Here is a 94,398-nt window from a genome sequence, read left to right on the forward strand (position 1 = left end):
GCCCGGTCCGACTCCGAGAAAATTGCCGAGCGTCCTCGAGCGAACCTCGATAGACTGAGCACTGACAAGCGGGAACGAAGCGTTCCCCTCCGGCCCCCTGGGCCTCGAAACTCCGAACGCGGTCCTGGAGTACCCTCAAGAAAATGGAGGGACCCCATCTCATGTCCGAACACCCGGCACCGCATCGACGCCTCCTCCGAGGCGCCTTCGCCCTGGGGGTGACGCTGGCGGCCTGCAGCATCCCGGTTTCCGCCGCGACTGATCCACAAGATTCGCGACGTCTCGAGACGGAGGTCCTGGGGCTGGATGGATCGCCGTTGTCCCTGCAGGCTCCCGATGGCGGGGCGCTGGCGATCGTCTTCCTGTGGACTCCCTGCCCGAACTCGAACCAGTACAGCCCGACGCTGAACCGGCTCGCCGCTCGGTTCGACTCCGACCGCGTGCGGTTCGTCGGCCTCTATGTCGATGCCGACCTGACCGATGCCCAGGTGGCCTCCCACGCCAGGGAGTACGGTTTGGAATTCCCGATCGGCCGCCTCGGCGCGGGCCGCCTCGCCCGGGAACTGGGCGTCGAAACGGTACCTTCCGCCGTGGTGCTCGACGACCAGGGCGTCGTGCGCTATCTGGGACGAATCAACGACCGGTTCTACGACCTTGGCCGGCGCAGGCAGATCGTGCGATCGGAGGACCTGCTCGACGCCATCTCCGCCGTGCTGTCCGGCGATCCGGTTCGCGAGCCTCGAACCGAGGCCATCGGCTGCACCTTGCCCGACTTCGGCGAGGATACGTGACCTTCAACGCCGTGTCCGATCTGCGGGCAGCGCATCTACGTTCGACTCCTCTCAAGCGATTCCTGTCCCCAAACGGAGCGCATGATACGATGGGATTGCTGACTCACCCCCGACGTCCGATCGGCGGCACGAGCCTCTTCGCCGTGACGTTCCTCGGCCTCTCGACCGGCTATGCGTACCTCCATCCCGAAGGGCTCGACCGCCTGTTCGGCGAGGGCACGGGCCAGCCCGCATGCAGCGTCAGCAGCGGCTCGGGTGCCCTGCCGTGCGACGCCGAAGCCCCTCCCCTTGCTGAATCGTGCGGCCCTCTGATGGCCGACGAGGACACCAAGGCGTGTCTGGTGCCGCCCGCTGAGCAAGGGTTGGACGATCCGACTGCCTCCCCCGGCGCCGCCCCTCTCGACTGCTGCCAGGGAGGCATCAGCCGGGGAACCCTGCTCCGGGCCCCTGCGTCGTCAACCTCCACGGACGATCCAGGATCTCCCGTCCTGGTGAGTCCCGACCCCGGCGCGGCTTCAGGCGACCAGGACGAGGCCCCGGGCGATCTCCCGAACGTCCAGGAGTGATCCCGAATCACCCCGGCACCGATCCCGAACGCGTCGGGGGGCGAACACCGCCCCCCGACTCCTCCGCCCACCGTAGTGGGATGCCCGGTCAGTTCATCTCCGGCTCCAGGGGCCCGGCGAGTTCCTGCAGGAAGAATAGGCGTCCCGGCAAGGTGGGCATGAACGAACTGGGAATCCAGGGGTCGGGGCCGTAGCGGAGCGTCATCCAGAGGCTCATCCCCTGCCACTGCATCCCCCGGCCGAGGATGCCGTCGCAGCCGCCGATGATATGGTCCGCCTGGAGGAACAGGCCCGGGCCGATCGTGTTGGCGAAGGCCGGCACGAGCGTCGTCCGGCTCTTGAAGCTGGTCAACGCGTTCTGCTCGATCGTGAGCGGGTGGAGCCGAGCGCCGATCCGGTGCGTCTGGGCCTTCCAGGTCTCGACGTCGGGATACTCGCACGCGAAGTGCGGCTCCCAGAAGGCAATGTGGCAGACCCGGCCGATCCCGAAAATGACGACCAGCTCCGCCCCCCCCTTCTTCAGGTCGGCGATCCGTTCGCCGTACTCGGGGAGCCGGTCGGACGTGGCGAACCAGCGATGCTCCTTCGGCACGCTCGCCGAACCGAGCGGGCCGTAGAACGCGGCCTCCATCGCGTTCGTGAACGCGCCGGGATCGTCGGCCGGCAAGGTGTTGCCCGAGGCATCCGACCATTCGTCCATGTTGAACCCGTGGACGTGATCGGCCGAGACCCCCCACTCCTTCAGGAAGTAGACGGCCCAGCGATACATCCCCATCGGGCCGACGGGGAGGATCATGGCCAGTTCCCGCCCCTGCGAGCGGGCGTCTCGGATCTTCTTGGCGATCTCGTGGCCCATCATCACATCGAAATCGTCGACCGATTTGCAGGGGATCGGCTCGAAGCGATCGTTCCAGAACGCCTGGCGTTCCGTGACCGATTCCGCGGGATGAGAGCAACAGGCGTCGATCTTGGCGAGGTCCCAGCCGGAAGGGAGGAACCCTTCCATCATCGATCCGGCGAGGGTGGTCAGCAGGTTCATGCGCGGGCGGGCTCCATCAAGGGGGCTTGGCGTCTGGTGGATGATTCAGTCGAGCGGTTCGAGCACCAGGTTCCGGAAGCGGACCTCCATCGGCCCTCCCGAGTGCAGTTGCAGCGCGAAGATGCCGCGGCGGGCTCCTTCGGGGTCGTCGAGGTCAACGCAGGGCTTGCCGTTGATTGAGGTTTTGATCGTCGATCCCTGGGCGACGATCTCATACGTGTTCCATTCGCCCGGCCTCACGTGAGGATCCCCCGGGGTGTCCCAGAGCAGGCCCCTGCCGTGCTCCTCGTACAGCTTGCCCCACCAGCCGGCGCCGACATCGGCCTGGTAGCCCTTCACTTCTCCCTCGGACAAGGGGTCGCTGCGGAACTGGATGCCGCTGTTCTCAGTGTTCGGCATGAGCTTCACATCGAGCGTGAGCCGGAAATCCCCGGCGAGTAGCTCGCTCCTGAGGAACTCATTGCGCCCGAGTCCCTCGGTCTTGCCGACGATTGCGCCGTCCTCGACGCTCCACAACTCCGGATTGCCGACCCAGCCGGTCAGATCCTCGCCGTTGAAGATCATCTGCGCCGTATCTGCCGTGAGCAGGACCGGCACCTGAGCCGGACTGGCCAGGTAGGCCACGAGCGATCGGATCTCGTGGTTTGAGAGATTGGCCCAGAGGTCGTCGGGCATCATCGACAGGTCGCTGAGCTGACGCTCCTCTACCTCGTCCTGCGGGATCGTGATCGTCTCATTCGCGGTCAGGAGCGTAATTGCATCCTCACTTTCGCCTTTGATGATGCCCGTGAGGATACGGCCGTCGCTCGTGGCCACGAGATGCGCCTGATAGTCCTTGCCGATCAGGGCCGACGGGTCGAGAACGTTCGAGAGCACGTAATCCAGGTCGGCCCGGTTCGAGCCGGTCAGCTCGGGGCCAACGTTCCCGCCTTGATCGAACAGCACGTGACACTGCGCACACGTCTTCACGAACACGGCGCGGCCGAGCGCCACATCCGGCTCAACTTCGGGTGAGGACGTGAGCATTTCCTTGGACGCGGCGATCCGTTCGGCCCGGTCGGCGGGGGTGTCGCGGACCGTTCCCCAGACCTCGGCGATCTTCGCGGTCACGGCCTCATCATCGAGGTTGCGCAACTGTCTCACCAGATCGGCCGACAGGTCGCTCGCGGCCACGGTCCCCTGCCCCACCGCATCGAGCAGGGCTCGGGCGTAGAACGGCCGCGAGGCGAGCGTGTTCAGGGCGTCTCGCTTCTCCGCGAGCGGCAAGTCGGGGTACGCTTCCAGGACCGACTCGGGCGTCTCCACGTCGTCGAAGTCCGCCAACGCCCGCAGTGCCGGTCCCCTCACCGCCGGGTCCCCGATCAGGTGGCGAAGCTGTCCCGCCAGGCCCGGTGCCCGGGCACGGCGGAGGGCGTCGAGCGCCTCGCGCCGGAGGTCCGGATCGGCCGCCCGATCCGTCACCAGGTCGAGCAGGACATCCCGCGCCGACGCATCGCCGAAGGTCAGGGCCAGCGCGGTCCCCTGCGACCGGAGGTCGGCGTCTCCCTCGTCGAGCAGCATCCGGAATACGGCCGGCCATCGCTCGGGCATCCGCACCTGACGACGACCCCGGAGGGACTCATTGATTCCGCCCAGGATCGTCTTTCGTCCCCCCACCGACTCGGCCGAGGCCAGGCCATCGACGAGCATTGCAATCGCCTCGTCCGTCCCGATGGCCCCGATTCGCCGAACCGTGAATTCCAGGAGCCTCGGGATCGGCGACCGCGATGCCAGGCTGAGCGCCCGGCCCGGATCGCTCGTCGCACTCGGTTCCAGAGCGTACCAGAGCATGAGCGGGATGTTGTGGTCGTCCGCGTCCTCGGCGTGGGTGGTGAGGGCCTCAAGGATGGCCCATCGGGCAGGAGAATCGACCGGCATCCGCTGGAGCGCCGAGGCGAGTTCGAGTCGGACGCCTGGTGAGGGGTCGGACTTCGCCAGCTCGACGAAGGTGGAAAGGGTTGCATCCGAGGGGGCCCTGTCTTCCATCGCAAGGCGGATCGTCCAGGAGCGGACGTGCGGGCCTTCGTCCGAGAGGCCCCGTTCAATCACAGCTTCGTTGAGGCCTCCCGTTGCGTGGAGAGCCCAGAGTTGTCGGAGCCGCCCCGGTTCCCCAAGCCTACGCGGCGGCGGAGAAGGTCTCCGGACTCCGCTCACGGCTCCGGCTCCGATCCCCTCAATGAAGAATTCTTCGAGGCCCGCCCTCACTCGCGGAGAGAGTCCACGCTCCTGCAGGACACGGCGAGCGTGCCGCGCCGACCAGGGATTGCTCAGGTCTTCACGGAATTCGACCGCCCCGTCTTTGACGATTGGGACGAACTGCATCGCCTCGGAGAGGAGCACCCACTCTTCTTGCTCGCGGAGGTCGGTGACCTTGGTCGGCTCCGCATCAGCATACGAGATCTTGAAGATTCGTCCCTTGCTCCTGTCATGAACACTCGCGTTCGGGACGTGGCATTGCTGGAGGTCGTACCAGTCGATCATCCAGACGTTCCCGTCCGGTCCTTGCTTGAACGCGAGGATTTGCGAGGCGCGGTCGTTGGCCAGGAGGAAGTCGGGGGCGTGGCGGCCGACGAATCCGGAGCCGGAAGGCTCGGCGAGGTCGCGGTTCAGTCGGGCGCCGTGGATGTTGTTCATCAAGAGCGAGCCGCGATACTCCTCGGGCCAGGCGTTCCCCTGGTAGATCAAGAGACCGGAGTGCGCGTGCCCTCCGCCGGCGGCGTCGGAGCGGTCGTTGCCGGAGTGCGGCGTGCGGCCGAGGTAGTGGACGTGATCGCCGATCGTCTTGATGTCGTCGTACGTGTACGGGTTGAAGTGCTGTCCCGCCTGACGTTGGTAACGCCCGCCGGGAATCATGTGGTAGAGGTGAGGAATCACGCAGGCGGTAATGAAGCAATTGCCATATTCGTCGAAGTCGACCCCCCAGGGGTTGCTCGTGCCATGGGCGAAGACCTCGAACTCGTGCTTCGTCGGGTGGTAACGCCAGACGCCTGCGTTGATCGGGATACGCTCCTCATCCGGCGTCCCCGGCTTGCCGACCTTCGAATGCGTGAAGACCCCGTGGCAGCCGTAGAGCCAGCCATCCGGCCCCCAGGTGAAGCTGTTGAGCGTCTCGTGCGTGTCTTCGAGGCCCCAGCCGTCGAGCAGGACGACCGGCTCACCATCGGGAACGTCGTCGCCGTCCTCGTCGGGGATGAACAACAGCTCCGGAGCGGCCCCGACCCACACGCCACCGAAGCCCAGCTCCAGGCCGGTCGCCATGTTCAGGCCCTCGGTGAAGATCTTCCGCGAGTCGAACCGCCCGTCGCCGTCCTCGTCCTCGAAGATGAGGATGCGATCCTTCCCCTCCCTTTCCGGTGCCTTAAAGGGATAGGTGTGATTTTCGAGGACCCAGACACGCCCCCGGTCGTCGATCGCCAGGGCGATTGGCCGCACCACGTCCGGCTCTCCCGCGGCGAGCGTCACCCGGAACCCTTCCGGGACGGTCATCGCCGCGGCCGATTCCTCGGGAGACAGACCAGAGTGGGCGATCTGATCTTGCGGAGGAAGCGGGTCGCGGGCGGGGACGTTCGGGCGTTCCCCGTGGAACCGAAAGTCGTCGAAGTTGAGATGCCCCCAACCGCCGGAGACGTCATCCACGAGCCGAATCTGGATGCGCTCCCCCTCGTGCTTCGACAGGTCCACCACGACCCGGCTCATGTCCTCGGCATTCTCGCCGATCGCCTCGGCCACGACCCGCTCCGAGTCGGCCAGCCGAAGCTCGACGCGAGTCCCCCGGTGCGCCCCTCCTCCCACCAGGAAGCTGGCGAACGGATGGGTGACGGTGAAGGGGACCGACGTGAGCGATCCCTTCGGCTCATCCCCGGCTCGCTCGAACGTTCCGACCCAGAAGCGGCCCTCGTGGTTGCTCGCCATGTCCGATCGCCGCGCGGCAACGGTGTCCCCCTCGATCGGCTGGTCAGCGAAGGCGTCTCCCTCGGCCGTCCAGTCGTCGAGCGTCCCCGATTCGAAGCCGAGATTCAGGGGTCGGCCTTCGGCGTCGGTCGGCACCACCCCGCCGAGGGACGTCGTCCCCTCCTGAGCCACCGCCGGTAGCGTCCCGAACAGTGTGGCACACGCCACCCATGTCACCATCCAGTTCCGTCGTGAGCAACTCATGGCGCGTCTCGATTCACAGGTCGCGGGGAGAGGGCGAGACCTCGCGGGCGTCCGGCTCCGACGGATCACCATACCAGTGATTCCCCCGCCGCTCAATTCGGTGACTTGTCCCCCGGAGGGTTGAGGGGGACAATCACCGAGAGACCACCGCCTCGAACGCAGGGAGACACGATCCATGAGATGTTGCATGCGGTGCTTGGCCGTGCTGCTACTGGCCCCCTTCATCGCCGCTCGTGTTGCCCACGCCGACGACGCGCCAACGGCCGAGGCGATCCGCGGCAGCATCGAGCGCGGGCTCGTCCGCGTCGAGGCGGCCGCACGCAACTACCCGAATCACCGCGACTGCTTCACCTGCCACCATCAGACCCTCCCGGCGATGGCCATGGTGGCTGCCGATCGGGCGGGGATCGCGACCGACCGGGACTTGCTGGCCGAGATCGTCGCCTTCTCGGCCGATTCCTTCGAGACCCGGTTCGAACAGCTCGAAAAAGGGGCTGGCATCGGCGGTTCGTCCATGACTGTCGGCTACGGGCTCTGGGCGTTCTGGGAAGGAAGCCGGCCGCGCGACGAACTGTCGGACGCGATGGTCGGGTTCCTGCTCAAGAACCAGGAATCGTCGGGACGCTGGAAGAGCAACAGCGGGCGGCCTCCGCTCGAAGGGTCGCACATCATGTGTTCGACCCTGGCCGCCTACGGGATCCAGCAATTCGCCCCGCGGCCCTACCGCGCCCTCGCCAATCGTGCCGAGCAACGGGCGAGGGACTGGCTCCTCCAGGTCAAACCGGCCGACGCCGAGGACCGCGCGGCGAAGCTCTGGGGCCTCTGGCTGCTCGACGCCGATCCCGAAGCCGTCGACGCCGCGCGCTCCGCCATCCTGGCCGCCCAGCGTGACGACGGCGGCTGGTCTCAGCTCGACGACCCCGAGAGCGCGAGCGACGCCTACGCCACCGGCCAGGCCCTCGCCCTGCTCGCCCGCACCGGCTTATCGACGGCCGACCCCGCCTATCGGCGCGGGATTTCCTTCCTGATCGAGTCCCAGTGCGACGACGGCTCCTGGTTCGTCCAGACCCGCGCCCGACCGTTCCAGACGATCTTCGACAACGGCGACCCGCACGGCGAGTCGTCGTTCATCTCCGTCTCGGCGACCTGCTGGGCGGTTACCGCGCTTTCGGAGGCTCTGACGGCGGAGAAAGCCTCGCCTGCCGGGAGGACCGGCGATGGCGCGCCGCTGGAAGGCACGACAGGCTCGCCCACGCCCTGATCAATCGGTTTCGGTCGGGTGATCGACGGGCGGGGTGGGCAGGTCTTCTCTCACGCGAATCCAGTGGTCCGAGAAGAAGATCCCTTGCCCCGAGTCGAGCCGGGGCATGTGGCACGAGGTGCAGTCCTGCGAGGGAGACACCGGACACGGGATCTGTTCCGGTTGGGTCGGCGTGTGGCACGAGAGGCAGGCGGCGGTGTAGAAGGTCGCGTCGGTGCTGGGTCGGCGGTGGGGGTCGTGGCAGGTGGTGCAGCTCAAGGCACCGTTGCTCCGGGTGTAGCAGGCCGACTGCATCAGGCCGACGGGCTGATAGCGAATCAGCTCGGAATTGTCGGGGCGGATCGTGTTCGGCGGCGCGTCGGCCGGGTGTCGATGGCAGGCGCCGCAGAGCCGCATCTGGTCCTCGGTCGAATTCCGGCCGGTCCCGAACGGCATGACCATCGAATCGGCGTCGAGACCGCGGCGGGCGTCCTCGATGTGCGATCGGCCGGGCCCGTGACAGCGCTCGCAGGTCACGTTCGGGATCATCGTCTCCTCGTCGAACCGGTCCGGGTCGGTGCCCGAGGTCAAGGTGACGTGGCAGGAGAGGCAGTCGAACGCCTCGTCTCCCCGGACGATCCGCCCCAGCGCGTCGGTCCCCGGCAGGGGGATGGCCTCCGCGTGTCCCGGGGTCAGCCGGATCGAATCGTCCGCGAAATAGGACAGGCGGTGTTCTCGGAGGGCCAGATCCCCCCTGCCCCCGCCTCGATCGTCGTCGTCCTCGATCCGAGTCACGAAGGTGGTCGCATGGTAGCCCGACCCCAGCGCGAACTCGATCGGCAGCGGATCTACCCGGTTCCCGTGCCTCCGCTCGACCCAGAACCGATCGTCGTCGAGCAGGAACTCCCAGGACACCCCCGGCCGTTCCGGGTCGGTCACGACCCGGCCATCCAGCCGGTCGGCCAGCGACCGATCGGCCGCCCGGCGGAAGGTCCGGCTGTGGCCGTTCTGGTCGTGGTAGAAGGCAATCGAGGGGTGGCACTCGGCGCACGCGGCGTCGCCGACGAAGTCCTCCCGAGCGATGATCCCCGCCGGGTGGATCGACGACGCCCCTCGTGCCGGCTCATCGATCGCCGCGGGCTTCCGATTCAAGCCCCACATCAGACCGCCGACCCCCATCACACACACCGCCAGGATGATCATCGCTTCCCGGACCCGAGCAGCTGTCTCAGGAGGCGGTGGAGTCGTCTCAGGGCCGGAATCGTGCGAGGCCATTGTGGGGAGTGCTCCCGATCGCTCAATCGCCGACGTGAAGGAGTGGCAGGACGAAGTGTGCCGATTGAGTCTATCGGTTCCCCTTCAACCCGTCGACTTCTTCTTCCGAGGGGGGGGATTCTGGTAGACTCGTCACCCCAAGCCCGCTCGTTCCGAACGGGTTGGCGGTCGTTCCATGGTCCGGATCGTCCTCCCGATTCCGTTTCACGGGAAACGCTCGGAATGTCGGTCGATCCGGAAGCGCCGGCGAGTCGACCGTGCCCCTGTCTCGATCCGCTTCGCGCTTGCCCTTCATTGTCGCCTCGCTTTCGTAGTTGCACCGGGAGTGGAAACCGTGCTCTGGTCGAACGCCCTGATCCCGACCCAGAAGGAATCTCCGGCCGACGCCGTGGCGCCGAGCCACGTCTTGCTGCTGCGAGCCGGTATGATCCGACAACTCGGGGCGGGGACGTACTCATACCTTCCGCTCGGGCTCCGGGTCCTGAAGAAGGCCGAGCAGATCGTCCGTCAGGAGATGGACGAGGCCGGGGCGCTCGAACTGCTGATGCCGGCGCTCCACCCCCTGGAACTCTGGGAGGAGACCGGCCGGGTCGCCACGATGGGCGAGGTGCTCATCAAGTTCGACCTCGGGGCCGACAAGAAGGTCTGCCTCGGGCCGACGCACGAGGAAGTGATTACCGACATCGCCCGGGCCTTCATCACCTCCTACCGACAGCTCCCGGTCACGGCCTACCAGATCCAGACGAAGTTCCGCAACGAGCCGAGGCCCCGGTTCGGCATCGTCCGGACCCGCGAGTTCGTGATGAAGGACGCCTACAGCTTCGGGGCGAACCTCGATCACCTCAACGCCAGCTACGACCGGATGTACGAGGCGTATTGCCGCATCTTCGATCGCTGCGGATTCCCGTACGTCGCGGTCGAGGCCGAGAGCGGCCCGATCGGCGGCGACGCCTCGCACGAGTTCATGGTCCCGTCCCCCTCGGGCGAAGACCTGCTCATCCACTGCGGCTCCTGCGGCTACGCGGCGAACGTCGAGAAGGCCGAGATCGGCGCGAAGGCCGGGCACCCCCCCGCCCCCAGCGACGTCCCGCCGGCCTCCCCCGTCCAGACCCCCGGCAAGCGGACGATCGAGGAGGTGGCCTCCTTCCTCAAGGTCAAGCCCGAGGAGACGGCCAAGCTGCTCGTCTTCCTGGCCGACGGCAAGCCGGTCGCCGCCCTCATCCGGGGCGATCACGAGGCGAACGAGGGGAAGGTCCGCCGCGCCTTCAACGCCGCCTCGCTCGAACCGGCCGACCCGCAGACGGTCGAGAAGGCCACCGGGGCGCCGATGGGATTCCTCGGCCCGATCGACATCAAGATCCCGATGGCCGTCGACCCCTCCGTCGCGGTCATGCCCCGCGTGGTCGTCGGCGGCAACGCGGAAGACGTGCACATGAAGGACGTCGTCCCCGGCCGAGACTTCTCGATCGACCGGGTGGTGGACCTCCGCAACGCCGAGGCCGGCGACCCCTGCCCCCGGTGCGGCGAGGCGCTCCAGGTCGGTAACGGCATCGAGATCGGCCACGTCTTCAAGCTCGGCACGAAGTACTCGGACGCCATGGGGGCCCAGTTCCAGGACGCCGACGGGAAGACCGGCTCCCTGATCATGGGGTGCTACGGGATCGGCGTGAACCGGATCGTCGCCGCGGCGGTCGAGGCCGGCCACGACGCCAATGGCATCATCTGGCCGCTGAGCCTCGCCCCCTACGAAGTCCTGATCGTCCCCTTGCAGGTCGATCCCGACGGCGAGGTCATGAAGCTCACTCACGACGTCGCTCAGGCCCTGAAGTTCGCCGGGGTCGACGTCCTGATCGACGACCGCGACCAGCGCCCGGGACCGAAGTTCAAGGACGCCGACCTCATCGGGATCCCCCTCCGGGTCGTCATCGGTGAGCGAGGTCTCAAGGAAGGCAAGATCGAGTTGAAGTGGCGGCACGAAGGGCAGGCCCTCACCGTCTCGGCCGACAACGCGCCCCAGGAAGTGGTCAACCACCTCATCAATGCCCGCCAGGCCGAGCAGCAGCGCGTGGATGAGCGGGCCGAAAAACGGGCCTCTCGTCGAGGGAATGCCGGATGAGCCCCTCGAAGACCGGCCCAGGCTTGCCCCCCCGCTTGCGGCCGATGCTCCTGTTCATCCTCCTGACGATGATGACCTTCGGCGGGCCGATGGCCATCGTCCTCGTCGGCCGGGGCGGAGACCGGCCCGGCTGGCCCCCCGACCGGCCGGTCGAGTGGTGGACCTTCGGGATCGTGACCATCGGCTTCCTGCTGCTCATGGGCTCGTGCATCCTCGATGCGGCCCTGACCCTCCGTCAGAATCGCCATCATGCGGCCCGGCCGGAGCACGCCTCCGCCGCCGAGCCGAAACACCCGAACGACGACCGCCCGGAGGCTTCCTCGTGAGCGAAGCCCTGGCCGGTTTGGGTTTGTTCGGCGTGGGCGGATTCCTCTGCTATCTGCTCTGCTGGGTCGTCCGATGGGCCGCGCCGAGGGTCGGCCTGATCGACACGCCCGGGGGCCGGAAGGCCCACAAGGCGCCGACCCCGCTCGGCGGCGGCGTGGCCATCTGGTGCGCATTCGTGCTGGTCCTGGGCCTGGGCACGGCGTGGGTCGCCCTCGACCTGCCGATGCCCCGAGGTGTGGCCGACTACGCCGAGGGCTCGCTCCTCCGCGTCGGGCAGCTCTGGATCATCGTCGGCCTGGCCACGGGGATGATGCTCGTCGGCCTGGTGGACGACCGCTTCCGGATCGACTGGAAACCGAGGCTCGGGCTCCAGGTGCTCGCGGCGGTCGGCCTGATCGCGGCCGGGGCGCAGATCACCCTGTTCGGCCCCTTCGGCTGGGCTCCCGTGCGATGGGCGGTCACCCTGCTCTGGGTCGTCGGCCTGACCAACTCGTTCAACTTCCTCGACAACATGGACGGGCTCTCCGCGGGGGTCGGCCTGATCGTCGCCCTGCTCTTCGTCGGCGCCCAGATCGCCGTCGGCGCCCTGTTCGTGCCGGCGGTCCTGCTCGTCCTGGCCGGTGCCCTGGCCGGATTCCTGGTGCACAACTCCGCGCCGGCGAGGTTGTTCATGGGAGACGCCGGGAGCAACTTCCTCGGCTTCCTGCTCGGTGCGTTGACCGTCGTCGGGACCTTCACCCGAGACAATCCCGACTCCGACTTCTCCCCCTTCGGCGCCCTGGCCCCGTTGCTCGTGATGGCCGTGCCGCTCTATGACACGATCTCGGTCATCCTGATTCGGCTCCGAGAGGGCCGCAGCCCCTTCCAGGCCGACCGGAGCCATTTCTCGCATCGCCTGGTCGAGCGAGGGTTGACCCCGCCCTGGGCCGTGCGGACGATCTATCTGGTCACGCTCGCCGGGGGCCTGGGGGCGTTGTTGCTCCATCGGCTCGACGGCTGGGGGGCCTCGGTGGTCGCCTCGCAAACGCTCTGCGTCCTCGGGGTCGTGGCGATCCTGGAACTCTCGCGGCCGAAGCGATCGGGGGAGAGCACAGACTCCCCTGCTCCGGCCCCTTCGACCACAACGGGATGACTCCTCCTATGGCGGGGCGATCCGGCAAGGCTCGGAAACGATCGAAGACTCCCCCGGAGACCCTCCGACCCCCGGCGGCGGTCCCGGACGATGCCTCCCGATTCGGTGAACACCTCCGCCGGCTCGCCCTCGGCCTGACCGCCGCACTGGTCGTCGCCCGGGCCTACTGGCCCGCCGAGGGGACGACCGAACTCGAGACCGGCGCCCAATTGCCCTGGACCTTCGCCCTGCTCGCCGTCGCGGCCCTGGCCGTCGTCGGGGCGATGATGGAGCGCACCCTCCGGTTCCGGTTCGGATGGGCCGACCTGGCCATCCTCGGTCTCATCGCCTCGGTCGGCCTCAGTGCCTCCGGGGCGCTCGATCGCCGGGTCGCCATCAACCTGGCCTGGCAGTGGGTCGGCGTCGGCGTGGTGTATGTCCTGTTCCGCAACCTGCCCCGATCCCGTGGCGAATCCCGAGTCCTCGCCGGTGCCCTCGCGGCGACGGCCGCGGCGGTTTCGGCTTACGCGCTCTATCAGGCCGGGGTCGAGCTGCCTGCCTTCCGCGCCCAGTTCGAGCAGAACCCCGCGCGGATGCTGGCGATGCTCGGCGTGAACGCCGCCCCCGGCTCCCCCGAGTACGAGCAGTTCGTCAACCGCGTCCTCTTTTCCCGAGAGCCTTACGCCACCTTCGCCCTGGCCAACTCGCTGGCCGGATACATCGTCGGCCCCCTGGTGCTGCTCATCGCCCTCGTCATGGTCGGGATTGGAACCCGAGCCGGGCGAGATGACTCCGCTGGCACCCCGAAGCCAACATTTCTCTCGCTCCTCATGGCCGCCATCCCCTTTCTGGCGATTCTGGTCGTCTTGCTCCTGACCAAGAGCCGGAGCGCCTTCGTGGGCCTTGTGGTCGGCGTTGCGATCCTGGCGGTCTGGATGGCGCCTCGGCTCGGCCGGCGTGCGGTGGTCGGCGGCACGTTGAGCCTGATCGCCCTCGGTGCGCTGGCCTCGATCGGACTCTGGCAACTGGGCCTGCTCGACCGGGAAGTGATCACGCAGTCTAGCCTCTCGCTGAGATACCGGGTCGAGTACTGGGTCGGCTCCTGGCGCGTGCTGACCGACGGCAACACCTGGCTCACCGGCCTCGGCCCGGGGAACTTCCGCCCCGAGTACCGCGTGCACAAGCTGGTCGAGGCGAGCGAGGACATTGTCGACCCGCACAACCTCCTCCTGGAGGTCTGGACCACCGCCGGCCTGTTCGCCCTGGTCTTCCTGGTCCTCGGCCTGCTCCTGGCGCTCTGGAATCTGTTCGGACCTGCTCGATCCGGGGCCTTGGCCGAGAGCCCTTCGGATCGGCCGGTTGAGCCCCCGCCGACCGAGATCGGGCCGAACGGCGCCCGATCGTTGCTGCTGTGGGCGGGCCTGGGCGGCTGGATCGGCGTCCTCCTGCTGGGCGACCTGGTCATCTTCACCGACGACAACGAGGGCCTGATCCGCTGGCTCATCCTCGGACTGGGCTGGGGGCTGGCCGTTGCCCTGGCCGGGCCCCTCTGGGGCCGCGTCGCGATCCCTTCGGTTGCCTTCGGCGCGGCGATCCTGGCCGTGGCCGTCAACCTGCTCGCCGCGGGAGGGATCGGTTACGCCCCGGTCGCGTCGATGCTCTGGGGCCTGTCGGCCCTCGGGTTGAACCTGCGGGACGATCGCCCCTCCGGCCGGCTCCGCGAGGCCCCGGGGCTATTCTTTTCCTTCACGGCCGCGGCGGTCCTGGCGGCGATCCTCGGCACCTTCTACGGGACCGTCTCCCCCTACTGGCGATCGCAGACCCTGATGAACCGGGCCGACTCCCTGCTCGCCCAGCGCCCGACCGCCCCTCGGCAGGACGACCTCGATCGGGTCGGCGACCTGCTCGATCGTGCCATCGACGCGGATCTCTACGCGACCCGCCCCTACCTCGCCCTCGCCGAGCTGGAACTGGTCGCCTGGCTGAGCCGGGGTGCCCCGCCCGAGGATGCCGTCTGGAACCGGATCGAGCGCCTGCTCGAATCTGCCCGGACCCCTCCTCGCGACCCCCGGTCGCTCGATGTCCGGATGGCCCGGATCAGCTCCGCCCGCCGGATCTTGCAGGCTCGACCCGATCTGCCTTCAGCCGCTCGTGATCGCCTGAGGGAGATCATCGCCGACGCTTCGTACACCATCGCCACCGAACTCGCCCCAACCCGCCCCATCGAGCGGGCCCGAGCCGCCGAGGCGCTCGCCGCCGTCGGCCAGTACCCACGAGCCGTCGAGCAGGCCGAGCTGGCCCTCGACCTCGACGCCCGCGTGCCCCACCTCGACAAGAAACTCCCCGAGGCGACCCGCGAGCGACTGCTCGCCTCGATCCCGTCCTGGCAATCCCCGGGAACCACCGAGCCGACCAGCACCGAGGGCGACGCGCCCCCATCGGCCCCGTAACTCACGCAGAGGTGCATCCTCAGTCGAGGTCGTCGAGCCCTCGGGGCTTGCTCGGCTTGGCGCGATCCTCGGGATTCCGCGTCAGCGCCTCGCCGACCGCACCGAGCCCGTACCAGATCCCCTTCACCGGGACGACGACGGGACTCATCGCGAAGAGGGTCAGCGCGGTCAGGGCGGCTTGCTGGTTGCTCGCCCCGTTTCGCTTCGCACGCCGCGCGGCGGGGCGAATCAACAGCAGGCCGACGCAATAGAGCAATCCCACCACCAGCAGGGCCGCCCGCGCCCCGATCGGGACCCGGCCGACCGGGGCAAGCTGCCTCGCTTCCTCGGGCGGTGGGGCCTGGTCTCCTGCGCGAGGCCCTGCCTGACCGGCTTCCCCGGATTCGGCCACCGGGGCCGGCGGAGGAGGAGCCGGTCCCGCCTCTTGTCGCATCCCTCGCCAGACGACGATGGCCAGGACGATCACGACCAGGAGGACCAGGAGTCCGCAGCACCCACCGGCTTCGTCCATCACATCCGACTCCGCTCGAACCGATCCACTTCAACCGCAACGCTCAAGGGATGGGAAGTCCCGGGCACCGCCCACCCCTCTCGATCGCTCAATCCCCTCCCGCGATCCGGGTCTGATACGTGTCGAGATACTCCTGATAGTCAGGATCCTTCGCACGCTCCACCCCTTCCTCGAACGGGTACTCCGGCATCCCCTTCCAGGGCAAGGGGCCGACCGTGTCGCTGCCTGCCGTGAAGGGATCGGCGTCCTTGCAGTAGCCGTACGACCGGAGGACGAAGCTCCGCGTCCACCCTTCCGGCAACGCGGGGGCGGTCGCGTCGAACTCGACCCGGACCTCGTCGCCCGGACCGACCAGGCAGAGCCGGTCGTCATCGGCTCTCAGCAACTCGACCACATCCCCGAACCGCGTCAGGCGACCGGCGAACGGGGCGAGCGGCGCCGGGTCCACATAGTCGTAATCGTAAAGGAGCGGGAGTCGGCCGTCGGGCGAGACCTCCCGGGTGTACCCCCTCGGGCCGAGCTTCGCCCGGGCTACTGGGAGCGACGAGACGCGCAGTCGCTCCTCAGCCTCGGCATCACGCAGGGCGATGAAGGCCTGATCCCAGTAGCACTCCATGTTCGTCCTGATCCGCAAGACGCAGCGATCGCCGAGCAGCTTGCCCGTCAGGTCGAGCGTCGTCATCCGGGGCAATCCGGCGGGATAGCCGGGGTCGGGCTCGATCACCTCCCAGGTCCCATCCTCACGGAGCCGCTCCAGGACCGGCGGTTGCAGGTCGACCCCCGCGGTCGAGGCCGCATAGTTCGTCTGAGAGTACGGGTACTCGACCCAGCCGTTCATGCACAGGACGAGGCGATCCTCCGGCCCGAACTCGGAAAGCCGGTCGCCGAAGTCGAGCACCACCCCGTGCTCCTCGGCGTAGCCGATCCAGCGGATGTGCCGCTTGAACGTGTCCACCGTGCGGCGATCCCGTTCGGCGAGCAGCTCCGTCACGTCGTTCCCGTCCAGGTCCGAGGCCGAGGCCGGGGCGATCGTCTCGCGCCAGGCGTACAGCTCGCCGCTCGGCCGATTGCCACCCGGGGCGAACCGTTCGTCGGGGTGAGCCTCGACCCCCGGAGGCCGATCCACCACGTCGAGCACCAGGTGATCCAGATACGCGACCTCGTCCATCGGCTCGGAGATCGAGATGCGGTACACGCCCCCCTGCTCCGCCAACTGCTCCGCGGTGATGTGGACCATCTCATCCCGGTCGGGCTGGCTGTAGACCCCCGGCGCGACCAGGTATCCCATGCCCCCGCCGCCGAGGATGTCGCCGATGCAGACGAACCGCTCGCCGTTCCACGTGAAAAGCACCGGGCAACTGCCGGTCTTCCGGTTCTTCTCCGCGAGGGTGATCGTCACGTCGGCCGCCTGGTTCAGCTCGGTCTGCATCACCCCGTCGGGCCATCGCAGGCGAATCAAGGGCACCAGGTCCGAATCCCCCAGGCCGAGCACGACCGGGGCGATCGACTGCCCCGTGCCCGACTCGGTCGTCGTGTGATGATAGTGGACCGACAGATTTGCACCTTCCAACGAGAGTGCCGTCCCGAGGCCATGCGGGTTCGTTCGCATGAGTTCCGGATAGATGTTCCAACGCCCGGCGAGGTCGAGCCCCAGCCAGCGGTTCCCGTTCCCGGCGTTGCCGGCGAGGATCGGGGGCAGCCCGTCCCGCACCAGCAGGAGTTCGGGGAGCGGCGATTCCTCGATCAGGGGGACGTACACGCCTCCCAGGATCGCCGCCGCTCCCTCCTCGCCCGCCGGCATCGAGAGGAGCGGCCGAGCGGTCAACCGGTCCCCTTCATTCCGGGCCCAGGTCGGCATCTCGCCCTCGATCGAGGTCGCGATCAGGTCGGGCAAGCCATCCAGATCCAGGTCGGCGACGCTCGCGGTGCGCCAGCCCTGGCCGTTGATCGGGTACGAGTCGAACTTCAGTTCGAGCGTCTCCCCCCTGCCCTCCGTCGCGTTCCGCCAGGCGATCGCCTGGCCGTTCGCCCCGGTCGCGACCAGGTCCGGCCGGCCATCCTGATCGAGGTCGACGACGAGCAAGCCGCCCAATCGCCGGGGCAAGTTGTCCACCGTCAGATCCACCGCGTGGAACTGGCCGAGGCGGTCGTTGAGGATCACCCGGAGCGGCTGGCCGTCGGCGGCGAGGACGAGATCGAGGTCGCGATCCCCCTCGATATCGAGCGCCGCGACGCTGACGTGCGGCACCTCGGCATCCTGCAGGGCCACCGCGTCGCTCCATTCCGAGAAGGCGATCTCCAGGCCGGCCACGGCGTTCGCCTTCGGTCCTTCCACCGCCAGCGGGGCGAATGAGAGCGGCGTCCCCGTCTCCTGCGGGACCGGCTGGCCGTCGTTCCGGTAGGCAACGGTGAAGGCCCCGCCCACCGCGCCATCGGTGAACGCGGCTTCGGCGTCTGCCGCCTCGCAGTGGTTGACGACGAACAGATCCAGATCGCCATCGAGGTCCAGGTCGAGCCATCGGGCCGTCACGCTCACGGCGTCGCCGCCGTCGGTCCCGGTCGCCTCGGTCAGGTCCTCGAAGCGTCCTTCGCCGGTGTTGCGCAGCAGGAGGTTCGGCCCGACGCCCGTCAGGTAGAGGTCCGGGAAGAAGTCGGCGTCGAAGTCGGCCGCCGCCACGCCGATGCTGGCGCGATCGCTCGGGATGCCGAAGGCGTCCGACACGTCCTCGAAGGCCCCGCCCCCGAGGTTCCTGAGCAAGGCATCCCGCACCCCATCCGGCCCGGCCACGGCCGCCGTCACGTAGAGGTCGAGCTTGCCGTCGCGGTCCACGTCGAACGCGGCGACCCCGGCCCCGAACCGCTCCCGAGCCCGGCCGACCACTTCCAGCGGGCCGGTGAAATCGTCGGCCGAGGCCCAGCGGTCGCCGGCGGGCAGGGTCACCTCTGCGACCCGGAAGGCCCCGAACTCCGGCGGGGTCGTGTCCGAGGTCGAGGGCCTGCGCGACGGCGGGCCGACGACATCGGCGTATTGCCCCATCTCGCCGTAGACCTTGGCCGCCGTGTCGCCGATGCCCGGCGGCGGCTCACTCCGCTGGGGATCGAGCCGGTTCTTCTGCTCGGTGAGGCGGTCGTATCGGTTCTTAAAGTCGGCCTTGGTCTCGGGATCCTCTGCAAGGTGGCTGAGGCGGATGTACGCCCGCGAGAGGTTGTAGAGTGCCGGGACGAGATACGGGTTGATCGCCAGCGCCCGCTCCAGCGGCTCGACGAGCTTGCCGGGATCGTACAGGGCGGCCCGCTCCTGGCCCGAGTCGTCGGGCATGGTCACGGCCGACCAGTAGAGGGCGTGGGCGTCGTTCGGGTCGCCCGCCACCACGGCCGAGAACTCCTCGTGAGCCTCCTGCCAGCGGCCGACCTGCTCAAGGATGATCCCCTTGCAGTAGTGCGCATGCAGGTTGCCCGGGTCCTCGGCGAGTACCTCGTCGAGCAGACCGATCGCCTCGTCGAACCGGCTCTGCCCCCCTTCGGAGGAGGCATCGCCCCCGTCCTCCTCCGCAATCGCCTCGCCGGTCTGGTTCAGGAGCGCGATCGCCAGGTTGATCTTGCCCGGTTGCCAGTCGGGAGCGGCCTGGCGGACCTCCCGGAACCGAGTGGCTGCGTCGGCGTATTCGTAACGCTCCATGTGCCCGAGCCCGGCGTAATGGGCGTCGAGCACCTCGTCGACCGAGGACGCGGGGATGCCCTCGATCGCCACGTCCGCCTCGGGAGCCTGGCCCCGGAACCAACCGCAGCCGGACACACCAAGAACCGCCAGAAGCACGACCGCCAGGGTCGATCGATCGCGGGTCGCATACCGCATCGCCACGAGACTCCGAGGTGAGAGGTCGGCGCAGGTTGAAGGGCGGAGATCGCTCGCAGCGAACCCAGGTCGTCCCGATCCCTCGACGACCCTTCGCTGCGTCAGTCCCGGCCGGGCGGGCGGTAGATCGGCCGGGCGTAGAGCCCAGTATACGCCTCGGCCCTCAGGTGCGACAGCAGCGCATGCCCCTGCCGTCGCTCCCGTTCCTCGCGCAGGGCGGCCAGGTCGATCGGCCCGACGACGATCTTCTCCCCCGGCCCCGGGTCGGCCTGCGAGAGGATCCGGCCGTCGAAGTCGACGATCATGCTCCCCCCCGGCCAGGAGAACGGCGGGTAATTCTGGAACGACGCCCCCTGGTTCGACGCCACCACGAAGGCCAGGTTCTCGACCGCCCTCGCCCGGTTGAACAGGGTCCACCAGTCCATCGGCGGCGTCGCCCCCCACGGGTCCATGTAGGCCGAGACGCGGACCAGGACCTCCGCCCCTCCCAGCGCGAGCGCCCTGAGGACCTCGGGAAAGAGCCAGTCGTAGCAGATCGCCGCCCCCAGTCGGCCGATCTCCGTCTCGGCGACCGGGAACATCGGCTCGTCATAGCCGGGCAGGTCGTGGGGGCTGGAATGGACCTCCCACGGCAGCCACGGGTTCACCTTCCGGTACTTCGCCAGGATGCCGTCGGGGCCGATCAGGCAGGTCGTGTTGAAGACCTTCCCCGGCCACTTCGGGTCCGATTCGAGAAACGTCCCCGCCTGGATGTAGACCCCGTGTTGCCTCGCCTTCGAGGCGTAGCGGTCGGTCGCTTCGTTCGGGATCGGGACCGCGAGCCGGTCGAGCAGCTCCTCCGGCGTCTCGTAAATCGGCGCCGCGTGGACGAACTCGGGGAAGACCACCAGCCGGATGTCGAAGAAGGGACGGTAGCCGATCACCGCCGCATCCACCATCCCCAGCAGGCGATCGACCCGGGCCGGCAGCTCGTCCCGGGATCTCGGACAGGGCAAATCCGTCTGACAGGCGGCGGCGTAGTAGCGCGAGGGTGCAGCCATCGAGGTCGGCTCGCTGAGGTCCAATGCGGGCGGAAGGCAGGGAGAGGACGCGGTTCCGTCGGCAGGCATCGGCCGCGAACTCGGTGATCTCGAAGTCCGGGGCCGGGGGCCCCGACGACGCGATCAGCTCGACGGGAGCCGATCCGGCCGCGACCCGTCCCCCGGCGTGATCTCGAATGAATTCGGGGCGATCGATCGGACGCCGACGTCCCCGGGAGCCGCCCGCGATTCGGCAGGCTGCGACGGGGAGGTGGGGCCCCTCGACCAGTCCATCCGGATCAGGCTGATGATCGCGAACCCGAGCAGGGCGATGACGAGGCCGACCAGCGCCCCCCCGATCGCCCAGGCCTTCACGGACGCATCCTGGCCGTACGACCGCCGACCCCGGAGCGGCATCGGCGCGATCAGGTCGTCCTCCTCGCCGAGGTCGCCGAAGGGATCGAACGGCTCAGCCGGGGGGGCCGGTCGCTCCCGATGGGCCGATCGGCCTCGAGGAAGCGGCTCGCCGGGGGGTGCCGAAGGGGCGGGCGCGCGTCGGGGCGTCGACTCGTCGTCGTCATCGTCCTTGAGCAAGGCGGCCAGTTCGTCGAGCTTCAGCTCCGGCTCCCCCCCGGGAGGGCCGGCGGCCCCCGGTTGGGGAGCCGGCTTCGCCCGGGACGTCGGTTCGGACACGGGAGAGAAGTCGCGCGTCGACGGGGCCTCGATCGCCTCGACCCCCTCCCCCAGGTCGAAGTCGGCCGAGTCGTCGTCGTCTGCGATCAGGGCGAACTCGAACGAGCCGCTGCCGGAGTCGGCGTCGTTCAGGTCGAGGAAGTCGAGATCGGCGATCAGTTCCTCATAGGTCTTGTACCGATCGACCGGCCGCTTGGCCATCAATCGCTGGATGAACTTCGCCACGCTCCGGGGCACGTCGGGCCGAAGCTGGCGGACGTCGGGAGGCGGCTGGGTCGCGTGGCGGCGGAGCTTGTCGGCGATGTGGCCCCCGGCGAACGGCGGGAAGCCGGTCAGGAGGTAGTACAGGGTGCAGCCGAGCGAGTAGATGTCGCTCTGCTCGTTGGCCGCCCGGCTATCCCGGGCCTGCTCCGGCGACATGTAGTCGACCGTCCCGACGGTTGTCCCGTGCCGGGTGACCCGCTCGTCCTCCGACTCGCTCTGCAAGGCCAGGCCCAGGTCGATCAGCTTGACCGCCCCTTCCCGGGACATCAGGATGTTCGCCGGCTTGATGTCTCGGTGGATGACCCCTTTGCTCGCGGCGTAGAGGAGGCCCTGGGCGGCCTCCCGGACGATCCGGAGCGCATCGACGACCGACATGGGCCCGTGCTGCCGGACCAGGTCGTGCAGATCCGAGCCGTCCACGAACTCGAGCACCAGGTAGTGCCGGCCGTTCTCGGCCCCCCGGTCGTAGATCGAGACGATGTTCGGATGTTCCAGGGCCTCGGCGCTCTGGGCCTCCCGCAAGAAACGTTGCAGGAGGGTCGGGTTCTTGGCCAGGTAACGCGGCAGGACCTTGAGCGCGACCTCGTAGCCGCTGCTGTCGTGGACGGCCCGGAAGACCGAACTCATCCCCCCCGAGCCGAGCGGCTCGACGAGTCGATAGCTGCCCAGCCGGGTCACCGGCTGGGTCGACGTCTGCGTGGGGATTGGCTCTTCCATAAAGGCCGCGGTCCCGTCCTCGATTACGAGAAAAGAGGGAGCAGACCTGCCCCGAACCCTCAAGACGCGCGCGGCAACGACGAGTCGAGTCGCCTCACCATGACTTATTCTAGCGTTCAGGGAGGTCCCGGCAAACCTTGGGCCGGCTCAGAGCCGCCCAAGATGAAGCCCGCCATCGACATGCAGCACCTGGCCGGGGGAAAAATCGAAGGCCCCGGACGCCAGGCTCGCCACGGCCCGCCCCACGTCCTCCGGGGTCCCCCAGCGCCGGATCGGGCTCAGGCCCTCGGCGATGCGACGATCGTACGCGTCCCGGACGCCCGCGGTCATCTCGGTCGCGATGATCCCCGGCCGGACCTCGAAGACCCGGATCCCCTGCTCCGCCAGCCCGACGGCGAGCACCTGCGCGGCCATGCTCACCCCCGCCTTCGAGACGCAGTACTCCACGCGGTTGGTGCTGGCCATCCGGCTCGAGACCGAGGTCACGAAGACGATCATCGGGGCGATCGGCCCCCAGGTGTCTTTTCGATCGATCATGGATCGCGCAGCGTATTGCGACAGGAAGAACGGCCCCCTGAGATTGATCCCGAGCACGCGATCCCAGCTTTCCGGCGAGGTCTCCAGGACGTCGGCCCGTTGCAAGGGGGCGACGCCCGCATTGTTGACCAGTAGATCCAGGCGTCCGAAGCGATCGAGCGTCTGGTCGATCAGCGCCCGCCCCTGGTCCAGATCGGCCACATCGGCCCGGACCGCGAGGGACTGCGGGGCCCCCGACCGCTCGGCCATCCGGCACACGTCCTCGGCCGAGGCCGTGTCCGATCGGTAATTGACCACCACGGCCATCCCCGCCGAGGCCAGGGCTTCCACGATCCCTCGGCCGATCCCGCGCCCTCCGCCGGTCACCACTGCCACTCGATGCTCAATCATTGCGTGCCGACCGGCCGAAGCCGGCCCCTCCGTTGCTCCCGAGTCGATCGGTCGGTGCGAGAAACGACCGGAAAGCATTGCGAGGCCCCGCCGAGGCGGTCAAACGCGGCGGCCGCCCCGAACCTCTTCCCGGGCCGATCGAGTCCGATCCGTTGACAGCCGATCCCCGAAGCCGGAGAATCGAGGCGGATTGCTCGAGCGAATGCGCCCGTAGCTCAGGAGGATAGAGCGGCGGTTTCCTAAACCGCAGGCCGCAGGTTCGAATCCTGCCGGGCGTACTGACAATTGACAAGCTCCCCGAGCCCGATCTCCTTCACCTTCGCTCGATCGATCCCCGACCCCGCATCGGGCGCCCGTAGCTCAGTTGGATAGAGCAGCGGTCTTCTAAACCGCTGGTCGCAGGTTCGAATCCTGCCGGGCGCGCTCAATCGTGAGTCCCGGGCACTCGCCCGGCAACGACCGGGGCCTCTGGCCGGTCATGGATTTCGCCTTTTCCGTACCCGCACCCGCAATCGTATCGTACGTTCTTTGTGAGCGCGTCGATCGATTGTTCAGACGCGGTTCGCTGGCCACTCCCCGTTCGTTCCACGTGGAACGAACCCTGCAACCTCGACCGAGCCGGGGCACGACCATCACCCCCCTCCCCGATGTTCGCCCCCCGCTCCGCGACTCCGCTCACCAAGGATGCAGTCTCGAACGCTTCCGGGCCGCCAGATCGCACCGGAGCGTGGCGGCTTCTTGATCTGGAAGGACGACGCTTCCGTGATGTCCAGCGATGCGATCCCAGAGCGACTGACGGAACTGCCGACCGACTGGCACCTCGTCCGGACCGCGCACGAGGAAGGCCCCGAGGGCCGAGAAGCCATGCGGCATCTGATCGGCCGGTACCACGACGCCGTGGAGCGGTACCTCCGCCTCAAACTTCGTGACCCGAATCTCGCCGACGAGGTCCTCCAGGAGTTCTGGATCAAGCTCCTGAACCACAAGCTCGCCGGCGCGGACAACACCAAGGGCCGCTTCCGAGACTACCTCCGCACCGTCCTCCATCGCCTCATCATCGACCACTTCCGCGGCCGGAAGCTCCAGCCGCTCCCCCCCGGGGAACTGCCCGATCCCTCCGTGCCCGACGCCGAATACGACCGGGTCTGGCGCGAGGCGGTCATCAACCGCGTCCTCGCTCGCCTGGACACCTACGAGGCCCAGAACCCCAAGAACCGCTATGCCCGGGTCCTGAACCTCCGGATGAGGAGCCCGGAAGCCTCGATCGAGGAGCTGACCGAACAGCTCGCCCAGAACAGCAAGGAACGACTCAGTCCCGAGGCCTTCCGCAAGACCCTGCAACGGGCCCGCGAGAAGGTCGCCGAGCTGCTCGAACACGAATTGAAGGAAGGCATGACCCACCCGACCCGGGCCGACATCGAGGCCGAAATCCATGACCTCGGCCTGGGGGCCTTCTACCAGCGCTATCGGAGAAGAGACGCCCGCTAAAGTTACGTCGATCACCAGATCCGCGCAAATCCTTGACCTTTCCCCTCTCTCCATCTAGAGTTTAACGGGTAGCTGGCACGGAGAGAGGGGTTTCCATCCTCTCCGGGCAGGACGTCCGGTCCTCGCCCGAGCCGTGGGCTCATCCCAACCCGGTCCTTGACGACCTCCCTTTGTTGCGGCTCCAGAATGAGGGTTGGCGATGCTGGTCCTTTCCCGGAAGAAGAACGAGAGCATCATCATCAACGACCACATCGTCGTCACTGTGGTCGAGATCCGAGGCGACAAGGTCCGCCTGGGCATCGAGGCGCCCAAGGACATCTCGGTCCACCGTCGCGAAGTCTACGACGCCATCCACAACCAGGTCGAAACGAACCCGAGCGGCGCCCGGCTCTACGAAGACGACTGACGTGAGGTGAGGTGAGGCGACGCGGGGGCCGACGCCTCCTGAAGGTCCCCGATCAGGTCGCCTTGAGCAGCCGGACGAACTCGCGCATCCAGGGCCCGTTGTCGGGCCAGCCTCGGACCGTGACCACCGGCCCCGACACGACGACGTCTCGGTCGACGAATTCCCCGCCCGCGCCCCGGACCTCGGGGGCCAGGTCGGGAAAGCACGTCATCGTCTCCCCTTTGCCGTACCCGGCCGCGAACAGCAGCAAGGGTCCGTGGCAGTTGGCCGCGATCGGCTTGCCCGCCTCGACGAAGTGCCGCACGATCTCCACCGCCTTCGGCCGGTTCCGGAGGTACTCCGGCGCGCGACCTCCGGGAAGGACCAGTGCATCGAACCGGCCCGGGTCGCACTCGTCGAGGCCCAGGTCCGCCGAGACCCGGTAGCCCGGTTTCTCCGTGTAGGTGTCGAAACCCGGCTCGAAGTCGTGCACGACCGACAGGAACGCTCGCCGCTCGGGGGCGGCGATCCGCACCTGCCACCCTTCCTCCTCCAGCCGGTACTTGGCGTAGTAGATTTCCTGCGATTCGCCGGCGTCGCCGGTCAGGATCAGGATCGTTTTCATCGCGGAACCCAGGAGCCTCGGCGTCGGGGGTTGCTCAGGTCGATCCCCGACCTTAACCCACGATTCCCGGGGCGTGCAAGCCACTGATCCCCCGGCCCTCGGCCACTTCTTCCCATCTTGAGGTTGACCTCCGGCCGGAAATTTTCATAATGGGACTCAGTTCGAAGACGGCCCCGTCGTCTAGTGGTTAGGACACAGGTCTTTCACACCTGCAACACGGGTTCGAGTCCCGTCGGGGTCATTTCTCAGCAGATTCGTTGCTCGCTCCGCCCGGGGCTACTCTTCGTCCGATGCGACGCAGGGTGGCCCCGCTGTCATTTCCGGATCGTGCGGGGCGACCGACTCGCTCAAGTCCGCGGCGTCCTCCGCCCTGACGCCGAGCCGGTCGAGCAGCACCGCCACCAGGAAATCGGCGGTCACGTTCGTCATCGCCCGGCATCGGGACAGCACCCAGTCGACCGTCAGCAAGAGCGGCAGCAACTCCAGCGGCAATCCCACGGTGCTCAGCACCAGGGCCAGCGAGATCAAGCCCGCCTCCGGCACCCCCGCGATGCCGATGCCCGCGACCACGCACGAGAACGCCACGATCAGCTGCTGGGCGATCGACAGGTCGATGCCATACGCCTGCGCGACGAACAGCACCGCCATCGCCTCGTACAGCAGGATGCCGTCGTTATTCAGGTTCGTCCCCACGCAGGCCGACAACCGCGCGGCCGTCGGCGAGACCCCCATCCGGCCGAGATTCTTGAGCGTCACCGGCAGGGTCGCCAGGCTGCTGCTGGCCCCCATCGCGTAGGCGACCGGCTCCTTGGCGTACCTCCAGAACGTCCGCAAGGGCATCCGGGCCACCAGGACGATCCAGGCCTGATACACGACCGCCACCTGGATCGCGAGGCCGAGCATCGCCACCCCGACGTAGACGATCAGCCCCAGGAACGGCTCGAACCCTTGCTCGGCCACCGTCTTCGCCACCACGCCGAAGACCGCCAAGGGCACCAGCGCGATCACCCAGGCCAGGGCCACCTCGATCGCCCGGAAGATCACGGCCACGCCGGTCTCAATGACCCGGTAGTCGGATCGCCCCTCGGCGATCTGCTCATCCTTCACCTTCCGCAACGCGGCCCCGCCGAGCAACGCGAGGATGATGATCGACAAGATCGAGCTTTCCAAAAACGGCTGGACCGGGTTCGTCGGGACGAAGCCGAGCAGGTCCCTGACGAAGTCGATCGGCCTCCGCCCCGCGGCGAATCGTCCGAGTTCCGGGTCTTCCTCGACCGACTGATCCTCGGCCACCGCGGCCGCCCCCTGCCCGTCCCGAGCCGCGACGGGCCCGGCCATCTCCTGATTCAGATACCGGCCCGGCTCGATCGTATTCGAGATCGTCAGCCCGATGACCACCGCGATCGCCGCGTTCGTCCCCGAGATCAACAGCATCAAGCCCGCGTTCCTCGCCTGGATCCGGGTCCGGAGGAACGCGTCGATCACCGCGAAGAAGAGGAGCGGCCCGGCCAGGCCCTTGATCAGGTCCACCACCAGGCCGCCGAGGTAACCGAGCGTCACGGTGAAGCGTCCGACCGCCAGCCAGGCGTCGAGGACACCCGGGCCGATCCCTCCCGGCAGTCGAGCGGTCAATCGGCCCGCCAGCGTGGCCTCCGAGCCGACGGCCCAGTTGGCGAACTGTCCCAGGAGCGCCCCGGCGACCATGGCCAGGAGGATTCGGGTCACGAACGAGACACGGCGACGAGGAGCAGGAGCGTCAGCAGTCATCAGGGCGATCCGATCGGGCATGCGTTCGTTGCGGTCGGCGGCCGACCCGCGCGGCTTGGGCTTACGGAGTTTCCGCCCCCAGGATGCGCAGATGGGCCTCAACGCACCGGGCGAGCGTCACCGGATCGTAACCCCCTTCGAGCACGCTCACCAGGCGACCTCCCGCGTGGGTGTCGGCCACCTGCTCGACGGCCTGGGTCATGACCTCGAAGTCCTCGACCTCCAGGCCCAGGTCGCCCACCGGGTCGTTCGCGTGGGCATCGAAGCCGGCGCTGATCAGGACCAGCTCCGGCCGTGTCTTGTCGGCCATCGCCTCCAGCGCCGCGGTAAACTGCTCGACGACCGCCCGCCGAGGCGTCCCATAGGGGGTCGGCAGGTTCCTGATCCATCCCAGCCCCCGGCCGCTTCCGGTCTCGTCTTTCATGCCGGTGCCGGGATAGAACGGGTGCCGGTGCAGGGACAGGAACCCGACCCGGCCGTCCTGATAGAAGATCTCCTGCGTCCCGTTGCCGTGATGCACGTCCCAGTCGATCACCAGCACGCGAGACATCCCGAGCACCTCGACCGCATGAGCCGCCGCGGCCGACACGGTCCCATACAGGCAGAACCCCATCGCGTGGCTCGGGCGGGCATGGTGTCCCGGGGGCCGGACCGCGCAGAAGGCCACGCGTTGCGGCCCTTCGACGACGGCCGAGACGGCCTCGATCGCCGCCCCGGCCGCCAGGCGAGCCGCGGCGATCGACCCCCGGCCGAGCCAGGTGTCGGCCTCGATCCGCCCGCCGCCCTCCGACGCCATCCGGGAGAGCGTGTCCAGGTACTCGGCATCGTGAATCCGGAGCAGCTCCTCATCCGTCGCCTCTCGGACCGTGCCCGAGGCGCAGGCGGCCCGGACGGTCGTCCGTTCCAGGTGTCGGAGCAAGATCGCCAGGCGTTCCGGGGCCTCCGGGTGGCCGACGGGCGGGACATGTTCGAGCATCCGGGGGTCGCTGAAGAAGCGGACCATGGCCATGAGCGTCGGGCCTCGATCTGGCTCGGTTCGGGGATCGCGTCGGGGGTCGCATCGGCAGGGAACGAGGATACGGCCGTCTCGTTGCACGGTAAGGCGAGGGCCGGGGGGCGTCAATGAGGTGAACCGCAAAGCCCCCCGGGGGTCGACCCCCGAGCGTCCGGCGGGGCGCGTTCCACGTGAAACCGACAGACGCGCGAAACCCTCGACGGCGCGGTAGAATCCCGGCATGGACACCGACGCGATGCCGCGACGCCTCGGCCGGGAGACGGTCTGGGTGATCGCCATGACCATGCTCGGCGCGGGCCTGCGGCTCAAGGGCCTCGGCACGCTTGGCCTCGACCACTTCGACGAGGGGATCTACGCGCAGGCCGCGTCCTGGGTGTTCGCCGAAGGGGGGCTCCGCTCGATCGACCCGGGTTTGATCCCCTATGCTCCCCCGGGTTTCCCATTCCTGGTCGGCGTGTCCTATCAGGCCGTCGGCGTCTCGGCCGCGGCGGTCATCCTCGTCTCGATCCTGGCCGGGGTGCTCACGATCCCCGTCCTGGCGTGGCTGGCCCGCCGGTCGTTCGGCCAGGGGGCCGGGGCCGCGACCGCCGCCCTGGTCGCGCTCTCGGGCTCGCACGTCGTCTTCTCCCGGACCGGCCTGACCGACGCGACGTTCCTGCTCGCCTGGTCTTTGGCGATGATCGCCGGTGTCCGATTCCTCGACCGGCCTGGAATCCGTCAGGCCGTCGGCCTCGGCGTCTTCGTCGGCCTGGCCCAGCTGGTGAAGTACAACGGAGGGATGACCGGCCTGGTCGTCGCCCTGACGGTCCTGGTCGCGGCGATTCGGCCCGGGATCGGACGCCTCGCGGTGCCGAAGGCCTTGGGATTCGGCCTGCTCGCGGCCGGCGTGTCCCTGATGGTCTACCTGCCCTGGTTCCTCTTCGTCGAGCGGACCACCGGCTACGCGGGCCTCCTGGCCCATCACCGGAGCTATGTGGACGGGCTGCCCGGCTGGTGGCCCAACTGGCAGCAGCAGATGGCCCAGGCTGCGGCGCTGGTCGGCCTGACCCGAACGGGGCTGTCGTGGCTCGCGCTCTCGATCGCCCTGGCCTGGATCGGCGCCGCGATCGGGCAGGGGAGGTCCGTCCGATCCTGGAGGCGATTCCGGCAGCTCGGGCCGGTGCTCGCCCTGATCCTGGCCATCGGCTCGCTCGCGAGTCCGGCGAACCTCCCGTTCTGGGCGGCCCTGGCCTGGGCTCCGCTCCTCGCGATCTCCGACGAGCGGCCCGCGGCCCGGCTGGTGGCCGTCTGGTTCCTGGTCATGGCCGCGACGACCCCGTTGTACCATCCGTATGCCCGGCTCTGGCTCCCGACGCTGGCCGCCTCCTGGCTGCTCGCGGGTGGCTTGATCGCGGCCGTCCTCCGCTGGCTGCGCGGCGCGCAGGACGGATCGCAGGCGACCCCGACCGCGACCCCGGACCCATCCCCGGCCCGTCGATTCTTGCGGTCCTCGAGTCACGTGGGAGCGGTCGCCGCCGCCGGCGTGGCGCTGGCGATCCTCGGCCCATGGCTCTTGCCCGATCGGGTCCGATGGTTCCCCGACCCGCTCTCCCGGAGCGACGGCAGCCGACGCGCCGCCGCCTTCCTCCGAGCCGAATCGCCCGACGCTCCCCTCGGCGCGCCGGCCCCCTCGGTCCTGTTTTACACCCGGCCGACGGTCCGGTATCACGCGGTGCTCATGGGGGGCTCCGTCCCGATCCGGGTCCTCGAAGACCTGGAGGCGCTCCGGACCACCTCGGCCCCTCCCGGGACGCTCGCGCTCGTCGATGCCGCGATGGGCGTCTCGATGACCCCGGACCTGGAACGCGAGCTCGAAGCGGCCGGCTGGGAACGCTCGGCCGAGCTGCAGACGACCATTTCCATCGCCCCCTTGCTCGACGTCCGGCCCGGCTCCGTCTACGACCCTCGGGAGCGGTTGCTCGGGATCGGGCCTCCCGACGGTCCCGGCCAGGCGATGGCCGAGAGCCAGGACGCGGGGGCCTGCACCTTCTGGATCTTCTCGAGGCGATGACGCCGAGCCGATCGGGCGGATTCGCGTCCCTTCTCCGAGCCACCACCATGCCTGGCACTCCTCCCATCTCGCTCTGGCCCGACCCCGACGCCATCGGCACGCTCACCGACCTCTACGAGCTGACCATGATGGCCGGCTATGCCGCCGAGGGCATGGCCGAGACGCCCGCCACCTTCGAGCTGTTCGTCCGCAAGCTGCCGGCGAACCGCTCGTACCTCGTCTTCGCGGGCCTGGAACAGGCGATCGACGGCCTGCTCAGCATGCGCTTCGGCGACGAGCAGGTCGCCTGGCTCCGGAAGCACCCGACCTTCCAGCACGTCGACCCCTCCTGGTTCGATCGCCTCCGATCGCTCCGCTTCACCGGGGACGTCTGGGCCGCGCCCGAGGGCTCGGTCGTCTTCCCGAACGAGCCACTGGTGCGGGTCGAGGCCCCGCTGGAGCAGGCGCAGTGGATCGAGACGTTCCTGATCAACGCCTGCGCCTACCCGACGATGGTCGCCTCGAAGGCGAGCCGGATCATCCACGTCGCCGGCGGCCGCTCGGTCGTCGAGTTCGGCGCCCGGCGGGGGCACGGGCCGATGGCCCCGCTGCTGGCGGCCCGATCGGCCTACCTCGCCGGCTTCTCCGGCACGAGTCACGTCGAGGCCGCCCGCCGGCTCGGCATCCCGGCCATCGGGACGATGGCCCATTCCTGGATCCAGTCCTTCGAGGACGAGCTCGCCTCGTTCCGGGCCTTCGGCCGCCACTTCGGCGCCCAATCGACGATGCTCGTCGACACCTACGACACCCTTGAAGGCGTCCGCCGCGCCGCCTCGATCGAGCCCGCCGTGGCCGGCGTTCGCCTCGACAGCGGGGACCTCCTCGCGTTATCCCGAGAAGCCCGGTCGATCCTCGATGCGCACGATCGCCCCCGGACGCGAATCTTCGCCAGCGGCGACCTCGACGAGTGGGCGATCGACCGGCTCGTCAGGGCCGGGGCGCCGATCGACGCATTCGGAGTCGGCACCGAGTTGATCACCAGCCGAGACGCCCCGTCGCTGGCGATGGTCTACAAGATCGTCGCCTACGACGGGACGGGGCGGCTGAAGCTCAGCCCCGACAAGGTCAGCATCCCGCTCGCCAAGCAGGTCTTCCGGTCGCGAGACGGGCAGGGGAGGTTCGCCGGCGATCGCGTCACCCGCTTCGACGAGCCCGCCGAAGGCGAGCCGCTCCTCATCCCCGTCCTCCGCGGCGGGGAACTCGTCGATCCCTTGCCCGGCCTCGACGCCATCCGATCCCGATGCGCCGACCAGATCGCCTCCCTCCCCGACGCCCTCCTCACCCTCGACGCCCAGGGGGACTACCCCGTCGATTTCAGCAGCTCCCTGACCGACGAGGCCGACCGCATCGCCCACCGCCTCCGCACCGGCCCGGCAGGCCCGGCCGACTGAGCACGCCGCACTCCCGGCCGCCCCCGACTCGTCCTCGCCGTCCGGGGGAGAGGGCCGTCGTGACGGGTCATTGCGTCCGAAACGCGGCCCATCGTCTCGCCGAGGCTCCCCCAGCCGACCTCGCGGCCATCCTCGCCCTCGCCCGCGGCGTCGAGGGTCGGGAAGGCCCTCCTCCGGATCGCTGCTCGCCGCGACCGTGCGCAGGCACCCCGGACGACGGCCGCCGGCACACTTGAGCTTTACAGGGCAGGGGGGGGCGGCTAGAGTCCTGCAGCCCATCCTCGTGATCGACCTGCCCCGGTTTCATCATTCCAGATCGATTCGATCGCTCAGGCTCAAGCTCAAGCACGAGCGGGCACGGACGCCCGGCACCCTTCGACGACACCCCTCCGGAACACAAGGATCTGTCCGAGCCCGCCCGTTGCGGTCCCCTTTAGTGGCGGGAGGAACCTCGACCGTGGCCAAGATCATCAGCGTGGCCAACCAGAAGGGGGGCGTCGGCAAGACGACCACCGCCATCAATCTGGCGGCCGGGCTGGCCAAGGCGGGCAGGTCGGCGCTCGTGATCGACGTCGACCCCCAGTGCAACGCGACCAGCGGACTCGGGGTCGAACCGGCCAAGCGACACCCCCTGCTCGCCGGCAAGCCCCTGGCCGAGTCCGTCGCCCCCACGAGCCAGGAGCGGCTCTATGTGCTGCCCGGCTCCCAGAGCCTCGCCGACGCCGACGCCCTCTCGGCCTCGAACCGCCAGCGCGCCTCGGCCTTGCGGCAACAACTCGGCTCGGAGCTTTCAAAGTATGATTATGTGTTGATTGACTGTCCGCCGTCGCTCGGCCAGCTCACCCGGGCCTCGCTCGGGGCGTCGGCCGAGGTCTACATCCCGATCCAGTGCGAATACTTCGCCATGGAGGGCCTTTCCCAGATCATCGAGCTGGCCCGGCAGACCAAGGCGCGCGACAACCGACGCCTGGAGATCGGCGGCATCGTCCTGACGATGTACGACCCCGAGCTGGAGCTGGCCAACGAGGTTGCCAACGAGGTCCGCGGGTTCTTCGATGACGCCGTCTTCGACACGATGATCCCGCGCGACGTGTTCGTCAGCGAGGCGCCGAGCCACGGCTTGAGCGTCATCGATTACGCGCCTCGGGCCAGGGGGGCCCGGGCTTACATGGAGCTGACATTGGAGGTCATCGATCGTGACCAAGGGTAAGCGACTCGGGCGCGGGCTGACCGCGCTGCTCGGCACGGAAGAAGGCGGCTTCGAGCCCGGCTCGCTGGAAGCGGCCGAGCTGACACACCTGCCCGTCGACCAGATCGACCCGAACCCGTTCCAGCCCCGGCGCATCTTCGACGCCGACGAGATCGCCGCGCTGGCCGACTCGCTCCGCCAGCACGGGATGCTCCAGCCGATCCTCGTCCGGACCGCCGGCGACCGCTTCCAGGTGATCGCCGGCGAGCGTCGGCTCCGGGCCGCCGTCGAGGCCCACCTGGCCGAGGTCCCGGCCCGGGTCCTGGAGCTGGACGACCAGCGGGTCAACGAGCTGGCGATCGTCGAGAACCTCCAGCGGAAGGATCTCAACGCCATCGAGAAGGCCCAGGCCTTCCGCCGCTACCTCGACTCGTACGGCGGCACCCAGGAGGAGCTGGCCGGCCGACTCGGCATCGACCGCTCGACCCTCTCGAACCTCCTCCGCCTGCTCGACCTGCCCGAGGAGCTCCAGCACGCCGTCGTCAGCGACCAGATCAGCCCCGGGCACGCACGGGCCTTGCTCGCCATCGAGAATCCCGAGGAGCAGGCCGCGGCCTGCCGCCGGGTGATCGACGAGAAGCTCTCGGTCCGCCAGACCGAGGCCCTGGTCAAGACCGGCGAGCCGACCCCCTCACGCGCACGGGTCCGGGTCGATCAGGCCCACGCCGTCACCCGTCCCCCGCACGTCTCGGAGCTGGAGGATCACCTCCGCACCCGGTTCGAGACCCAGGTCCTCATCAAGGTCAAGGGGGAAGACCGCGGCCAGATCGTCATCGACTACGCGAACCGCGACCAGTTCGAGCGGATCACCGGCATGATCCGGGGAGCCGAGTGGACTCCCGAGCCCGTCGCCGTCGGGCACGAGGAGCATCATCAGCACGAAGACTGGTCCGGCTGACCGGCAGTTCCCCCCGCGACAGTCCCCCCTCCCGGGTCGCAGGCCCCCGGATTGAGGACCAATCCGGGGGCCTCGGTCGACGACCCCTGGCACGCCCGAACCGACCTCCGACCCCGGCCGGCACTCGCCGCCCGGGGTCGTTCTCGTGATCGGGACTCCCCCCCGATTGTGAGCGTTCCGGGAAGACCGGTTCCCATTTCACCGGCGGTTCCCGACCAACGAGAAGTCCGATTCCCGCTGCCGATCATCCCGAGCGATCGTGAGATCGCCCGGCAATGGACGTAAGGCCCGATCGCGTCGGTTGCTTCAGGGGATCACCCCCATCCCGGAGGACGATCGGCACCGTGATTGCGATGAGGAACGCGATCGCGAGGACCGCACTTCACTCCGTCGGATCGCGTCCGAGGGCGAGCTCCCGGGCGTCCGATCGCCGGAGTCGACGACTCGATGTCGGAGGCAAGATGAGCACAGCGGCGCAGGTCGATGGACTCGCCGGGGCACTGCTTCGTTGTGTCGAGGAACCGGATCGGATCGCCCTGATCCAGGTCCTGCTGGATCGCTACTGCCACCGACTCCGGAACCGCCTGAACAGCATGAAACTGAGCCTCTATCTGGCTCGAAGGCTCTCCGGCAACCCCTCGGGACCCGAGTGGGGACGGGCCGACTCGGCCTACCGGTCCATGGAAGCGATGATCGAGCAGGTGCAACTGTTCTGCACCCCGCTCCAACCCTCGCTGGCCGAGGGCGACCTGAACCACTGGATCGAGCAGCGCGTGCCCGACTGGCAACGGGCGCTCGCCTCGCGCTTCCTCCGCCTGGAACCCTGCGGCCCGGCCGAGGCGCTCCCCTCGCGGTTCGACTGGAACCGGCTCGCCCAGGGGCTCGACGCCCTGATCCAGTTCTGGGCCGCCCAGGGCCCCGCCGACGGGACGATTCGCCTGAGCTGGCAACGCGACCTCGACCGGTTCCGCGTCCGCTTCGAGGGAGAGGCCTCGCTGATCCGGACCCAGGGCGACGAGGAGAACCTCGCCCTCCCCGTGCTCGCCCGGGTGCTCCGCGCCCACCAGGGCACGCTCGCGATTGCGGCCGATTCCTGCGCCATCGAACTGAGCTGGCCGACCGATCAACGGTGACCCCCATCGAGGTTCCCTGGAATGCCACTGCTGAGCCCCCTCACCGAGGCCTCTCCGATGGTCTCTTCCTGTGGCGGTCCGTTCGTCCTGCTGGTCGATGACGACGCGATCGGCCGCGCGTCGATCGCCCGACTGCTCGACCATGCCGGGCATTCCTGCATCGACGTCGGCTCCGGTCGCGAGGCGCTCGACCTCTGCGACGACCGCTGCCCCCGGCTGGTGATCACCGACCTCTGCATGCCCGGACTCGACGGCCAGGACCTCGGCCGATGCCTGCGAGACCGCTTCCCCGGCCTCGCCCTGATCCTGATCACCGCCCAGCAGCTCGATGCCGGCCTGCTGGGCGAACTCCGGAACACCTTCGACGAGGTCCTGAGCAAGCCGGTCGACTGCGATCGCCTGATCGACCGCGTCTCCCATCTGGCCGTCTGACCCCGGCGTCGCGCCTCGACCCGAGATTCGCCCGACTCGACCTTGACCCGCAGGCCCGGCCGGCGCTACCATGCCTGTGCATCGCCATTCGGGGCGTAGCGCAGTCTGGTTAGCGCGCCTGCCTTGGGAGCAGGAGGTCACCAGTTCGAATCTGGTCGCCCCGACGTTCGGTCCCGTCGCGGATCATGTCTCCTGTCGTGCCGGGATCGGCCCCGCCCCCGATCCTCGCCCGCCCGTTTCACGTGGAACCGGCAAACCCTTCGATCGCTCCCGCGGCCGCACCGATCGCCGCCCCGGGGCGGAGGCGCCCGTCAGGTGCGGAGCAGGGGGGGCGCGGCCGCCTCGCTCGTCCGCTCGGCCCTCGGCGCCCGCCTGGCCGCCAGGTTCGGGCGGAACATCATCAGGAGGAGCAGGGGCTGGTAGAGCAGCACCATCGTCCCCCCTTTCTCCAGGTACCAGAACTGGCTGGCCAGCAAGACCGCCGCCGATAGGGCGATCAGCTCCCCGAGGTTCTTCCTCAGCGGCCAGATCGACACGACGATGACGAGCGAGAGGTACGCCACCAGCACCGGCAGCCGGTAGGCCGGGTCGAGCCCCGACCAGAGGCTCCCCGAGGTCGGCGTCTCCTGGCCCGGAACCAGGCCCGCCTGGGCCAGGCCGCGCGCCCCCATCGCCTCGGCCCATCGGCTCAGGACCGGGACGTTCCGCCCGCTCAGGACGCAGCCGATCGCCACCGCCAGGCTCGACGCCGCGAACCGCGCCGCGTGCCTCCCCCGGTAGAAGCCCAGCCAGAGCGGGATCAAGCCCACGCTCGCCGGCATCCAGCCGGCCGCCAGGCCGATCAGCGCCCCGGCCCTCGCGGGCATCTCGTACCAGACCAGGGCCGCGACGATCAGCGCCGCCGGGAACACCTGCCCGCTGTCGACCACCTCGATCCGCGTGTAGGGCATCACCAGATACAACGCCGCCGCCGAGAGCCCCGCGATCGGCTGGCCGAAATGCGTCCGGCCGAGCATCCAGAGCCCCAGCACCACCCCGATATGAGAGAGCCCGGCCAGCACCCTCGACACCAGGATCTGCGTCGACCGCCACCGCACGACCCCCGGCTCGGTCGGCACCGGGAGCGCCGCGTCGTCGTGGTCCCCCTGCACGCGGGAGACCGCCCCCACGGCGCCGTGCGGCTCGACCTTCCCGTCGTCCGAGGCCGCGGGGTTGCGGGCCGTCCCTTCTCGGATCGGCAGGCTGATCGTCTCGGCAACGAGCAAGACGATCATCCCGACCGAGAGGCACGTCAGTCCCGGCGCATTGAGGTTCGGCTCCAGCATCGGCCGACGTGCCAGGCCGAGATCCAGCAGGCACCGCAGCAGCCACAGCCCCGTCCCGAAAAAGAGCCAGAGGAACGGCACCAGGGTCCGGTCGCTCTCGCCGTCGCCCACCAGGGCCATCAGCCCCGGCGCCAGCACGAACAGCAGCAGCAGATCCAGATTCCTCAGGCTCCACGGTCGTCGGAACGAGACGAAGATGCAGACGCTCAGCAGGAGGGTCAGCAGTAACCAGATCTCGGGCCCGAGACCGAGGTCGGGAACCATGAAGGCATCTCTCGGGAATCAATGCGGCGGTGGTCCCGCCTCGTTCGGATCGGCTGCGCGACGGCCGGACGTCGAGCGACTTCGCCGCCAAACCGCCATCCTAAGGGCCCGCGGCCGGGCCCCGCAAGGGACTCGACCGCCGATCCTCGCGCCCCTTCGCCCGGCCCGTCAGCCCGAGGCGAACGGGATCGGCTCGCCGGCGATCTGGCAGAGGGCATTCAGCGCCGCCCGTTGCTCGGCCTCTTTCTTGTTCCGCCCCCAGGCCGGGGGGAACTTGTGCGGGCCCACCTGCGCGGCGATCTTGAAGCACTTCGAATGATCGGGGCCCTGCTCGTCGAGCAGGCGGTAGGTCGGCGTCGCGCCGTACTCGCGCTGGGCGACCTGCTGGAAGGTGCTCTTGTGGTTCGACCCGCTCTGGTTCTCGACCACCTCGACGATCTCGGGGAGCACCAGCGGCTCCAGGAACGCCCGGGCGGCCTCCATCCCCCCGTCCAGGTAGAGCGCGCCCAGCACGCTCTCGAACACGTCGGCCAGCACCGACGACGGCGGGGGACCGTACCCCGACATCCCCTTGCCCAGCGTCAGGCAGGTGTCGAACCCCAGCTCACCCGAGAACCGAGCGCACGTTTGCCGGGAGACGACGACCGACTTGATCCGCGTCAGCTCCCCTTCGAGGAACTCCGGATAGCGCCGGAACAGCAACTCGCAGACGATCAGGCCCAGGACCGAATCCCCCAGGAATTCGAGCCGTTCGTTCGACGCGAGCCGGTGATCGGCCCCCGAGGCGTGCGTCAACGCGGAGCGAAGCAGGGCCTCGTTCGCAAAGCGATAGCCGATGGCCCGCTGGCAATGGTCCAGCAGATCGTCTTCGGGGGGCGCGGGCATGGGTGCCGTCTCAGACCAAGGAGGGATCACTGGAGGCTATCGCCCGGCACTCCCGAAGTCAATGGAACCCTCCGCCCGTCGGCGCGGTCGGCGCGGCCGGGCTTTACCGCGCATGCCGTTTCCCGATACGATTGAGCCCTTCAGGAGACTCCCCCGACCGCCCTTCGCCGACCCGAAGCCCGGCCCGTCGGAGCGACTCAAGTCTCCCCCCACTCAGGTCGTCGAAGCCGAGGTTGGAGCGCCCCCGCCGTGATCCCCGCCAAGGATTTCAAGAAACGCATGGTCGTCGAGATCGACGGCCAGCCGCATCTCATCGAGCAAATCGTCGTCCAGACCCCTTCGGCCCGGGGGGCGGCCACCCTGTACAAGGTCCGCACGCGGAACCTCAAGACCCGCCAGCGCCTCGACAAGACCTTCAAGGGGACCGACACCCTCGCCGAGTCGAGCTTCGAGCGTCGCCCGATCCAGTACCTCTACCGCGACGACGAGCAGTTCCACTTCATGGACGCCCAGAACTTCGAGCAATTCTCGATGCCCGCCGAGAGCCTCGAAGACCAGGCCCCGTTCATGACCGAGAACATGGAAGGCGTCGAGGCCCTCGTCGTCGACGAGCAGCCGATCGGCATCGAGATCCCCGACGTCGTCGAGCTCCCCGTCACCGACACCAGCCCCGGCGTCCGCGGCAACTCCGCCACCGGACGCACCAAGCCCGCCACGCTTTCCACCGGCCACGTCGTCCAGGTCCCCGAGCACCTCGACCAGGGCGTCATCGTCCGCGTCGATACCCGCACCGGCGAGTACCTCGGCCGCGGCGGCTGATCCCTTCGCTCGCGACCTGTCCCAACCTCTCCTTCTCGCGAGCAATCGACCGCCCCCGACCCTTTCTCCCGCTCGCGGGGAAGAAGGCTGAGCATCACCACGCTCCGCCGGTGTGGGCTCACTCCGACCCTCGTTCCCGCTCGCGGGGGAGAGGGTGACCGAAGGCCGGGTGAGGGGGCCTCGTTCGACTCACCAGGCCTTGCGTCCGACCTCTCGCCCCGTCCAGGAGGATGAGCGGCGCCCGATGCCATGAAACCCGGACCGACTCGGACGCACCGGTCGGCCTCACGACAGGATCGTCTCTCTCGACTGCGGCACCGCGCTTCCCGGGGCGTTCTCCTTCGTCAGCGCCCGTTGCCGACGCTTCTCGCGCCCTTTGTTCAGGAACCACTGGCCGCACGGCACCAACACCGGCCGCACGAGCGCCGCGTCGGTCACGATCCCCACCACCAGGGCGAACCCGAGCTGCCGCAACGACAGCAAGGGGCTGAACATCATCGCCGCGAAGCTGCACGCCGTGATCCCCGCCGCCGAGGTGATCAATCCCCCCGTCTGGCCGATCGCCTTGGTGATCCCCGCCTTCAGCCCGAGCGCCCTCACTTCCTCCTGGAGCCTCGACATCAGGAACACGTTGTAATCGACCCCCACCGCCACCAGCAGCACGAACAGGAAGTACGGCACCTTCCAGTCGAGCCCCTCGGCCCCGCCCCCCCACACGAAGACCGCGTGGGTGATCCCGAGGGCGAAGGCGTACGTCAGGATCATCGTCGCCACCAGGTTCACGCACGCCAGCGGCGCCCGCAGCATCGCCACCAGGACGAGGAAGACCCCCAGCGGGACCATGACCCAGGTCTGATACTGATCCCGACGGGTGAGGGCGCGGATGTCGGCCCCTTCCGCGTTCGGCCCGGCCACCATCGCCGTCGGGTGGATCGGGTCCCCCTCGTCATACTCGCTGAGGTAATCCTGCAGCCGGCTCCGGATCGTCTCCACCTCATCCAGCGCCTGGGGCGAGAACGGTCGGCTCGCCTGCTCCAGATCGATCCTGGCCCGCCTCCCGTCCTCCGAGAGATACGCCTCAAATCCTCGGAGCAGCTCCGGGTTCTCCTCGATCGTCCGCTCGTCGATCAACAACCGATCCAGCGCCCGGCGGCCGACCGGGTCTTCGAGGATGTTGCTGATCTCGCGGCGGGCCAGACTGGCCCCCTCGGCGATCTGGCCGGCCCCTTCGGCGGCCCGGGCCAGCTCCCGGAGCAACTGGGCGACCGGCCCGTCCCCCTCGACCGGCCCGATCGAGCTGACGCCCTGCGCCGCCGCCGCCCCCCCGAACTGGCCGAGCATCGCCGAGGTCGCCCGGCGCAGCCCCGACGTCACCGGATCGCCCTGCGCGCCGCGAGCGGCTCCCGCATCGGGTTCCGGTTCCTGCTCCGGGGCAGGGGGGGGATTGCCCGGAATCTGACCGAGCACGTCGGCCCCGGTCAGCTCCCCCAGGAGCATGGCCCCCCGGATCCGCCCGCCGCCTTCGTCGAGCCCCGCCTTCAGCTCCTTCGCCCCCTCGACCAGGCGCTCGAACCCCTCGTTGACCGCCGCCAGCCGCGACGAGAGCCGGGCCGGTTCCAGGGGGGCGGTCGATCCGAGCGGCTGCGTGGCCGACCGGACCTCCACCAGCGTCCGCTGGTGCGAGAGCAATCGGCTGATGTCGTCGAGCGCCGCCAGGCCGACCGAGCTGCGGAAGTCCGGGTCCTCCGGGCGTGCCTCCAGCAAGACGGCCATCGGGGCCGTCGCCCCCTCGCCGAACTTGGCCGAGATGAGCGCGAGCCCTCGCACCGACCCGGACGACGGGGGCATCTCCGAGATCGTGTCCTGGATGAACGCATTCTGCGCCGTGAGCCGGAGCCCGAGCACGGCCATCGGCATCATCGCCGCCAGGGTCAGGCCCCAGGCGAGCCACGGGCGCTTGAGGACGGCCCGGCCGAGTCGATCCCAGTAGCCCGACGGCGGCCTCGTCAGGCCGGTGAACGATCGCGGGCGCCATCGCGCCAGGAACAGGAGCAAGGCCGGCGAGAGCGTCAGGGCCGCCACCACCGTAATCACCAGGCCGAACGCCACGCTCGGGCCGGTGCTCGAGAACAGGCTGAATCGCGTCAGGCCCATCAACGAGAGGCCGACGATCGTCGTGAAGGCGCTCGTCACCACGGCCAGGGCCACCCGCCCGAGGGTCGTCCGGATCGCCGCGCTCGGGTTCGAGGCGTTCCAGTTCTCCCCGAATCGCCACGACAGCAAGAGGCAGAAATCCGTCCCCGTCCCGAACAGCAGGACCACTAAAAACAGCTCGACCAGCGACGACAGCTCCCAGCCCAGCGCCGCCCCCCACGCCAGAAGGCCCCGGGCGATCGCCAGGCTGACGCCGATCGTGATCAGCGGCACCATCGCCAGGAAGACCGACCGATAGACGATCAGCAGCACCGCCAGCAGCAGGAAGAACGCCGCGACGGCCGCCCGGTCGAGCGTCGTCTGCACGTTGGCCATGTAGTCCCGGCCGATCACCGCCGCCCCGCTCCAGACGACCGACACCCCAGCCGGTCGCTCCGAATCCAGCGCCTCGACCTCCTGTTCAAGCCAGGCCACCGCCTCCTGGCTCGTCGGGCTGACGAACGCCTCGTCAATGGCGACGAACATCAGGAGCAAGGTCCCGTCCCGGCTGATCAAGCGAGCCGACAGCTCCGGCTGATCGGGCGAGGGGGCCACGACCGTCGAGAGCACCTCGGGCCGGTCGCTCGCCTGGAACCGATCCGCCAGGGTCGCGGCGAAGGCGCGATCGCCCTCGGTCAGGCCGTCGGGGTTGAACACGCCGACCACCGCCGACGAGTCGAACCACTGCTCCGGCCAGGTCTGGCCGAGGATCCTCGCGGCGATCGCGCTCTCCGACCCCTCGGGCAGCAGGGCCGCCTGCCCCTCGGCCGCGATCCGGGTCAGGTCGGGCGCAAGCCCGACGACCAGCACCAGGGCCGCGATCCAGGCCGCGACGACCACCGCCGGCCGGCGACTGACAAACCACCGCAGGGCATCGAAAGGCATACGCGACGGGCTCCCCCCGTCCGGGTCCGGAATCCGACCCGGCGACCAACCTCCGCGGGACGGCCCGCATGGTTCGATTCGATCGCCCTATTTTCCAAGCTTTCACCCATCCGACCAGGGGGTAGCGGCCGATCGCCCGCGTCGGGCCCCGCGCGTGCCATCCCGTTTCCTCCCCAGGTCCCACACCCGGAGCGTCGTCGGCACGGTCCTCGACCTCGCCTGGAAGGAGGACGCCCGGCCGAATCCGGGCCTCCTCCAGGGTGCAGCATCGTCGGGCGAGGAACCTTACCGGGCCGGTTCCGGAAGGGGTTCGAGGTCGAGGGAATCGTCGGGTGGCGGATTGATTCGCGCCGATGGCACCTGAGGCGTCATCTCCTTCGCCGCGGTCAACCCCTCCTTGATGGCCTGCCACCGCGCCAACTCGTGATCGATGCGTCGCAGGCGAGCCTCCAATGTCCTCCGCTCGTCCGACAGGGCCTCGATCACCTCCTCGGCCGTCGCTCGCCCCTCGTCGATGAAGGTCTCCGAATCCCTGAGGGGGCTGCCCCTCTCCGCTGCGCCCACGATTCGGGGCGGATCGTTTTCCGGCAACGGCGGAAGGACCTCGTCCGCATCGGGGAAGCCGGGAATGGGCTCAAGGCCGTCGAAGCCGGGCGCGATCGCAGGGGGAGACGGAGGTATGGCCTCGTCCGAGATCTGAGGCGGGGAAGGCTCCTCCACCACGTCAGAGGCCGTCACTTTCGGGGGGCCTTGCTTCGCCACCACCGCGGCCCCGCCGAGGATTCCCAGGCCGACGGCCGCTCCCAACATCACGCGGATCATCATGGCACCCCCTCCTGAGTTGAACATCCTCTGAATGCGCGTGAATGCGCGATTGCGTCGCGTGCCAGGAGTCTCGCCGAGCCAGACCTCGTCTGTCAAGCGTGGATGCGGCAGCAGAAGCCGCCGGGCGATCATTCAATCCGGTGCGGCGAATCCGCGGATCGGCCCCGGCCCGGCGGGGCAGGGGACTCGGCGTCATCCCGTGCGTGCGGGGTGGATCGCGCGATGGTCGCGATCAACCCCAGGCCCAGCAAGACCGCCACCGACCAGCCGCCGACCGCCGCATACCAGGTCAGCCGATCGTCCTGATCGGTCGCGTCACCCTCCGCTCCTAGCGATCCTTCCGCCGCGGTCCCGTCTCCCGAACCGCGCAGGGCGAGCCGCGCATTCGCCGCCTGAAGCCGCGTGAGTTCCTCTCGCATCGCGTCCATCTGCGCCAGCGATTCGTCCCGGATCGCCAGCTCTCGGCGCATCTCTCCCAGTTGCCGGTCCTTGGCGATCAGGTCGCGCCCCACCTGTTCCACCAACGCCGCCTCGGCCACGGCCCGATCCCGCTCCTCACGCAACTGGGTATAAACGCGGGTGAATCGCTCGTTCGAGTCGCCGACGCGGACATTGGCCAGGAGGGCGTCGATCGCCTGTTCCTTCGCCCGCAGGCGCTCGGCGGTGTCCGACGCCTCGCGTGCCTGGTTCGCGCGGGCCAGCTCGGTCCGCAGGCTGCCGAGCGACCGCGACTGCTCGCGAATCTGGCTCGTCAACGCGCCGATCCAGAGCGCCAGCGCCAGGCCGAGCACGCCGAAGACGATCCCCAGCAGGGTGAACACCGCGGCCGACTGGCCCCGATCGGTCGCGGCCGAAACGGTGTGCGGTCGATTGAGCATGGCGATCAGCTCCGCTTCCAGGCGAGGCGACAGCGCACCCAGTCCTCCCGAGGACTCGGCCACCTGCACCCCCTCCAGGTCGTCGACCGTCCGGGCCAGGGCCCGCCGCTGGTCCCGAGGGGAGACGACCACATACCCCTCGACCTGCCTCAACCCCCCGTCGCGCCACTGGAAGATGCCCCGCGTCTGGCGGATCGGGTCGACCACGTAGGCCACCTGCAACGGCTGCCCGAAGAAATGCTGCTGGATGAACACGTCGTGCCCCGACAAAAAAATGCCGAAGTCCGGATGCGTGTGATACCAGCCGACGATGTCCAGGTTCGGATGCTTCCGGTCCCGCTCCCTCGTGATCTCCTCCCACGAGTCGTGCGTGTACGTGAAACTTGCCTGCGTGTTCTCGTAATGCTTCGCCTCGATCGCCTGCGAGATCCAGACGAACGGCCGGCCCGTCTCCTCGTCCACACACTCCTTGCCGAGCAGGATGCCGCCCAGCTCCACCCTCGTGTCGCTCAGGGCGTGGCGTTCGATCGCGTCGACCGTCGCCCAATCGACGAAGATCGCCAGATCCTCCGGCCCCGGGTTCCCGTACGCCAGGCACGCGAACCGCCGATCCCGGTCGGGCCGACGCAGCCGGAGCGGCTCCCGGTAGCTCACCTCATCGAACTGGATCTCGTCGCGATCGCTGCTCACGGGCGGCTCATCGTTCCTTGGGGTCGTGTCAGCGGTTGTCTTCGGGTGAATGGCTCTCCGGGGCGTCCATCAGCCGGTCCCGATCGGACCCGAGCAGGACGAAGACCGCCCCATCCAGCCCCTCGACCCGGACCACATCGTACGGCGGCACGCCCAGCTCGGCCAGCGGCCGCCCCGCCAGGGGGGTCCCCTGCTCGACCATCGAGATCAGGACCGGCACCCCCGCCTCGCCCGTCTCCGGGTCGACCGCCTCGGCCACGCCCACCTTCGATCGCGGTCTCATCACGTCTCGACGTTTGCCCAGTTGCGGCCACTCGATCGCCGCCACCAGGTCCCGATCGAGGCCCAGCACCAAAGGCCCGCTCAGGTGCTCCCGTGCCACGTGAAACACCGCCTCGGCGGTCGCCGCGTGGCCCAGGTTTACGCGCATCGGCTCGGGATAGGTCTCGTGGCTCAGGCAGTCGTCTTTGCGTGGCAGTTCGGTCGTGTAGAAGGTGTTCGCCACCCCGTTGTAGACATGGAGGCAGCCGGCCTGCACCGGCATCCCGTGGATCAGCTTCAACGCCTCCTGCACCTCCATCGCCGCCATCATCGAGGCGATCGTCGGCGCCGTCGGCACTTTCCCCGCCTGGATGTCCTCGCGGCGGAGCAGGGGACAACTATAGCGCAAGTTCAACAGTTGATAATCCCGGCTCGTCATCCCGCATTCGTAGCAGGCCGAGTCCGGCGGCACGAACACGCGGACGACCCCCTGGATCTCCTGGATCCCCGCGTCGACCCACGGCGTGCCGACCTTCCAGCACTGGCGATTGACCCAGAGCCTTGCCTCGCGATTGTCGAGGCAGCCGATCACCACGTCCATCTCGGCGAACAGGCCGAGGCCGACGTCGGTGATCACATCTCCATGAATCGCCCGGATGGTGACGTCCGGGTTCAGCTCTTTCGCCCGACGCGCCGCCACCTCCGCCTTCGCTTGCCCGCCGTCCTCGGCCCGGAACAACACCGACCGCGACAGGTTCGACGCCTCGACCTCGTCCAGGTCGATCACCACCACCGTCCCGACCCCCAGCAACGCCAGGTTCTTCAGGACTTCATTCCCTAGGGCCCCCGCCCCCACGACCAAGACCTTCGCCGCCGCCAGGCGATCCTGCCGCCACCACGAGATCAGGCGCAGCCGGCTATAGCGGTCGTCGTCATCGATGTGCAGGATCTCATCGTCCACGATCCGAAGGCCCCCCTCATCCGTCGTCGGATCGCGATGTCACTCGATGAACATGATGTCCGGCGGCGGCTCCCGACGCACCGGGACCGCTTCCCGACGCGGGGGCAGGGCCACCTCCTCATCAATCAAGACGATCGGCTCTCCCCCGGCCACTTCCGGCTCCACCCTCCCCTGCGCGGCCCTCACGTCGCGCAACGGTCGGTTGTCCATCGGGAAGGCGAACGTCGATTGGTTGGCCGCCCACAGGGCCGCGTCGCGGTTGTAGGGGCTGCGGAGGTCGTAGTTGTGGAACCGGGCCATGTCCCAGAGCATCTCGCACAGCTCGTCAAGCTGCAGGCTCGGCACCCAGTGCGTGTTGTACCCGCCCAGGCAGACGAGGCCGATCTCCGAGATGTTCGGGTGATAGATCGGCGTCAGCCAGCGCAGCTCGGGCATGCTCCTCGGGTACGAGGCCCCGAGCTTGATCTCCACCTGGTGCGTGTCCTGGGGGACGATCTTCCCCCGCTCCCTCGCCAGGCTCCGGCCCCGGAACTCGACCAGATACCGCTGCGCCGGATCGCCCGAGGCCCGGAACCGGACGATCGTGCTCTCCTCTTGCAGCCGCTCCATCGCCGACCGATCCGATCTCAACCGGCGCGACTGGGGCGAATCATACGCTTTCCGAAGCATGGCGCAGGGCCTCACAGGCTCATCGCTTCACAACACAACCACCGGACCGAACCCCCGGCCACTCACCCGAGGCCGCCGCCGGCGACCACCTCGGGGTAGACGATCAGGTGATCGCCGTTCTGCACGCTCGCCTCGACCAGGGTCTGCGCCTCGGTCAGCCGGCGCCTCCCTTCCTTGTGGTCGAGCGAGTAGCTCAACGGCTGACCGTCCGGGCCGGTCGTCGGAAGGTTCATTTTCGTGATGATGTTCGGCAGGATCCGGCTCACCGGAACGCTGTAGGCGATGACCGCCTTGACCGACTTCGACCCGGTCTGGTCCAGGAACGTGACCTGGATCCCGCTGGCATCCGCATTACCGCCGTAAGACATGGCAAGGTCCCTCCTCTAGCATTCGATTCGGACCTCGGCCGCGATTATTGAGGCACCGGCACATCGATTTGATTCCCGGCGAGGCGACAGACGCCCCCAGAACGGATCGAGGATGCCCCCATCCTATCGCCCGCGGCCCCCCTTCGGAAAGGGGCCGTTCCCCGCAACAGACACGCCCCGCTCACCCCGGCTCGCACTGCTTCCCCTGGCACCCGTAAATCGAGCAGGCCCCGACGAACGTCCAGCAGTCGCGGTGGTGCGGCGTCTTGCACGAGGCGCAGAGCACCTTCGCCTCGTCCGGGCCGATCGCCTCGTTGCAGACCTTGCAGATCGCCGGCCCCGCCTCCACCGGGCTCGAGGTGCCGACGTCGACGATCGCGATCCCCTCGGCCATCCGCTCGCTGATGTTCGACCGCAACAGGTCGTGCAGCACCAGGCCCTCCCGGACCGCCAGATCCAGCCCCGAGACGCTCTGACCCAGGTTCCGGTCGACCTGCACCAGCAAGCGCTCCGGGTTGACCGACACCAGGAACCCGCCCGGCGGCGCCAGCTTCCTCAGGTTCTCGATCGCCGACCGGGCCGACTCGCGGTTGAGGAACTCCCGCGCGATCTCCGGGTCGTTCGCCCTCACCACGTAATGGCGGTCGAAGACCGGGTCGCCCAGCCTCACCAGCCTCGTCCCCCTCGGGACCTGCTTCGGCGAGGGCCGCTGCACCGGGAACAGCTCGAACCGGAACGGGATCCCCGCCCCGAACCGCGTCACCACCCTCGTCCGGGGCGACGACGGCTGCCCCGCCACCACCGGCGCCAGCCCGACCCGCACGCTCGACCCGTTGTGCCCGAAGCTCACCGTCGGCGGGTCGACCAGCCCCCGATGCTCGTACCGCCCCCGGTACTGCCTGGCCAGCGCCCGATACGCCCGGTACCGCGCCCCGGACAGCCCCGCCCACATCGCCCCGGCGATCCGGACGACCGCATACAATGCCAGGACGATGATCCCGACGACCAGCACGTCCATCAACGCTCACCCCACCCTCGACACGTTCGCTTCCTCATCTCAACACTCTACGGTCATTCTCCTCGACGGAGCAACGGCCCCGGGGCCTCGATCGCATCGCGCATCCGAAGCCCGGGGGAGGGGACCTCGCGCAGAGACGCAACGACGCAGAGATGAACGCGAGCCCGCCGTCGGACAGAGACTCCCCTCTCTCCTCTCTGTCTCTCTTCTCCGCGACTCTGCGTCTCTGCGCGCAATCCCTCTCCCCTCATCCTGTCATCCCCCAACGGCGTCTCGTCGTCGCACGACCTCCAACGCTTCTGCTACCATGGCCCTTTGCCAACCGACCCGCCGGCGACGGCTCCTCCCTTGAAGGTCATTCGCCCCGTGCCCCCGCAATCTTCGAGTCGATCCGACCGCGCCTTCGGCCGTCGTTGCATCCTGGCCGCCGCCGTCCTCTGGAGCCTCTCCGGCGTCTTCACCAAGAGCCTGACCGGCCTCGACGGCGGCACGATCGCCGTCTACCGCGGCCTCTTCGCCGGCCTGGCCCTGCTGCCGTTGGTCCGGCCCGCGAAGATGCGGTTTCAAAAGCCGATGATCCCCCTGGTCGTCACCTTCGCCGCCATGACCGGCCTGTTCCTCGGCGCCATGAAGGCCACGACCGCCGCCAACACCATCTTCCTCCAGTACAGTTCGGCCCTCTGGGCCGTGCCGCTCAGCATGGTCTTCCTCCGCGAGTGGCCCGACCGCCGATCGCTCTGGTGCATCGCCGTGGCCGCCTTCGGCATCGTCCTGATCGTCGTCCGGGGCGGGGGAGGGGGGGAGAACGACTCGCTCGGCATCGCCATGGCCCTCGGCAGCGGCGTGGCCTACGCCGGGGTCGCCGTCGGTTTGCGGAGCCTCCGCGGGCTCGACCCGATGTGGCTCAGCTCCGTCAACAACCTCGGCGGCGCGCTCGTCCTCGGCCTCTTCCTGCTCCTCGTCTCCGGCTCCATCCCCCTGCCGACCTGGCCTCAGGCCGGGGCCTTGCTCCTCTTCGGGATCGTCCAGATGGCCATCCCCTACGTCCTCTTCGCCCGCGGCCTCCGCGACGTCCCCGCCCCCGAGGCCGGCCTGCTCGCCCTGGTCGAACCCCTGCTCAACCCCCTCTGGGTCCTCATCTTCATCAACGAGTGGCCCAAGGACGCCACCCTCATCGGCGGCGCCTTCCTCCTCGCCGGCGTCGCCCTGCGTTACATCCCCCTGAAACGACCCCGCCCCGTCTCCATCACCCCCGACCCCGCCGCCCCCCCCGCCTCACCGGCCGACCCCGCCCGCGGCTGAGTCCCGCCATCCGAACGTCTCCCCCGACTCGGGGGAGAGGGCCGGGGTGAGGGGGGGGCTGAGACACGACGCCCGGCTCGGCTTCGAACTCCCCGCCCGTTCATCCCAACCCCTTCCCGCTCTGCTCACGCGGAGGGAAGCCAGACCCCATCGGTCACCGCCCCTCGCCCATCCTCCGCCTCGCCAACCCTGCCCACCCGGTACGATCGCAATGATGATGAATCTCGGCGACGGTCCCACCCAGGTCTTCACCACCGCCTCCATCGTCGGCAGCGTGGCGTTCGCCCTCTCCGGGTTCATGATGGGCGCCCGCAAGCGGCTCGACCTGATGGGGGCTTTCATCCTCGCCTTCCTGACCGCCAACGGCGGCGGCGTCATCCGCGACCTGATCGTCGATCGGCCGCCGGCGATCATGGCCGGCCTGCTCCCCTTCTACCTCACGGCGGGCACGGTCACCCTCGCCCTCGCCCTCAGGCTCCAGCGACGTGCCACGCTGGAACGGGCCTGGATCTTCGTCCTCAGCGACGCGATCGGGCTGGTCGCCTTCGGGATCACCGGCGCGATCATCGCCATCGAGCACGACCTCCACGTCTTCGGCGTCGTCATCCTCTCCTTCCTCACCGCCACCGGTGGCGGGATCGTCCGCGACATCCTCGTCAACGAGGTCCCGCTGGTCCTCCACGGCGACTTCTACGGCAGCGTGGCCATCCTCCTCGGCATCGCCATCGACGCTCTCCATCGGGCCGACCTGATGAACCCCGCCTCCCTCCTCGCCGTCTTCGCCGCCGGCTTGCTCCTCCGCCTCATCGCCTACCGCCGCCGCTGGTCCCTCCCCCGGCTCAACCCGATCACCCAGGACTCACCCCCCGCCCCCCCGCCTCATTAACCCGAGGCCGGTTGGGGCAAAAAAAAACGGAGGGGGGTCGGGATAACCCCGGCCCCCCCTCCGTGTGATCGTCTGACGATTCGTCCCGGACTCCGGAAGGAGGCCGGGCGCGAAACCGATCAATACATGTCGTCGTCCATGCCGCCGGCCGGGGCCCCTTCGCCGTCCTTCGGCAGGTCGGCGATCAGGGCGTCGGAGGTCAGCAGCAGTGTGGCCACGCTGGCGGCGTTCTGGAGCGCCGAGCGGGTCACCTTGGTCGGGTCGATGATGCCGGCCTTGACCAGGTCGGTGTACTCGTCGTTCAGGGCGTCGTAGCCCTCATTGCCCTTCAGGTCGAGGACCTTCGAGCAAACCACGCCGCCGTCCTGGCCCGCGTTGTCGGCGATCTGGGTGATCGGCGCGGCACAGGCCCGGATGATGATCTCGTAGCCGGTCTTCTCGTCGTGCGAGATCTCGCCGGCCTTGACCGATCGCGAGGCCCGCAGCAACGCCACGCCACCGCCGGGGAGGATGCCCTCTTCCAGGGCCGCCCGGGTGGCGTGCAAGGCGTCCTCGACGCGCATCTTCTTTTCCTTCATCTCCGACTCGGTCGCGGCGCCGACGTTGATCTTCGCCACGCCGCCGGAGAGCTTCGCCAGACGCTCCTCGAGCTTCTCGCGGTCGTAGTCGCTCTTCGTGTCCTTGATCTCGCGGCGGATCGCCTCGATCCGCCCCTGGATCGCGTCGGAGGTGCCGGCCCCCTCGATGATCGTCGAGTTGTCCTTGTCGATGATCACCTTCTTGGCCTGCCCGAGGTCCTCCAGGCCGACCTTCTCCAGGTCGATCCCGAGCGCCTCGAAGATCGGCTTGCCGCCGGTCAGCGTGGCGATGTCTTCGAGCATCGCCTTGCGGCGGTCTCCGTAGCCCGGGGCCTTCACGGCGGCGCAGCGGAAGGTGCCCCGCAGCTTGTTGATGACCAGGGTGGCCAGCGCCTCCCCTTCGATGTCCTCGGCGATGATCAGGAGCGGCTTGCCCGTCTGGGCCACCTTCTCCAGGACCGGGACCAGGTCCTTGACCGAGCTGATCTTCTTCTCGTGGATCAGGACGTAGGCGTCTTCGAGGACCGCCTCCATCGACTGCGGGTTGGTCACGAAGTACGGCGAGAGGTAGCCGCGGTCGAACTGCATCCCCTCGACCCACTCGACCTCGGTCTTCAGGCTCTTGCCCTCCTCGACCGTAATCACGCCGTCCTTGCCGACCTTCTCGGTCGCCTCGGCGATCATCCGGCCGACCTCGCGGTCGAAGTTCGAGGCGACGGTGGCCACCTGCTCGGTCTCCTTGGTGGTGGAGACCTTGGTGCTCATCGCCTGCAGGGCGGCCACCACGTCCTCGACCGCCTTGTCCATCCCGCGCTTCATGAGCATCGGGTTGACGCCGGCGACGACGCCTCGGAGCCCTTCGTTGTAGATGGCCTCGGCCAGGATGGTCGCCGTCGTCGTGCCGTCACCGGCAATGTCGTTGGTCTTGGAGGCGACCTCCTTGACCATCTTGGCGCCCATGTCTTCGTACTTGTCTTCCAGCTCGATCTCCTTGGCGACGGTGACGCCGTCCTTGGTGACCGTCGGCGAGCCGAACGACTTCTGGATGATGACGTTGCGGCCCTTCGGCCCCAGCGTCACCTTGACGGCCCGGGCGAGCTTGGCCACACCGCGCTGCATGGCGGTGCGGGCTTCCTGATCAAAAGCGATCATCTTCGCGGACATGGACAACTCTCTCCTGGCGAAGATCCGGTTCGGTGGGGTGGATTCGTGAGCGACCGAGGGGCGATGACGCGAGAGGCCGGCAATCCGACGCCCGGGGTGGCTGGGGTCATGCCGACCCCAGTCGAAGGGCTCCGGAGCGACCCGGAGCGTCCGGCCGGGGTCGAGACGACCCCAGGCACCCCGTCCTCCCGCGAGCGTCCTCGGTCGATGACGAGACAGTCAGAAACAGGCGATGGATGCGACTTCGGGTGGACAATCAAGGCGATTCCGGGCGGCCCGACCGTGCCCTCACGTCGAGACCAGCCCGAGCGGGTCCGGTCCTCGCCCGTCCGTCCGACCGACGGACGAGCCGGGCGACCCGGGGCGGCAATCGGTCAGCCCTCGACGACGGCGAGGATGTCATCCTCGCGCATCAGGAGGACCTTGCGGTCGCCGTCGAGCTTGAATTCCTCGCCGGCATAGCTGGTGAAGATCACCGCGTCGCCGACCTTGACCGACAACGGCTTCTTGGTGCCGTCCTTGGAGGTCGTGCCGTCGCCGACCGCGACCACCTTGCCCTTTTGGGGCTTGTCCTTGGCCGTGTCCGGCAGGACGATGCCGCCGGCGGTCGTCTCCTTGGCTTCCTCCCGCTCGACCACCACGCGATTGCCCAGCGGCTGGATGTTCATCGCGACCTGCTCTCCTCGCTCGGCGATGCGCCCGAGCTTCGCACAAATGCCAATGTCGTTGATTCGGAATCACGAATCACATGACCCGATGGGGCCTCCTGCCAACTCGTCCCCCTCTGGACGCGGCCGGCCCCAATCGTCGGCCAGCGCCAGAGGCAACCCGCGTGCCTATCGCTGTTGCAATTCTTAAATCGAATGAATGCAAGAGGTTGCGTTGCCGCCTTCTCCGAGCCCCCCCGAACCCCTGCCTGCCGATCCCGTTTCCTGACGTTCTGCCGACTGCCGAATCGGCAGTCTCTCCGCCCACCCCCGGCCGCGCCTGCCTCCCGATTTCTGTGACTGGACCTGCCTCCTTCCACGATATTCTCAATGGTCTTCCGCTTTCCCGAGGGAGCGCCGGCCCACTTGCCCCCGGTCGTCTCGACCCGTCGGGCCTTCCCCCGCCGGACCTCCAATCGCCTCTGCTCACATAATTTCCGATCATGCATGATGCATTGGTGTCTCCATGGGTTGAGTCATGCTCCCGTGATTCGCCTTCAGCGACTCCAGGTCTCCGAATCCACTGCATTCCCGAAACAAACGGTCGAAATCTCCGTAACCCGCTCAAAAGACAGAGACTTACGAAATTTCCCCTCGGCGCACCCGGCCCGCCCATCCCGGCGCACCGATGTCGCCTCGAACCGTCCTCCCCGTCGTCAATCGAGGGCACCCCCGCGATCACCGGGAGCCGTTTCACCGAAACGAATTGCCGATTCTGCCGTAACGCTCTTTGACAAAACGCTTTGTGAGATCTACGCCAGGCGCACCAGACCGGCACACCCGGGCGCACCGAGGTTCCCGCCACGTCGGACTCCCACCTCGCCTCCTATCCGGACGGCTCGGACCCGACGCCCTCCCCCCGGCTCCCGGAGAACCTGCACCCGGTTTCCCGAATCGAACTGAGAGAAAACGGCGGAATTCCCTTCAGTGCCAACAGGTTACGGCTAAGCTGCGGGGCGCGTCGAACGCGCACCGAGCCGCGTCAGGCCCGCGCACCGAGGGACGCATCGACCCCATCGCTTCCGCCTCCCGCTCGGCCGGAACGCTCCGGTCCGCTCGCGACCGCACCACGGGCCGGTGGTCCTGGCCCCGGTTTCCCGAAACGAACCGGGGAGAATCCGAGGAACCCATTGTGGCAATAACGAGTTACGGCACATCCTCCGAGCGCACCAGGGCGCATCAGGCCGCGCCCGAGCGGCGCATCGGGAGCCCTCGAGCGTGAAGCCGGAGGGCTGGCGCGTCGGGTGCTTGGCGAGCAGGGCACCGGGGCCGTACACTGGCGTCGTCCGCCCGATCCGATCCCAGGACGCTGCCTCCGAGGCCCATCACCGCGAGACTCGGAGCCACCCGCTTTCCCCCAAAAGGAGTCGGCCGACCATGAGGACGACGGGACGCCCCCAGTTCCTTGCCCTGTGCCTCGCCGGAGCCGTGCTGCTGATGACCGCCCCCGACCCCGCCCCCGCCGGCCCCCCCGACGACGCCAGGCGCCCCCCCTTGGATTATCCCGAGGCCACCCGGGGCGACGTGGTCGACGACTACCACGGCACGACCGTCGCCGACCCCTACCGCTGGATGGAGGACATCGACTCCGCCGAGACCCGCGCCTGGGTCGAGGCCCAGGTCGCCCTCTTCGACTCCTACATCGCCGACGTCCCCGCCCGCAATCGCATCCAGGACCGCCTGACCCAGCTCTGGGACTACGAGAAGTTCGGCATCCCCTTTGAAAAGGGGGGGCGGTACTTCTACTCCTATAACAGCGGCCTCCAGAACCAGAACGTCATCTACTCGACCCCCTCGCTCGACGCCGAGGCCCATGTCCTGCTCGACCCGAACACCCTCAGCGCCGACGGCACGGTCGCCCTGGCCGGCCTGGCCCCCTCGAAGGACGGATCGAAGGTGGCCTATGCCGTCTCCGACGCCGGGTCGGACTGGATGACCTGGAAGGTCCGCGACGTGGCCTCCGGCGACGACCTCGACGACCAGATCCGCTGGAGCAAGTTCTCCGGCGCCGAGTGGACCCCCGACGGCTCCGGCTTCTTCTACGGCCGCTTCCCCGAGCCGAAGGAGGGGGACGACCTCCGCGCCGCCAACTTCTTCCAGAAGGTCTACTACCACCAGCTCGGCACCTCCCAGGATGACGATGCCCTGGTCTGGGAAGACCCGGAGAACAAGGACCTGCGGGCCGACGCCACCGTGACCGACGACGGCGCCTACCTGATCCTCACCCTCGGCCGGGGCACGGACGACAAGTACCGCATCCTCTACCGCCCCCTGGCCGACCTCGACGCCGAGCCGGTCCACCTCGTCGGCGACTTCGACGCCGACTACACCTTCATCGACAACGACGGCCCCCGCCTCTTCTTCCGGACCGACAAGGGCACCCCGCTCGGCAAGGTCATCGCCATCAACGTCCACCACCCCGATCCGGAAGACTGGGAGACGATCATCCCCGAGACCGAGGAGACCCTCCTCGGCGCCAACCGGGTCGGCGGGTACCTGATCGCCCAGTACCTGAAGGACGCCCGCTCCCAGGTCAAGCTCTACGACCTGGCCGGTGCCTTCGTCCGCGAGGTCGAGTTCCCCGAGCTGGGGACCGCCTCCGGCTTCTCCGGCGACCGCGACGACACCGAGACCTTCTACTCCTTCTCCTCCTACACCCGGCCGACCACCATCTACCGCTACGACCTGGCGACCGGCGCGAGCACGCTCTACAAGGAGCCCCAGGTCGGCTTCGACCCCGACGACTACACGACCGAACAGGTCTTCTACACGAGCAAGGACGGCACCCGCGTCCCCATGTTCATCAGCCACAAGAAGGGGATCGCGATCGGCCCCGACACGCCGACCCTGCTCTACGGCTACGGCGGGTTCAACATCCCGCTGACCCCCAGCTTCAGCGTCTCCCGCCTGGTCTGGATGGAGATGGGAGGCGTCTACGCCGTGCCGAACCTCCGAGGGGGCGGCGAGTACGGCGAGGCCTGGCACAAGGCCGGCACGAAGCTCCAGAAGCAGAACGTCTTCGACGACTTCATCGCCGCGGCCGAGTACCTGATCGATCAGGGGCGGACCTCAACCCCCAAACTCGCCATCCAGGGCCGTTCCAACGGCGGCCTGCTCGTCGGGGCCTGCATGACCCAGCGGCCCGAGCTGTTCGGCGCCTGCCTGCCGGGCGTGGGCGTGCTGGACATGCTCCGCTTCCACACCTTCACGATCGGCTGGGCCTGGACCGACGACTACGGCTCGTCCGAGAACGCCGACGAGTTCGAGGCCCTCTACGCCTACTCCCCCTATCACCGGGTCGAGCAGGGGGCCTGCTACCCGCCGACCCTGATCGTGACCGCCGACCACGACGACCGCGTCTACCCGGCCCACAGCTTCAAGTTCGCCGCCGCCATGCAAGGCGCCCAGGGCTGCGACAACCCGATCCTCATCCGGATCGAGACCCGGGCCGGCCACGGCGCAGGCAAGCCGACGGCCAAGATCATCGAGGAGGCCGCCGACGAGATGGCCTTCGTCGTCCACGAGCTGGGCGTTCCCTTGCCCGAGGCCGACTGACCGACCCCTGGACGCAAGAGAGGCACGGACCCTTCCCCCTCGGGGGAGTTCCCGTGCCTCTCCGATGAGCCGGCCATCCGGAGGGGGCCGCGATTGCGAAGCCCCCGGAATCTGCCCGGATTACTTCCGCTTGATCTTGTGGAGCGTGTGCCGCCGGAGCTTCGGGCAGTACTTCTTCAGGCCCCCCTGGAGCCCTTCCGGGATCCCGCCCTTGGTGTTGACAGAGACGCGGTAGTTCAGTTCGCCGGTCTCGGAGCACTGGAGCCAGACGTGCTCACGACCGGCCGATTTCTTCGCCATGGGTCCTTCTCCCGCCGGTCTCGGCCGGTCGGTCCTTTTCACACGTTCGGGACTGCTGCGCGATCGGTCAAATCGGCAAAGAGAGTGATTGTAATGAACTTCAGCCAGGGACCGCAACGGCAGTCGGCCGGCGATCGTGGCGAGATCGAGATGCCGCCGGATCAGTCGGCCGGGCGAGGGCCGGGCTCCTTGCCGGTGGTCGAGGCCCGGGCCGCGACCCGGACGCTCAAATCGCCCGACACGCGCAACTGGCACGAGAGCCGGGTGTTCGGCGGGAAGCCCGCTTCGAGGGCCAGCCGCTGCTGCTCGGCCTCCTCCATCGCCGGGGCATCCCCTTCCAGCACCTCGACGCGGCAGGTCGTGCACTTGGCCTGGCCGCCGCAGCGATGGAGGATGTCGACCCCTGCGTCCTCGATCGCCAGCACCAGCTTCTTGCCGTCTTCCACCTCGAACGATCCGACACCTTCAACGGTCACGGTCGGCATGGGGACCTCCTGCCTTGCGTTGCTTCGGGACCGGGCACGCGCCCGGGGGTCCCGATCCGCCCACAGCCTACCGAGGCGACCCGGCCGCGGGCAAGCAGGCCTCCGGTCCTGGGTCGTGCCGCTCCTGCTGCTCGGGGCGATGCCCGTGCTGCTCCCCCCCGCCCGGGGGGAGGCGGAATCGCCCGCCCCGGCGGTCGAGATCCGGGCGATCCGGCCCGACGCCCAGGTCTTCGCCCTGCTCTCGCTGTTCGAGGGGACCGCCTGGCCCCACCCGGCGGCCGCGCTGGCCGACTGGAAGCAATCGGCCCCGCCCGGCGAGGAACGATCGCTCGGCAAGCCGCTCGAAGCCGCGATCGCCGCGATGAACCCCCTGATGGCCCGGGAGATGGCGACATTCGACGACACCCGGCTCCTGCTCGACCTCGACCCCGAAGGCCGTCCCCGCTGGGCCGCCATCGTGCCCAGCGATGACGGCACCATCACCGCGTTGGCCACCGCTTTGGTCCTGACCGACGGCCGGCGGGAGGCCGCCGAAGGCCCCTTCGCGGTCGACCGGCTCGGCCGGGACGGGGCCCCCCTGGTGGCCTCGACCGAGCCGGGGGCGCCGGTCATCCTCGCCTCCGACCGCTCGGCCCTGCGGTCGGCGATCGATCGGCTCGACGCGGGTCCGGGAGCAGAGCCGACGATCGACTCGGGCTGGATCGTCCGGGTCGATCCCGAGGCGCTCGCGGCGTCGGAGTCGCTGGCGGCTCGTCGGGTCGCCGCGGCGGCCCTCGGCCTCGGATACCGGGCGATCGAGGCCCGCGCGGCCCTGGTCGGCGACCGGCTGGAGGTCGTCGTCGAAGGCCCGGCCCCTCCGCAAGCGGCCCGGCCGGGCTGGGGATCGGTCAATCCGAAGTGGCTCGACCTCGTGCCGGGCGACCGGGCCGCACTGGCCGTCTCCGTGGCGATCGGCCCCGGCGGAGACGCCTGGGCCGGCGTGCTGGAGGTGGCCGATCGGTTCGAGCGGGCCGACCCGACGCGAGGCGACGCGGCGCCCCTTCGTCAGCGGCTCGGCCTGCTCGCCCTGACGCGCGGCATCCGGCTGGAACTGGACTTCTGGCCGCACCTGGCGGGCCTGACGGCCTGGGCGTCGTTCGATCGGGCCGGGCTCCCCGACGGCGGCCTGCTCGCCCTCCATGCCACCGACGACCAGGCCGCAGCACGCGTAAGCGATCGGGTCGTGTCCCGGATCGTCGAGGGGTTGGCCGGCTCCGGGGCCTTGCGGGGCCGGGCGATCGCGACCGCCCGCGTCGGGGCGTCGGTCCTCATCGGCTGGGGCCCCGACGCCCTGACCGCGAGCCTGGTCGCGCTGGCCGACCCCGGGCAATCGGCCGGCCCGGCCCTCCGCTCCCACTGGCCCGATGCGGACACCGTCCCCTCGCGCGTGCTCGCTGCCTGGCCGGGACGGCTCCCCTGGCTCGACCCCGCCGTCCGCGAGGCGCTGGGCGAGGCCCCTCCCGCGGTCGCGGTGGGGTGGACCGAGGGGGAGACGCTTCGCGATCGCGTGCGATGGCAAGGCCTCCGCGGCCCGGTCCGCCGATTCCTCGAACGGTTGCCGGCCCTGCCGGCCGCCGCCCCCCCGGTGGCGACGGAGGAGGACCCCTCATGACGACCCCAGCTCCCTCACCTTCGCTTCGCCTGATCGACCTGGCCGTCGAGTGGCCGCTCCAGTATGCCGGGGAGGCGACCGCGATCGACGCGGCCGACTACCCCGGCGTTTCGCGGCGGCTCGGGCAGGTCGACGGCTACCTCTCGACGGCGCTCGCCGCGATCGTCTGGATCGGCCCGGCCCCCGGCGATCGTCCCGACCCCTGGGGGGAGATCTCCCGGCTGATGGCCGGGGTCGAGGCCGAATTCTCGGGCCGGATCCTCGCCGACGGCGCCGACCTCGACCGCTTCGCCGCCGAGTCCGACGATACGATGACCTGGGCCGTGGTCGGGCTTCGAGGAACCGCCTCGTTCCTGAACTCGGATGATGCCCGCGACCGCCTCGCCGCGTTGATCGATCGCGGGGTCCGGGCCGTCCGGCTGGCCGGGTTCGTCGATCGCCCCGCCGATCCGACCCGGGATCGCGGCCTGAGCGACCTCGAACGCTCGGCGATCGACACCCTCGTGACGGCCTCCTCCGGCCGGCCGCTCCTGCTCGACCTCGCCGGGCTCCCGCCGACGGCGGCGGGCGAGGCGATCGGGCGTCTCGAAGCCGGGGAGGGGGGGAAGCTCGTGCCGATCGTCAGCCTCGCGGGGGCGATGGGCGGGCTTCGCTCCGAGGAGGATGTTTCGCGCGTGCGGGCACTCGGCGGGGTCGTCGGCCTCTGCCCCGCTCGGGCCTTTTTCCCCGATGCCGGGGCGTTCGGCAATGCCCTGGACGAGGCCGCCGGGCTGCTCGGCATCGACTTCGATGCGGTGGCGATCGGGACCGGATTCCTCGGGATCGACGAGCCGATCGACGGGCTCGGCGACGCCCCCGGCCTGCTCGACTGGCTGTCCTCCCGCTCCGAGCCCGGGGGCGCCCGGGCACTCGCGGGGGGGAATGTTCTCGAAAAATTTAAGAGGATGCTCATTTCGGCGCGCGAAACCGTGTGAAACGTGAGCGTGCCCCCCTGTGATTGGGAAGTGACGACTGATGCCCATGCCGACCGCTGAATCTCCGATCCGGATCGCCGTGTGGTCCGGCCCCCGCAACATCTCGACGGCGATGATGCGATCGTGGGGGAACCGGGCCGACACGTTCGTGTGCGACGAGCCGCTCTATGCCCACTACCTCCGCGAGACGGGGCTGGACCACCCGGGGGCGTCGGAGGTCATCCGCCAGCACAACCCGGACTGGCGGGCGGTGGTGGCGGAACTGGTCGGTCCGGTGCCGGGGGGCAAGGCGATCTTCTATCAGAAGCACATGGCCCATCACCTGCTCCCCTCGATCGATCGCGCCTGGCTCGACCACCTGACGCATGCGTTCCTGATCCGAGATCCGCGCGAGATGCTCACCTCGCTGGCGAAGGTCCTGCACGAGCCCCGCCTGGAGGACACGGGATTGCCGCAACAGGTTGAAATCTTCGAACGTGTTCAGGAAACAACCGGTCGCACTCCGCCCGTCATCGACGCGAAGGACGTGCTGGAGAACCCGCGGGGCGTGCTCTCGGCCCTCTGCGAGGCGCTCGACGTCCCCTTCGACGAGGCCATGCTGGGCTGGCCCGCCGGCCCCCGGGACACCGACGGCGTCTGGGCCAAGTACTGGTACGAGAACGTCGAACGCTCGACCGGCTTCCAGCCCTACCGGCCGAAGCCCGACCGGGTGCCCGAGTCGCTCGCCGACGTCCTCGATCGGGCGGAAGAGTGCTACCTGAAGCTGCACCATCATGTGATTTCGGCCTGAAATGGGCCGCGCTCGCCGTCGCCGATGCGGGCCGTCCCCCTCACTCCTCGACAAACCGGCCTCAACCATGCTCCAGACCTTCGATCCCAGAAACAAAGACTTGATCGTGAACATCAACGGCCGCCTCCTGCACCGCGACGAGGCGGGGATCAGCCCGTTCGACTCGGCGGTGCAGGGGGGGGATGCGGTCTGGGAGGGCCTGCGGCTGTACGACGGCCGCATCTTCAAGCTGACCGAGCACCTGGAACGCCTGCGCAGCTCGGCCCTGGCCCTGGCGTTCGCGGAGATCCCGAGCTTCGAGGCCATCACGACCGAGATCCGCCGCACGCTCGAAGCGAATCAAATGCGTGACGGTGTTCATCTCCGCCTGACGTTGACCCGAGGGGTCAAGTACACCTCGGGCATGGACCCGAGGCTGAACACCGTCGGGCCGACGCTGATCGTCCTGGCCGAGCACAAGGCGCCGGTGTATGACTTCGCCGGGATCACCCTGGTCACCAGCACGATCCGACGCCCGGGGCCCGACGTGCTCGACCCGAAGATCCACCACTGCAACCTGATCAACTCCATCCTCGCCAAGATCCAGGCCAACGCCGCCGGGGCCGACGACGCCCTGATGCTCGACGGGCGCGGCTTCGTGGCCGAGACGAACGCGACCCACGTCTTCCTCGTCTCCGAGGGGGTCGTGCGGACGGGCACGGTCGACGCCTGCCCCGAGGGGATCACCCGATCGACCGTGATCGGCCTCTGCCGCTCGCACGGCATCCCGATCGAGGTCGGCGACCTCTCACTGACCGACGTCTACCGCGCCGCCGAGGTCTTCTGCACCGGGACGATGGGAGAACTCGCCCCGGTGGTCCGGGTCGACGGCCGGGCCATCGGCGACGGCCAGCCCGGGCCGATGACCCGGCGCCTCGGCGACCTCTACCGCGACCTCGCGGGCCGGGAAGGGGAGCGCGTGGTCGAGTGATCGATGTGGCGCGGCACACGGGGCGGGCGATGCCCGAGGCTTGCCCTGCTCGGATCGACCGCCTATGCTCGCTCTCCATCACGCGCCGAGCGTTCCCGATGGCCCCGAAATCACGCTGACCCCGTGCCCCGGACGGAGGCGATTGTTCATGCGTTGCGGCATCCTGTTCTCGAGTGCGACCCTCGTGCTGGCGATCGGCTCGATCGCGACGGCCTCGCAATCGTCGGTCCGATACGTCCGGCTCAATCCCGGCCAGGGCGTCTCCGCGGCGGTGGTGGTGCCCGCCGAATCGGCCCTGGTGTTCTCGACGCAGGTCGTCGGCCCGGAATCGGCCGAGCGGGCGGACGAGCCTGATCGGGTGGTGGCCGAGGTGTTCGATCGGCTCGACGCGATGCTCCGCGAGGGCGGCTCGGGCCTCGATCGGGCGGTCCGGCTGCATGTGGTGCTGGGGAAGGCGGGCATGGTCCCGGTGGTCCATCGGCATCTGGCCGAGCGGTTCGCCGACCGGGACGCCCCGGCCCTGACCGTGGTGGAAGGGGCCTTGCCCCGGCCCGGGGCCTGGATCGCCGCCGACGCCGTGGCGACGACCGACGCCCGGCCCCCGGCCGGTCAGGTCGCCTGGCCGGAGGTCCCGCAGGGAAGGGCCGCCGGTCAGGTTGCCGGGGCCCCGCTGGCGGTCCTGCCTGCCGGCCCTCGGGTCTTCATCGCCGGGCAGGCCGAGCCGGCCGACGACCTGGCCACCGCCACCCGCAAGACGCTCGAAAGCCTGGCCGAGACGCTCGAACACCTCGGTCTCGGCACCGATCGGGTCGTGCAGTTGAAGGCATTCTATCTGCCCCCGGAATCGGCCGACGTGGTCGAGCGCGAGGTCGCGGCCTTCTTCGAGGGGGCGAAGGTGCCGCCCTTGGTCCTGGTCGAGTGGGAAAGCACGCTGCCGATCGAGATTGAGCTGGTGGCCACGGCGGCCGAGCCGGGCAGCGACCAGATGATCGACTACCTGGACACGCCGTCGCTGCCCGCCTCCCCGGTCTACAGCCGGGTGGCCCGGGTGAACCGGGGGGACCTGGTGTTCCTCTCCGGCTTCTTCGGCCCCGAGGGGACGTCGGGGGCCGCGCAGGTCGAGGCGATCTTCGACGCGATGCTCGCCGTGCTCGGCCGGGCGGGCAGCGATCTCGACCACCTGGCCAAGGCCACCTATTACGTCTCCGAGGACGATTCGAGCCAGGCGCTCAACGACCTGCGGCCGAACTATTACGACCCGAAGCGGCCCCCGGCGGCCTCGAAGGCCCAGGTGCCGGGCGTCGGGATCGACGGCTACTCGATCACGGTGGACATGATCGCCGTCGTGCCCGAGTAACCATCAGGGCGTTGCCCGCCGGGGCCGAGCGTCTCGTCGAGCCTTCCGGCGGGCACCGCGACGGTGATTTATCAGGTAGACTGATTCTCAGGTGCTCGTGAAGGAATTCCCCCCGCATGCTCCGGCGCGGAGGTCTCAATGCGTTACGTCTACCTGATCCTGCTGATCCTGCTCGTCGCGGCCTTCATCGCCTTCGCGGTGGTCAACCGGGCGTCGGTCCAGGTGAACTTCCCGATGACGGAGGTCCAGCTCTCGGCGCCGTTGTTCCTGGTCATGCTGGCCGTCTACGTCCTGGGGATGTTCACCGGCGGGTCGTTCTTCGGGTTCCTCCGCCAGTCGATCTCGAAGGCGTCGGAGGTGCGGCACCACGGGCACGGGCATTGATGGGCTCGACTCAACTCGCCTCGCCTCGCCTCGATCATCGCGGGGGGGCGGGGGGATTCATCTGAATCCGGACGTACTTGTGGCACGCGACGCAGTTCATCGTCAGTTGCACATTGGCCAGCGTGGCGCCGTCCAGGTCGTTCGCCTCGGCCCGCTCGGCGAGGGTCCGGGTGATCCGTCGGAATTCGTCGCTGAAGCGGCGATAGTCGTCGGTCGGCAGGTTGTACTCGGCCGCGACCTCGCTGATCTCATGGAGTGATCGGGCCGACCGGGCCACGGGGCCGAATCGCCCCTCGGCCAGGCCGCCGAGGATGCGCCGGGCGTGGTCGAGCTTGCGTCGCATCAGGACGGTCCGGTCGTCGAGGGGGCGGTCGGCCTGCCTCGGTCGCCCGTCGGCCGTGGTCTGCCGGCGAGGCGGCGCCGGCGATCCGCTCGCCGCCAGGCAACTCGCAGCCGTCAGGCCCAGCACGATCGCCCGCATCAGGCGCCATCGGGTCGCAACACGAGCAGTCGCCATGATGGTCGTCTCCTTCACGCGTTCCGCCTCACCGGGCGTATCGGATGGCCCGGTCCGACGGCGATCCGGGCCGACGTGCTTCGACCGATCGGGGGCCCAGGGCGAGGGGCGATCAACGATCGGTCGATCGGACGTACTTGTGGCACTCGACGCAATTCATGGTCAACTGGACATACGCGAGGGTGGCGGCGTCGAGGTTCTGGTCCTTCGCGTTCTCGGCCAGCGAGTCGGCGATCCGCTGGAACTCGCGGGTGTAGACGAGGTACAATGGGCCGGGCACGGTTGCCGGTTCCCACTCGGCCGCGGCGCTCAGGAGCTTCAGATCCTGGGCATTCTTGGCGACCAGGTCCATTTTCTCGAGCGTCAGGCCTTCGAGCACGTTCTTGGCGTAATCCAGCTTCAGGGCCATCAGCTCGGCCCGCTTGTCCTGCGCCCCGAGGGGGGCGGGCGCCGCCGGCGGCTCGGAGGGATGGGGGCCGAGGACGCGGCCTTCCACCCCTGCGCCGGCCATGACGACCGCGGCCAGGGCGAGGCTCGCCCCAGGGACTCGAAACATCCAGGTTTTCATCGAAGTGTCCCCCATTTTGATCGAGGGTCGAGAAGGACGGTCGGCATGCGACCCTTGGGCGCACTGTAACGCCGCGGTCATGCCGTCGGCAACGGGGGCGTCCCGCGACTGATCCGGATTGAGGAGGACCGTCAACGGCGGGGGTTGCTCTCGCCGCCTTGGCTCGGTCGCGGCCGGGGGGCGTCGTTGGGGTGCGGGGGCGTCCTCGTGCCGGCCTGCCCGGTCGGAACCGGCCTTTTTTCGCCGGGAGTTGCGTACATCGTTGCACCAACAACACACGCAGGATAGGGTAATTAGAGAGATCGCGACTTGACGATGTTGCCCCGCAATCGCGTGGTTCCCGGCGTCCTCGTGCCTCGGCAATCGGGGCGCAAGGCGCACCGTCGGTCGAGAATCCCCCTCGTCACGGGCCCGGAAATGGGGCTAAACTCGAGGGTAGGTTTGCCGATCCGAGGGTTCCGTTCGGGGTCGGCGGCTCAATCCTTCGCCCGCCATCAATTGAGACTTTGGAGAGGCACCATGACTCGGCGTTTGACGATCGCAGTCGCGGCCGCGGTCTTCGCGGCATCCGGCCTGGCTTCCGAAGCCCGGGCCCAGTGGGCCTACGGCTGGGGAGGCTGGGGAGGCTGGGGCAGTGCGACGGTCGGCGGTGATGTGACCCGCGGCATGGGCATTCTCGCGGCCGGCCTGGGCCAGTACAACGAGCAGACGGCCGTGGCGCGGTCGATCGAGGCCGACACGCGGATGCGGTTCAACGAGTATGTCTGGCAGTCGGAGCAGATCCGACGTCAGCAGTATGCCCGGAAGGTGGCGGCGCGATCGGCCAATGTCCAGCAGGCGGCCAACGCGATCCAGCAGCGGCAGCTCTACCAGCCGAATCAGCAGGACATCGTCAGCGGCGACTCGCTCAACGCGATCTTCCACCAGCTCCTGAGCCCCGGCGTGCCCCACTCGGTGCTGGTCAACGCCGGTTCCGACCTGACGATCTCGGGAGAGCAGGTGCGGCTGGTCCCGCTGCGGTTCGCGAGCAAGGGGCTGGTGATCTCGGCCCACCGCCTGGCCGCCGAGGAGAACTGGCCGCCGCCGCTGACCGGCGAGCCGTTCGACGGCCTCCGCCGCCAGTATCAGCAGATCATCGACGAGGCCCGCAACATCCCCGACGAGCAAGAGATCCCCGACGAGCTGGTCGTCCGGGCGATCGACGTGGTCAACCAGATTCGCACGCAGGCGTCGGAACGCCTCCAGGGGCGGGACTTCGCCGAGGCCGAGCGCTTTCTCAAGACCCTCGCCGGCATGCTCCAACTCGCCCGACGCGCCGACGTCCGCCAGGCGCTCGAGGCCGCCTATCAGCGCGATGAGATTCCGCTGGCCAATGCCTTGCTGGGCATGACCAACTTCAACCTCTCGTTCGGCTCGGCCAACACGCCCGAGGAACGCGCGCTGTACCTCAACACCCTCTACCCGAAGATGGCCGACCTGCGGCAGCGGGTGGCCCAGGAACTCGGCGGCCAGATCCCCGACCAGTTCCAGGCGAATGTCGGGCAGGAGCCTCCCGTCGGCGCGTTCGACAAGTTCCCCTGGGAGGAAGTCGGCCGCCGCGAGGCCCACGGAGCGGCCCCGGCCCCCGACGAGCCGCAGCGGTAATCGCCGCGATTGATCGGGAAAAACGCGATCTCAGGACGTGCCGACCGGTCCCGGGCCCTTGCTGCCCGGGGCCGGTCGGTTTGCGTTGCTCAGGGACGGACGCTTGCCGATCGAACCCTCGGTCGTTATGGTGGCGGACCGATTGGCCGAGCGTTGGCACCTTTGATCGATCCGAAGCCGTTGGATTCGACCCGCATCCGGAGCAACCGCCTGGCGGCGTGCTCGGAGGGCACCAGGGGGCGATCCGCCCTTGAACGGTCGGTCGGGGTCGCTGACCTCGCGCCAGACCGGAATTGGCCTCGCTGCGCCTTGCGACTCGTATTGCCCGCAGGAGGGCTCGGCTCCGCCTCGCTCTGGCCGGGCTTCGGGAAGGCTCCTGGCGGCGATGGCATCGGGGCCGCGGTCCGTTGCGCGCCGGGTTCGGTGGCATCGCCCTGACGAGCCGATCGGTTCCGAGGACCGGGTCCAGACCGCCGAGCCGACCGGTTGCCGGACCCGGATCGAGATCTCACCGATCGACACCGCGACCCGAACCAACCTCGCTGTTTGATGACCTCACGCTGACGTCCGATCGTGGACCGTCCTCCTTCTCCCGGTGGACCGGAGAGCCCGAAGCATGGCCGAGCCCCAACTTGTCGACCTGGCCGACCTGAAACCGCGCCTGCAGCGGACCTTCGACCATTATGCCTCGAAATTCGGCACCCTGATCGATCACCACCCCGACTACTTCCCGATCTACACCGAGGGGGGGCGTTGGCGGCACGGCGGGGAACTGTGGACCGACTGGTGCGCCGGCTTCCTGACCGGCATCCTCTGGCACTGCTACCGACGCATCCGCCACGAATGGTGGCGCGACAAGGCCGAGCACTACTGCCGACTGCTCGAACACAAGCAGCACGACCGCGACGTGCACGACCTCGGCTTCATCTTCCTCAACTCGTACCTCCCCTGGTACGAGGTCACCGGCGACGCGTCGAAGAAGCGGGTCGTCGTCACCGCCGGCCAGACCCTCGCCATGCGATTCCGGGAGCGGGGGCAGTACCTCTGCTCGTTCATCGGACCGGAAAGCCTGTTCATCGACATCATGATGAACGTCCCGATCATCTTCTACGCCGCCCGAGAGACCGGCGATGAGCGGCTTCTGGAAGTCGCCAAGGCCCACTGCCGGACCACCGAGCGCACCATCGTCCGCCCCGACGGCAGCACCGCCCACGAGGGGATCTTCGACACCAACACCGGCGAGTTCCTCCGCCAGAGCACCCACCAGGGTCTCTCGGCCGAGTCGGACTGGACCCGAGGGCTGGCCTGGTCGCTCTACGGATTCGGCACGGTTTATTCCTACACGAACGACCCGGCCGACCTGGCCGTCGCCGAGCGCAACGCCGACCACTTCATCGACCGCTGCCCCGACGGCCTGGTCGCCCCCTGGGACTTCGACGCCCCCGAAGGGGATCGCATGGCCGACAGCTCCGCCTCGGCCATCGCCGCCTCGGGCCTCTGGCAGCTCGCCGACCTGACCCGCGACCCCTCCCGGGCCGCCCGCTACCAGGACGCCGCCCTGACGATCCTCGACACCCTCTGCTCCGACGCCTACGTCTCCTGGAACGACCCGGAATGGGAAGGCGTCCTCAAGCACGGCGTCTACCACAAGCCCAAGGGGCTCGGCGTCGACCAGTCCGTCATGTGGGGCGAGTTCTTCTTCCTCGAAGCCATCTGCAAGGTCCTGGCGATGATCGACGGCGACTGATGTTAACCATTCTCAACGTTTCGGAATGCCCCATGGCCGGACCCAACGGGTCGGAGGCCCGACCATGAGCCACAACGGCGGCCCGCCCGAAACGCCCGGTCGGCCCAACGGATTCCCGAGCCTGCCGATGCTCGACGACGACCTCGGGCCGGTCGACTCGGAAGATCGGCCGACGGTCCTCGTCACGGGGGCGTGCGGATACCTCGGCCGCAAGCTCCGCGCGCAGTGGGGCGATCGCTACGACCTGATCCTCCTCGACCGCAACCCCGGCCCGGACGACGACGAGGTCATTCCCGCCGACCTGGCCGAGCTGGACGACGAGTGGGCCGAGCTGTTCCACGGGGTCGATGCCGTGGTCCACCTCGCGGCCCACTCGCACCCGGATGCCCCGTGGGGGGCGCTGGTCGGCCCGAATCTCGATACGTTACCCAACGTCCTGAACGCCGCCGTGCTCGCCGCGGTCGATCGGTTCGTCTTCGCCAGCTCCAGCCACACGATGTGGGGCTACCGGGACGACGGCCCCGGCCCGATTTCCGAGGACCTGCCGCCCCGGCCCGATGGCCCGTTCGGGGCCTCGAAGCTCGCGGGAGAGCGGTTCGGGCGGGGCATGGCCCAGGCGTTCGAGCTGACCTTCGTGGCGCTTCGGATCGGCTGGGTCCAGCCCGACCCGAATCACCCCTCCACCTTGCCCGACGACTGGGCCAGGTCCCTCTGGCTCTCCGACCGCGACCTCGCCCAGCTCGTCGAGTGCGCGCTCTGGTCCGAGCTGGATGAGCGATTCCTCGTCGTCAACGGCACCTCGCGCAACCTGCCGAGCCGCTGGCCGATCACGCGGGCCGTCGAGCTGCTCGGGTACAGCCCCCTCGACGATGCCTTCGCCCCCTCGGGGGCCGGGTGAAACGGGCCGAGGGTGGACAGGTCGCAGGCGATCGCCGAGCCTCTCGGGGCCGCGACGGCGGCTTGCCTGCCGCGATCGGTCCCTTTCGTCGAGGGGGTTGGCGCCGTTAGGATACGTCGATCATCCTGCCCGAGCCGACCCCGCAAGGACGAATTCCCCGATGATGCCCAACCGCTGGCTCGCGTTGCTTGCCCTCTGTTTCCTCCTGACGACGGCCGAGGCCCGCGGCCTCGGCCCCCTCCCGGCCCGGAGCGCTGAGCCCGTGGACCCGACCCCCGCGACCACGGGCCTGCCCGAACCGGCCGCCTTGCCCGGCCCGCCGGCCATGCTCGCCCCGCGGTTCGAGGTCAGCGTGGTCGAAGGTCTGATTGACGCCCCGACCGACGGCCGCCTGGTCGTGATCCTCGCCCGCCGTGCCCGGCCCGAGCCGCGCAACGCCATCAGCCTGCCCGTGCCCGGCTCGCCGGTCGTGCTGGGGGTGGATGCCGAGCTGGTCGCCCCCGGCACGGTCACGGTCGTCGATGCCTCGGCCCGCAGCTTCCCCGTGTCGGCCCTGGGGCGGCTGAACCCCGGCGAGTACGTCGCGCAGGCGGTCTTGATGCGGAACCCGGACCTGCTCCTGCTCAACGCCCCGGGCAATCTCTCCAGCGCCCCGACGCCCGTCCGGCTCGACCCGGCCGACACCGACCCGATCACCCTGGAGCTGACCCGCATCGACCCGCCGGAACGCCTGCCCGACGACACCGACCTGGTCCGCTACCTGAAGGTCCCGTCGAAGCTGCTGAGCGAGTTCCACGGCCGGCCGATGTTCCTCCGCGTCGCCGTGGTCTTGCCCCGCGACTACGGCAAGGACCCGAGCGTGCGCTATCCGCTCCGGGTCCACATCGGCGGCTTCGGCTCGCGCTTCACCGCCGCCCGCCGCCGGATGGCCGAGGGCTCCCCCTTCCGCCGGATCTGGCTGGCCGACGACACCCCCCGCTTCGTCATGCTCTTCCTCGACGGCGCCGGGCCGCTCGGCGACCCATATCAGGTGAACTCGGCCAATCACGGGCCGTATGGAGACGCGATCACGCAAGAACTGATCCCTTACGTCGAGCGTCTCTACCGCGGGATCGGCGAAGGATACGCCCGCGTCCTCGACGGCGGATCGACCGGCGGCTGGGTGTCGGTCGCGCTCCAGGTCTTCTACCCCGACTTCTTCAACGGCTGCTGGGCCAGTTGCCCCGACAGCCTCGACTTCCGCTCGTTTCAGCTCATCAACATCTACGACGACGCGAACGCCTACACCACGGCCGACGGTGCCGAGCGCCCCGCTTTCCGCCGCGAGGACGGCACGCCCGTCTACTCGATGCGCGACGAGTGCAGCCTCGAAAACGCCCTCGGCCTGGGCGGCTCCTGGTCCATGTCCGGCGGCCAGTGGGGCTCGTGGAACGCCACCTACGGCCCCCGGGGCCCCGACGGCCGCCCCGTCCCCCTCTGGGACCCCGTCACCGGCGCGATCGACCAATCAGTCCTCGACCACTGGGCCAAGTACGACATCCGCCGCGTCCTCGAATCCGACTGGCAGACGCTCGGCCCGAAGCTGCGCGGCAAGCTCCATATCTGGATGGGCGACGCCGACAACTTCTTCCTCGAACGGGCCCTCCGGCGTCTCGAAGCCTTCCTCGAAACCGCCGACCCTCCCTTCGAAGGCTCCATCGTGTATGGCGCCGGCGAGGGCCATTGCTGGTCGGGCATCACCGAACAGGAGATGATGCAGCAGATGGCCGAGGCCGTCGCCTCGGGGGCCCCCGAACGCTCGGACAATTAATCGACTCTTGCCATGACCATCACCATCCGCCCCTTCCGCGAATCCGACCGCCCGGTCCTCCGGGCCATGACCATCGAGGCCTTCGAAGGCGTGTCGATCGACCACAACATCGACCGACTCCTCGGCCCGATCGCGGCCGAGGACTGGCGGACGCGCAAGGGGAGGCACGTCGACGACGACCTCGACGCCCCCGGCGGCGAGATCGCCGTGGCCGAGGATGCGGGCGGGGCGGTCGTCGGCTATGTCTCGATGCGTTGCGATCGCGGGGCGAAGGTCGGGCAGATTCCCAATCTCGCCGTCTCAAGCGAGGTGCGCGGGCAGGGAATTGGGCGCACCTTGCTCGAACATGCGATCGGGCGATTCCGCGAGCAAGGGATGGCGGTCGCCCGGATCGAGACGCTCGATCAGAACCCGATCGGCCAGCATCTTTATCCGTCGGTCGGCTTCCGCGAGGTCGCCCGGCAGATCCATTTCGCCATGCCCCTGACCGACTCCGACGACGCCCAGGCAAACGGGACCGGCCCGCGATGACCACCGACACCGAGCTGACCTGGATCAAGGTCGACCCCGACGAGGTCCCCCCCCGCCTCGTCATGGAGGGGATCACCAAGCGATTCGGCGGCGTCCATGCCCTCGAATCGGTCACCTTCAACGCCAGGGCGGGGGAGGTGCACGCCCTCTGCGGGGAGAACGGCGCGGGCAAGAGCACCCTGATGAAGATCCTCGCCGGGGTGATCCCCGAGTACGACGGCCGCATCGTCCTCGACGGCCGCGAACGCCGCTTCGCCGGCCCCCGAGACGCCGAGGACGCGGGCATCCGGATCATCCACCAGGAGCTGAACCTCGTCCCCGAGCTGAGCGTCGCGGCCAACATCTTCCTCGGTCGCGAGCGGCGCTCGCCGCTCGGGCTGATCGACAACTGGTCGATGGAGCGGGCCGCGGCGGCGTTGTTCGAGCGGCTCGGCACGCCGATCCCTGTCCGGGCGCGGGTCGGCGACCTCCGGATCGGCGACCAGCAGATGGTCGAGATCGCCAAGGCCCTGGCCTTCGATGCCCTGGTCCTCATCATGGACGAGCCCACCTCGGCCCTCTCCGATGCCGAGGTCGCGCGGCTCTACCGCGTCATCGGCGACCTGAGGAAGTCGGGGACGACGGTCCTCTACATCTCGCACAAGATGAACGAGGTCTTCACGCTGGCCGACTGGGTGACGGTCCTCCGCGACGGGGCCTTCGTGGCCTCCGCGCCGCGGAAGGAGATCCAGCCGTCGCAGGTCGTCCGCTGGATGGTCGGCCGCGAAATCGGCGGCTTCGAGTTCGAGGCGAACGTGCCGAGCGGCCCCCCCGTGCTGCAGGCCGAACGGCTCTCGCTGCCGAGCCCTCCCGGGAGCGGCCGGCCGGCGCTCCGCGACCTGAGCTTCGAGGTCCGGCCGGGAGAGGTGGTCGGGGTCGCCGGGCTGCTGGGAGCCGGGCGCACGGAACTGCTCGAAACGCTCTTCGGAGCCTCGGCCGATTCCCCCGGCGGCACCATCCGGCTCGACGGCCGGGAAGTCCGCTTCGACGAGCCGGCCGACGCCATCGCCGCCGGGGTCGCGCTCGTCACCGAGGACCGCAAGAGCCTCGGCCTGTTCGACCAGATGACCGTGGCCGAGAACATCACGCTCGCCCGGCTCCAGGAGCTCGCCGCCTTCGGGGTCGTCCAGTCGGCCCGCGAGCGCGAGGCGGTCGAGCATTCGATCCATCGCCTGCGGATCAAGACGCCGTCCGGCGATGTCCCGGTCATGAGCCTCTCGGGCGGCAACCAGCAGAAGTGCATCATTGCCCGGTGGCTCCTGACCGAGCCGAAGCTCCTGCTCCTGGATGAGCCGACGCGGGGGATCGACGTGGGGGCGAAGGCCGAGATCTACGCCCTCATCCACCGCCTGGCCGAGCGCGGCATGGCGATTGTCATGACCTCCAGCGAACTCCCCGAATTGCTCGCCGTCAGCACCCGGATCCTCGTGCTTTGCGAGGGGAGGATCACCGCCGAACTCCCCCGGTCCGAGGCGACCGAGGAAGCGATCATGGACGCCGCGACCCGATTTCTTGACCGGGTCGCGGATTTCTGACGGTTTGATTTCAATCCGAAGACCACGCCGACCGAGCGCCGGCATTGCAGCCCGATCAGGGGGTTTCGGCGGGCGGTTCCTGCCCCTCGGCCGGGGCGTCCGATTCGGCCGGGCTGTCCGAATCAGGCGAAGGCTCATCCGGTTCGGGGGCCTCTGCCGGGGGGTCGGCCAGGTCGATCAGGGTCGCGTCGAGGCGTCGGAAGAAGTCGAGCGTCGTCTGCGAGGCCAGCGGGTCGTCGATCGCGGCCAGTTGCGCGAAGATCGGCGCCGCGAAGCCAGAGAGCTGGTCGCGCGCGAAGGTGACATCGGTGACGTTGGCCCGCCCTCGGAGCCGGAATTCCTCCAGGACGACCAGCGCGGCCTGCTCCACGGCCCGGCGAGACGCGGCGGGGGTCGAGAGGAGCCCGGCCGGCCAGCGGATCATCCCTTCGTCGTCGAACAGCATCTCGATCCGGCGATCGAGCGGCAGGGGAGGGGCCACCCGGGTCGAGACGGCCCGGGGCAATCCGGTCTCGACGTCGAGCTTCGTCTGCATCCGCAGGGCTTCGCGGCGCCGGTCGCGCCAGGCGGCCGCGTCGGCCTGCTGCTTCAGGGCGTCGGCGGCGGTCGCGGGCCGGGCGTTCTGCAGGGCCTGGGTGTTGAACTGAATTTGAGGGGCGACGTAGATGGGCGGCACCGGCGGCATGTACCCGGTGTTCGAGAGGCCGCTCCAGCCGAAGGCATAAGGCCCCCAGCCGTACGGGCCGGAGCCCCCGATGTAGACGTAATTCTGGAACGGGCCGAACGGCCCGGCCTGCGGCTGGGCCCGGGCCGAGCTGGGCCAGCCCGGGGCCACCAGGGCCGCGGCCAGCAGCGCCAGCGACGCCGATCGGGGCAGAGTGCCGGTTGTCATGATCGCGGTCCCCAGAGGTGCCGATCCGTTTCCGATGACACCTGTTAGTTTAAGTCGTTCGGTGCGTGATGACTACGAACATCGCCGGAAAACCCCCGGGGGAGTCAAGCAAAGGGCATTCCCGGTCGATAGAAACGGCAAGGGAGTTTTGCCGAGGTCGGCGTGCCGAACCGCGGACGATCCGAGCAGCCGGTCGAAACCTCCCGGTCTCTTTTCGTTGCGGATCTGATGCCCGAATGGCCGATCACCTTACTGTGATTGATCCCAAACGCCCGGCCGGGCCGTCTTGCTCGGCCCCGGGCGGGGATCGGCCCCCGTTACCAGAGGGCCGGCCTGGGATCAGGGAAGCACAATGAACGCCTCGCGGGCGGTCCGGAGCTGACCGCCACAAGACCAAGGAGGGTCGAACCGATGTCGACGTCCCGCATGGGAGGCCCCATCCACGCCGGTCGGCGAGCGATCTGGGCCGGGATCGCCGCCTTCGGCCTGTTCGGGGCCGTCGGCTGCCAGGTCGAGTATGCCGGCATGACCTTGCCCACGGGCAAGTATCTCTTCGACGACGTGCAGTACTTCCCCAAGGGGCCTGACTTCCCCCTGGCGAATACGCAGGCCGCCACCCAGCGGGCCCAGATGCAGGCCCAGGGGATCGAGCCTTACGGCGCACCCCCGGCGGCCGGCATGGTCGCCCCCGGCGGCGTCCTGTCCGCCCCGGGCGGCGCGAGCATGGTCCAGCCGATCCCCGGCGGCGGCTCCGACATGGAGATCGAGCAGGCCCGCCCGCCGATCCAGGCCCCGCCCCCGGGCGAGCAGCTCCCGGGCATGGTCCCCCCTCCCGGCAACTTCTGATGCCCGGGAACTGACTGCACACCGACCTTCGAACGGCCCGGATGGCTTCGGCGATCCGGGCCGTTCTCGCGTGCGCGGCGGGTGCTCGCTTGACCTCCCCCGATGGGCCCCAGAGAATGCGTCCTTCTCCGCCTGGGAGGCGACGCCCGAGTCCACCCGAGGGCCTTCCGCGTGCTGCTCCGAACGATCGACTGGGCCATCATCGGCACCTTCTTCGGATTCACCCTGATCGTCGGCCTCGTCGTCTCCCGGAGGGCGGGGCGGACCCAGTCCGACTTCTTCCTCTCGGGGCGGGGGATGCCCTGGTGGCTGCTCGGCACGTCGATGGTCGCCACCACCTTCGCGGCCGACACGCCATTGCTCGTGACGAGCATCGTCCGGGAGCAGGGGGTGGCCGGCAACTGGGTCTGGTGGGCGTTCTTGCTCACCGGCATGCTCACGGTCGCCGTCTTCGCCAAGCTCTGGCGGCGGTCGGGCATCCTGACCGACGTGGAATTTTATGAACGGCGCTATGGGGGGGCCCCGGCCGCATTCCTGCGGGGCTTCCGCGCCGTCTACCTCGGCCTGGTCTTCAACGTCCTCGTCATGGCCAACGTCACCCTGGCCGCGGTGAAGATCGCCCAGGTGATGTTCGACTTCAGCCCGATCCAGGCGATCCTGGTCGCGGCCACCGTCACCGTCATCTTCAGCGCCGCCGGGGGCCTGCGGAGCGTCCTGCTCACCGACTTCGTGCTGTTCCTGATCGCCATGGCCGGGTCCATCGGCGCGGCGGTCGTCGCCCTGCGGCAGCCGGAGGTCGGCGGCCTGGCCGGCTTGCTCGCCAACGAGCAGGTCCAATCGCGCCTCGCCCTCTGGCCGAGCCTCGACTTCAGTTCGACCGCCTCGTTGAACGCGGCGATGACCATCCTCATCATCCCTCTGGCCGTGCAGTGGTGGGCCGCCTGGTATCCCGGGGCCGAGCCCGGCGGCGGCGGCTACGTCGCCCAGCGGATGCTCGCCGCCCGGAGCGAGTCGCACGCCACCGGCGCGACCTTGCTGTTCAACTTCGCCCACTACGCGCTGCGTCCCTGGCCCTGGATCCTCGTCGCGCTGGCCTCGCTGGCGATCTACCCCGACCTCGACTCGCTCCGCTCCGCCTTCCCGAAGGTCGGCGACACGATGGTCCGCGACGACCTGGCCTATCCGGCCATGATGAACCGGATGCCCCCCGGCCTGCTCGGCCTGATCGCCACGTCGTTGATCGCCTCGTACATGTCCACCATCTCGACGATGCTCAACTGGGGCTCGTCGTACCTCGTGCACGACTTCTGGCTCCGGTTCGTCCGGCCGAAGGCCTCGGAGCGCGAGCTGGTCCGGCTCGGCCGGTTCCTCACGGTGGCCCTGATGGTCCTCGCCTGCGTGATCGCCCTGCAGCTCCAGAGCGTCTACGAAGGGTTCCAGATCCTGCTGAAAGTCGGCGCGGGGACGGGCCTGATCTACATCCTCCGCTGGTTCTGGTGGCGCCTGAACGCGATGGCCGAGATCGCGGCGATGGCCGTCTCGTTCCTGATGGCCGCCGGCTTCGTGGTCCTGAGCCGGGTCGCCCCCGAGCAGACCCCGGCCGACTGGCTCCAGTTCCTCATCATCGTCGGCGGCACCACGGCCTGCTGGATCGTGATTTCGCTCGTCACGCCCCCGGAGCGCGAGGAGACCCTCCGCAGCTTCTACGACCACATTCGCCCCGGCGGGCCCGGCTGGAAGGCCGTGATCCGCCGCGCCCACGCCGACGGCCAACTGCTCGACTGCGACGGCTCGTGGAACCTCCGGAGCGAGCTGGTCTTCCTGATCGGCGGGTGCGCGATGATCTATGGCGCCCTGTTCGCCACCGGCCTGATCCTCTACGGCCGGGCGATCCCCGCGACCGTCTCTGTGCTGGTCGCCCTGGCAGGGGGGGCGGCGATGGCCGTCACCTGGCGTCGCGTCGCCTCCGGTTCGGCCGAACCCTCCACGCCGGGACCGATCGGGGAGGATCACTGAATCCGATGGCCAAAATCTATTACGTCGGCGACTGGGCGATCATGATGGGCCCGATCTTCGCCGAGAGCCCGTTCAACTACGAATACAAAGGGACCGAGATTTTCAATTACGGGACGTGGCTCGTCGAGGCCCTCGAGTCCTCCGGCGAGCACACCGTGACCAGCGTCCCTGCCTGGGATTTCTACCGCCTCGCCCCGGGGGCATTCGATCGGGTCCTGAGCGAGTACGACATCCTGATCTTCTCGGACGTCGAGGCCCGCAACTTCCAGCTCCACCCGTCGTTCTTCGACCGCTCGAAGTTCGGCCCCGAGCCGCTCACCTTCCCCGACCGCGTCCGCCTGACGGTCGAGGCGATCCGCGGCGGCACGCACGCCCTGTTCCTCGGCGGCTGGCTCAGCTTCAACGGCGAGTGCGGCAAAGGCGGCTGGGGACGCACCCGCCTGGCCGAGGTCCTGCCCGTCACCTGCCTCGATTTCGAGGACCTGCGCGAGAGCACCGAGGGCTACCGGATGGTCCCCACTCCTGGCGATCACCCCGCCCTGCGCGGGATCGACCTGCACGCCTCGCCGCCGATCCTCGGCTACAACATCACCCGACCGCGCCCCGATTGCGAGGTCCTGGCCACCTGGGGAGACTCGCCCGACCCGGCCCTCGCCGTCGGCCGGTTCGGCTCCGGCCGGGTCGCGGCCTACACCTCCGACCCGGCCCCCCACTGGGGATGCAACCTGGTGTACTGGGACCAGTACCAGGCCCTCTGGCGCAACCTCGTCGCGTGGTTACTGGCCTCCTGACCTGGCGAGCGGGGCGGGCGCGGTCGTTCGAATCGAGCCCGATCAGGAGGCGATCGCTTCGATCGTCGACCCGGTCGAACACCCCGCCAGTCCCTCCGGGTCGCAGGCGAGCCCCGCGTGATCGCCGACCGGCTCGGGGCTGATGCCGGCCTTCGCGTGATGGTTGCGGGGCCTGGGCCCGGGGTTCGGGGCGGGGACGGGGCGGCCGTCGGGCGGAATCGCTCCGGTCGCCACCAGGGCTGCGTACATCAATCCCAGATGCATGACACCTTCGTCTCAGGCGGTTCGGGGTTTCAGGAATCCTCGGGCGTCTCGGTCGTCGACTCGCCCGGTTCGGCGTCGGCTTCCGGCTGGGGAGCCTCGCCGGCCGGTTTCACGGGAATCTGAACCTCCCAGAGCCGACGATCGGCCGGGGTCATCGGGCCATGATAGCCGAGCCGTCGCGGCGGGCCGGCCTCGGCCCACTCGGCGGCGTGCTCGTCGATCCAGGACCGCAGGCGCTTCACGCCGTCGGCCATCTCCTCGGGGCTCATCTCCCCCTGATAACCGAGGGCCACCACGGTCATCGGCGCGAAGTCCTTCACCTCGACCGGGCCGACCCCCTTGCCGGCCTCCCCCTGATCGGGCCGTTCGTAGAGGAACTCCATCGACAGGTCGCCCCGGAGCGACGGGTCGACGGCGATCTCCGGGTCGAGGTAGGTGTTGATCACCGGCGCGGTCATCTCCACCTTGCGCTCGCTGATGTGCCGAAACAGCCAGAAGAAGAGCATGTCGCCCGAGCGCATGCTCATCGCGTCCCCCTTCGTCCAGGCGCTGCGGTAGGCCGGGTACTGCTTGACCTCGATGGTCCCCGGCCCCGTCGGATCGGGGAAGCCCTCCGGCAGCGGGGCATCCGGCGGCGGCAGGTCGCCTTGCTGGGCCAGGGCAGGGGAGGCCATGAGACAGAAGGCCAGCAGTCGAACAACGGGGGCGGCGTTCATGCGGGTCGTCCTCGGGGCGGCTCGAGTCGATTGGCAAAGGGGGGGCGAGTGTCGAACTGACGGATTCAACCCCCTGTGTTGGGATACGCACCGCTCCCCCCCTCGTCAAGCGTGCCGACCCCTCAAAGCGATTCCGGGTCGATCCCCATGGCTCGCAACCGCTCGGCCAACCGCTCGGCCCGGGCGTGTTCCTGCTCGGCCCGGGCGTGTTCCTGCTCGGCCCGGAGTCGTTCCTGCTCGGCCCGAGTCCGTTCCTGTTCCGCGCGAGCCTCCTCGCGTTCCCAGTCCTCGACCAGTTCCGGATACGAGCGGAAGCATCGGCCATCGGGGCGGATCAGGCGAAGGTCGGTCCCCTCGACCTCGAACCGGACGCCGAGCCGGGGGCTGGTCCAGCCGCGGGGCTCGGGGATCTCGAGCAGCTCGTCCCCCTCGCGAAGCCAGCCGGAGAGGGCGCCGTTCTCGGGGTTATAGAGGTAATATTCCTCGACCCCGTGGCGCCGGTAGAAGAGGGCCTTTCGAGTCATTTCCTCCGCCCGGTTGTTCGGGGAATGCACCTCGAAGACCACCTGAGGCGCAATGCCCCCTTCCTGCCACTGCTTGTACGAGCCCCGGTATCCCTTCGGCCTCCCGAAGACGACCAGGGCGTCCGGCGCCTGGCAGAGCTTCGGGTTCCCCTCGACCGGGTACCAGAGCAGATCCCCCGCCACGAATACGTCCGGCCGATCCCGGAACAGGGCGTCGAGCCCTTCCTTGATCGTCACGACCCACTGGAACTGCAACGTGTTGTCGGCCATCGGCTTGCCGTCGCTGTCGGGATAGTGAATCGTCGCCGGGGCCGAAGAGTGTGCCGAGGTGCTCATCGCAAACGTCCCTCGTTTGGGAGGCAGAATCGCCGAGGCGGTCGCGGTCGGATCAGTCACGGCATCGGTCGCGCGTCAGGCTTCCTCCCCCGCCGATCGCCGCAGCAGCTCGATTTCCCTGCGACGGCGGGCGTCGCGCTTCGGCTGGGGGGCCCAGTCCAGTTCCTCGGCCTCCAGCCACCGGGCGGCCAGGTCGCGCAGGTCGTCGGCCACCGGCACCCCCAGCTCGGCATGGAGCACCACGACGCCGCAAAAGGCCAGCCGGGCCACCTCGTCCCAGGCGTCGCGATCGGCGCCGAAGTCCTCCTCGACCGCCGCAATCGCCTCGGCCAGCGTCTCCGGGTTGGCGAGCTGCCGGTGGACCTGCTCGACGGGCATCGGGTTGCGATCGCTCATCAGGTCGTCGTAGGCCCGGCCGTGCACGCGATCCATCCCCGCGTCGATCGCGTCGTTCGCCTCGTCGACCTCGTAACTGCGCACGCCCCAGTGCCCCATCGGAATCGCTCCTGCGTCAGGATCTCGCCCCGGCCATCGCCGCTCGCGTCAATCGGCCGTCTTGCCCACGGCCAGCAGGTAGCTCGGGCTGGTCGAGTGGAACCGCAGGCGGTCGAGCTGCTCGACCCCCCGGGAGATGTGCACGTCCCAGACCTGGACGTCTCGGGCCAGTTCCTTGAGCAGGCGGTGGGCCTCGACCAGCGCCTCGATCGACGCCACGTTGACCGCCATCCGGCCCCCGGGGCGCAATCGCTGATAGGCCGCCCGCAGGATCGACCCGACGTGTCGCCCCGTGCCGCCGATGAACACCGCGTCCGGGTCGGGCAAGTCGGCCAGGGCATCGGGGGCCCGCCCGGCGACCGGCGTGACGTTCGTCACGCCGAACTTCTCGGCGTTGATCGGGATCAGGGACAGGTCGTCGGCCCTCGGCTCGATCGCGAAGACACGGCCGCCGGGGGCGAGCATGGCCGCCTCGACCGCCACCGACCCCGTCCCCGCCCCCACGTCCCAGACGACCGAATCGGCCCGGATGTTCAACTGCGCCAGCGCGATCGACCGCACCTCGGCCGTCGTCACCAGCGATCGCCGGGGAAGATTCTGGAAGAACAGCTCGTCCGGGTTGCCGAACCGCAACCGACCGGCCAGTTGATCGGCCCGGGCCGAGTGGTCGACCGACCGCACCAAAATCAAGACGTGCAAGGGGTCGAATTCCATCTCCGCCAGCTCGGCCAGGCTCGCCTGCGTCACCCGCTCGTCGGGAGAGCCGAGGTGCTCGCAGACGAAGGCCCGGTAGTCCTCGATCCCGCGATCGAGCATCGCCCGGGCGAGCTTCCAGGGCGGGCAGCGATCGCTCGAGAACAGGCCGACCTTCTCGGCGTTCCGGATCCGAGAGACGATCGCCTCGACCGGCCTCGCGCCGAGGTTGGCAAGATAGGCGTCGTCCCAGCTTTCCTTCACCCGGGCGAAGGCCAGTTGCATGCTGCTGACGTGCGGGACGATCTCGAACCGCTCCTTGCCGAGCCGTTCGCAGAGGTAGCGGGCGATCCCGTAGAACAAGGGGTCGCCGGTGCTCACCAGGACGGGCCGCTCGGCGTCCGATTCCATCACCTGCCGGACCTGATCGACCGCCTCGACCATGTCGCTCGACAGGGCCACGGTCGGCACCCCCAGCTCCTCGACCGTCTTCAGGGACGACGGCGACCCGAGGATCAGGTCGGCCCCGGCCAGGATGCCGCGGGCCGATTCGGTCAGGCCCGCCAGGCCGTCGTCCCCCACCCCCACGATCACGACCTTGTTCGTCGATTCGGCCACCGTGGTTGGCCCTCCTGCCGGCTTCGCCGTTCGCTCGTCGATTCGATCCCGAGGCGCACCGATCGCCTCAAGGCCCCTCGTGCTCGTCTCGGCCGGATCGCGTCGCATCGCGACCCCGCCCGGATCGTTCCCAGGATACCAGCCGCCCCCTCGGAATCGAAGCCACCCGGACCGGCGCCCGGGAGGATTGCAAGATTGCTCGCGTAGGGTGCCGTCGAGTCTTCGAAGACGCACCACCGATAAGCCGAACCGGATCGGTGCGTCTTCGAAGACTCGACGGCACCCTACCAAAATGGCAACCGCCACTGCGTTGCAATCGTCACGAACCGGGGGATGCTACGGCAATCGCGTGGTGTTGCTCATCAACGCCTGCAGGCGTCTCGGCGGGGCCGTGAACGTGGGGACCGTGATCGGCGTCTCGGCGATCAGTTCGGCGGGGGTCAGGCTCCGCCCCTCGATCGTCCCGAACCGGCACCCGGCCTCGTGGGCGATCACCGCCCCGGCGGCCAGGTCGTGTGCCTTCTCCCCCAGGTGGCAGACGGCGACCAGCCGGCCGCAGGCCACCCAGACCAGCTCCGAGCAGCACGACCCCAGGTCCCGCAGCCGGCCGACCACGCTCCTCGGGTCGATCACCCGCAGCGCGTTCGTGCCGATGCACACATTGTCCTGCTGATGGAACCCGTCCTGATCGTCGGCCGCGCGGATCGGCTCGCCGTCCCGCCAGGCGCCCCCGCCTCGGGTCGCCCAGTACAGCTCCCCCAGCATCGGCAGGGCGATGACCCCCAGCACCGGCTCTCCCCGGTCGATCAGGCCGATGCTCACCGCCCAGATCGGCAGGCCGTGCACCAGGTTCCCCGTGCCGTCGATCGGGTCGATCGACCACCGCCTCGGCCCCGACCCGCCCTCGTTCGCGTATTCCTCGCCCGTCAGCAGGTCGTCGGGGAACCGCTCACCCAAACGGCTCCGCACCAGGCGCTCCAGGTCGTGGTCGAGGTCGGTCACGTAGCCGAGGTTCGCCTCCTTCTCCTGCGGCCGGACCCGCGTGCATCGACCCCGGGCGATCTCGGCCGCCTCCCGGGCGAGCGACTTGACGAACTCCAGTTCCTCGGCATACGGATCGACGGGCGGCATGGGGATTCCGGGAGGGAAAAGAATGAAGAAATCGAAACGCTCACACAATAACAGGAGACACCGGGCGCCGCGTCAGGACTCGTCCGAATCGGGCTCCGATCCCGTCCTGCGCTCGATCACCTTGAACGTCTCGCCCGGCAGGGCCGGGCCTTCCAGCTCGAAGGTCCGCATCGGCTGGCGGAGCCCCTTCGGCTCGTAGTGCAATAATCCGCGGCGGTCGGCGCAGGGCAGGCAGAGCCGCTCCTCGGGCGAGTAGAGGAACACCTCGCCGTCGGCCAGGCGATGATACGCGTCGTCCCCCGGCGCCATGCTGTGGCAAAATTCCCGCTCGCTGCCGATCTTCATCCCGACCCGCCAGCCGGGCTCTCTCAGGAAGACGCGAGGGACCATCGGCTCCTCGGAGCCGTGCTCGGCGTTCGGAAGGTTCGGATCGCGGATCATCGGCGGGCCCTCGGTTTCTCGGGTCGATTGGGCGGCCTGGTGGTTCCTTTTTGGGGATCGGGGCCTTTCGGCCGTTTGTCCCACGCCGGGTCACGTCGCCGACGTGCGGAGACCATCTCGTACAGCGCCTGGCCCACGCTCGAGACGCCCGGCAAGCCGCCGAGCAGCCCCAATGGCCAGACCAGGGGCACGCGGCGTGCCACCGCCACCACCGTCTCGAATCCCGACCGGATCCGGTCGCCCGGCCCGACGCTGTGCACCGACTCCAGGCTCGCCCGCTCGTCCAATCCCGGATGCACCGTTTTCACGTCCATTGTGGTCACGTCGATCCAATCGACCATCCGCCCCGGGTCGGCCGCGCTTCCCATCGCCACCGAGGCCCGACACATCCCGCACGCCCCATCATACAGCACCTTCAGCGGTTCCGGATCCTTCCCCGTCACCAGGCTCCGCAGCCACGGCCCCGAGGCGAACGCCAGGTTGGCCACGATCATCGCCAGGGCGAACTCGTACAGCCCCATCGTCACGGCGATCCCCAGGTGCAGGGCGATCGTCAGGCTGATCACCAGCGGGCGGAGCCTTCCCACCCACACCAAAACCGGATAAAGAATCTCCAGCCACAACGCCCCGTGCGAGAAGAGCATCAAGAGCATCGGCCAGCGCGCCAGCCAGGTCAGGTCGACCGGGCGGAACTCGGCATAGCCGAGCAGGCTCATGAAGGCATACCCCTCCCACCAGATCGGATGCTGGAGCTTCGCCAGGCCCGCCAGGCCGTAGATGATGCAGAGGTGCACCTGGATCAACCGCAGGCAGAGATTGGCCGCGATCGACCCCCTCGGCCGGCCGTCCCCCTCCGGGCCCTCCAGCGGGGTCGCCGATCGCCCCCGGTCCACCGCCTCTTTCGTCCCCTTCAGCCGCCCGAAGAACCGATCGAGCGACACCGCCCGCCCGCTCGCCCCCGTCACCGCCAGGTACAACGCCACCATCGACGCCGCCTGGTCGAAGCCGAAGACCATCACCGGCGCCCTTCTGACGGTCGACACCACGATCAACCACGCCAGGACCGCCGTCGTCCGGCTCCACAGGCCGACCGTGAACAGCAGCAAGACTACCAGGCACCCGACATACGCCGGCACGAGCAGGGGATCGGGCACGAACGACCAGAGCGACCAGCTCCAGCGGTCCCGCTCCAGGTCCCGGAAGAACGCCAGCGCCTCCGGATCGGCCCAGCCGCCCGACCCGAGGAAGGCATGCAGATCCAGCCCCAAGATCGCGAAATCCCAGAGCAACAGCAGCCCCAGGGCCAGGCGGATCAGGCCCACCGGCGTCGGGTCGGCCGGCCGGAACAGGAAGGCGTCCCAGCCCCGCGCCGTCGCCCGGCCGAGGGAGGCGAAGTAGGCCGCCGGCCCGGTGATCAATCGTCGCACAGGTAGACTCCAATCCGCTGGCGATCGCCGTAATAACGCCGATCTTCCACGTCGATCGTCCGGCCTTGCTCCGCCGCCTCCATCAGCTCGTCCGGGGTCGGGTTCAGGTGGTCTTGCAGGAACAGGACCACCCGCCGGCACCCCGGATTCTCGCGGCAGAGGTGCCGGGCGTACGAGGCCGCCCAGCGGCTCCGGCTGTCCCCGGTCGCCGGGTCGCGCGGGGCGCGGCGGACCTCCTCGAACAGGTGGTAGGCCAGCGCCAGGTGCCTTTGAAATCGCAGGCGAGGCCGCAGCGACCGATCCGGGATCCGGAGCTCCTCCGATCGGCCGTCCTCGAATTCGAGCAGGGCCGTCACGATCGGCGTCGGCGGCGCCCCGGCCGTGTAATAGCGGTACGAATACCCCTGATCCGCCACCCGGTAATAGGCCCGGAACAGGTCGGCCACCGAGCGTTGCAGCTCCGACGACGGCGGCGCCGCCAGGACCGCCACCAGGACCGCCAGCCCATGCCAGATCACCAGGGCCGAGACCCCCAGCCTCGCCCAGCCGGGCCATCGCGGCCCGTCCGATCCCTCGCCGTGCTCGGCCATCGCGTCGCCCCTCCCCCGCACCCTTGCCTTCGCTCCGCCCCCCGATCCTGGGATCGTCCCCTCCAGCTTACCCGATCCCAGGCCCGCCGACGCCCCCGACCCCACATCGAGGCCCGCGAGGCCAGCTAATCGGAATTGCAATCCCACTTTCCCAATTCGACCTCATTCCGCTATTTTGCCAAAAAAGAGTTGATCCGCGCGTTTCGGCAAATTAGAATCGCCAGCGGAAGATTCAAGTTTTCCGAAATGGGTGGTCTGCGTAAAACGGGTTCTTTGCGGTCAGATGTCCCGGAACGCGGATTGCTCGAAAGCTCGGGCTCGTGTTGCTCACCGGTGACTTCAATACGACACGGGCGCGACCGTCTCGACTCGATTGGCCCAATCGACACGAACGACTCCATCGTCTCGCAACCTGAGGGAGACACATCGCGATGCAGGGAACCATGGTCATGCTCCTGGCCCTCAGCGGGCTGGGCTGCCATCACTCGGTCAATCACGCGCCGGTCTACGACGCCTGCTATTCGTCCTGCTACGGCGGGTCGATCGTCTCCGACGCCTGCTACGACTCGTGCTACTCGGCCTGCTACGGCGGCGGCTTCACGCAAACCGCCTATGGCTCCTGCTACGACTCGTGCTACTCGTCCTGCTACGACTCGTGCTACAGCACCGTCTCGTACAAGAAGCACGGGGGCCTCTTCTCCTGCTTCGGCGGCAAGGGCCTGTTCGGCGGCATGTTCGGCAAGCATAAGCACAAGCGGTCGGCCTGCTACGACTCGTGCTACTCGTCGTGCTATTCCTCCTGCTACGACGCCTGCTACTCGGCCTCCTACGGCCCGACCTACTACGACGCCTGCTACTCGGGCGCGATCGGCGTGACCAACTACGACATGCCCGTCTTCGGCACCTACACGCCGGCGGTCTCCCCCCAGGCGGCCTACGGCTCGCCCCAGGGGGCCATCATGACCACCCCGGGCAAGTCCTCTCCCCAGGCGTACGGCGGCACCGCCCCGGCGACGTCCTACCCCGCCCCCCCGTCCCAGCCGGACGCCGTCGAGGAACCGGCCGAGGCCGTCGAGCCGACCGTCGAGGAGCCCGCCCCCGCCGTCGACGACCCCTCGGTCCCGACCGAGCCCCCCACCCCCCCCGTGGGTGACGACCTCGACTTCGGCGACCTGCCGATCGACGACCCCAACACCTGAGCGGATCCCCTCGGTTCGGACCCGATCGGGCGCATCCCGATCTCCCCGATCGTTCGGATCGCCACGGCCCGAGTCGCCCCATGCCGGGCGGCCCGGGCCGTCCCCCTGCGCGGCTTGGTCTTTACGAGGCACGAACTTTCGGGATAGATAATGATCCTGTGTCGGGGTCACGTCCTTACCGGTTGCCCAAGGACCCCGTGTTTGCCACCGGAGCTGTAAGGATTTGCCCGACGATGGATCCGAACCCGAATCCGCCGACCCCCCCGCACGTGCCCGAGAACCCGAGGCTCCGGCTCGACTGGCTCATGGAGACGCTCGGCGATGCCAGCAGCCGCCGGCTCGGCCTCTTCCGCATCCCCGAGGAGCTGGTCCTCTCGGTCGTCATGCCCGTCTACAATGAGAAGCGGACGATCGACGAGATCCTCCGCCGGGTCCGGGAAACCCCCGTCACCAAGCAGATCATCCTCATCGACGACTGCTCGACCGACGGCACCCGAGACTTGCTCCAGAGCTGGACCCCCGAGGGGAGCGACCCCCAGCCCGACCTCAAGATCCTCTTCCACGCCGAGAATCAAGGGAAAGGGGCGGCCCTCCGCACCGGATTCGCCCACGCCACCGGCGACCTGGTCATCGTCCAGGACGCCGACCTCGAATACGACCCGGCCGAGTACCCCCGGCTCATCCAGCCGATCGTCGACGGCCGCGCCGACGTCGTCTTCGGCTCCCGGTTCATCGGCGAGACGCACCGGGTCCACCTCTTCTGGCACGCCGTCGCCAACCGGGGGCTGACCTTCCTGTCGAACATGTTCACCAACCTGAACCTGACCGACATGGAAGTCTGCTACAAGGTCTTCCGCCGCGAGATCATCCAGGGGATCACCCTCAAGAGCGACCGCTTCGGCTTCGAGCCGGAAGTCACCGCCAAGGTCGCCCGCTTCCGCTTCCCCGCCGAAGGGGGGCGCCGCGGCCGCAAGTGCCGCATCTACGAGACCCCGGTCAGCTACCACGGCCGCAGCTTCGAGGAGGGCAAGCACATCCGGCCCCTCCGCGACGGCCTCCGGGCCCTCTACTGCATCCTCCGCTACGCCTTCGTCGACTGATCCGAAATTCTTCGGCAGAACCCTCCAACGCTCCGCCCGGGGATCGCCGTACTAGGGAGTATCGGCCTCGGCGGCGTGGCCTCGAAGCCAACCGCCCTTGGACGCCGATCGGAATCGTGGCCCCATCGCCCGGTCGATCGACCCGACCGGCAACGACGGCCCGACGCGATCTGACGGACTGGACTTCCCGATTCTCCCTCTACGAGACTCACTCCCATGACCTTCTCGCGACTGACCGACTGGCTGAAGCTCTCCCCGATGCTCCTCGCCGCCGCCGTCCTGGCCGGCTGCGACACCGGAGGCGACGAGGTCGCCCCGGCCGACGAGACCATCGGCGCCGACTCGTCCCTCGGTGGTGATGAAGTCATCGTCGACGACTACGAGGCCGACGTCGTCGAGCCCGCCCCTGGCGACGAGACCGTCGCCCCGGCCCCCGAGGCCGACATCCCGGTCGAGCCGGCTCCCGCCCCGGTCGAAGAGACCCCCGAGCCCGCCCCGACCGAAGAGCCCGCGACCCCCTGAGGTCTCGGTCTGCTCGATCGACCACACGCTCAGCAGTGAGCGTCTGCCCCACGGCCCCGGGTGTTCGCATCCGGGGCCGTTTTTTTGCGCTTCCTTCCTGTTTTGCCGTTTTCCTGTGACTGCCGCCCCTCCATTCCCCGATCCTATCAGAGAAGGATCACCGTCGGTGTTGGACCGCACGACCGACTGAGCCGCGTTCCTCCTTCTCGATCGTGCCTCTCCTTGATTTGTTCCCGACCGCGGCGGCCGTCCTTTCCCCGATCCGACGGCCGAGCCATGCCGCGATCTGATCACCGATGAGCCGACCGCCCGTTTCGTGATCCCCCTGTCATGGTGATCTCTCCGTCGTCGGCTTGCGCCTCGACTGCCGAAACGAATCCGGATTTCGGACGCAAGTTGTTGTCCGGGTTCCAGGTTCCGTCGATCTGTCGCGGCGCACCGAGCCGCGCACGGATAGCGCACCGGCCGCGCACAGCCCTTGCCGACGACCTGCTCCGACGCCCCCGCCCCCTCAAGCCATCCCTGAACGCCCGGCCCGACTCCACCCGCCCCTCCGTCCCCGCGAGGCTTTCCCGGCACGATTCCCGAAACGAATCCGATTGTTCGCCCCAACTCCTGACCGGGCTTGCCATTCCGTTCAACCCCTTCGGCGCACCGAGCCGTGAGCACCCCGCGCACCAGGCCGCGCACGCTTCGCCAGGCTCTGCCCACTCCCCCACGATGGCATCTTGGGACAAGACCCGGCGATCGCCCGGCGCACGGCTCCCGAAACGATTGAGGGATTTTGCCGTAACCCTCAATCGCCTCCGGCGATCCGGCAACCGTCAATGGCGCACCGGATCAAGATCAGGCCGTCTCTCAGGGCTGCTCGGCGGTCGTGCGTTCGAGGTCGCTGGCCGGCCGATGGCGATCGATCTTCGAGCGGAAGTCGCCCAGGCTGGGCCACTCGGTCGGCTGGTTCAGGTCCACCTCGGCGATGGCCACCGTCCCCCATTCCGTCGCCTGCTGCAGGACGCTGCCCGATCGGTCATAGATGGCCGAGATCATCCAGTTCGAGGAGACGTCCTCGTAGGTGCTGCTGATGACGAAGACGTGATTCTCGGCCGCCCGGGCCTCGGCCAGGTGCGGGTTGCAGCCCCAGACGGGCCAGGCGATCACCTCGGCGCCGTTGATCGTCAGTTGGCGGGCGACCTCGGGGAAGAAGCCGTCGTAGCAGATCATCAGGCCGACCTTGCCGAACCTCGTGTCGAAGACCGGGTACTCCGAGCCGGGCATGATCCCCGCGTCCGACTCCCCGGGGGGCAAGGTCACCTTGCGGTAACTGCCGACCAGCTCCCCATCCGGCCCGATCAAGGTCGCGACGTTGTAGAGCAGGTGCCCGTCGCGCTCGACCAGGCCGGCCACGATGTACAGGTCGTGCTCCCGGGCCATCCGGCCGAACGCCTCGGTCGAGGGGCCGGGGATCGGCTCGGCCACATCCGCAAAGGAAAGACCGGTGCCGAAATAGGTCAGGGTCTCCGGCAAGACGACCAGATCGGCCCCTTGCTGCGCCGCCTCGGCGATCAGCGGGGCGAACTGGTCCCGCTTGGATTCGGGCGTCGAACCCTCGCTCGGCCGGTGGTGGACCGTCGCCAGCCGGACCCGCCTCGGCGGCAGCGGCTCGACCCGCTCCATCGACACGGCACTCCACTCGACCTTCCCCCGCGGGGCAGGCCATCGCAGCCGCAGCTCGACCACCGCCCGGGTCGCCCCGCCGGGAGCCTGGTAGGTCCCCGAGACCTCGGTCCAGCCCTCGGCGTCGGTCGGGCCGTCGGTCGGATGTTCCGCCTCGGCCGGCGGCCGGTTCCAGTGGCGGAGGAACCCCGAGACGAGCGTCCCCCGGTCGTTCACCACCCGTCGGCCGTCGTCGTCCTGCCAGCGGATCATCGCCACGGCGCTGATCCGAGGGACCGGCACCCCCGAAACCTTTCGCAAGGCCCGGAACCGATACGACTCGCCCCCCTCGACCGGGATCGTCCCCACCCAGGCGCCATCAAGCCCCTCGCGGTCATCGGCCTCGATCACCAGGCGCGGGGCGTCTCCCGGACCGCCTCCCGGTTCCTGGCGGAACGCGGGGCGGATCTCGTCTCTCGGCGCATCGGGCTGCCACTGAATTGCGGCCGATCCGGTCTCTTCCCCGGCCCGGGCCGCCCCCGGGGGGCAGAGCAAGGGCCCCATCAGACCGAGACCGACGACCAGCACCGAACGCGACCGCGGGGCAATCATCATGGCGGGAGCCTCCCGCCGGCCCGTCGACCTCCCGCCGACCCGGACCGGCTCCCCGAAGCTAACGCCTCGACGGTCGGCCTCGCAAGCCGGTGCCGGCCCAATGGCCTCACTCGATCGCTTCGTACTCGAGTCCCAGCGCGAGCCGAGCGTCTTCGCTCACCCGCTCGATCGTCTCGACGGCCCGATCCTCGACCTGATCGGTCACGTCGGCCATCTCCGGGAAGAACAGGACCGTGCCGATCACCAGCCCGATCCCCATCAAATGCGTCCGAGGGTCCACCAACCATCCGAGCAGCATGGTCTCTCTCCGATCCGTCGTGGTCGTCACGATTGCGAGAATCGAATCGCACAATCGATTCTAGGACTCGCATGCACGCACGGAAAGAGAGCAATTTCGATGCCAAGCCCTGGTGCGGAGTGATTTCAGGCCAGCAGGGGGTCGGGGCAGGCGTCTCGGACGGCGACGGCGATGCAACGGGAGTCGGGGCGGTCCAGCCCCTCGGCGAAGGCCATCAGCAGGGCCAGGTCCGCCAGGCGGTTCAGGCGTCTCGGCAGCCCTTCGGCGTGGAGGTGGAGGGCTCGGAGCTGCTCGTCGTCGAACAGCGTGGCCCTCGCCCCGGCCCAGGTCAGGCGGCCGAGGACGTAGGAGGCCGATTCCTCCTCGGTCATCGGGCCGAGCGCGTAGCGGGCGGTCAGGCGATCGGCCAGGCTCGGCGGCAGGGTCAGCAGGACCTCGGGGGCCCCGACGATCATGACGCGGAGATCCGGGGGCCCGCCACCGGAGACGTTCTGGAGCAGCCGCAGGGCCTCGAACGTGCCGCGATCGTCGATCAACTGGGCCTCATCCACGATCAGCAGCACGGGCTTGCCGCGCGAGGCGGGGCCGGCGAGCTGGGCCCTCAGGCGTCGCAGGGTCGCGTGCAGGCCCGGGGCCTCGGCGCTCGCCGCGCGGTGCAGGCCGTCCAGCTCATCGGCCAGGAAGGCCAGCAATTGGGGGGCGGGCATGGCGGGGTAGGACAGGTGGACCGTCCGGCCGCCGAGCTCCCGGGCGAGGCTCGCGGCCACCACCGTCTTGCCCGACCCGGCGGGTCCGAACAGCAGGACCGGCCCCTGTCCCTGCTCCAGGCCGTAGCGCAATCGCCTCCGGGCCGCGTCCCTGGTCGCCAGCGGCACCAGGGCCTCGGGCGCGATCGACTCGGCGAAGGGCAGGGCGGTCAGCTCGAAATGGTCGAGGTACACGGGGGACTCCCGGATCGGTCGCGATCCGCCAAACTCGGGCCGGCCGCCGTCACGCGGCCCGGGGGCGAGCCGGCTGGTGGCTCAGACGAACGTCTCGGCCAGCCCGAGCAGGGGGATGTTCCCGGCGTCGAGCACTTCCAGGGCACGCAGCAGGGCCCGCTCGCCGGTCAGGGCCCGATGCGTGACCAGCACCGCCGCATCGACGGGCCGGTGGAGGACCGCCGCCGAGAGCCCGGTGAACAGCGGGCTGCCGTCGATCAAAATCAGGTCGTACGACCGCCTCAGGCGGGCCATCATGCAGGCCCATCCCGGCTCGTGGAGGAACTCTCGGGGGCGAGCGACCGGGCCCCGCAAGGGGAGGAGGCTGAGGTTGTCGTCGGGGACCTCGACGATGGCCTCCTCCAGGGGCACGCTGTCGAGGACGACGTCTTCCAGCCCGACCCGAGGCTTGAGGCCGAGCAGCCGGGCGAGCATCGGCCCGCCCAGGTCGCCGTCGACGATGAGCAAGCGACCCGGACGGCGCGCCAGGGCCCGGGCGACGGTCAGGACGAGGGTCGTCCGCCCCTCGGCCCGGTGGCAACTGGTGACGAGCAGGACCCGGATCTGGTCCCGGTCGCGGGCCGCGATCAGGTGATCGGCCAGGTGCTCGAACCGGGCGCCGTGCTCGCGCTCCAACGCCCGGACGGTGGCCGGCCAGGTCAGGGGCTGGGTGCGTCGTCCGGGCACGTGGAAGTGGGGCGGGGGGGGGACGGCCCCCGGCTCCGCCGGCGGTTCGAGCGACCGGGCCTCGACGATCCGCGAGTCGCTCGGGACTCGGGTCGGGGCGCGACCGGTCGGGTCGCGGCCGTAGGCGTCGGCCAGGGCCTGATCAAGGTCTCGCATGGCCGTATTCCTCCTCGCCATCACCATCGCTCTCCCCCGGCAACAGGTAGCCGGGGAAGGCGACCGGCAGCATTTCGACCGGATCGTCCGAGGGGGCCGAATCGACCGGATCCACGGGATCGGGGATGGGGACGTCCAGCTCGATCGCGAAGGGTTCGGCCATCGGGGCCGGCTCGTCCGCCATCTCCGCCTCGGCGTTCGTCGATCCCCGAGACCAGACGGCGATGGCGGCCGAGACGGCCAGCAATCCCATCACGAGGGCCAGCCCCGCCACCCGGACCTCGCGTCGAAGCCGACGCCTGGGCCTGGCGGCCGCGGACGGCCTCCGCGAAGCGGGCCGAGACCGGTGCGGCCCCGATCCGGGGAGCGTGGGCACCTCGATCAAGACCGGAGGAGCGACCGTCCGGGGAGCCGCCGATCGCGTGCTCACCGTTGCTTCGCGGACAGAAGGGCTTCCGATCATCGGCGAGGCTCCGGTTGAGGGGCGTCGAGGTCGGTCGCGGTTCCGGTTCGATGGCGAGCCGGGGCGGTTCGGGCGGCGACGGTCCGGTGTCCGTCGCCTGATTCCGATGATCGTCCGGCCCCCTGGGCAAACTTGAACGGCCGTGCCGGGCGTAGGGGTCGGCGTGTGCGACCTGGAGGGTTTTGGGGGATGCCGGGGTCGCGGCGATCGCGCCGGCCCGTCTCTCGGGGAGGACCATCCGTCACGCGGACTCGGGCGCTCCGAAGCGAAACGGCCCCCGTCCCATCGCCGGGGCGATGGGACGGGGGCCGACGAGACATCGGACATACGACGGTCGATCAGGCATTCCGAGCGGGGCAGGGGGGGTTATCGCGCGAACAGGCGAGAGAGCACGCCCCGTCGCGGGACCGGGGCGCCCGGCAGGTCGTTGCCGGGTGCCGAGCCCGGCCCGGAGCCGGCGAGGTTGCCGAATCCGGGGAAGACGCCGCCGGCCGGCCGGCCGCCCCCCAGCCCCTCGTACGAGGCGACCGGCTGGAACTGCGGCGGAGAACCGGCCAGCCGTCCGTTCAGGTTGCCGCCGTTGGCCAGGTCGAGCGATCGGATGTTCGCCTCGTTGACATAGGGGTTGTGCCCCTGCCATCGGGTCTCGGCGAGTTCGAGGACGTTGAGCGGGGCGTACATGGTGTCACCCCGCACGGCGATCCAGTCGGACTGATACGCCTTCGACTGGTCGATCTCGCCGTCGAGGCCATAGACGAGGGTGTACTCGTAGATGCCCAGGCGGGGCTTGGGATCGCTCTCGTTGAGGTTCGAGCCGGTATTGGCCTCGACCTCGACGAGCAGGCGGACCGAGCGTTCTCCCTTGCCGGGCATGGCGTAATAGGTGGTCGTGACCTTGCCGATGCCGTGGTTCCAGACCTCGCCGGCCGTGCCGTTGGGGGGGAAGGCTCGCAGGTTGCCGAGCAACGGCTGACGGCGCCCGACGACGTGCTGCTCCAGCATCCGGTGGACCTGAGGAGCAAAGCGGTCGGTTTCATCGGAACCGGGACGGGGCGGGCCGGCCGGGATGTCGGTGGCGTAATCGCCGATCCGGTGGTTCAGGTGGTTCTCTCCCAGCTCCGCCCAGAGGGCCTTCAGCTCGTCTCGGGTCAGGCCGGAACCGGGGGCCGGGACGGGCTCGTTGAGCAGGATCGACGAGACGGCGCCGCCGAGGCAGTGCCCCGGCCATCGGTTGATGTCCTGGCTCTGCGCGTACGAGGCTTCCCAGTTGCGCGCCCGGGTATTGAACAGCTGGTCATACTTCAGCAGGGGGGAAGGGGTGGAGTAGACCGTGCCCTCGGGGCCCCTCCAGGTCAGGTCGTCGTACAGGTTGGGGAACCAGGTGGCGGTGTCTCCCGCGGCGGGCAGCGTTTCCAGGATCCCGTTGGGACCGGGCAGGACGATGTCCTTCCCGGGGGCAATATAGCTGCCCGGCGTGGCGACCAGGATGTCGTCGCCATTGACATAGGTGGTGTCGACGCGGCCATTGCCGCCGGCCCACGGTTCGTGAATCGAGTCGCCCTTGGTCGGCCAGTAGTAGAAATTCCAGGGCTTCCGAGTCGCTTCACCGACCTGGACGAATTTTGTCGTGACGGTGTAGGCGTCTTTCGCATCCGAGATGAGGAAGGTGTACCAGCCGTGCTGGTCGCGCCCGACCTCTCCGCCGTTGGTGCGGGGGCGTCCGTCAGGTCCGACGATGCGGTCGACCTTGCCGTCGCTGGCCGTGACCGTCAACGTCCCGCCGTACCGGGTGGGGATATACACCCCGTAGAACCGATCCCCGCGCTGATCCGACAAAGCACCGCCCAGGGGGACTGGCTGCACCCGCTCCTGAGGCGCCGTCGCCCGGGATACGGATGGAATCACCGTCAGGGCGATCACGGCCCAGACCGCCGCCCCTCTGAGCCCGTTGCCGATACGCATGTTGCCTCCCGTCATTCCCGTCATAAGTCCATGGGTCGCGCCCGACTCCGCCTCCGCCGGCCTCGAACGATTCCGTGTCCGAGCTCGGGCGGACGCTCAGCGGCAGAGATTGCCTAGAGTGTTTCGGCCCGTCGGTGAGTGTCGATCAACGCAATAACCGGGCCGATGGAGGGGATGTTGAGCACGTTCGTCATACCCCCTAAATTTCCCCCGTTTGTCATCTCGCCTCGATCATCGAAATCCCTCATCCGAGGGGGGGGGACGGCCGATACCCAGGGTACCACCCGGACGGAGGATCGAGAGTGGCCCTTGTAAGGACGCGGGTTGGGCCGACTCTGCGACGATTCACGATTCCTGCCGTCGTCCCCGAGATCGAGGTGTTCTGAGCGGGAGACGTTCATGACCCCTCCACTCAGCTTCGATGCTGAAACCGAAACAATGCTGAGTGGCCGAACAGGCCAGGGAAGGCTTGTGACGGTTGAACTCCTCCGGATCGCCCGACGGGAACGTCGGTGCGAGCCTGGGGAGCGGGGAATCTGCTCACCGTAACCGATCGAGACGTCGACCGGAACGTACTGACACGAATTTCTTTTGCCTCGAGGTTATCGCGATGACCAAGGCTTTGGTCCTAGCACTTGCTCTGAGCAACGTGGGGACCGGGCATGGCGGCCACGAAATGGTTCACGCCACTGCCCAGGTCGCCCCGGCGGCTCAGGCCCCCGCCAAGGTGATGCCGGCCCCGCAGGCGCCGGCCAAGGTTGCGCCGGCTCCTCAGGCCCCTGTGAAGGTCATGCCGGCCCCGCAGGCCCCGGCCAAGGTCGCCCCGGCTCCCCAGGCCCCGGCCAAGGTCGCCCCGGCCCCGCAGGCGCCGGCCAAGGTGGCTCCGGCCCCCCAGGCCCCTGTGAAGGTCATGCCGGCCCCGCAGGCGCCGGCCAAGGTGGCTCCGGCCCCGCAGGCCCCGGCCAAGGTGGCTCCGGCCCCG

The 94,398-nt window shown here is 69.0% G+C and carries 80 protein-coding genes and 4 tRNA genes; 42 read left to right on the forward strand and 42 right to left on the reverse strand.

Annotation, left to right across the window (positions count from 1 at the left end):
- Positions 1–161 precede the first annotated feature (161 nt).
- Positions 162–791: a redoxin family protein gene (locus AB1L88_RS21670; RefSeq protein WP_367098785.1), complete on the forward strand. Its 630-nt coding sequence runs from the start codon at positions 162–164 to the stop codon at positions 789–791.
- Positions 792–880: 89 nt separating this feature from the next.
- Positions 881–1,357 carry a hypothetical protein gene (locus tag AB1L88_RS21675; protein ID WP_367098786.1) on the forward strand — a complete coding sequence of 159 codons (477 nt, stop codon included), beginning with the start codon at positions 881–883 and terminating at the stop codon, positions 1,355–1,357.
- A gap of 88 nt (positions 1,358–1,445) precedes the next feature.
- Here AB1L88_RS21675 and AB1L88_RS21680 read toward each other — a convergent pair whose 3' ends face one another.
- A complete protein-coding gene (locus AB1L88_RS21680) occupies positions 1,446–2,396 on the reverse strand; it encodes a glucosamine-6-phosphate isomerase (protein WP_367098787.1) in 951 nt (316 codons plus the stop codon).
- A 45-nt stretch (positions 2,397–2,441) separates the two neighbouring features.
- A complete protein-coding gene (locus AB1L88_RS21685) occupies positions 2,442–6,590 on the reverse strand; it encodes a PVC-type heme-binding CxxCH protein (protein ID WP_367098788.1) in 4,149 nt (1,382 codons plus the stop codon).
- A gap of 187 nt (positions 6,591–6,777) precedes the next feature.
- Here AB1L88_RS21685 and AB1L88_RS21690 point away from each other — a divergent pair, with 187 nt between their 5' ends.
- The gene (locus AB1L88_RS21690; RefSeq protein ID WP_367098789.1) at positions 6,778–7,851 is read left to right on the forward strand and encodes a hypothetical protein; all 1,074 of its coding nucleotides are present in this window, start codon (positions 6,778–6,780) and stop codon (positions 7,849–7,851) included.
- On the opposite strand, the gene AB1L88_RS21695 is transcribed toward AB1L88_RS21690, so the two are convergent.
- Positions 7,852–9,033 (reverse strand): multiheme c-type cytochrome, encoded by a 1,182-nt coding sequence (locus AB1L88_RS21695; protein WP_367098790.1) that lies wholly within the window; start codon positions 9,031–9,033, stop codon positions 7,852–7,854.
- A 406-nt stretch (positions 9,034–9,439) separates the two neighbouring features.
- On the opposite strand from AB1L88_RS21695, the gene AB1L88_RS21700 reads away from it, so the two are divergent.
- The 4 genes from AB1L88_RS21700 to AB1L88_RS21715 are packed head-to-tail and all read left to right on the forward strand — an operon-like array spanning position 9,440 to position 15,109.
- Positions 9,440–11,221: a proline--tRNA ligase gene (locus AB1L88_RS21700; protein ID WP_367098791.1), complete on the forward strand. Its 1,782-nt coding sequence runs from the start codon at positions 9,440–9,442 to the stop codon at positions 11,219–11,221.
- On the forward strand, positions 11,218–11,547 hold the full coding sequence (locus AB1L88_RS21705; protein ID WP_367098792.1) for a hypothetical protein: 330 nt from the start codon (positions 11,218–11,220) through the stop codon (positions 11,545–11,547). Before AB1L88_RS21700 ends, AB1L88_RS21705 begins: the two co-directional genes overlap by 4 nt.
- Positions 11,544–12,680, forward strand: a complete 1,137-nt coding sequence (locus tag AB1L88_RS21710; RefSeq protein WP_367098793.1) for an MraY family glycosyltransferase — start codon at positions 11,544–11,546, stop codon at positions 12,678–12,680. The genes AB1L88_RS21705 and AB1L88_RS21710 overlap by 4 nt, the downstream gene beginning before the upstream one ends.
- A complete protein-coding gene (locus tag AB1L88_RS21715) occupies positions 12,677–15,109 on the forward strand; it encodes an O-antigen ligase family protein (RefSeq protein WP_367098794.1) in 2,433 nt (810 codons plus the stop codon). The genes AB1L88_RS21710 and AB1L88_RS21715 overlap by 4 nt, the downstream gene beginning before the upstream one ends.
- A gap of 19 nt (positions 15,110–15,128) precedes the next feature.
- On the opposite strand, the gene AB1L88_RS21720 is transcribed toward AB1L88_RS21715, so the two are convergent.
- From AB1L88_RS21720 to AB1L88_RS21740, 5 genes are all read right to left on the reverse strand, one after another.
- The gene (locus AB1L88_RS21720; RefSeq protein WP_367098795.1) at positions 15,129–15,620 is read right to left on the reverse strand and encodes a hypothetical protein; all 492 of its coding nucleotides are present in this window, start codon (positions 15,618–15,620) and stop codon (positions 15,129–15,131) included.
- Positions 15,621–15,708: 88 nt separating this feature from the next.
- Positions 15,709–19,476, reverse strand: a complete 3,768-nt coding sequence (locus AB1L88_RS21725; protein ID WP_367098796.1) for an FG-GAP-like repeat-containing protein — start codon at positions 19,474–19,476, stop codon at positions 15,709–15,711.
- A 101-nt stretch (positions 19,477–19,577) separates the two neighbouring features.
- Complete coding sequence (locus AB1L88_RS21730) at positions 19,578–20,516, reverse strand: nitrilase-related carbon-nitrogen hydrolase (protein ID WP_367098797.1); 939 nt, start codon at positions 20,514–20,516, stop codon at positions 19,578–19,580.
- Between the two features lie 123 nt (positions 20,517–20,639).
- Entirely contained in the window at positions 20,640–22,169 is a 1,530-nt protein-coding gene (locus AB1L88_RS21735) for a protein kinase (protein WP_367098798.1), read from the reverse strand.
- Positions 22,170–22,316: 147 nt separating this feature from the next.
- Positions 22,317–23,096 (reverse strand): 3-ketoacyl-ACP reductase, encoded by a 780-nt coding sequence (locus AB1L88_RS21740; RefSeq protein ID WP_367098799.1) that lies wholly within the window; start codon positions 23,094–23,096, stop codon positions 22,317–22,319.
- 204 nt (positions 23,097–23,300) lie between these two features.
- On the opposite strand from AB1L88_RS21740, the gene AB1L88_RS21745 reads away from it, so the two are divergent.
- The 4 genes from AB1L88_RS21745 (at position 23,301) to csrA (ending at position 24,990) form a co-directional block, all read left to right on the forward strand.
- Positions 23,301–23,374 (forward strand) — tRNA-Arg (locus AB1L88_RS21745).
- Between the two features lie 71 nt (positions 23,375–23,445).
- A tRNA-Arg gene (locus AB1L88_RS21750) sits at positions 23,446–23,519 on the forward strand.
- Positions 23,520–23,861: 342 nt separating this feature from the next.
- A complete protein-coding gene (locus AB1L88_RS21755) occupies positions 23,862–24,584 on the forward strand; it encodes a sigma factor (protein ID WP_367098800.1) in 723 nt (240 codons plus the stop codon).
- A gap of 199 nt (positions 24,585–24,783) precedes the next feature.
- On the forward strand, positions 24,784–24,990 hold the full coding sequence (csrA, locus tag AB1L88_RS21760) for a carbon storage regulator CsrA (protein ID WP_152051269.1): 207 nt from the start codon (positions 24,784–24,786) through the stop codon (positions 24,988–24,990).
- 52 nt (positions 24,991–25,042) lie between these two features.
- Here the strand turns inward: csrA and AB1L88_RS21765 are convergent, their stop codons facing one another.
- Positions 25,043–25,594 carry a DJ-1/PfpI family protein gene (locus AB1L88_RS21765; RefSeq protein WP_367098801.1) on the reverse strand — a complete coding sequence of 184 codons (552 nt, stop codon included), beginning with the start codon at positions 25,592–25,594 and terminating at the stop codon, positions 25,043–25,045.
- Between the two features lie 169 nt (positions 25,595–25,763).
- Here AB1L88_RS21765 and AB1L88_RS21770 point away from each other — a divergent pair.
- Positions 25,764–25,835 (forward strand) — tRNA-Glu (locus AB1L88_RS21770).
- A gap of 35 nt (positions 25,836–25,870) precedes the next feature.
- Here AB1L88_RS21770 and AB1L88_RS21775 read toward each other — a convergent pair.
- Both AB1L88_RS21775 and AB1L88_RS21780 read right to left on the reverse strand, forming a co-directional pair.
- Positions 25,871–27,361 (reverse strand): dicarboxylate/amino acid:cation symporter, encoded by a 1,491-nt coding sequence (locus AB1L88_RS21775; protein WP_367098802.1) that lies wholly within the window; start codon positions 27,359–27,361, stop codon positions 25,871–25,873.
- A gap of 61 nt (positions 27,362–27,422) precedes the next feature.
- The gene (locus tag AB1L88_RS21780) at positions 27,423–28,370 is read right to left on the reverse strand and encodes a histone deacetylase (RefSeq protein ID WP_367098803.1); all 948 of its coding nucleotides are present in this window, start codon (positions 28,368–28,370) and stop codon (positions 27,423–27,425) included.
- 226 nt (positions 28,371–28,596) lie between these two features.
- On the opposite strand from AB1L88_RS21780, the gene AB1L88_RS21785 reads away from it, so the two are divergent.
- The 7 genes from AB1L88_RS21785 (at position 28,597) to AB1L88_RS21815 (ending at position 35,732) form a co-directional block, all read left to right on the forward strand.
- On the forward strand, positions 28,597–30,426 hold the full coding sequence (locus tag AB1L88_RS21785; protein WP_367098804.1) for a glycosyltransferase family 39 protein: 1,830 nt from the start codon (positions 28,597–28,599) through the stop codon (positions 30,424–30,426).
- A 47-nt stretch (positions 30,427–30,473) separates the two neighbouring features.
- The gene (locus AB1L88_RS21790; protein WP_367098805.1) at positions 30,474–31,856 is read left to right on the forward strand and encodes a nicotinate phosphoribosyltransferase; all 1,383 of its coding nucleotides are present in this window, start codon (positions 30,474–30,476) and stop codon (positions 31,854–31,856) included.
- Between the two features lie 457 nt (positions 31,857–32,313).
- The gene (locus tag AB1L88_RS21795) at positions 32,314–33,066 is read left to right on the forward strand and encodes a ParA family protein (protein ID WP_367098806.1); all 753 of its coding nucleotides are present in this window, start codon (positions 32,314–32,316) and stop codon (positions 33,064–33,066) included.
- On the forward strand, positions 33,053–34,003 hold the full coding sequence (locus AB1L88_RS21800; protein WP_367098807.1) for a ParB/RepB/Spo0J family partition protein: 951 nt from the start codon (positions 33,053–33,055) through the stop codon (positions 34,001–34,003). Before AB1L88_RS21795 ends, AB1L88_RS21800 begins: the two co-directional genes overlap by 14 nt.
- A 461-nt stretch (positions 34,004–34,464) precedes the next feature.
- Entirely contained in the window at positions 34,465–35,136 is a 672-nt protein-coding gene (locus tag AB1L88_RS21805; protein WP_367098808.1) for a hypothetical protein, read from the forward strand.
- A 57-nt stretch (positions 35,137–35,193) separates the two neighbouring features.
- Positions 35,194–35,568: a response regulator gene (locus AB1L88_RS21810; protein WP_367098809.1), complete on the forward strand. Its 375-nt coding sequence runs from the start codon at positions 35,194–35,196 to the stop codon at positions 35,566–35,568.
- A gap of 89 nt (positions 35,569–35,657) precedes the next feature.
- Positions 35,658–35,732 (forward strand) — tRNA-Pro (locus tag AB1L88_RS21815).
- A gap of 147 nt (positions 35,733–35,879) precedes the next feature.
- Here AB1L88_RS21815 and AB1L88_RS21820 read toward each other — a convergent pair.
- Positions 35,880–37,157 (reverse strand): hypothetical protein, encoded by a 1,278-nt coding sequence (locus tag AB1L88_RS21820; protein ID WP_367098810.1) that lies wholly within the window; start codon positions 37,155–37,157, stop codon positions 35,880–35,882.
- A gap of 168 nt (positions 37,158–37,325) precedes the next feature.
- Entirely contained in the window at positions 37,326–38,042 is a 717-nt protein-coding gene (rnc, locus tag AB1L88_RS21825; protein WP_367098811.1) for a ribonuclease III, read from the reverse strand.
- A gap of 249 nt (positions 38,043–38,291) precedes the next feature.
- Here rnc and efp point away from each other — a divergent pair, with 249 nt between their 5' ends.
- Positions 38,292–38,861, forward strand: a complete 570-nt coding sequence (efp, locus tag AB1L88_RS21830; protein WP_367098812.1) for an elongation factor P — start codon at positions 38,292–38,294, stop codon at positions 38,859–38,861.
- A gap of 285 nt (positions 38,862–39,146) precedes the next feature.
- Here the strand turns inward: efp and AB1L88_RS21835 are convergent, their stop codons facing one another.
- From AB1L88_RS21835 to AB1L88_RS21865, 7 genes are all read right to left on the reverse strand, one after another.
- Positions 39,147–41,939, reverse strand: a complete 2,793-nt coding sequence (locus AB1L88_RS21835; RefSeq protein WP_367098813.1) for an MMPL family transporter — start codon at positions 41,937–41,939, stop codon at positions 39,147–39,149.
- Positions 41,940–42,224: 285 nt separating this feature from the next.
- Positions 42,225–42,764, reverse strand: coding sequence for a hypothetical protein (locus AB1L88_RS21840; protein ID WP_367098814.1), 540 nt, complete (start codon positions 42,762–42,764; stop codon positions 42,225–42,227).
- Between the two features lie 128 nt (positions 42,765–42,892).
- Positions 42,893–44,332, reverse strand: coding sequence for a Mov34/MPN/PAD-1 family protein (locus AB1L88_RS21845; RefSeq protein ID WP_367098815.1), 1,440 nt, complete (start codon positions 44,330–44,332; stop codon positions 42,893–42,895).
- A gap of 28 nt (positions 44,333–44,360) precedes the next feature.
- The gene (locus tag AB1L88_RS21850) at positions 44,361–45,554 is read right to left on the reverse strand and encodes a ThiF family adenylyltransferase (protein WP_367098816.1); all 1,194 of its coding nucleotides are present in this window, start codon (positions 45,552–45,554) and stop codon (positions 44,361–44,363) included.
- A 39-nt stretch (positions 45,555–45,593) separates the two neighbouring features.
- The gene (locus AB1L88_RS21855) at positions 45,594–46,163 is read right to left on the reverse strand and encodes a ubiquitin-conjugating enzyme E2 (RefSeq protein WP_367098817.1); all 570 of its coding nucleotides are present in this window, start codon (positions 46,161–46,163) and stop codon (positions 45,594–45,596) included.
- Between the two features lie 122 nt (positions 46,164–46,285).
- Positions 46,286–46,591 (reverse strand): EsaB/YukD family protein, encoded by a 306-nt coding sequence (locus tag AB1L88_RS21860; protein ID WP_367098818.1) that lies wholly within the window; start codon positions 46,589–46,591, stop codon positions 46,286–46,288.
- A 181-nt stretch (positions 46,592–46,772) separates the two neighbouring features.
- Positions 46,773–47,609 (reverse strand): RING finger protein, encoded by an 837-nt coding sequence (locus AB1L88_RS21865; RefSeq protein WP_367098819.1) that lies wholly within the window; start codon positions 47,607–47,609, stop codon positions 46,773–46,775.
- A 366-nt stretch (positions 47,610–47,975) separates the two neighbouring features.
- On the opposite strand from AB1L88_RS21865, the gene AB1L88_RS21870 reads away from it, so the two are divergent.
- Both AB1L88_RS21870 and AB1L88_RS21875 read left to right on the forward strand, forming a co-directional pair.
- Positions 47,976–48,911, forward strand: coding sequence for an EamA family transporter (locus AB1L88_RS21870; RefSeq protein ID WP_367098820.1), 936 nt, complete (start codon positions 47,976–47,978; stop codon positions 48,909–48,911).
- 211 nt (positions 48,912–49,122) lie between these two features.
- A complete protein-coding gene (locus AB1L88_RS21875) occupies positions 49,123–49,797 on the forward strand; it encodes a trimeric intracellular cation channel family protein (RefSeq protein WP_367098821.1) in 675 nt (224 codons plus the stop codon).
- Positions 49,798–49,916: 119 nt separating this feature from the next.
- On the opposite strand, the gene groL is transcribed toward AB1L88_RS21875, so the two are convergent.
- Positions 49,917–51,539: a chaperonin GroEL gene (groL, locus tag AB1L88_RS21880; RefSeq protein ID WP_367098822.1), complete on the reverse strand. Its 1,623-nt coding sequence runs from the start codon at positions 51,537–51,539 to the stop codon at positions 49,917–49,919.
- A gap of 374 nt (positions 51,540–51,913) precedes the next feature.
- Positions 51,914–52,207 (reverse strand): co-chaperone GroES, encoded by a 294-nt coding sequence (gene groES, locus AB1L88_RS21885; RefSeq protein ID WP_169976993.1) that lies wholly within the window; start codon positions 52,205–52,207, stop codon positions 51,914–51,916.
- 1,416 nt (positions 52,208–53,623) lie between these two features.
- Here groES and AB1L88_RS21890 point away from each other — a divergent pair.
- The gene (locus AB1L88_RS21890; RefSeq protein WP_367098823.1) at positions 53,624–55,801 is read left to right on the forward strand and encodes a prolyl oligopeptidase family serine peptidase; all 2,178 of its coding nucleotides are present in this window, start codon (positions 53,624–53,626) and stop codon (positions 55,799–55,801) included.
- A gap of 120 nt (positions 55,802–55,921) precedes the next feature.
- Here AB1L88_RS21890 and rpmG read toward each other — a convergent pair whose 3' ends face one another.
- Entirely contained in the window at positions 55,922–56,101 is a 180-nt protein-coding gene (gene rpmG, locus AB1L88_RS21895) for a 50S ribosomal protein L33 (protein ID WP_152051246.1), read from the reverse strand.
- 161 nt (positions 56,102–56,262) lie between these two features.
- Complete coding sequence (locus tag AB1L88_RS21900) at positions 56,263–56,586, reverse strand: 2Fe-2S iron-sulfur cluster-binding protein (protein ID WP_367098824.1); 324 nt, start codon at positions 56,584–56,586, stop codon at positions 56,263–56,265.
- Between the two features lie 115 nt (positions 56,587–56,701).
- Here AB1L88_RS21900 and AB1L88_RS21905 point away from each other — a divergent pair, with 115 nt between their 5' ends.
- The 6 genes from AB1L88_RS21905 to AB1L88_RS21930 all read left to right on the forward strand — a co-directional run bounded on the left by AB1L88_RS21905 (position 56,702) and on the right by AB1L88_RS21930 (position 62,712).
- Entirely contained in the window at positions 56,702–58,237 is a 1,536-nt protein-coding gene (locus tag AB1L88_RS21905; RefSeq protein ID WP_367098825.1) for a hypothetical protein, read from the forward strand.
- Positions 58,234–59,211: a hypothetical protein gene (locus tag AB1L88_RS21910; protein WP_367098826.1), complete on the forward strand. Its 978-nt coding sequence runs from the start codon at positions 58,234–58,236 to the stop codon at positions 59,209–59,211. The genes AB1L88_RS21905 and AB1L88_RS21910 overlap by 4 nt, the downstream gene beginning before the upstream one ends.
- 46 nt (positions 59,212–59,257) lie before the next feature.
- Positions 59,258–60,001: an HAD family hydrolase gene (locus AB1L88_RS21915; RefSeq protein ID WP_367098827.1), complete on the forward strand. Its 744-nt coding sequence runs from the start codon at positions 59,258–59,260 to the stop codon at positions 59,999–60,001.
- Between the two features lie 67 nt (positions 60,002–60,068).
- Positions 60,069–60,971 (forward strand): aminotransferase class IV, encoded by a 903-nt coding sequence (locus tag AB1L88_RS21920; protein ID WP_367098828.1) that lies wholly within the window; start codon positions 60,069–60,071, stop codon positions 60,969–60,971.
- 148 nt (positions 60,972–61,119) lie between these two features.
- Positions 61,120–62,328 (forward strand): Rid family hydrolase, encoded by a 1,209-nt coding sequence (locus AB1L88_RS21925; RefSeq protein WP_367098829.1) that lies wholly within the window; start codon positions 61,120–61,122, stop codon positions 62,326–62,328.
- A gap of 138 nt (positions 62,329–62,466) precedes the next feature.
- Entirely contained in the window at positions 62,467–62,712 is a 246-nt protein-coding gene (locus AB1L88_RS21930) for a hypothetical protein (protein WP_367098830.1), read from the forward strand.
- Between the two features lie 34 nt (positions 62,713–62,746).
- On the opposite strand, the gene AB1L88_RS21935 is transcribed toward AB1L88_RS21930, so the two are convergent.
- Together AB1L88_RS21935 and AB1L88_RS21940 are read right to left on the reverse strand one after the other, a co-directional pair.
- Positions 62,747–63,229 (reverse strand): hypothetical protein, encoded by a 483-nt coding sequence (locus tag AB1L88_RS21935; protein ID WP_367098831.1) that lies wholly within the window; start codon positions 63,227–63,229, stop codon positions 62,747–62,749.
- Between the two features lie 112 nt (positions 63,230–63,341).
- Positions 63,342–63,785: a hypothetical protein gene (locus tag AB1L88_RS21940; RefSeq protein WP_367098832.1), complete on the reverse strand. Its 444-nt coding sequence runs from the start codon at positions 63,783–63,785 to the stop codon at positions 63,342–63,344.
- A gap of 531 nt (positions 63,786–64,316) precedes the next feature.
- On the opposite strand from AB1L88_RS21940, the gene AB1L88_RS21945 reads away from it, so the two are divergent.
- From AB1L88_RS21945 to AB1L88_RS21970, 6 genes are all read left to right on the forward strand, one after another.
- Complete coding sequence (locus AB1L88_RS21945; RefSeq protein ID WP_367098833.1) at positions 64,317–65,441, forward strand: hypothetical protein; 1,125 nt, start codon at positions 64,317–64,319, stop codon at positions 65,439–65,441.
- A gap of 616 nt (positions 65,442–66,057) precedes the next feature.
- On the forward strand, positions 66,058–67,188 hold the full coding sequence (locus tag AB1L88_RS21950; RefSeq protein WP_367098834.1) for a glycoside hydrolase family 88 protein: 1,131 nt from the start codon (positions 66,058–66,060) through the stop codon (positions 67,186–67,188).
- Between the two features lie 64 nt (positions 67,189–67,252).
- Positions 67,253–68,086, forward strand: coding sequence for an NAD(P)-dependent oxidoreductase (locus tag AB1L88_RS21955; protein ID WP_367098835.1), 834 nt, complete (start codon positions 67,253–67,255; stop codon positions 68,084–68,086).
- A 160-nt stretch (positions 68,087–68,246) separates the two neighbouring features.
- Entirely contained in the window at positions 68,247–69,896 is a 1,650-nt protein-coding gene (locus AB1L88_RS21960) for an esterase (RefSeq protein ID WP_367098836.1), read from the forward strand.
- 12 nt (positions 69,897–69,908) lie between these two features.
- Positions 69,909–70,427 carry a GNAT family N-acetyltransferase gene (locus tag AB1L88_RS21965; RefSeq protein WP_367098837.1) on the forward strand — a complete coding sequence of 173 codons (519 nt, stop codon included), beginning with the start codon at positions 69,909–69,911 and terminating at the stop codon, positions 70,425–70,427.
- The gene (locus AB1L88_RS21970; protein ID WP_367098838.1) at positions 70,424–72,001 is read left to right on the forward strand and encodes a sugar ABC transporter ATP-binding protein; all 1,578 of its coding nucleotides are present in this window, start codon (positions 70,424–70,426) and stop codon (positions 71,999–72,001) included. The genes AB1L88_RS21965 and AB1L88_RS21970 overlap by 4 nt, the downstream gene beginning before the upstream one ends.
- A gap of 55 nt (positions 72,002–72,056) precedes the next feature.
- On the opposite strand, the gene AB1L88_RS21975 is transcribed toward AB1L88_RS21970, so the two are convergent.
- Entirely contained in the window at positions 72,057–72,893 is an 837-nt protein-coding gene (locus tag AB1L88_RS21975; RefSeq protein WP_367098839.1) for a hypothetical protein, read from the reverse strand.
- 411 nt (positions 72,894–73,304) lie between these two features.
- Here AB1L88_RS21975 and AB1L88_RS21980 point away from each other — a divergent pair, with 411 nt between their 5' ends.
- From AB1L88_RS21980 to AB1L88_RS21990, 3 genes are all read left to right on the forward strand, one after another.
- A complete protein-coding gene (locus AB1L88_RS21980; protein WP_367098840.1) occupies positions 73,305–73,739 on the forward strand; it encodes a hypothetical protein in 435 nt (144 codons plus the stop codon).
- A 171-nt stretch (positions 73,740–73,910) separates the two neighbouring features.
- Positions 73,911–75,755 (forward strand): sodium:solute symporter family protein, encoded by a 1,845-nt coding sequence (locus tag AB1L88_RS21985; protein WP_367098841.1) that lies wholly within the window; start codon positions 73,911–73,913, stop codon positions 75,753–75,755.
- A gap of 5 nt (positions 75,756–75,760) precedes the next feature.
- Positions 75,761–76,546 (forward strand): glutamine amidotransferase, encoded by a 786-nt coding sequence (locus AB1L88_RS21990; RefSeq protein WP_367098842.1) that lies wholly within the window; start codon positions 75,761–75,763, stop codon positions 76,544–76,546.
- A gap of 42 nt (positions 76,547–76,588) precedes the next feature.
- Here AB1L88_RS21990 and AB1L88_RS21995 read toward each other — a convergent pair whose 3' ends face one another.
- From AB1L88_RS21995 to AB1L88_RS22035, 9 genes are all read right to left on the reverse strand, one after another.
- Positions 76,589–76,810 carry a hypothetical protein gene (locus AB1L88_RS21995; protein ID WP_367098843.1) on the reverse strand — a complete coding sequence of 74 codons (222 nt, stop codon included), beginning with the start codon at positions 76,808–76,810 and terminating at the stop codon, positions 76,589–76,591.
- 29 nt (positions 76,811–76,839) lie between these two features.
- On the reverse strand, positions 76,840–77,526 hold the full coding sequence (locus tag AB1L88_RS22000) for a heme-binding protein (RefSeq protein WP_367098844.1): 687 nt from the start codon (positions 77,524–77,526) through the stop codon (positions 76,840–76,842).
- 122 nt (positions 77,527–77,648) lie between these two features.
- Complete coding sequence (locus tag AB1L88_RS22005; protein ID WP_367098845.1) at positions 77,649–78,386, reverse strand: Uma2 family endonuclease; 738 nt, start codon at positions 78,384–78,386, stop codon at positions 77,649–77,651.
- 75 nt (positions 78,387–78,461) lie between these two features.
- The gene (locus AB1L88_RS22010) at positions 78,462–78,881 is read right to left on the reverse strand and encodes a hypothetical protein (protein WP_367098846.1); all 420 of its coding nucleotides are present in this window, start codon (positions 78,879–78,881) and stop codon (positions 78,462–78,464) included.
- A 48-nt stretch (positions 78,882–78,929) separates the two neighbouring features.
- Positions 78,930–80,192 (reverse strand): precorrin-6y C5,15-methyltransferase (decarboxylating) subunit CbiE, encoded by a 1,263-nt coding sequence (cbiE, locus tag AB1L88_RS22015; RefSeq protein WP_367098847.1) that lies wholly within the window; start codon positions 80,190–80,192, stop codon positions 78,930–78,932.
- Positions 80,193–80,528: 336 nt separating this feature from the next.
- On the reverse strand, positions 80,529–81,323 hold the full coding sequence (locus tag AB1L88_RS22020) for an inositol monophosphatase family protein (RefSeq protein ID WP_367098848.1): 795 nt from the start codon (positions 81,321–81,323) through the stop codon (positions 80,529–80,531).
- 72 nt (positions 81,324–81,395) lie between these two features.
- Positions 81,396–81,764 carry a hypothetical protein gene (locus AB1L88_RS22025; RefSeq protein WP_367098849.1) on the reverse strand — a complete coding sequence of 123 codons (369 nt, stop codon included), beginning with the start codon at positions 81,762–81,764 and terminating at the stop codon, positions 81,396–81,398.
- Positions 81,761–83,191 (reverse strand): DCC1-like thiol-disulfide oxidoreductase family protein, encoded by a 1,431-nt coding sequence (locus AB1L88_RS22030; protein ID WP_367098850.1) that lies wholly within the window; start codon positions 83,189–83,191, stop codon positions 81,761–81,763. Before AB1L88_RS22030 ends, AB1L88_RS22025 begins: the two co-directional genes overlap by 4 nt.
- The gene (locus tag AB1L88_RS22035) at positions 83,179–83,781 is read right to left on the reverse strand and encodes a hypothetical protein (protein WP_367098851.1); all 603 of its coding nucleotides are present in this window, start codon (positions 83,779–83,781) and stop codon (positions 83,179–83,181) included. Before AB1L88_RS22035 ends, AB1L88_RS22030 begins: the two co-directional genes overlap by 13 nt.
- 431 nt (positions 83,782–84,212) lie before the next feature.
- On the opposite strand from AB1L88_RS22035, the gene AB1L88_RS22040 reads away from it, so the two are divergent.
- From AB1L88_RS22040 to AB1L88_RS22050, 3 genes are all read left to right on the forward strand, one after another.
- A complete protein-coding gene (locus AB1L88_RS22040) occupies positions 84,213–84,980 on the forward strand; it encodes a hypothetical protein (RefSeq protein WP_367098852.1) in 768 nt (255 codons plus the stop codon).
- Positions 84,981–85,213: 233 nt separating this feature from the next.
- Positions 85,214–86,080 carry a glycosyltransferase family 2 protein gene (locus AB1L88_RS22045; protein ID WP_367098853.1) on the forward strand — a complete coding sequence of 289 codons (867 nt, stop codon included), beginning with the start codon at positions 85,214–85,216 and terminating at the stop codon, positions 86,078–86,080.
- Positions 86,081–86,296: 216 nt separating this feature from the next.
- The gene (locus AB1L88_RS22050; RefSeq protein WP_367098854.1) at positions 86,297–86,602 is read left to right on the forward strand and encodes a hypothetical protein; all 306 of its coding nucleotides are present in this window, start codon (positions 86,297–86,299) and stop codon (positions 86,600–86,602) included.
- 858 nt (positions 86,603–87,460) lie between these two features.
- On the opposite strand, the gene AB1L88_RS22055 is transcribed toward AB1L88_RS22050, so the two are convergent.
- From AB1L88_RS22055 to AB1L88_RS22080, 6 genes are all read right to left on the reverse strand, one after another.
- Positions 87,461–88,870 (reverse strand): carbon-nitrogen hydrolase family protein, encoded by a 1,410-nt coding sequence (locus tag AB1L88_RS22055; protein ID WP_367098855.1) that lies wholly within the window; start codon positions 88,868–88,870, stop codon positions 87,461–87,463.
- 106 nt (positions 88,871–88,976) lie between these two features.
- Positions 88,977–89,168 carry a hypothetical protein gene (locus tag AB1L88_RS22060; RefSeq protein WP_367098856.1) on the reverse strand — a complete coding sequence of 64 codons (192 nt, stop codon included), beginning with the start codon at positions 89,166–89,168 and terminating at the stop codon, positions 88,977–88,979.
- Between the two features lie 125 nt (positions 89,169–89,293).
- Positions 89,294–90,109 (reverse strand): AAA family ATPase, encoded by an 816-nt coding sequence (locus AB1L88_RS22065; RefSeq protein ID WP_367098857.1) that lies wholly within the window; start codon positions 90,107–90,109, stop codon positions 89,294–89,296.
- Positions 90,110–90,190: 81 nt separating this feature from the next.
- Positions 90,191–90,991, reverse strand: coding sequence for a CpsD/CapB family tyrosine-protein kinase (locus AB1L88_RS22070; protein WP_367098858.1), 801 nt, complete (start codon positions 90,989–90,991; stop codon positions 90,191–90,193).
- The gene (locus AB1L88_RS22075) at positions 90,978–91,421 is read right to left on the reverse strand and encodes a hypothetical protein (RefSeq protein ID WP_367098859.1); all 444 of its coding nucleotides are present in this window, start codon (positions 91,419–91,421) and stop codon (positions 90,978–90,980) included. The genes AB1L88_RS22070 and AB1L88_RS22075 overlap by 14 nt, the downstream gene beginning before the upstream one ends.
- Before the next feature lie 399 nt (positions 91,422–91,820).
- Entirely contained in the window at positions 91,821–93,416 is a 1,596-nt protein-coding gene (locus tag AB1L88_RS22080; protein ID WP_367098860.1) for a hypothetical protein, read from the reverse strand.
- Positions 93,417–94,026: 610 nt separating this feature from the next.
- Between AB1L88_RS22080 and AB1L88_RS22085 the strand changes: the two genes are divergently transcribed.
- Positions 94,027–94,398 (forward strand): hypothetical protein (locus AB1L88_RS22085; protein ID WP_367098861.1); only part of this gene is annotated, 372 nt, incomplete at its 3' end.

This window comes from Tautonia sp. JC769 (assembly GCF_040717455.1).
GTDB lineage: Bacteria > Planctomycetota > Planctomycetia > Isosphaerales > Isosphaeraceae > Tautonia.

Excerpts from the sequence above, each read along its gene's own strand:
- AB1L88_RS21670 (WP_367098785.1), top strand. The coding sequence starts at position 162 with ATGTCCGAACACCCGGCACCGCATCGACGCCTCCTCCGAGGCGCCTTC.
- AB1L88_RS21675 (WP_367098786.1), top strand. The coding sequence starts at position 881 with ATGGGATTGCTGACTCACCCCCGACGTCCGATCGGCGGCACGAGCCTC.
- AB1L88_RS21680 (WP_367098787.1), bottom strand. The coding sequence starts at position 2,396 with ATGAACCTGCTGACCACCCTCGCCGGATCGATGATGGAAGGGTTCCTC.
- AB1L88_RS21685 (WP_367098788.1), bottom strand. The coding sequence starts at position 6,590 with ATGAGTTGCTCACGACGGAACTGGATGGTGACATGGGTGGCGTGTGCC.
- AB1L88_RS21690 (WP_367098789.1), top strand. The coding sequence starts at position 6,778 with ATGCGGTGCTTGGCCGTGCTGCTACTGGCCCCCTTCATCGCCGCTCGT.
- AB1L88_RS21695 (WP_367098790.1), bottom strand. The coding sequence starts at position 9,033 with ATGATCATCCTGGCGGTGTGTGTGATGGGGGTCGGCGGTCTGATGTGG.
- AB1L88_RS21705 (WP_367098792.1), top strand. The coding sequence starts at position 11,218 with ATGAGCCCCTCGAAGACCGGCCCAGGCTTGCCCCCCCGCTTGCGGCCG.
- AB1L88_RS21715 (WP_367098794.1), top strand. The coding sequence starts at position 12,677 with ATGACTCCTCCTATGGCGGGGCGATCCGGCAAGGCTCGGAAACGATCG.
- AB1L88_RS21720 (WP_367098795.1), bottom strand. The coding sequence starts at position 15,620 with ATGGACGAAGCCGGTGGGTGCTGCGGACTCCTGGTCCTCCTGGTCGTG.
- AB1L88_RS21725 (WP_367098796.1), bottom strand. The coding sequence starts at position 19,476 with ATGCGGTATGCGACCCGCGATCGATCGACCCTGGCGGTCGTGCTTCTG.
- AB1L88_RS21730 (WP_367098797.1), bottom strand. The coding sequence starts at position 20,516 with ATGGCTGCACCCTCGCGCTACTACGCCGCCGCCTGTCAGACGGATTTG.
- AB1L88_RS21735 (WP_367098798.1), bottom strand. The coding sequence starts at position 22,169 with ATGGAAGAGCCAATCCCCACGCAGACGTCGACCCAGCCGGTGACCCGG.
- AB1L88_RS21740 (WP_367098799.1), bottom strand. The coding sequence starts at position 23,096 with ATGATTGAGCATCGAGTGGCAGTGGTGACCGGCGGAGGGCGCGGGATC.
- AB1L88_RS21755 (WP_367098800.1), top strand. The coding sequence starts at position 23,862 with ATGTCCAGCGATGCGATCCCAGAGCGACTGACGGAACTGCCGACCGAC.
- csrA (WP_152051269.1), top strand. The coding sequence starts at position 24,784 with ATGCTGGTCCTTTCCCGGAAGAAGAACGAGAGCATCATCATCAACGAC.
- AB1L88_RS21765 (WP_367098801.1), bottom strand. The coding sequence starts at position 25,594 with ATGAAAACGATCCTGATCCTGACCGGCGACGCCGGCGAATCGCAGGAA.
- AB1L88_RS21775 (WP_367098802.1), bottom strand. The coding sequence starts at position 27,361 with ATGACTGCTGACGCTCCTGCTCCTCGTCGCCGTGTCTCGTTCGTGACC.
- AB1L88_RS21780 (WP_367098803.1), bottom strand. The coding sequence starts at position 28,370 with ATGGCCATGGTCCGCTTCTTCAGCGACCCCCGGATGCTCGAACATGTC.
- AB1L88_RS21785 (WP_367098804.1), top strand. The coding sequence starts at position 28,597 with ATGGACACCGACGCGATGCCGCGACGCCTCGGCCGGGAGACGGTCTGG.
- AB1L88_RS21790 (WP_367098805.1), top strand. The coding sequence starts at position 30,474 with ATGCCTGGCACTCCTCCCATCTCGCTCTGGCCCGACCCCGACGCCATC.
- AB1L88_RS21805 (WP_367098808.1), top strand. The coding sequence starts at position 34,465 with ATGAGCACAGCGGCGCAGGTCGATGGACTCGCCGGGGCACTGCTTCGT.
- AB1L88_RS21810 (WP_367098809.1), top strand. The coding sequence starts at position 35,194 with ATGGTCTCTTCCTGTGGCGGTCCGTTCGTCCTGCTGGTCGATGACGAC.
- AB1L88_RS21820 (WP_367098810.1), bottom strand. The coding sequence starts at position 37,157 with ATGGTTCCCGACCTCGGTCTCGGGCCCGAGATCTGGTTACTGCTGACC.
- rnc (WP_367098811.1), bottom strand. The coding sequence starts at position 38,042 with ATGCCCGCGCCCCCCGAAGACGATCTGCTGGACCATTGCCAGCGGGCC.
- AB1L88_RS21835 (WP_367098813.1), bottom strand. The coding sequence starts at position 41,939 with ATGCCTTTCGATGCCCTGCGGTGGTTTGTCAGTCGCCGGCCGGCGGTG.
- AB1L88_RS21840 (WP_367098814.1), bottom strand. The coding sequence starts at position 42,764 with ATGATGATCCGCGTGATGTTGGGAGCGGCCGTCGGCCTGGGAATCCTC.
- AB1L88_RS21855 (WP_367098817.1), bottom strand. The coding sequence starts at position 46,163 with ATGGAGCGGCTGCAAGAGGAGAGCACGATCGTCCGGTTCCGGGCCTCG.
- AB1L88_RS21860 (WP_367098818.1), bottom strand. The coding sequence starts at position 46,591 with ATGTCTTACGGCGGTAATGCGGATGCCAGCGGGATCCAGGTCACGTTC.
- AB1L88_RS21865 (WP_367098819.1), bottom strand. The coding sequence starts at position 47,609 with ATGGACGTGCTGGTCGTCGGGATCATCGTCCTGGCATTGTATGCGGTC.
- AB1L88_RS21875 (WP_367098821.1), top strand. The coding sequence starts at position 49,123 with ATGATGATGAATCTCGGCGACGGTCCCACCCAGGTCTTCACCACCGCC.
- groL (WP_367098822.1), bottom strand. The coding sequence starts at position 51,539 with ATGTCCGCGAAGATGATCGCTTTTGATCAGGAAGCCCGCACCGCCATG.
- groES (WP_169976993.1), bottom strand. The coding sequence starts at position 52,207 with ATGAACATCCAGCCGCTGGGCAATCGCGTGGTGGTCGAGCGGGAGGAA.
- AB1L88_RS21890 (WP_367098823.1), top strand. The coding sequence starts at position 53,624 with ATGAGGACGACGGGACGCCCCCAGTTCCTTGCCCTGTGCCTCGCCGGA.
- rpmG (WP_152051246.1), bottom strand. The coding sequence starts at position 56,101 with ATGGCGAAGAAATCGGCCGGTCGTGAGCACGTCTGGCTCCAGTGCTCC.
- AB1L88_RS21900 (WP_367098824.1), bottom strand. The coding sequence starts at position 56,586 with ATGCCGACCGTGACCGTTGAAGGTGTCGGATCGTTCGAGGTGGAAGAC.
- AB1L88_RS21910 (WP_367098826.1), top strand. The coding sequence starts at position 58,234 with ATGACGACCCCAGCTCCCTCACCTTCGCTTCGCCTGATCGACCTGGCC.
- AB1L88_RS21915 (WP_367098827.1), top strand. The coding sequence starts at position 59,258 with ATGCCGACCGCTGAATCTCCGATCCGGATCGCCGTGTGGTCCGGCCCC.
- AB1L88_RS21920 (WP_367098828.1), top strand. The coding sequence starts at position 60,069 with ATGCTCCAGACCTTCGATCCCAGAAACAAAGACTTGATCGTGAACATC.
- AB1L88_RS21925 (WP_367098829.1), top strand. The coding sequence starts at position 61,120 with ATGCGTTGCGGCATCCTGTTCTCGAGTGCGACCCTCGTGCTGGCGATC.
- AB1L88_RS21930 (WP_367098830.1), top strand. The coding sequence starts at position 62,467 with ATGCGTTACGTCTACCTGATCCTGCTGATCCTGCTCGTCGCGGCCTTC.
- AB1L88_RS21935 (WP_367098831.1), bottom strand. The coding sequence starts at position 63,229 with ATGGCGACTGCTCGTGTTGCGACCCGATGGCGCCTGATGCGGGCGATC.
- AB1L88_RS21940 (WP_367098832.1), bottom strand. The coding sequence starts at position 63,785 with ATGTTTCGAGTCCCTGGGGCGAGCCTCGCCCTGGCCGCGGTCGTCATG.
- AB1L88_RS21945 (WP_367098833.1), top strand. The coding sequence starts at position 64,317 with ATGACTCGGCGTTTGACGATCGCAGTCGCGGCCGCGGTCTTCGCGGCA.
- AB1L88_RS21950 (WP_367098834.1), top strand. The coding sequence starts at position 66,058 with ATGGCCGAGCCCCAACTTGTCGACCTGGCCGACCTGAAACCGCGCCTG.
- AB1L88_RS21955 (WP_367098835.1), top strand. The coding sequence starts at position 67,253 with ATGAGCCACAACGGCGGCCCGCCCGAAACGCCCGGTCGGCCCAACGGA.
- AB1L88_RS21960 (WP_367098836.1), top strand. The coding sequence starts at position 68,247 with ATGATGCCCAACCGCTGGCTCGCGTTGCTTGCCCTCTGTTTCCTCCTG.
- AB1L88_RS21965 (WP_367098837.1), top strand. The coding sequence starts at position 69,909 with ATGACCATCACCATCCGCCCCTTCCGCGAATCCGACCGCCCGGTCCTC.
- AB1L88_RS21970 (WP_367098838.1), top strand. The coding sequence starts at position 70,424 with ATGACCACCGACACCGAGCTGACCTGGATCAAGGTCGACCCCGACGAG.
- AB1L88_RS21975 (WP_367098839.1), bottom strand. The coding sequence starts at position 72,893 with ATGACAACCGGCACTCTGCCCCGATCGGCGTCGCTGGCGCTGCTGGCC.
- AB1L88_RS21980 (WP_367098840.1), top strand. The coding sequence starts at position 73,305 with ATGTCGACGTCCCGCATGGGAGGCCCCATCCACGCCGGTCGGCGAGCG.
- AB1L88_RS21990 (WP_367098842.1), top strand. The coding sequence starts at position 75,761 with ATGGCCAAAATCTATTACGTCGGCGACTGGGCGATCATGATGGGCCCG.
- AB1L88_RS21995 (WP_367098843.1), bottom strand. The coding sequence starts at position 76,810 with ATGCATCTGGGATTGATGTACGCAGCCCTGGTGGCGACCGGAGCGATT.
- AB1L88_RS22000 (WP_367098844.1), bottom strand. The coding sequence starts at position 77,526 with ATGAACGCCGCCCCCGTTGTTCGACTGCTGGCCTTCTGTCTCATGGCC.
- AB1L88_RS22005 (WP_367098845.1), bottom strand. The coding sequence starts at position 78,386 with ATGAGCACCTCGGCACACTCTTCGGCCCCGGCGACGATTCACTATCCC.
- AB1L88_RS22010 (WP_367098846.1), bottom strand. The coding sequence starts at position 78,881 with ATGGGGCACTGGGGCGTGCGCAGTTACGAGGTCGACGAGGCGAACGAC.
- AB1L88_RS22020 (WP_367098848.1), bottom strand. The coding sequence starts at position 81,323 with ATGCCGCCCGTCGATCCGTATGCCGAGGAACTGGAGTTCGTCAAGTCG.
- AB1L88_RS22025 (WP_367098849.1), bottom strand. The coding sequence starts at position 81,764 with ATGATCCGCGATCCGAACCTTCCGAACGCCGAGCACGGCTCCGAGGAG.
- AB1L88_RS22035 (WP_367098851.1), bottom strand. The coding sequence starts at position 83,781 with ATGGCCGAGCACGGCGAGGGATCGGACGGGCCGCGATGGCCCGGCTGG.
- AB1L88_RS22040 (WP_367098852.1), top strand. The coding sequence starts at position 84,213 with ATGCAGGGAACCATGGTCATGCTCCTGGCCCTCAGCGGGCTGGGCTGC.
- AB1L88_RS22045 (WP_367098853.1), top strand. The coding sequence starts at position 85,214 with ATGGATCCGAACCCGAATCCGCCGACCCCCCCGCACGTGCCCGAGAAC.
- AB1L88_RS22050 (WP_367098854.1), top strand. The coding sequence starts at position 86,297 with ATGACCTTCTCGCGACTGACCGACTGGCTGAAGCTCTCCCCGATGCTC.
- AB1L88_RS22055 (WP_367098855.1), bottom strand. The coding sequence starts at position 88,870 with ATGATGATTGCCCCGCGGTCGCGTTCGGTGCTGGTCGTCGGTCTCGGT.
- AB1L88_RS22060 (WP_367098856.1), bottom strand. The coding sequence starts at position 89,168 with ATGCTGCTCGGATGGTTGGTGGACCCTCGGACGCATTTGATGGGGATC.
- AB1L88_RS22070 (WP_367098858.1), bottom strand. The coding sequence starts at position 90,991 with ATGCGAGACCTTGATCAGGCCCTGGCCGACGCCTACGGCCGCGACCCG.
- AB1L88_RS22080 (WP_367098860.1), bottom strand. The coding sequence starts at position 93,416 with ATGCGTATCGGCAACGGGCTCAGAGGGGCGGCGGTCTGGGCCGTGATC.